The sequence below is a fragment of the Priestia sp. SB1 genome, assembly GCF_038898415.1.
In genome coordinates this window covers 516,791-632,133 of sequence record NZ_JBBJSS010000001.1, presented here as the reverse complement: position 1 = coordinate 632,133, position 115,343 = coordinate 516,791, and the positions used below count along the sequence as shown (strand labels likewise).

124 protein-coding genes and 1 riboswitch (2 of these 125 running past the window's edge) are annotated in these 115,343 nt (G+C 39.3%); of the genes, 106 read left to right on the top strand and 18 right to left on the bottom strand.

The genetic code is table 11. From position 1 onward, the window contains the following. From WKH56_RS03245 to WKH56_RS03200, 10 genes are all read left to right on the top strand, one after another. A protein-coding gene (locus tag WKH56_RS03245; RefSeq protein ID WP_310884107.1) for a glycosyltransferase crosses the window boundary here: on the top strand, positions 1 to 2,226 show its 3' portion. Its footprint begins 93 nt before the window's first position; the window shows 2,226 of its 2,319 coding nt (coding positions 94–2,319); its start codon lies beyond the left edge, outside the window; the stop codon is at positions 2,224 to 2,226. After that, positions 2,223 to 4,502: a sugar phosphate nucleotidyltransferase gene (locus WKH56_RS03240; protein WP_310884106.1), complete on the top strand. Its 2,280-nt coding sequence runs from the start codon at positions 2,223 to 2,225 to the stop codon at positions 4,500 to 4,502. The genes WKH56_RS03245 and WKH56_RS03240 overlap by 4 nt, the downstream gene beginning before the upstream one ends. A gap of 242 nt (positions 4,503 to 4,744) precedes the next feature. Further along, positions 4,745 to 4,894: a 50S ribosomal protein L33 gene (rpmG, locus tag WKH56_RS03235; RefSeq protein WP_013059189.1), complete on the top strand. Its 150-nt coding sequence runs from the start codon at positions 4,745 to 4,747 to the stop codon at positions 4,892 to 4,894. Positions 4,895 to 4,942: 48 nt separating this feature from the next. Next, positions 4,943 to 5,509 (top strand): 5-formyltetrahydrofolate cyclo-ligase, encoded by a 567-nt coding sequence (locus WKH56_RS03230; RefSeq protein WP_310884105.1) that lies wholly within the window; start codon positions 4,943 to 4,945, stop codon positions 5,507 to 5,509. Next, positions 5,496 to 6,293, top strand: coding sequence for a DUF92 domain-containing protein (locus tag WKH56_RS03225; protein WP_047749836.1), 798 nt, complete (start codon positions 5,496 to 5,498; stop codon positions 6,291 to 6,293). The genes WKH56_RS03230 and WKH56_RS03225 overlap by 14 nt, the downstream gene beginning before the upstream one ends. A gap of 51 nt (positions 6,294 to 6,344) precedes the next feature. Next, a complete protein-coding gene (locus tag WKH56_RS03220) occupies positions 6,345 to 6,521 on the top strand; it encodes a hypothetical protein (RefSeq protein ID WP_013059186.1) in 177 nt (58 codons plus the stop codon). Between the two features lie 128 nt (positions 6,522 to 6,649). Next, complete coding sequence (locus tag WKH56_RS03215; protein WP_221832010.1) at positions 6,650 to 8,170, top strand: rhomboid family protein; 1,521 nt, start codon at positions 6,650 to 6,652, stop codon at positions 8,168 to 8,170. A gap of 181 nt (positions 8,171 to 8,351) precedes the next feature. Further along, on the top strand, positions 8,352 to 8,558 hold the full coding sequence (locus WKH56_RS03210) for a YqgQ family protein (protein WP_028411617.1): 207 nt from the start codon (positions 8,352 to 8,354) through the stop codon (positions 8,556 to 8,558). 2 nt (positions 8,559 to 8,560) lie between these two features. Continuing rightward, a complete protein-coding gene (locus tag WKH56_RS03205) occupies positions 8,561 to 9,529 on the top strand; it encodes an ROK family glucokinase (protein WP_013059183.1) in 969 nt (322 codons plus the stop codon). A 111-nt stretch (positions 9,530 to 9,640) separates the two neighbouring features. Next, on the top strand, positions 9,641 to 10,543 hold the full coding sequence (locus WKH56_RS03200) for a M14 family metallopeptidase (RefSeq protein WP_243495162.1): 903 nt from the start codon (positions 9,641 to 9,643) through the stop codon (positions 10,541 to 10,543). Between the two features lie 35 nt (positions 10,544 to 10,578). Here the strand turns inward: WKH56_RS03200 and WKH56_RS03195 are convergent, their stop codons facing one another. Beyond that, positions 10,579 to 10,755, bottom strand: a complete 177-nt coding sequence (locus WKH56_RS03195) for a DUF2759 domain-containing protein (protein ID WP_028411614.1) — start codon at positions 10,753 to 10,755, stop codon at positions 10,579 to 10,581. Between the two features lie 209 nt (positions 10,756 to 10,964). Between WKH56_RS03195 and WKH56_RS03190 the strand changes: the two genes are divergently transcribed. After that, complete coding sequence (locus WKH56_RS03190; protein ID WP_310884104.1) at positions 10,965 to 11,597, top strand: MBL fold metallo-hydrolase; 633 nt, start codon at positions 10,965 to 10,967, stop codon at positions 11,595 to 11,597. A gap of 37 nt (positions 11,598 to 11,634) precedes the next feature. On the opposite strand, the gene WKH56_RS03185 is transcribed toward WKH56_RS03190, so the two are convergent. Then, entirely contained in the window at positions 11,635 to 11,871 is a 237-nt protein-coding gene (locus WKH56_RS03185) for a DUF2626 domain-containing protein (protein ID WP_013059179.1), read from the bottom strand. Positions 11,872 to 12,132: 261 nt separating this feature from the next. Between WKH56_RS03185 and WKH56_RS03180 the strand changes: the two genes are divergently transcribed. The 9 genes from WKH56_RS03180 (at position 12,133) to WKH56_RS03140 (ending at position 16,973) form a co-directional block, all read left to right on the top strand. Continuing rightward, the gene (locus WKH56_RS03180; RefSeq protein WP_028411612.1) at positions 12,133 to 12,516 is read left to right on the top strand and encodes a Spx/MgsR family RNA polymerase-binding regulatory protein; all 384 of its coding nucleotides are present in this window, start codon (positions 12,133 to 12,135) and stop codon (positions 12,514 to 12,516) included. 268 nt (positions 12,517 to 12,784) lie between these two features. Further along, on the top strand, positions 12,785 to 13,837 hold the full coding sequence (gene comGA / locus WKH56_RS03175) for a competence type IV pilus ATPase ComGA (protein WP_028411611.1): 1,053 nt from the start codon (positions 12,785 to 12,787) through the stop codon (positions 13,835 to 13,837). Beyond that, positions 13,828 to 14,874, top strand: coding sequence for a competence type IV pilus assembly protein ComGB (gene comGB, locus WKH56_RS03170; protein ID WP_033579696.1), 1,047 nt, complete (start codon positions 13,828 to 13,830; stop codon positions 14,872 to 14,874). The genes comGA and comGB overlap by 10 nt, the downstream gene beginning before the upstream one ends. A 14-nt stretch (positions 14,875 to 14,888) precedes the next feature. Continuing rightward, positions 14,889 to 15,200, top strand: coding sequence for a competence type IV pilus major pilin ComGC (comGC, locus tag WKH56_RS03165; protein ID WP_049166200.1), 312 nt, complete (start codon positions 14,889 to 14,891; stop codon positions 15,198 to 15,200). Beyond that, positions 15,187 to 15,624 (top strand): competence type IV pilus minor pilin ComGD, encoded by a 438-nt coding sequence (comGD, locus tag WKH56_RS03160; RefSeq protein WP_033579697.1) that lies wholly within the window; start codon positions 15,187 to 15,189, stop codon positions 15,622 to 15,624. The genes comGC and comGD overlap by 14 nt, the downstream gene beginning before the upstream one ends. Then, entirely contained in the window at positions 15,608 to 15,946 is a 339-nt protein-coding gene (locus WKH56_RS03155; RefSeq protein WP_033579698.1) for a type II secretion system protein, read from the top strand. The genes comGD and WKH56_RS03155 overlap by 17 nt, the downstream gene beginning before the upstream one ends. Continuing rightward, on the top strand, positions 15,943 to 16,380 hold the full coding sequence (gene comGF, locus WKH56_RS03150; RefSeq protein WP_048019759.1) for a competence type IV pilus minor pilin ComGF: 438 nt from the start codon (positions 15,943 to 15,945) through the stop codon (positions 16,378 to 16,380). Before WKH56_RS03155 ends, comGF begins: the two co-directional genes overlap by 4 nt. Beyond that, positions 16,370 to 16,744, top strand: coding sequence for a competence type IV pilus minor pilin ComGG (gene comGG, locus WKH56_RS03145; RefSeq protein WP_033579700.1), 375 nt, complete (start codon positions 16,370 to 16,372; stop codon positions 16,742 to 16,744). The genes comGF and comGG overlap by 11 nt, the downstream gene beginning before the upstream one ends. Positions 16,745 to 16,787: 43 nt before the next feature. Next, the gene (locus tag WKH56_RS03140; RefSeq protein ID WP_013059170.1) at positions 16,788 to 16,973 is read left to right on the top strand and encodes a YqzE family protein; all 186 of its coding nucleotides are present in this window, start codon (positions 16,788 to 16,790) and stop codon (positions 16,971 to 16,973) included. Between the two features lie 23 nt (positions 16,974 to 16,996). On the opposite strand, the gene WKH56_RS03135 is transcribed toward WKH56_RS03140, so the two are convergent. Together WKH56_RS03135 and WKH56_RS03130 are read right to left on the bottom strand one after the other, a co-directional pair. Next, the gene (locus WKH56_RS03135; RefSeq protein ID WP_048019760.1) at positions 16,997 to 17,821 is read right to left on the bottom strand and encodes a YqhG family protein; all 825 of its coding nucleotides are present in this window, start codon (positions 17,819 to 17,821) and stop codon (positions 16,997 to 16,999) included. Next, positions 17,808 to 19,481: a DEAD/DEAH box helicase gene (locus tag WKH56_RS03130; protein WP_014458233.1), complete on the bottom strand. Its 1,674-nt coding sequence runs from the start codon at positions 19,479 to 19,481 to the stop codon at positions 17,808 to 17,810. The genes WKH56_RS03135 and WKH56_RS03130 overlap by 14 nt, the downstream gene beginning before the upstream one ends. Before the next feature lie 180 nt (positions 19,482 to 19,661). After that, positions 19,662 to 19,754: riboswitch (glycine riboswitch) on the top strand. A gap of 212 nt (positions 19,755 to 19,966) precedes the next feature. Between WKH56_RS03130 and gcvT the strand changes: the two genes are divergently transcribed. Genes gcvT through gcvPB form a run of 3 tightly spaced genes read left to right on the top strand, consistent with a single transcriptional unit; the run spans position 19,967 to position 23,905 of the window. Next, complete coding sequence (gcvT, locus tag WKH56_RS03125; protein ID WP_048019761.1) at positions 19,967 to 21,067, top strand: glycine cleavage system aminomethyltransferase GcvT; 1,101 nt, start codon at positions 19,967 to 19,969, stop codon at positions 21,065 to 21,067. Between the two features lie 20 nt (positions 21,068 to 21,087). Then, entirely contained in the window at positions 21,088 to 22,434 is a 1,347-nt protein-coding gene (gene gcvPA / locus WKH56_RS03120; protein ID WP_310884103.1) for an aminomethyl-transferring glycine dehydrogenase subunit GcvPA, read from the top strand. Continuing rightward, positions 22,427 to 23,905 (top strand): aminomethyl-transferring glycine dehydrogenase subunit GcvPB, encoded by a 1,479-nt coding sequence (gene gcvPB, locus WKH56_RS03115; RefSeq protein ID WP_028411605.1) that lies wholly within the window; start codon positions 22,427 to 22,429, stop codon positions 23,903 to 23,905. Before gcvPA ends, gcvPB begins: the two co-directional genes overlap by 8 nt. 44 nt (positions 23,906 to 23,949) lie before the next feature. On the opposite strand, the gene WKH56_RS03110 is transcribed toward gcvPB, so the two are convergent. Continuing rightward, positions 23,950 to 24,333, bottom strand: a complete 384-nt coding sequence (locus tag WKH56_RS03110; RefSeq protein WP_049166196.1) for a rhodanese-like domain-containing protein — start codon at positions 24,331 to 24,333, stop codon at positions 23,950 to 23,952. Between the two features lie 229 nt (positions 24,334 to 24,562). Between WKH56_RS03110 and WKH56_RS03105 the strand changes: the two genes are divergently transcribed. The 4 genes from WKH56_RS03105 (at position 24,563) to WKH56_RS03090 (ending at position 29,969) form a co-directional block, all read left to right on the top strand. Further along, on the top strand, positions 24,563 to 25,396 hold the full coding sequence (locus WKH56_RS03105; RefSeq protein WP_013085005.1) for a lipoate--protein ligase family protein: 834 nt from the start codon (positions 24,563 to 24,565) through the stop codon (positions 25,394 to 25,396). Between the two features lie 312 nt (positions 25,397 to 25,708). Beyond that, complete coding sequence (locus WKH56_RS03100) at positions 25,709 to 28,267, top strand: vitamin B12-dependent ribonucleotide reductase (RefSeq protein WP_221778860.1); 2,559 nt, start codon at positions 25,709 to 25,711, stop codon at positions 28,265 to 28,267. Positions 28,268 to 28,553: 286 nt separating this feature from the next. Next, positions 28,554 to 28,985, top strand: coding sequence for a transcriptional regulator MntR (mntR, locus tag WKH56_RS03095; protein WP_013085004.1), 432 nt, complete (start codon positions 28,554 to 28,556; stop codon positions 28,983 to 28,985). A 102-nt stretch (positions 28,986 to 29,087) separates the two neighbouring features. Next, a complete protein-coding gene (locus WKH56_RS03090; protein ID WP_028411603.1) occupies positions 29,088 to 29,969 on the top strand; it encodes a patatin-like phospholipase family protein in 882 nt (293 codons plus the stop codon). 30 nt (positions 29,970 to 29,999) lie between these two features. Here WKH56_RS03090 and WKH56_RS03085 read toward each other — a convergent pair whose 3' ends face one another. Together WKH56_RS03085 and WKH56_RS03080 are read right to left on the bottom strand one after the other, a co-directional pair. Then, on the bottom strand, positions 30,000 to 30,398 hold the full coding sequence (locus tag WKH56_RS03085; RefSeq protein ID WP_013059160.1) for an SA1362 family protein: 399 nt from the start codon (positions 30,396 to 30,398) through the stop codon (positions 30,000 to 30,002). A gap of 48 nt (positions 30,399 to 30,446) precedes the next feature. Continuing rightward, positions 30,447 to 31,403, bottom strand: a complete 957-nt coding sequence (locus WKH56_RS03080; protein WP_014458240.1) for a DUF1385 domain-containing protein — start codon at positions 31,401 to 31,403, stop codon at positions 30,447 to 30,449. Positions 31,404 to 31,716: 313 nt separating this feature from the next. Between WKH56_RS03080 and WKH56_RS03075 the strand changes: the two genes are divergently transcribed. From WKH56_RS03075 to spo0A, 26 genes are all read left to right on the top strand, one after another. Then, positions 31,717 to 32,253, top strand: a complete 537-nt coding sequence (locus WKH56_RS03075) for a YqhR family membrane protein (protein WP_028411601.1) — start codon at positions 31,717 to 31,719, stop codon at positions 32,251 to 32,253. Positions 32,254 to 32,374: 121 nt separating this feature from the next. After that, the gene (aroQ, locus tag WKH56_RS03070; protein ID WP_013059157.1) at positions 32,375 to 32,812 is read left to right on the top strand and encodes a type II 3-dehydroquinate dehydratase; all 438 of its coding nucleotides are present in this window, start codon (positions 32,375 to 32,377) and stop codon (positions 32,810 to 32,812) included. 1 nt (position 32,813) lies between these two features. Further along, entirely contained in the window at positions 32,814 to 33,872 is a 1,059-nt protein-coding gene (locus WKH56_RS03065) for a M24 family metallopeptidase (RefSeq protein WP_033579709.1), read from the top strand. Between the two features lie 19 nt (positions 33,873 to 33,891). Further along, entirely contained in the window at positions 33,892 to 34,449 is a 558-nt protein-coding gene (gene efp, locus WKH56_RS03060; protein ID WP_013059155.1) for an elongation factor P, read from the top strand. A 138-nt stretch (positions 34,450 to 34,587) separates the two neighbouring features. Further along, entirely contained in the window at positions 34,588 to 34,869 is a 282-nt protein-coding gene (locus tag WKH56_RS03055; protein WP_028411599.1) for a YqhV family protein, read from the top strand. Between the two features lie 65 nt (positions 34,870 to 34,934). Beyond that, positions 34,935 to 35,882 (top strand): stage III sporulation protein AA, encoded by a 948-nt coding sequence (gene spoIIIAA, locus WKH56_RS03050; protein ID WP_028411598.1) that lies wholly within the window; start codon positions 34,935 to 34,937, stop codon positions 35,880 to 35,882. 6 nt (positions 35,883 to 35,888) lie between these two features. Beyond that, on the top strand, positions 35,889 to 36,401 hold the full coding sequence (spoIIIAB, locus tag WKH56_RS03045; RefSeq protein WP_074677470.1) for a stage III sporulation protein SpoIIIAB: 513 nt from the start codon (positions 35,889 to 35,891) through the stop codon (positions 36,399 to 36,401). Positions 36,402 to 36,420: 19 nt separating this feature from the next. Then, on the top strand, positions 36,421 to 36,627 hold the full coding sequence (spoIIIAC, locus tag WKH56_RS03040) for a stage III sporulation protein AC (RefSeq protein WP_013059151.1): 207 nt from the start codon (positions 36,421 to 36,423) through the stop codon (positions 36,625 to 36,627). A gap of 20 nt (positions 36,628 to 36,647) precedes the next feature. Then, positions 36,648 to 37,031 (top strand): stage III sporulation protein AD, encoded by a 384-nt coding sequence (gene spoIIIAD, locus WKH56_RS03035; RefSeq protein ID WP_013059150.1) that lies wholly within the window; start codon positions 36,648 to 36,650, stop codon positions 37,029 to 37,031. Positions 37,032 to 37,055: 24 nt separating this feature from the next. Continuing rightward, entirely contained in the window at positions 37,056 to 38,240 is a 1,185-nt protein-coding gene (gene spoIIIAE, locus WKH56_RS03030; RefSeq protein ID WP_013059149.1) for a stage III sporulation protein AE, read from the top strand. Beyond that, positions 38,237 to 38,866 (top strand): stage III sporulation protein AF, encoded by a 630-nt coding sequence (spoIIIAF, locus tag WKH56_RS03025; RefSeq protein ID WP_224980536.1) that lies wholly within the window; start codon positions 38,237 to 38,239, stop codon positions 38,864 to 38,866. The genes spoIIIAE and spoIIIAF overlap by 4 nt, the downstream gene beginning before the upstream one ends. Continuing rightward, positions 38,863 to 39,525, top strand: coding sequence for a stage III sporulation protein AG (spoIIIAG, locus tag WKH56_RS03020; RefSeq protein ID WP_028411595.1), 663 nt, complete (start codon positions 38,863 to 38,865; stop codon positions 39,523 to 39,525). Before spoIIIAF ends, spoIIIAG begins: the two co-directional genes overlap by 4 nt. A 7-nt stretch (positions 39,526 to 39,532) precedes the next feature. Further along, positions 39,533 to 40,183, top strand: coding sequence for a SpoIIIAH-like family protein (locus tag WKH56_RS03015; RefSeq protein ID WP_230683451.1), 651 nt, complete (start codon positions 39,533 to 39,535; stop codon positions 40,181 to 40,183). A gap of 352 nt (positions 40,184 to 40,535) precedes the next feature. After that, positions 40,536 to 41,042, top strand: coding sequence for an acetyl-CoA carboxylase biotin carboxyl carrier protein (gene accB / locus WKH56_RS03010; protein WP_063248526.1), 507 nt, complete (start codon positions 40,536 to 40,538; stop codon positions 41,040 to 41,042). A 12-nt stretch (positions 41,043 to 41,054) separates the two neighbouring features. Further along, positions 41,055 to 42,407: an acetyl-CoA carboxylase biotin carboxylase subunit gene (gene accC / locus WKH56_RS03005; protein WP_028411593.1), complete on the top strand. Its 1,353-nt coding sequence runs from the start codon at positions 41,055 to 41,057 to the stop codon at positions 42,405 to 42,407. 29 nt (positions 42,408 to 42,436) lie between these two features. Then, on the top strand, positions 42,437 to 42,838 hold the full coding sequence (locus WKH56_RS03000; RefSeq protein WP_013059143.1) for an Asp23/Gls24 family envelope stress response protein: 402 nt from the start codon (positions 42,437 to 42,439) through the stop codon (positions 42,836 to 42,838). A 221-nt stretch (positions 42,839 to 43,059) separates the two neighbouring features. After that, positions 43,060 to 43,452: a transcription antitermination factor NusB gene (gene nusB / locus WKH56_RS02995; RefSeq protein WP_013059142.1), complete on the top strand. Its 393-nt coding sequence runs from the start codon at positions 43,060 to 43,062 to the stop codon at positions 43,450 to 43,452. An 84-nt stretch (positions 43,453 to 43,536) separates the two neighbouring features. Further along, positions 43,537 to 44,877, top strand: a complete 1,341-nt coding sequence (xseA, locus tag WKH56_RS02990; protein WP_034271010.1) for an exodeoxyribonuclease VII large subunit — start codon at positions 43,537 to 43,539, stop codon at positions 44,875 to 44,877. Positions 44,878 to 44,880: 3 nt separating this feature from the next. Next, a complete protein-coding gene (locus tag WKH56_RS02985) occupies positions 44,881 to 45,114 on the top strand; it encodes an exodeoxyribonuclease VII small subunit (protein WP_013059140.1) in 234 nt (77 codons plus the stop codon). Beyond that, positions 45,114 to 46,010, top strand: a complete 897-nt coding sequence (locus tag WKH56_RS02980; RefSeq protein WP_033579711.1) for a polyprenyl synthetase family protein — start codon at positions 45,114 to 45,116, stop codon at positions 46,008 to 46,010. The genes WKH56_RS02985 and WKH56_RS02980 overlap by 1 nt, the downstream gene beginning before the upstream one ends. Before the next feature lie 320 nt (positions 46,011 to 46,330). Further along, positions 46,331 to 48,232: a 1-deoxy-D-xylulose-5-phosphate synthase gene (gene dxs, locus WKH56_RS02975; RefSeq protein ID WP_033579712.1), complete on the top strand. Its 1,902-nt coding sequence runs from the start codon at positions 46,331 to 46,333 to the stop codon at positions 48,230 to 48,232. Continuing rightward, entirely contained in the window at positions 48,229 to 49,056 is an 828-nt protein-coding gene (locus tag WKH56_RS02970; protein WP_028411589.1) for a TlyA family RNA methyltransferase, read from the top strand. The genes dxs and WKH56_RS02970 overlap by 4 nt, the downstream gene beginning before the upstream one ends. Before the next feature lie 161 nt (positions 49,057 to 49,217). Then, positions 49,218 to 49,667, top strand: a complete 450-nt coding sequence (ahrC, locus tag WKH56_RS02965; protein WP_013059136.1) for a transcriptional regulator AhrC/ArgR — start codon at positions 49,218 to 49,220, stop codon at positions 49,665 to 49,667. Positions 49,668 to 49,683: 16 nt separating this feature from the next. Continuing rightward, positions 49,684 to 51,411 carry a DNA repair protein RecN gene (gene recN, locus WKH56_RS02960; RefSeq protein WP_028411588.1) on the top strand — a complete coding sequence of 576 codons (1,728 nt, stop codon included), beginning with the start codon at positions 49,684 to 49,686 and terminating at the stop codon, positions 51,409 to 51,411. Positions 51,412 to 51,593: 182 nt separating this feature from the next. Further along, positions 51,594 to 52,874 carry a SpoIVB peptidase gene (spoIVB, locus tag WKH56_RS02955; protein ID WP_028411587.1) on the top strand — a complete coding sequence of 427 codons (1,281 nt, stop codon included), beginning with the start codon at positions 51,594 to 51,596 and terminating at the stop codon, positions 52,872 to 52,874. A gap of 227 nt (positions 52,875 to 53,101) precedes the next feature. After that, entirely contained in the window at positions 53,102 to 53,890 is a 789-nt protein-coding gene (gene spo0A, locus WKH56_RS02950) for a sporulation transcription factor Spo0A (protein ID WP_013084985.1), read from the top strand. Between the two features lie 370 nt (positions 53,891 to 54,260). Here the strand turns inward: spo0A and WKH56_RS02945 are convergent, their stop codons facing one another. Together WKH56_RS02945 and WKH56_RS02940 are read right to left on the bottom strand one after the other, a co-directional pair. Beyond that, on the bottom strand, positions 54,261 to 55,592 hold the full coding sequence (locus WKH56_RS02945) for a peptide MFS transporter (protein ID WP_033579713.1): 1,332 nt from the start codon (positions 55,590 to 55,592) through the stop codon (positions 54,261 to 54,263). Positions 55,593 to 55,905: 313 nt separating this feature from the next. Beyond that, positions 55,906 to 56,058, bottom strand: coding sequence for a YycC family protein (locus WKH56_RS02940; protein WP_064504589.1), 153 nt, complete (start codon positions 56,056 to 56,058; stop codon positions 55,906 to 55,908). 124 nt (positions 56,059 to 56,182) lie between these two features. On the opposite strand from WKH56_RS02940, the gene WKH56_RS02935 reads away from it, so the two are divergent. Then, positions 56,183 to 56,911: a glycerophosphodiester phosphodiesterase gene (locus WKH56_RS02935; protein ID WP_155007646.1), complete on the top strand. Its 729-nt coding sequence runs from the start codon at positions 56,183 to 56,185 to the stop codon at positions 56,909 to 56,911. Positions 56,912 to 56,923: 12 nt separating this feature from the next. Here WKH56_RS02935 and WKH56_RS02930 read toward each other — a convergent pair whose 3' ends face one another. After that, entirely contained in the window at positions 56,924 to 57,175 is a 252-nt protein-coding gene (locus WKH56_RS02930; RefSeq protein WP_028411584.1) for a DUF2627 domain-containing protein, read from the bottom strand. Between the two features lie 175 nt (positions 57,176 to 57,350). Between WKH56_RS02930 and WKH56_RS02925 the strand changes: the two genes are divergently transcribed. The 17 genes from WKH56_RS02925 (at position 57,351) to WKH56_RS02845 (ending at position 77,801) form a co-directional block, all read left to right on the top strand. Next, positions 57,351 to 59,420, top strand: a complete 2,070-nt coding sequence (locus WKH56_RS02925) for a sigma-54 interaction domain-containing protein (protein WP_034271001.1) — start codon at positions 57,351 to 57,353, stop codon at positions 59,418 to 59,420. A gap of 238 nt (positions 59,421 to 59,658) precedes the next feature. Then, positions 59,659 to 60,570 carry a phosphate butyryltransferase gene (gene yqiS / locus WKH56_RS02920; RefSeq protein WP_028411582.1) on the top strand — a complete coding sequence of 304 codons (912 nt, stop codon included), beginning with the start codon at positions 59,659 to 59,661 and terminating at the stop codon, positions 60,568 to 60,570. A gap of 12 nt (positions 60,571 to 60,582) precedes the next feature. Next, positions 60,583 to 61,686, top strand: a complete 1,104-nt coding sequence (gene bcd, locus WKH56_RS02915; protein ID WP_013059125.1) for a branched-chain amino acid dehydrogenase — start codon at positions 60,583 to 60,585, stop codon at positions 61,684 to 61,686. 96 nt (positions 61,687 to 61,782) lie between these two features. Next, positions 61,783 to 62,862 (top strand): butyrate kinase, encoded by a 1,080-nt coding sequence (buk, locus tag WKH56_RS02910; RefSeq protein WP_372492011.1) that lies wholly within the window; start codon positions 61,783 to 61,785, stop codon positions 62,860 to 62,862. A gap of 28 nt (positions 62,863 to 62,890) precedes the next feature. Beyond that, positions 62,891 to 64,312: a dihydrolipoyl dehydrogenase gene (gene lpdA / locus WKH56_RS02905; protein ID WP_028411580.1), complete on the top strand. Its 1,422-nt coding sequence runs from the start codon at positions 62,891 to 62,893 to the stop codon at positions 64,310 to 64,312. A 20-nt stretch (positions 64,313 to 64,332) separates the two neighbouring features. Then, on the top strand, positions 64,333 to 65,325 hold the full coding sequence (locus WKH56_RS02900) for a thiamine pyrophosphate-dependent dehydrogenase E1 component subunit alpha (RefSeq protein WP_013084976.1): 993 nt from the start codon (positions 64,333 to 64,335) through the stop codon (positions 65,323 to 65,325). Between the two features lie 12 nt (positions 65,326 to 65,337). Next, on the top strand, positions 65,338 to 66,321 hold the full coding sequence (locus tag WKH56_RS02895) for an alpha-ketoacid dehydrogenase subunit beta (RefSeq protein WP_013084975.1): 984 nt from the start codon (positions 65,338 to 65,340) through the stop codon (positions 66,319 to 66,321). A gap of 15 nt (positions 66,322 to 66,336) precedes the next feature. Beyond that, entirely contained in the window at positions 66,337 to 67,596 is a 1,260-nt protein-coding gene (locus tag WKH56_RS02890) for a dihydrolipoamide acetyltransferase family protein (RefSeq protein WP_033579716.1), read from the top strand. A 157-nt stretch (positions 67,597 to 67,753) separates the two neighbouring features. After that, complete coding sequence (locus tag WKH56_RS02885; protein WP_155007647.1) at positions 67,754 to 69,790, top strand: methylmalonyl-CoA mutase family protein; 2,037 nt, start codon at positions 67,754 to 67,756, stop codon at positions 69,788 to 69,790. Then, positions 69,783 to 71,933 (top strand): methylmalonyl-CoA mutase, encoded by a 2,151-nt coding sequence (gene scpA, locus WKH56_RS02880; protein ID WP_310884102.1) that lies wholly within the window; start codon positions 69,783 to 69,785, stop codon positions 71,931 to 71,933. The genes WKH56_RS02885 and scpA overlap by 8 nt, the downstream gene beginning before the upstream one ends. A 16-nt stretch (positions 71,934 to 71,949) precedes the next feature. Next, complete coding sequence (meaB, locus tag WKH56_RS02875; protein ID WP_033579718.1) at positions 71,950 to 72,945, top strand: methylmalonyl Co-A mutase-associated GTPase MeaB; 996 nt, start codon at positions 71,950 to 71,952, stop codon at positions 72,943 to 72,945. A 193-nt stretch (positions 72,946 to 73,138) separates the two neighbouring features. Continuing rightward, a complete protein-coding gene (locus tag WKH56_RS02870; RefSeq protein WP_028411575.1) occupies positions 73,139 to 73,576 on the top strand; it encodes a BrxA/BrxB family bacilliredoxin in 438 nt (145 codons plus the stop codon). A gap of 281 nt (positions 73,577 to 73,857) precedes the next feature. Further along, positions 73,858 to 74,661, top strand: coding sequence for a transporter substrate-binding domain-containing protein (locus WKH56_RS02865; protein WP_375166609.1), 804 nt, complete (start codon positions 73,858 to 73,860; stop codon positions 74,659 to 74,661). A 31-nt stretch (positions 74,662 to 74,692) separates the two neighbouring features. Beyond that, positions 74,693 to 75,352 carry an amino acid ABC transporter permease gene (locus tag WKH56_RS02860; RefSeq protein WP_013059114.1) on the top strand — a complete coding sequence of 220 codons (660 nt, stop codon included), beginning with the start codon at positions 74,693 to 74,695 and terminating at the stop codon, positions 75,350 to 75,352. Further along, entirely contained in the window at positions 75,345 to 76,067 is a 723-nt protein-coding gene (locus WKH56_RS02855; RefSeq protein ID WP_028411574.1) for an amino acid ABC transporter ATP-binding protein, read from the top strand. Before WKH56_RS02860 ends, WKH56_RS02855 begins: the two co-directional genes overlap by 8 nt. Positions 76,068 to 76,227: 160 nt before the next feature. After that, on the top strand, positions 76,228 to 77,178 hold the full coding sequence (locus WKH56_RS02850) for an aromatic acid exporter family protein (protein ID WP_013059112.1): 951 nt from the start codon (positions 76,228 to 76,230) through the stop codon (positions 77,176 to 77,178). 98 nt (positions 77,179 to 77,276) lie between these two features. Beyond that, the gene (locus tag WKH56_RS02845; RefSeq protein ID WP_014458269.1) at positions 77,277 to 77,801 is read left to right on the top strand and encodes a L,D-transpeptidase; all 525 of its coding nucleotides are present in this window, start codon (positions 77,277 to 77,279) and stop codon (positions 77,799 to 77,801) included. Between the two features lie 75 nt (positions 77,802 to 77,876). On the opposite strand, the gene prli42 is transcribed toward WKH56_RS02845, so the two are convergent. Then, positions 77,877 to 77,972 carry a stressosome-associated protein Prli42 gene (prli42, locus tag WKH56_RS02840; RefSeq protein WP_149917156.1) on the bottom strand — a complete coding sequence of 32 codons (96 nt, stop codon included), beginning with the start codon at positions 77,970 to 77,972 and terminating at the stop codon, positions 77,877 to 77,879. Positions 77,973 to 78,120: 148 nt separating this feature from the next. Between prli42 and mce the strand changes: the two genes are divergently transcribed. From mce to rnz, 12 genes are all read left to right on the top strand, one after another. After that, positions 78,121 to 78,546: a methylmalonyl-CoA epimerase gene (gene mce / locus WKH56_RS02835; protein WP_028411573.1), complete on the top strand. Its 426-nt coding sequence runs from the start codon at positions 78,121 to 78,123 to the stop codon at positions 78,544 to 78,546. Continuing rightward, on the top strand, positions 78,539 to 80,089 hold the full coding sequence (locus tag WKH56_RS02830; protein ID WP_063248534.1) for an acyl-CoA carboxylase subunit beta: 1,551 nt from the start codon (positions 78,539 to 78,541) through the stop codon (positions 80,087 to 80,089). Before mce ends, WKH56_RS02830 begins: the two co-directional genes overlap by 8 nt. A 25-nt stretch (positions 80,090 to 80,114) precedes the next feature. Next, a complete protein-coding gene (locus WKH56_RS02825; RefSeq protein ID WP_275210717.1) occupies positions 80,115 to 81,233 on the top strand; it encodes a tripeptidase T in 1,119 nt (372 codons plus the stop codon). A gap of 224 nt (positions 81,234 to 81,457) precedes the next feature. Further along, complete coding sequence (locus WKH56_RS02820; RefSeq protein WP_034270985.1) at positions 81,458 to 82,819, top strand: NAD(P)-dependent oxidoreductase; 1,362 nt, start codon at positions 81,458 to 81,460, stop codon at positions 82,817 to 82,819. A gap of 21 nt (positions 82,820 to 82,840) precedes the next feature. Continuing rightward, entirely contained in the window at positions 82,841 to 84,121 is a 1,281-nt protein-coding gene (preA, locus tag WKH56_RS02815) for an NAD-dependent dihydropyrimidine dehydrogenase subunit PreA (protein WP_033579722.1), read from the top strand. Between the two features lie 19 nt (positions 84,122 to 84,140). Continuing rightward, a complete protein-coding gene (gene hydA, locus WKH56_RS02810) occupies positions 84,141 to 85,559 on the top strand; it encodes a dihydropyrimidinase (RefSeq protein ID WP_033579723.1) in 1,419 nt (472 codons plus the stop codon). A 33-nt stretch (positions 85,560 to 85,592) separates the two neighbouring features. After that, positions 85,593 to 85,805 carry a hypothetical protein gene (locus WKH56_RS02805; protein ID WP_048019782.1) on the top strand — a complete coding sequence of 71 codons (213 nt, stop codon included), beginning with the start codon at positions 85,593 to 85,595 and terminating at the stop codon, positions 85,803 to 85,805. A 397-nt stretch (positions 85,806 to 86,202) separates the two neighbouring features. After that, complete coding sequence (locus WKH56_RS02800; RefSeq protein ID WP_013059103.1) at positions 86,203 to 86,394, top strand: hypothetical protein; 192 nt, start codon at positions 86,203 to 86,205, stop codon at positions 86,392 to 86,394. Between the two features lie 139 nt (positions 86,395 to 86,533). Next, positions 86,534 to 88,165 (top strand): PucR family transcriptional regulator, encoded by a 1,632-nt coding sequence (locus WKH56_RS02795; protein ID WP_034327230.1) that lies wholly within the window; start codon positions 86,534 to 86,536, stop codon positions 88,163 to 88,165. 207 nt (positions 88,166 to 88,372) lie between these two features. Continuing rightward, complete coding sequence (locus WKH56_RS02790) at positions 88,373 to 89,842, top strand: CoA-acylating methylmalonate-semialdehyde dehydrogenase (RefSeq protein WP_048019784.1); 1,470 nt, start codon at positions 88,373 to 88,375, stop codon at positions 89,840 to 89,842. Positions 89,843 to 89,935: 93 nt separating this feature from the next. Beyond that, on the top strand, positions 89,936 to 91,294 hold the full coding sequence (locus tag WKH56_RS02785) for an aspartate aminotransferase family protein (RefSeq protein WP_165635155.1): 1,359 nt from the start codon (positions 89,936 to 89,938) through the stop codon (positions 91,292 to 91,294). A gap of 68 nt (positions 91,295 to 91,362) precedes the next feature. After that, positions 91,363 to 92,292 carry a ribonuclease Z gene (gene rnz, locus WKH56_RS02780; RefSeq protein WP_033579725.1) on the top strand — a complete coding sequence of 310 codons (930 nt, stop codon included), beginning with the start codon at positions 91,363 to 91,365 and terminating at the stop codon, positions 92,290 to 92,292. Positions 92,293 to 92,320: 28 nt separating this feature from the next. Here rnz and namA read toward each other — a convergent pair whose 3' ends face one another. Continuing rightward, positions 92,321 to 93,337, bottom strand: coding sequence for an NADPH dehydrogenase NamA (gene namA, locus WKH56_RS02775; RefSeq protein WP_028411563.1), 1,017 nt, complete (start codon positions 93,335 to 93,337; stop codon positions 92,321 to 92,323). 137 nt (positions 93,338 to 93,474) lie between these two features. Further along, positions 93,475 to 94,323, bottom strand: a complete 849-nt coding sequence (gene proI / locus WKH56_RS02770; RefSeq protein WP_275210718.1) for a pyrroline-5-carboxylate reductase ProI — start codon at positions 94,321 to 94,323, stop codon at positions 93,475 to 93,477. A gap of 268 nt (positions 94,324 to 94,591) precedes the next feature. Here proI and WKH56_RS02765 point away from each other — a divergent pair, with 268 nt between their 5' ends. Together WKH56_RS02765 and WKH56_RS02760 are read left to right on the top strand one after the other, a co-directional pair. Beyond that, on the top strand, positions 94,592 to 95,548 hold the full coding sequence (locus WKH56_RS02765) for an MBL fold metallo-hydrolase (RefSeq protein WP_028411561.1): 957 nt from the start codon (positions 94,592 to 94,594) through the stop codon (positions 95,546 to 95,548). A 23-nt stretch (positions 95,549 to 95,571) separates the two neighbouring features. Then, on the top strand, positions 95,572 to 96,366 hold the full coding sequence (locus WKH56_RS02760) for an SDR family NAD(P)-dependent oxidoreductase (protein ID WP_257040866.1): 795 nt from the start codon (positions 95,572 to 95,574) through the stop codon (positions 96,364 to 96,366). A 73-nt stretch (positions 96,367 to 96,439) separates the two neighbouring features. Here the strand turns inward: WKH56_RS02760 and WKH56_RS02755 are convergent, their stop codons facing one another. Beyond that, on the bottom strand, positions 96,440 to 96,655 hold the full coding sequence (locus tag WKH56_RS02755; protein WP_028410691.1) for a CDGSH iron-sulfur domain-containing protein: 216 nt from the start codon (positions 96,653 to 96,655) through the stop codon (positions 96,440 to 96,442). A gap of 130 nt (positions 96,656 to 96,785) precedes the next feature. On the opposite strand from WKH56_RS02755, the gene WKH56_RS02750 reads away from it, so the two are divergent. Beyond that, the gene (locus WKH56_RS02750) at positions 96,786 to 97,124 is read left to right on the top strand and encodes an iron-sulfur cluster biosynthesis family protein (protein ID WP_310884100.1); all 339 of its coding nucleotides are present in this window, start codon (positions 96,786 to 96,788) and stop codon (positions 97,122 to 97,124) included. Here the strand turns inward: WKH56_RS02750 and WKH56_RS02745 are convergent. Together WKH56_RS02745 and WKH56_RS02740 are read right to left on the bottom strand one after the other, a co-directional pair. Further along, positions 97,121 to 98,032 (bottom strand): alpha/beta hydrolase, encoded by a 912-nt coding sequence (locus tag WKH56_RS02745; RefSeq protein WP_033579727.1) that lies wholly within the window; start codon positions 98,030 to 98,032, stop codon positions 97,121 to 97,123. The two genes, WKH56_RS02750 and WKH56_RS02745, sit on opposite strands and share 4 nt — an antisense overlap. Before the next feature lie 68 nt (positions 98,033 to 98,100). Then, the gene (locus WKH56_RS02740) at positions 98,101 to 98,997 is read right to left on the bottom strand and encodes a hydroxymethylglutaryl-CoA lyase (RefSeq protein ID WP_275210719.1); all 897 of its coding nucleotides are present in this window, start codon (positions 98,995 to 98,997) and stop codon (positions 98,101 to 98,103) included. 177 nt (positions 98,998 to 99,174) lie between these two features. Between WKH56_RS02740 and WKH56_RS02735 the strand changes: the two genes are divergently transcribed. From WKH56_RS02735 to WKH56_RS02720, 4 genes are all read left to right on the top strand, one after another. After that, positions 99,175 to 100,362: an acetyl-CoA C-acetyltransferase gene (locus WKH56_RS02735; protein ID WP_028411556.1), complete on the top strand. Its 1,188-nt coding sequence runs from the start codon at positions 99,175 to 99,177 to the stop codon at positions 100,360 to 100,362. A 238-nt stretch (positions 100,363 to 100,600) separates the two neighbouring features. Then, on the top strand, positions 100,601 to 101,290 hold the full coding sequence (locus WKH56_RS02730) for a CoA transferase subunit A (RefSeq protein WP_028411555.1): 690 nt from the start codon (positions 100,601 to 100,603) through the stop codon (positions 101,288 to 101,290). A gap of 20 nt (positions 101,291 to 101,310) precedes the next feature. Then, positions 101,311 to 101,979, top strand: coding sequence for a CoA transferase subunit B (locus WKH56_RS02725; RefSeq protein ID WP_028411554.1), 669 nt, complete (start codon positions 101,311 to 101,313; stop codon positions 101,977 to 101,979). 64 nt (positions 101,980 to 102,043) lie between these two features. Then, a complete protein-coding gene (locus WKH56_RS02720; RefSeq protein ID WP_033579729.1) occupies positions 102,044 to 102,292 on the top strand; it encodes a YqkE family protein in 249 nt (82 codons plus the stop codon). A gap of 27 nt (positions 102,293 to 102,319) precedes the next feature. On the opposite strand, the gene WKH56_RS02715 is transcribed toward WKH56_RS02720, so the two are convergent. Beyond that, complete coding sequence (locus tag WKH56_RS02715) at positions 102,320 to 103,237, bottom strand: aldo/keto reductase (RefSeq protein ID WP_048019790.1); 918 nt, start codon at positions 103,235 to 103,237, stop codon at positions 102,320 to 102,322. Between the two features lie 93 nt (positions 103,238 to 103,330). Then, positions 103,331 to 103,498 carry a Z-ring formation inhibitor MciZ gene (mciZ, locus tag WKH56_RS02710; RefSeq protein WP_033579730.1) on the bottom strand — a complete coding sequence of 56 codons (168 nt, stop codon included), beginning with the start codon at positions 103,496 to 103,498 and terminating at the stop codon, positions 103,331 to 103,333. Between the two features lie 71 nt (positions 103,499 to 103,569). Between mciZ and WKH56_RS02705 the strand changes: the two genes are divergently transcribed. The 16 genes from WKH56_RS02705 to spoVAE form a co-directional block, all read left to right on the top strand. Beyond that, the gene (locus WKH56_RS02705) at positions 103,570 to 104,121 is read left to right on the top strand and encodes an NUDIX hydrolase (protein WP_028411551.1); all 552 of its coding nucleotides are present in this window, start codon (positions 103,570 to 103,572) and stop codon (positions 104,119 to 104,121) included. 534 nt (positions 104,122 to 104,655) lie between these two features. Beyond that, complete coding sequence (gene spoIIM / locus WKH56_RS02700; protein ID WP_025750451.1) at positions 104,656 to 105,300, top strand: stage II sporulation protein M; 645 nt, start codon at positions 104,656 to 104,658, stop codon at positions 105,298 to 105,300. 112 nt (positions 105,301 to 105,412) lie between these two features. Further along, entirely contained in the window at positions 105,413 to 105,865 is a 453-nt protein-coding gene (gene fur / locus WKH56_RS02695) for a ferric iron uptake transcriptional regulator (RefSeq protein ID WP_013059082.1), read from the top strand. Positions 105,866 to 106,060: 195 nt separating this feature from the next. Then, positions 106,061 to 106,288, top strand: coding sequence for a YqzK family protein (locus WKH56_RS02690; RefSeq protein WP_013059081.1), 228 nt, complete (start codon positions 106,061 to 106,063; stop codon positions 106,286 to 106,288). Between the two features lie 6 nt (positions 106,289 to 106,294). Next, a complete protein-coding gene (gene xerD / locus WKH56_RS02685; protein WP_028411550.1) occupies positions 106,295 to 107,188 on the top strand; it encodes a site-specific tyrosine recombinase XerD in 894 nt (297 codons plus the stop codon). A 197-nt stretch (positions 107,189 to 107,385) separates the two neighbouring features. Beyond that, positions 107,386 to 108,567: a phosphopentomutase gene (gene deoB / locus WKH56_RS02680; protein ID WP_028411549.1), complete on the top strand. Its 1,182-nt coding sequence runs from the start codon at positions 107,386 to 107,388 to the stop codon at positions 108,565 to 108,567. A gap of 16 nt (positions 108,568 to 108,583) precedes the next feature. Next, positions 108,584 to 109,414, top strand: a complete 831-nt coding sequence (locus WKH56_RS02675) for a purine-nucleoside phosphorylase (protein ID WP_028411548.1) — start codon at positions 108,584 to 108,586, stop codon at positions 109,412 to 109,414. A gap of 116 nt (positions 109,415 to 109,530) precedes the next feature. After that, positions 109,531 to 110,697 carry a D-alanyl-D-alanine carboxypeptidase family protein gene (locus WKH56_RS02670; RefSeq protein WP_033579732.1) on the top strand — a complete coding sequence of 389 codons (1,167 nt, stop codon included), beginning with the start codon at positions 109,531 to 109,533 and terminating at the stop codon, positions 110,695 to 110,697. A gap of 102 nt (positions 110,698 to 110,799) precedes the next feature. Further along, positions 110,800 to 111,150 carry an anti-sigma F factor antagonist gene (spoIIAA, locus tag WKH56_RS02665; RefSeq protein ID WP_014458299.1) on the top strand — a complete coding sequence of 117 codons (351 nt, stop codon included), beginning with the start codon at positions 110,800 to 110,802 and terminating at the stop codon, positions 111,148 to 111,150. After that, complete coding sequence (gene spoIIAB / locus WKH56_RS02660; RefSeq protein ID WP_013084935.1) at positions 111,150 to 111,593, top strand: anti-sigma F factor; 444 nt, start codon at positions 111,150 to 111,152, stop codon at positions 111,591 to 111,593. The genes spoIIAA and spoIIAB overlap by 1 nt, the downstream gene beginning before the upstream one ends. A 12-nt stretch (positions 111,594 to 111,605) precedes the next feature. Continuing rightward, complete coding sequence (gene sigF, locus WKH56_RS02655; protein WP_013059074.1) at positions 111,606 to 112,367, top strand: RNA polymerase sporulation sigma factor SigF; 762 nt, start codon at positions 111,606 to 111,608, stop codon at positions 112,365 to 112,367. Positions 112,368 to 112,528: 161 nt separating this feature from the next. Continuing rightward, the gene (locus WKH56_RS02650; protein ID WP_045292952.1) at positions 112,529 to 113,149 is read left to right on the top strand and encodes a stage V sporulation protein AA; all 621 of its coding nucleotides are present in this window, start codon (positions 112,529 to 112,531) and stop codon (positions 113,147 to 113,149) included. Next, positions 113,139 to 113,561 (top strand): stage V sporulation protein AB, encoded by a 423-nt coding sequence (locus tag WKH56_RS02645; RefSeq protein WP_014458301.1) that lies wholly within the window; start codon positions 113,139 to 113,141, stop codon positions 113,559 to 113,561. Before WKH56_RS02650 ends, WKH56_RS02645 begins: the two co-directional genes overlap by 11 nt. 18 nt (positions 113,562 to 113,579) lie before the next feature. Beyond that, positions 113,580 to 114,041: a stage V sporulation protein AC gene (gene spoVAC, locus WKH56_RS02640; protein ID WP_257040870.1), complete on the top strand. Its 462-nt coding sequence runs from the start codon at positions 113,580 to 113,582 to the stop codon at positions 114,039 to 114,041. A gap of 13 nt (positions 114,042 to 114,054) precedes the next feature. Further along, positions 114,055 to 115,086, top strand: coding sequence for a stage V sporulation protein AD (gene spoVAD / locus WKH56_RS02635; RefSeq protein WP_047749862.1), 1,032 nt, complete (start codon positions 114,055 to 114,057; stop codon positions 115,084 to 115,086). After that, positions 115,074 to 115,343 carry the 5' portion of a stage V sporulation protein AE gene (spoVAE, locus tag WKH56_RS02630; RefSeq protein WP_013059069.1) on the top strand. The gene runs 81 nt beyond the window's last position, so only the first 270 of its 351 coding nucleotides appear in the window; its start codon is at positions 115,074 to 115,076; its stop codon lies off the right edge, out of view. Before spoVAD ends, spoVAE begins: the two co-directional genes overlap by 13 nt.

Sequence of the window (115,343 nt, the reverse complement as noted above, 5' to 3'; positions counted from 1 at the left end):
GTAACGAACGAATTCATCCCTTTTTTAGATCAAATTGAGTCTGAAAAATTGATAGGTGCAACAGCTGTGATGTCTTGTGTATTTTTGAACGTATTAAACGACGAGGAGTTTAATACTCGTTACGCTCAGTATTTACACCAGTTTTCAAGCCGGCAGCATCAGAGAGCACTCACTTTTTTAAAAAAATGGGACGGGAGCTTGTTCTCAGCCTGCAAATATTTCTTTCAGCATGACATGCTGGAATGTATTCCTACTACCGTAACGAACGCGTTCGTTTCCATCCTTAAAACAGAACAAACATTAAATCTCCAAATTACAGAAGCAATACGTGTTTTTCAACAGTTTTTTGAAAAAAAGCCCGTCGGTTTTTTTATACAGCAAGGAGAGTATACTCATCAAGTAGATATGCTCCTGAAATCTCATGAAATGCGCTATACCTTTGTGAAGTCATCAACAGATGAACTAAAAAAGTCCCCTGCTGGTATTATCTTGTTTCCATATCCTAAGCAAGGAAAACAAGTTGAGGAAGGAACAATGAATAAAGCGAGCGCTGTTTTGGATTTGAAAGCGAAGGACACGCTTGGCTTTCAGCGAATGCAAGCAGCAAGCGGTACATTTCAATATCCTTTAGATTACGCGAGGGATATAGAGTTTTATCAAAATGAAACTCTTGCACTCTACGGTGCAACAAAAAGCGCCGAATTTGTCAGTGAGAAAAATCAATTGTTTATTTCAACCGTACAGAAGTCAGAGGCGATGCTAGGTGTGATCGATTTTAAGCATCCTAGCGTGGTGAATGCTATCTACCGACAGTGGCTCCTTTTAAGTAGCAGCGATTGGCTTTATACTTTTGAAAAAGTCAGAGGTGAATACGAAAGGCAAATAAAGCTGTTTGATTTTCTCTGTCACGAAGAGAATCCAAGGATGGATAGTGAAAACAGTTTTCTTTCAGGAAGTTCTTTTTTATACCCTGTAAAAGAGATAGAGCCGTCGGCTTTATCAGTAAATCAATATAAAGGCGGTCTCTCCATTTTAATGCTTGCATGGGAATTCCCTCCTCTAGTTATCGGAGGACTTGCACGACATGTATTTGATTTATCCAGAGCGTTAGCTAGAGCGGGCCATCACGTTAGTGTATTAACGACCTATGTAGAGGGGCTGCCGGAATATGAACGTTTATACGGTGTTCACGTTTACAGAGTTAAAAGCCTGCAGCCTCATCATCCGGATTTTTTGACATGGGTAAACAGTTTGAACGTGGCTATGGCTCTTAGAGGACTGCAGTTAGGCTACAAGCTGTCTTTTGACGTTATTCATGCTCATGACTGGCTTGTTGCATCCGCAGCAAAATGTTTAGCAGATAAAACGGATAGGCCGCTAATTACGACCATTCATGCGACAGAACATGGGCGCAATAATGGTATTCATAATGACATGCAGCAGAAAATTCACTTGCAAGAAGAGGAGCTGATTCGACAATCAAGCTCAATCATTGTCTGCAGCGACTATATGAAGAAAGAATTAATCACTTTATTTCACGTAGAACAGGATAAAATTGCTATATTTCCAAATGGAATTGACAAGCAGCTGGTAGTCGACGCAGTAAATGAGCGGTTAAAAGAAAGTTTACAAAAGAAATATAATTTTAGAAAGGCCCCTATTATTTTTTCAATTGGACGAATTGTATATGAAAAAGGATTTCAGTTATTTATTGAAGCAGCGGAACTATTTAAGAAAAAACAAATAGATGTTCAATTTGTTGTGGCGGGAAAAGGGCCTTTACTTCATGAGTTTCGAACACAGGTAAGTGAAAAGCAATTAGACAAATACGTGTATTTTATTGGATACATTACCGATAACGAACGAAATCAGCTTCTTCAAGCTTGTAAAATGGTTGTTTTTCCAAGTCTATATGAACCTTTTGGAATTGTGGCTTTAGAGGGGATGGTAGCCAAGAAGCCAACCATCGTTGCGGATACAGGAGGTCTAAGCGATATTGTTTCACATTTCGACACGGGCCTGACGTTTGCCAGAGGAGATACGCTCGAATTAATCAACTGTATTGAATTTTTGTTAAAAAATGAAAAAATAGCTGCGAAAATCAGCGAAAATGGGTATAGAAAAGCAACAACGATGTTTAGCTGGGAGAAAATCGCTATTGATACAAGTAAGCTGTTTCAACATCACATTTGCCAGGATAAAAAAAGGAGGGAGGCAAAAAATTGAAAGCCATTATACTTGCTGGCGGTAAAGGAACAAGACTGCAGCCCTTGACCTATACGATTCCAAAGCCTATGCTGCCGCTTTACGATAAACCTGTGATGGAATATAGCATTGAACTGCTTAAGAAACATGGAATTACAGAGATTGGGATTACGCTGCAGTATAGGCATGAACAAATTATTGAATACTTTGGGGATGGCTCTCAGTGGGGAGTGACGCTTACTTATTTTATCGAAAAAGAGCCTCTTGGAACAGCGGGCGGAATTAAGCGAGCAGAGGCCTTTATTGAGGAAGACTGTATTATTATTAGTGGAGATGCCTTAACAGAAATTAATCTTCAAGACGTTATTCATTTTCATTATGAACAAAAAAGCGAAATGACCATTGTTACAAAAGAAGTAAACGACGTGCGGGGTTATGGAGTGGTGACGATAGATGAAGGGAATCGAGTCACGGGATTTGTAGAGAAACCGACCTACGAACAGGCCAATAGCCGATTGATTAATACGGGAGTGTATGTGATCAAAAAATCCGTTCTTGATTACGTGAATTCTTATGGTCCTACAGATTTTAGCTTTGACATTATCCCGCTTCTTTTGGAATATAATCATACTGTGTGCAGTTTTGTAACAGAGGATTATTGGATTGATATTGGGCAAATCCACCATTATCGTCAAGCACACTATGATCTGTGGAGCAAGTGGTTTGGCAATAGACAGGAAAGTATTGTCTCAGATGACGCGCTTATAGAAGAAGGGGTGACTGTTTACGATCCGGTTTACGTAGGAGAAAATGTGGTGATTAGAAAAGGTGCTTCAATTGGTCCTTACACGATTATCGGAACCAATAGTATCATAGAAGCACATGCTGCAATCGATAAAACGATTTTGCTTCAAAACGTAACGGTGGGGGCAGAATCGTTTTTATACAACGCTACGATAGGTCCGTATGTAAATGTTCAAGCAATGACTACGTATGTCCAAGATACAGTAGCTGAAAATCAAGTGCTACCTCAACTTTCTGTAAAACCAGATGTTTCTATCTTCAAAAACGGTCGCCTGTATGTACATTCATCTGTTGATCGAGAAAGACTATACAATGCGTTATTACTTGTATGCAAACATCAAGGATCGTTCTGTCTAGCAAGCGATGATGAAGGAGAAGCCATTCAACTTCGCAAAGAATGCTTTTCTTTTTTACGGAGTAATCATTCAGCTGTGTATGATATTAAAAAAGAAGCTCTTCCGGTATTTCGATATTACATGATGACTTCACAAGCGAGCATTGGTATTTATATTGGTGTGGATAGCAAAAACAGCGGTCTGTTTTTAGAAATATATGATAATAAAGGACAATTAGTTAATCAGCTTATTGAAAAAAAGATTGAGCGGATGTATCTTCGAGCTAAAAAAGCAAACATAACGACTTCTGTTTCACTTAAAGAAACAAGCATAGGAAATATCAGGGAAGAATATTGTGATGCTTTAGTAAAATCAATTAATCAGCATGTTTTATTAGAAGACAGTACGCGGATTGGTGTGATTTGTTCACCGTTTATACAGGGAGTTGTCGAATTATTATGTAAGCGTCTTCGTATCCATGTGTTATTTTTAAACAAGTGGGAGAAAACAGAAGAAACCAAACGAATAATTAAACGAAATAAGCTGTCTTTTTGTATTCAGATTAAAGAAGATGGAGAAACATTTGCTCTATATGATGAAAAAGGCTGCAGCGTAAATGACTCAGAAATTATGTCGCTCTATATTTATAGCGTATACATGACAAAAAAAGTAGCATTCGTTCCTATTCCTATACACTATTCATCCACATTAGAAACATTTGCTCAATCTCTCAATCAATCATTTATGAGGACAAAAGCAAAAAAACGTGATTTGCTTAGTCTTTTGGGGCCTGTTCAATTTCAGTTAGATGCCATGTACGCTTTATGTCAGCTGATCGAATTAATTATGGTGCAGCAGCGGAAAATTTCTGAAATGATTCAATATGTCCCCCACGCTTATATGAACTGGCGCTATATTTCATGTCCGCTAGAAATTCAAGAACAAGTGATGAAGAAGTTATTAGAAGAAGCAATCGGTAAACAAGTGTATGTCATTGATGGTTTAAAAATTTACCATGATCCTCATGAATGGACGCTTATTTTGCCCGATGGTCACTTGCCTGTATTAAATATTTATTCAGAGGCGTTAAACACTCAGACTGCCAAGAAGCTGTCGGCATATTTTGTAGAAAAAATACAAGAATATCAAAGAGTGTAAATAATGGATTTTATTTAAAAGAAAGGAAGTACCCTTCTCATAAAAAGAGTTCCGCCTATTTTAAGAAACTTCATCTATATATAAGGCGTAGCAGAGAAGGAGCTCAGGACTCTAAGAGGAAAGAAAAAGTGAAGAAATGAAATTAAATGACTTTCTTCAAAAAAACAGACTGGCATTTCCTTTCGAAAAATGATATTATATTAAAGTCTGATTTATGTTTATAATGTTTGGAGGGAAAATAGATGCGCGTAAACGTTACATTAGCTTGCACTGAAACTGGTGACCGTAATTACATTACAACTAAAAACAAGCGTAATAACCCAGATCGTCTTGAGTTAAAAAAATACAGCCCAAGACTTAAAAAAGTTACACTTCATCGTGAAACAAAGTAAGCAGTAGGAGTACAATCCTGCTGTTTTTTTTTATAGGGGGGAATTAAAATGAAATCTCATCTGCGCAAAGAGATGAAGCGCGTTCTTAATTTAATTTCTGAAGAGCAGCACGAGGCACATTCAACAAGCATAGCAAATGCACTGTATGAAACTTGTTTATGGAAAGAGGCTAGAGTCATTGCAGCTACGGTTTCAAGAAATAAAGAAGTTAATACGAAAGCCATCATTGAACGGGCTTGGAAAGATGGAAAGAAAGTAGCTGTTCCAAAATGCAACCCGACAACATCTCAAATGGTTTTCTACGAGATTACGAATTTTTCACAGCTTGAAACAGTGTACTACGGGTTAGCCGAACCAATTGTTGAAGAAACGGTTCCCGTTTCAAAATCTTCAATTGATTTACTCCTTGTGCCTGGCGTGGTATATAGCAAGAATGGATATCGTATCGGCTATGGAGGCGGCTATTACGATCGGTATTTAACAGATTATACTGGACATAAGCTAAGCCTTGCGTTTGATTGTCAAGTCGTTTCAGAGGTTCCATATGAATCTCATGATATTCCCGTTGAATATATTTTGACAGAGAAGGAGCTTATTTGCTGTGAATCCGTTTGATGCTGTCATGATAATCGTGATATTACTCATGGCAGGAGCGGGCTACATAGCAAAAGCACTGACAGTATCGGGAGCCTGCATGTCTTTCATCGTAGGAGCGAGCGTTTATATCGGTTTTTCGCTTCAAGGTTTTTTACTCTTACTCTTATTTTTTAGCACTTCTACGTTGTGTAGTAAGTATAAAAAAGAAAAAAAACGCGCATTAGAAGAAAAGCTAGAGAAGCACGACAGGCGAGATTACATTCAAGTCCTTGCTAATGGAGGTGTAGCTGCTGCTTGCGGTTTGTTATATGCTGCAACAGCTTTGCCTGTTTACATGTGGATGTTTATGATTAGTATCTCAGCTGCTAATGCTGACACATGGGCATCTGAAATAGGGTCTCTTAGTAAGAAGCCGCCGTTTTACATTTGGACGTTAAAGAGAGTAGAAGCGGGTACTTCAGGAGCCGTTTCACTTTTAGGTACAGCAGCCGGAGCAGCCGGAGCTTTTCTTATTGCTGCCGCTTGTTATTTTGCTTTTCCATCCGTATCGCTGAGTAGTATATTGCTAGTTGGGTGCTTTGGTTTTATTGGAAACGCTATAGACACTCTTCTTGGAGCAAGTGTGCAAGTTCGCTTTCGCTGTCAAAGCTGCGGTATTGAAACGGAACGGAAAGATCATTGCGGCAAGCCAACCGTAAAAGAAAAAGGAATAACGTTCTTTAACAATGATGTTGTGAATCTTGCCGCTATTTTGCTTGCTGCTTTTACAGGCGGAATCCTTATCCTGCTTTTACCTATATAAGAGCATAAAATGTTCGTCATAGGAGCAAAGTAAACGTAAGGAGGCTTGAAAATGAGACATATTGTATTAGTACTTACGCTTTTAGTTGTTGGAACGCTGGGCTACCAAATGAGATACCGTGTTTTAAATTCGCTGTTTGGAAATTCATTTATCCGCAGTCTAGCTGTTCGTTCATTTTTTAATTTGCCGTTTGTTCGGGATCGTTTAATGAAGCAGGTCTTCCGCTAAGGGCGAAAGATACATAAAAAACACCTTACAGACATGTAAGGTGTTTTTTCGTAGAAAAAGGGAAAATCGTTGCTTTTTTCCTGGCTTTCTGCCATCTTTACATATAGAGAGTGTGAGGAGGTGACTATTTGTCTAGGCAAGATTTTTATTATTTGCAGGTGGCACAGCAATTGCTTGGCCATTCTTCATATGAGCTGATTTCGATGAAAGCTGATGCTTCAGAGCTATGGTTTCAATCTCACTATCGCAAAGATAAGTCAATAATTCGCATAGTCCGCCGTAATTTCAAATCAGTCGTTGAGCAGCAAAAAGATGTATTGTATGCATTACAAAGAGCTGAGAATGTGCGAAAGCAGGGCGGTAAATCAACGCTTACTCTTAACACAATTTACTTTGCTGATTTTGATCCTTTTTATACAGAGCAGTCCTTAGAAAGTGCGCCGAGTCCCTCTAAAGTGAATAGTTATGTTGAACAACTAACGGCAGAGAAAGCAAGCGCTTATGAATCTCTATTCGAACGGCTGGGTCTTACATTAGAAAGCGCAGACAATTTCTCTTCCGAAGAAGAAGCTCAGCAGATAGAACAGTGGAAACATAAAATTGTGCTTTTTGTGCAGAAAAAACAAAGCGAAGAACAGCAAATAGCTGGATACGGAAAGCCTATTTTTACATATATATTTTTAGCGATGCAAATCTTAATGTTTCTATTTCTGGAGTGGAAAAGCAGTACGCAAAATACGCTCACTCTGATTCAATACGGAGCTAAATATAACCCCTTAATTATAGAAGGCGAATGGTGGCGTTTTTTTACACCTATAATTTTGCATATAGGACTTCTGCATTTGCTTATGAATAGTGTAGCCCTGTATTATTTAGGAACGCTTGTAGAGCGGATATATGGCAGCGGGCGTTTTGTCTTTATTTATATATTTGCCGGGTTTGCAGGATCTCTAGGAAGTTTTATATGGAATACGTCTATTTCCGCAGGAGCCTCAGGGGCCATTTTCGGTTGCTTTGGAGCTTTACTGTTTTTAGCAAGAACAAATCCACGCTTCTTTTTTCGAACAATGGGATCGAGTTTCATTGTCATCATTGTGATTAACTTGATTTTTGGATTTGTTGCGCCGAACGTCGATAATGCAGGGCATATTGGCGGTTTGGTTGGCGGATTTTTAGCTGCAAGCATCGTCAGTTTACCGAAACAAAAAAAGCTGTATATTCAGATTCCGGCTTTCATTTGCACACTTTTATTAGTAGGAAGTCTGCTTTTTTATGGATATCATGAGCGTTCTGTTTATCAAGATGAGCCATATGCACTCAGCGTAGCGGCTACGTATCTTCAGCAGAAACAGTATGAAGAAGCAAAAGACGCCATCAAGCTTTTTATTGAAAAAGGGACAAGCAATAGTGACATATATTTTATCAGTGCTAGCGCAGAACTTTATCTTGAAAATTATAAAGAAGCTAAACAGCAATTGAATCAGGCTGTAAAGTATGATTCAACTTTTCATGAGGCGTATTACTATTTAGCTTTGGTGAATATAAAACTGAACGATATTTCAGCGGCCACACAAAATATCGACAAAGCAATTGCGCTTGAACCACAAAGTAAAAAATATGAAAAGCTGAAGCGACAGCTAGAAAATTAAAACTGTTGAATGACGAATTTAATATTTTATACTTTACTATTGTGAGAACGTTTACTAGAATATTAATATGTAGACCTAGCAGTGGGCGTTAAATACGGCCGCTGTTTATGACTGAATGACTGTTGAGTTATCTCAAAATAAATGAATCATATCACCTAGAAAATAGGATAAAGGTGACAGAATGAATACGTTATATGATGTACAACAATTATTAAAGTCCTTCGGCATTTTTATATACGTAGGCGATCGTACTGCTGATTTAGAGCTGATGGAAGCGGAAGTAAAAGAATTATATCAGTCTAATTTGATTGATGTACGTGATTACCAAATGGCAATTCTTTTGCTTCGTCGAGAGTTAAAACAACAAAAAGAGAAAAAGGATGAATGAACATGGATGACAAATGGTTAGTTGGAGTTGATTTAGGCGGTACAACAATAAAAATGGCCTTTATTAATCATTATGGAGAAATCATTCACAAGTGGGAAATTAATACGGATGTGAGCGAGCAAGGCCGTAAGATTCCAACAGATATTGCAAAAGCAATTGATAAAAAGTTAAACGATCTTGGAGAAGTAAAGTCAAGGTTGGTAGGAATTGGTATTGGTGCACCGGGGCCTGTCAACTTTGCAAACGGTTCGATTGAAGTAGCTGTCAATTTAGGTTGGGAAAAATTCCCTATTAAAGATATCTTGGAAGTAGAAACTTCTCTTCCTGTTGTAGTAGACAATGATGCAAACATTGCAGCGATAGGAGAAATGTGGAAAGGTGCTGGAGACGGAGCAAAAGATTTGCTGTGCGTTACGCTTGGCACAGGTGTTGGCGGCGGTGTCATTGCCAACGGTGAAATTGTACAAGGCGTAAATGGAGCAGCTGGTGAGATTGGCCACATCACATCTATTCCTGAAGGCGGGGCACCGTGTAACTGCGGCAAAACCGGCTGTTTAGAAACAATTGCTTCAGCAACTGGGATTGTACGTTTAACGATGGAAGAGTTAACGGAAACGGACAAACCAAGTGAGCTTCGCACAGTGTTAGAACAAAACGGACAAGTTACATCTAAAGATGTATTTGATGCAGCTCGTTCAAAAGACGAGTTAGCTATGCATGTTGTAGATAAAGTTGCCTTTCATTTAGGCCTAGCACTAGCAAACTCTGCTAATGCATTAAACCCTGAGAAAATCGTTCTAGGTGGCGGTGTGTCTCGTGCAGGCGAGGTATTACTTGCACCGGTAAGAGATTATTTCAAACGTTTTGCATTTCCTCGCGTAGCGCAAGGTGCTGAGCTAGCAATCGCTACTTTAGGAAACGATGCGGGAATTATTGGAGGAGCTTGGTTAGTTAAATCCTATTTTGAATAATAAGCATGAAGCTAACTGAGATAAAAAAGCGCTTTGACTAAATGTCAAAGCGCTTTTTTATCATGCATCTTTTCAATCTTTACATATACATAGTGTAAAGGAGTGAAGATTATGCGAATTATAGATATCCAAAAGCCTTACGATTACAAGCGAACCATAAAAGACATACAAACACTTTTGACTTATTATCCCTATGGTTCTCTTGAATGGATAGGGTGCAGCGTGCTTGGAAAGCCGATTCCTCATATTTTAATTGGAAACGGAAAGAGAAAGGTTCATATCAATGCGTCGTTTCATGCTAATGAATGGATTACGACAAATGTTCTTCTACAGTTTATGGAAGATTATTTAGCTGCTCTTCATTATGATCAGGCGTTGAACGGGCAAGATTCAAGAGCTCTTTTTAATCAAATTACGCTTTCTGCAGTTCCAATTGTTAACCCAGACGGAGTAGATCTGGTCTTAAAAGGTCCTAGTGTAGGCGAACCTTATGCGTCTTTTCTTTCTAAAATAGGGAGAGATTTTCCAGATTTTCAAAGCTGGAAAGCAAATATCCGAGGGGTGGACTTAAACAATCAGTTTCCGGCTTATTGGGAAATCGAAAAAAAGCGTAAAGAACCTAAAGCGCCGCATTATCGAGATTTTCCAGGCTATGAATCTCTCTCTGAACCTGAAGCTCAGGCAATGGTAAAACTCGTTGAGCGTCATGATTTTGATTGTGTGATTGCTTTACATACCCAAGGAGAAGAATTTTATTGGGGGTATATGAATGAAGAGCCTGAGGAAGCAGAGGAAATAGCAAGCTATTTTGAAAGGGTAAGCGGTTATAAAGCTGTCAAAACGATTGATAGTCACGCGGGATTTAAGGATTGGTTTATTTTGGAAAAGAAAAAGCTGGGGTTCACCCTAGAATTGGGGAAAGGGATTAATCCGCTGCCTTTATCTCAAATATCGCGCGTATATAATCCGACTAAAGCTATTTTAGTTGCGGCAATGGATTATCTGTCTATTTAAAAAGCCACGCAAAGCATATGCTTTGCATGGCTTTTTTAATGATGTACCGCCGGATAGCCGTGATGTATGATGGTCATCACGGTAAACCATCCGAATACACCGAATGTTAGTACCGAAAAACCAATGCCTAATATGTTTTTATTTCTCAAAGATGAAATAGCTGCAAATACGCCTAGCAATGTTGTTAGTGCAAAAATAATCATAAGACCCACTCGAAGAAACCTCCTTTAGGTAACTTAAAATTAAAGCGCTATCATTAGCTTATCCCTTCAATTGTAAAACTTTTCTAACCGTTTGTCGAGATGAAAACCAATCTTTCTTTTGCTTCTTTGGCTTAGAAAGGTCCTTACTTTCATTTATAAGATGATGTGTGTATGATAATGCATATAACGGAAATAAATTTACACAAGGAGGACACATTATGAACTATCATCGTATACCGCTAGGACCTATTCAAACGAATTGTTATGTCGTTGCTAACGAAAAAAAAGAATGTTTAATTTTTGATCCGGGAGCTCAGGGAGAACAGCTCGTTGAATTTCTCGAAAAACAAACGTATAAGCCATTAGCTATTTTGCTGACACACGCTCATTTCGATCACATTGGAGGAGTAGATGAGGTGATGAATCACTACTCTATCCCGCTTTATGTACATAAAAACGAAAGAGAATGGCTTCATAATAGTGACTTAAACGGGTCGAAATTTTTTGACCTAGGAGAAATTACAGCTCCAGATGCAACCGATATTATTTCATCAGAAGGCAATTTAACAATCGGTTCATTCCAATTTGAGGTGTATGAAACGCCTGGTCATTCTCCTGGCAGCGTTTCATATTATTTCAAACCGGGTAACTTTGTAGTATCTGGTGACGCGCTTTTTGCAGGCGGCATCGGGCGCACAGATTTACCTGGAGGTAATCAAGCCCAGCTGTTAGAAAGCATCGAATCAAAATTGCTGTCCCTTCCAGAAGATACGCTTGTACTAAGCGGTCACGGACCTGAAACAACTGTGGGACACGAAATGGATCAAAATCCTTTTCTAAATGGGTTTTAAGAATACAAAAAGCGATGGAAGCCCATCGCTTTTCTCTTTACTGTCCTGGTGTCATCATAAAAGTTGACCAGTACGTGAACCCCACAAAAAAGACGGTCAAATATGCTCCAAAAACGTAAATGTACATTCTTTCAGACAGCTTTAAATAACTAAGAATTACAAAAAAGCCTGTTTGAGCTAAAAAGAGTAAAGAAGTCTTATGCATGTGACCGAGGTAAAACATTACAGTGAAAATTGCTGTCCAGAACCCCATTACACGGTACATTCGTTCCACGTCCATTTCCTCCTTTATCAAACTTAGTTAGTGTCATGATGAATGTCATCGCTGTGTAAGCACTAGAAAGCACTTATGAAACTATATCGATACTTTTCCATTATAATACATCCTTTCTTTCCTGAAAACGCTATCTTTTCCTTGAAATACGACAGAAGAAAAAAAGTTATACAAAACGTATGTAAAATACTATACAAAAGTTATACAAAACGTGTACAATGTATATAAACAATCTATAACTAAAAAACGGGAGGGTTTCATATGGAAGAAATTAAATTTTATACGTACCCGAGCTGTACATCATGTCGTAAAACGAAAAAGTGGCTAGTGAAGGAAGATGTAAATTTTAAAGAGCGTCATTTATTTAGAGAAACACCTACTCATAAAGAAATGCTTGAACTTCTTTCTATGACAACAGAAGGGATGGATGAACTTCTTGCTAAAAGAAGTCAGGAATATAAAAAGTTAAATGTTGATGTGGACAGCATGACGTTATCACAAGTAGTCAATCTATTAATTGAACATCCTCGTTTGCTTCGCCGCCCCATTTTAACGGATGGCAAAAAGCTTGTAGTAGGTTATAACGAATCTGCACTTAAAAATTTGGTCAAGAAAAAAACAAGTCTTGCGTCTCTAGTTGTGTAAGCATACATGATGAAGAAGCTCAATTCAGTAAATAACGAATAAAACGACAGCGTAGAGTTTTACATCACGTTGTCTTTTTTTACGTAATCGTTTAGAGGTGTACAGAAGTTGTACATCGTGTACAAGGACTGAAGCGAAGAAAAGAAGCGTATACGAAAAAAATTATAAAAATGAAAAAAGAAGAAGGAAAATCTCGAAAAAGGTCGAAATTACTGTTTCTAGGTGTTTTAAGAATCATCTTCATTACAAATAAAGGAGTGATGATCGTTTGACCGAAATTGAACAGTTTGCTACTTACGTTATACGAGATGCATGTGAGTGTCGAAGTTCTGATGTGCATATTGTGCCCCGAAAGAAAGATGCTGTGATTCAGCTGCGAATTGACCAGGAGCTTATTTTAAAGAGGGTTATTTCAAAGGAAATGTCTGAACGGCTCATTTCGCATTTTAAATTTTTAGGGGGAATGGATATTGGGGAGCGCAGAAAACCTCAAAATGGTGCATTGACCACTTCCGTTGATCACTATCAAGTAAATTTGCGTTTATCAACTCTTCCTACTTCTCATGATGAAAGTCTTGTTATTCGGCTTTTGCCTCATCAACAATCTACCTCTCTCAAACATTTATCTCTTTTTCCTGAACATACTAAAAAGCTTATTTCTCTCTTGAAATTCTCTCATGGATTAATTATTTTTACCGGTCCTACAGGATCAGGTAAAACCACTACTCTATATACTCTTTTACACGAAGTAAAGCACCTTTTTAATCGAAATGTTATTACACTAGAAGATCCTATTGAAAAACCGAGTGAAACCGTGCTTCAAGTGCAGGTAAATGAACGCGCAGGGATTACGTATACGACTGGTTTAAAAGCTATATTGCGCCATGATCCAGACATTATCATGGTGGGAGAAATAAGAGATAGTGAGACCGCCAAAATTGCTGTGAGAGCAGCGCTTACGGGACACTTGGTTTTGACAACGATGCATACTAAAGATACAAAAGGATCTTTGTACAGGCTGCTTGAGTTTGGCGTTAGCTTTCAAGAAATGGAGCAGACTCTTGTAGCAGTAGCTGCACAGCGTCTTGTAGAAATTCGCTGTCCGCTGTGTTCGGGAAAATGCCACCCTGCTTGTAAAAAAATGAGGAAGCATCGTCAGTCCAGTATATACGAATTGCTTTATGGCAAGGAGCTTAGCGCAGTGATGAGAGAAGTGAAAGGAGAAAATGCGGATTATGATTATAAGACGCTCCGAGATGTTATTCTAAAAGGAATTGCGCTAGGCTATTTATATCCGCATTCGCTAGACGGATGGGGGTAAAGACAAATAGACAAAAAAGGTGGTCTCTCGCTCAGCAAGCAAAAATTCTTAAGCAGGTCTCCAAGCTCTTAGAAAAAGGCTACACTCTTTCTCAAGCTCTTTCATTTTTGACGTTTCAAGTATCTAACAAAGAAAAAACGGATATTGAAAAATGTCTTGAGCAGTTAAAACGAGGAGAATCTTTGCACGATGCTTTTGTTAAACTTCAGTTTCACCGTGATATTTTAAGCTATTTATATTTTGCGGAACAGCATGGAAACCTTCAATTTGCTTTAAAAGAAAGTAGCTCAATGATTGAAGAAAAAGTAAGGCATCGTAAAAAATTTCAAAAGCTTGTTCAATATCCCGTATTGCTGCTTCTGTTTATTCTTTCCATTTTATTTGTTTTAAGTACGGTTTTACTTCCGCAGTTTGAAGCTCTGTACTTATCCTTTGGAAACAAGCAGTCTTCGTTTATCCTCTTATTTATGCAGGCGATGTCGTTCTTTCCTTTTGTGTTACCTGCAGTCATCAGTATGCCAATCATCCTTTATTTGTTTTATGTGATTTACATTAAAAAATTGCCTCCCGTAGTTCAAATGCAGCTTTTTATGAGAGTTCCCGTTATCCGAACGTTCACACGGCTATTTAACTCCTACTTTTTTTCTGTTCATATGAGCAATTTATTAAACGGTGGTTTATCTATTTATGAATGTTTTGCTCTTTTTCAAAAGCAGGAGCATCATCCGTTCTTTCAAGTGGAAGCTTTTGCTTTTACAGATCAACTTTCCTCAGGAATGCGATTAGATCATATCGTTTCAGCTAAATCTCATTATGAAAAAGACTTGGCTCACGTTATTGTGCATGGCCAGCAGAACGGTGAGCTTTCTCAAGAGCTGTATGATTACAGTCTATTTATGATGGAAAGAATGGAACAATTTATTTTTCGTATTTTAAAATATGTACAGCCGCTTACATTTTTGTTCATCGGAATGGTCATTCTGCTTATGTATATGTCCGTTATGCTTCCGATGTTAGAAGTGATGTCGAGTTTGTAGAAGGGTGAAAGAATATGATTCTAAAAGGTAATAAAGGGTTTACCCTTATTGAAATGTTAATCGTTATGCTCGTTATTACCGTGCTTTTGCTCATTATGATTCCAAATGTATTAAAGCATAATGCGGTTATTAACAATAAAGGCTGCTCAGCTCTTGTCAAAACCGTAGAGGCTGAGGTACAAGTATATGAGCTTGAAAACGGCGAAAAACCAAGTCTAGAAGAGCTTGAAGCAGGAGGCTACTTAAAAGAAGGCACCGTGTGTCCAAATGGTCAAGCTATTCAAATTGACGGTACCGGAAAGGTTACGGCTAGTGGTTCTTCTTAAGCAAAGAGGATTTACCCTCATTGAGATGCTGATGGTTTTATTTATTGTGCAAGTGATGATGTTTTCCATTATCGTAACCATTCGGCCGCTTGTGGAATATTACAAAATCACATTATTCTTGCGACAGCTGCAAAGCGACACGTTTTATGTGCAGCAGACAGCCATGAACCGAGAATCTCCAATTAAAATTAACTTCGCACCGAAGGGAACAGAATATATTGTTTCTGATTCTCGTGCCGTTCTTTATAAGCGCGCCTATGATTCCACCATTCATATCACGTTTGGAAGCGGCAATTCCACGATACAATACAACAAAAACGGCAATATTTCTCAAGCAAAGACCATTTTTATCAGCAGTCAAAAGTTTAAATACAAAGTTACTTTTCAAATAGGTAGAGGGCGTTTTTATGTGGACAAGATGTAAGGGTCAGCAGGGCTATACCTTGTTAGAAATGCTTGTTTCATTTAGCATGCTTTTACTCCTAACCGGTACAATTATTCCTTTGTATGTTCAGATGAAGGAAGAAGAAAAGAAGCAATATGTTTCGTATCAAGCTGATGCTATCTTACACGAAGAACTATTGAAATATAAATATGAAACAGGATATAAACGGCGAGAAAAAATCGTAAAAGAAAACGTTGTGTTTTATCTGAAGTGGAACGGAGAAAGTGCTCAAAAGCTTTGTGTAGAATGGACAGATTCCGCTGATAAAATGAAAAAGAAGTGTGATGTGATGTTGAAGTGAAAAGTGAAAAAGGCTTTACGCTTGTAGAGATGTTAGTCAGTTTTGGTCTTTTTTTGATCATTGTTTCATTTTTCCCCATTATCATTCCGCTAGCTAAGCAAACATATAATCCAGACTTTAGTATGAATGAAATGGAGTGGGAAATTTTTGTGAATCAACTTGCTATGGAATATCGAGAAGCAAAAGAAGTGAGAATTCATGCGACTACGCTTACGTTGAAAATGGAAAATAATCAGATCATCACTTATGAACGATACGAAGACAAGATAAGAAGACGAGTGGATGAAAGCGGTCATGAAGTTGTGCTGCAGCATATTAAGAATATCATGTATGAACAGCAAAAAGAAAGGCTGCTGATTCGTTCAACAGATGGTGTTAACAAAGTTAGAGAAGAAACCATTACGACGTTTTTGATGCTTGCTTATGAAACATAATGAGCAAGGGTTTATTCTCCCGGTTGTGTTGGCATTTTGTGCGCTTTTTCTTCTGTTAGTAGCTCAGCAAACTACTTATTTTGTGACGAAAAGTTCATTTTATCAAGAAGTAGAGCAGAAAAATCGTCTGCAGCATCTTTTAGAAAACGCGGTTGTACATGTAAAAAAAGAAATAAAAGAACATAATAAATCTCCATCTGCACCCTTAGTGTTAGAAACGGGTACGGTTTCATACGACGTAGTAAGTGAAGATGAACAGATGATTATCCTAAAAATAAAGTGTCAAACACTGCAAGGAAGAGCATTGACAGAAACCGCATATATTCAAAAAAAGGACCAGCACATTGTGAAGTGGACGGATTAAGTCTCTTTCTCTCCGGATATAATAGTGCTGAGGAGATGATTATATGAAAACGAATGATTATGTAAAATATATGACTCAGCAATTTGTACAATATATGGATCAGCCAAAAGAAGAGAGGAAAACGAAAAAGATTCAAAAAAAAGAAGAGCGAGCACCTTTTGCGAACAGATGGTTTGGAATGATTCCGCTGTCGTTTATGCTGTGGTACCGAAAGAAAAAAGAAAGATGAGCATATCATATGCTCATCTTTTTTTAACCGGCTTGTGTTTTATTAAATTGACGTGACATCGTTTCGGGCGATATGTAAAATAAGCCACCGTTTATAAACTTAAATAAGATGGTCGGTTCGTACAGCTCTTGAAGCGCTGTTTTTTCGGTCATATATATTTCTGGCAGCTCTTCTGCTGTTTCGTAAAAATGATCAAGAAGCGCTAAGTCTTCGTACCATCTTTCCTGCGCTTTTTCTGCCCATTCAGTCGGTTGAGTTTTAACGTAGTCAGTCACGTATGATGTGAGTCGTGCAATCGCACTTTTCGGTTTAATAAAAGGTGAAAGAGTAAAGCAATAGTCCGAGATTTTAGATGACAAATTTTGATTAATGATTAATTCATGAAATGATTCAATGATTTGTCCGTTAATTAAATTAATGCCAAGCGACAAGAGCTCGTCTTTTTTACGATCACATTTGTACGAGACTTTAATATTTAACGCAAGCCAAGGATGTAAAGGCTGATTTGTTGGCTGAGCTGATGAAACTTGTTCATACAAGTGAATAAATCCGCCTAGCTTTTGAGTAGAAGCGAAAATTTGATGCAGCCTAGGTGAGCCAAAATGAATTCGTTCTCCTTGAACAGAATCATCTTCAAACGCTGGGTCTGTAATGAAAGTGAGTGAAGCAGGATTTGCTTCTCCGCCTGTCTTTTCAACATAATGCCAATAAAATGGACGATTCATCAACTCTTTGTCAAGTTCGATTGTTAATTGAACCGTTAGATAAGATGGTGTTTCTGTGACAATAGAACAATTATTAGCTAGAAAGTAACGCTTTAAAAATTGATGAATATCAGTTTGCTGCATGCTGATCCTCCTCGCTGTCTTCGTATTGAATAATAGACGTCAAGTTCTCCATTTTGATTTTTATTTCTCCTTCACTCCGTGAATGAAATAAAATATCCTGAATATGCTCTTCGATATTTTTTAAATCAAGCTTTGTTAAAATATCATCTAACTCTCCAACAACTCGTTCAAAAAGGTTTATTTTTTCGTATAACAATTTTAAAATATGTTCTTCGACCGTATGTTGAATGGCTAAATTGTAAATGTGAACATCATGTTTTTGACCTAAACGATGGACCCTTCCAATTCGCTGTTCTAGACGCATTGGATTCCACGGTAGATCATAGTTAATGATATGATGACAAAACTGAAGGTTGATTCCTTCTCCGCCCGCTTCAGTGGCAATAAATACTTGCGCGTGGCTTTCAAAAAGCTGCTTCATCCAGTCTTTTTTACCTCGCTTAAATCCGCCTCTAAACGGTACAGAGGTAATTCCATGCTGTTTTAAATACCACTGTAAATACAGTTGAGTTGCTCTGTACTCAGTGAAAATAATGACTTTGTCATCAATTTTTTGAACGAGCTCTAGCACTTTTTCTGCTTTTGCATTTTGCGGTACTTGCTGAAGTAGTTCCATTAACGGAGTAATCATATGTTCCGTTAATGCGCTGTTTTGATCTTCCTGACGTTCCAGCATGTTTTTTAATGTCATATATACCGCTTCGCGGCTGCTGCAGGCCTCTCGCTGCAGAGTTAAAATTGAAAAAGCGCTTGAAGGGTGCAGTCCGTTTCCTTTAAAAGACGTAATCGCATCGTATAGCTCGCGTTCTTTTGGCGAGAATTCAACAGGAATGGTTTGAACAATTCGCTTCGTCCATTCGATACCAGTATCATGGCGGCGATTTCGAATCATAACTTTGTTAACAAGCTCTTTTAAGTGCTCATCGTTTTGCAAAGAGCGTTTTTTAGCAGAAAATAATTCTTCGAAATAGTCTTTATTGCCGAGATGGCCAGGCTTTAAAAGAGAGACTAAGTTGAAAATTTCTTCAATTCGATTTTGAATCGGTGTTGCGGTTAGCAACAGACAAAATTTCTTTTTTAGACTTTGCACAAATTCATAGTTTTTTGTTTTGTTGTTTTTAAGTTTATGAGCTTCATCAATAATGATGAGGTCGTAGTCTTGTTCTAGCACAATTTCTCGATGAGGAGAACGTTTTGCTGTATCAATTGAAGACACAACGATGTCACACTGATCCCACACATATGATTTCCTTTGAGGGACTGCGGGAATATAAAATTTTTGATTCAATTCCATGGCCCACTGTGAAACAAGCGAAGCTGGAACTAAAATGAGAACTTTTTTAACAAGTCCGCGAATCATATATTCCTTCAAAATTAACCCTGCTTCAATAGTTTTCCCCAGTCCTACTTCATCTGCTAAAATGGCTTTCCCATTCATTGTTTCAACTACTTGTTTGGCTACTTCGAGCTGATGAGGAAGCGGCGTTAAATCGGCTAGATGTTTTGGGCTTTGTAGTCCTTCAAATTCTGAGATAAGCGTTTGGTCTTCTATTTCATAGGCAAGTTTATACAAATCCCATGCTGACCAAGGGCCGTCTTGCTCCAATTTAGTTGAGAAGGCTGCTTCCCATGTTTCATCGATGTTTAATTTCACTTTCATGATAAAAATGCTCCTTTGTAAAAAATTTTTATTGAACAAATGATAAGAATCAGGTAGGATAAAAATATATTTAGAAAATTTGAAAAAGAAAATAGATTAGCACTTTACAAATGATTGTGTGAATAAAGATAGATACATCTTTCAGTAGTATGCCCAACTTTACCAACTTTATAGAAGCGAATGACGACACGGGGAGAGACTACTTGAATGTAGCGCCGAAGGAGCAAGCAATAAAATTGTGAATCTCTCAGGCAAAAAGACTCTTGTTTGACGCAGCTCTGGAGAGTGTCTATGCGTTTATAGACCACCCACGAGGCAAACCTATTCGTTTATAGGTAAACTTTCAGGTGAAAAGGACAGAGACTTCCTACTAAATACAGTAGGGGGTTTTCTGTCCTTTTTTGTTTGGATACATAGTGATCCCCACACTATTTGAAAACTCCCCGTTATGAAAAGTTTCACGTGAAAAAGAGGAGGACATAAATATGACAACAGAATTACACAAAACGCCGCTTTATGATATCTATCAAAAATATGGTGCCAAAACAATTGATTTTGGAGGATGGGCTCTTCCCGTTCAATTTTCTTCTATTAAAGAAGAGCATGAAGCTGTACGTACAAAGGCAGGTCTTTTTGATGTCTCTCATATGGGAGAAATTCTTGTGACAGGAGCTGATAGCTTAGCTTTTCTTCAGCATACGATGACAAATGACGTTTCTACCCTTGTAGATGGAAAAGCGCAGTATACGGCTATGTGTTATGAAGACGGAGGCACGGTAGATGATTTGCTGATTTACAAAAAAGCAGATCAAGAGTATTTGCTGGTCGTAAACGCTGCTAATATTCAAAAAGACTATGAGTGGCTTGTGTCTCACAAACAAGGAGATGTAACGCTCGTTAATCAATCTGATGAAACTGCGCAGCTAGCATTACAAGGTCCTTTAGCAGAAAAAGTTTTACAAACGTTAACGAATGAAAATTTAGCTTCATTAAAGCCATTTACATTTGCTGATGATGTAGAAGTAGCGAATGTAAATGCTCTCGTTTCACGTACTGGATATACCGGAGAAGATGGTTTTGAAATTTATTGTTCTTCAGCTGACGCCTCTCACTTGTGGACGGCTATTTTAGAAGCAGGAAGTGAGGAAGGTGTGTTGCCTTGCGGACTAGGCGCTCGCGATACGCTTCGTTTTGAAGCTACTTTGGCTTTATATGGCCAAGAGCTTTCAAAAGATATTACGCCCATTGAAGCTCGAATTGGATTTGCAGTAAAGACGAACAAAGACAGCTTTATTGGAAAAGAAGTGTTAAAAGAACAGCGTGAAAGCGGGGCACCTCGTAAGCTGGTAGGAATTGAAATGATTGATAAAGGTATACCAAGACACGGTTACGAAGTATTTGCAGGTGAAGAACAAATTGGATTTGTGACAACAGGTACACAGTCACCGACATTAAAGAAAAACATCGGTTTAGCGCTATTATCAGCAGAGTATACAGAGCTTGGTCAAGAAGTGGAAGTGCAGGTTCGGAAAAAACGCTTAAAAGCAAAAGTGGTTTCAACACCTTTTTATAAACGTTCAAAGTAAGCTTTTGGGAGGAATTTAACATGTTACATCGCTATTTACCAATGACAGAACAAGATCAGCAGCAAATGTTAGCAGCAATTGGTGTTTCGTCTGTTGATGATTTATTTTCAGATATTCCGCAGCGCGTTCGTTTTCAAGGAGAATACAATATTAAAAAAGCGGCTTCAGAGCCTCAGCTTTTAAAAGAATTAAATAATATGGCTGCAAAAAATGCTCATTTGAAAGAATATTCTTCTTTTTTAGGAGCGGGAGTTTATGATCATTACATGCCGGTTATTGTTGATCATGTTATTTCTCGTTCGGAATTTTATACGGCCTATACTCCGTATCAGCCAGAAATTTCTCAAGGAGAACTTCAGGCCATCTTTGAATTCCAAACAATGATTTGTGAGTTAACGGGGATGGACGTGGCCAATTCTTCTATGTATGACGGAGGAACTGCTTTAGCAGAAGCCGCTATGCTCAGTGCGGGTCAAACAAAAAAGAAAAAAGTACTTGTCTCTGCGGCTGTTCACCCTGAGTCAAAAGATGTGTTAAAAACGTATGCGAAGGGTCAATACATTGAAGTGGTAGAAATCCCTGCAGCAGACGGCGTAACAGATATGATTGCATTAGAAAAAGAGATGGGAAGTGACGTGGCAGCTGTTATTGTCCAGTATCCAAATTTCTACGGACAAATCGAGCCGTTAAAAGAAATTGAAGAAATGACTCATCAAGAAAAATGTATGTTTGTGGTTTCAAGCAATCCTTTATCATTAGGTTTACTTACGCCTCCTGGAGAATTCGGAGCGGACATCGTCATTGGAGATGCACAGCCATTTGGTATTCCAAGTCAATTTGGAGGCCCGCACTGCGGATACTTTGCAACTACGCCTAAGCTTATGCGAAAAATTCCAGGACGATTAGTAGGGCAAACGGTGGATGAAAACGGTAAGCGAGGGTTTGTTTTAACCCTTCAAGCGCGTGAGCAGCATATACGCCGTGATAAAGCGACGTCTAACATTTGTTCAAATCAAGCGTTAAATGCTTTAGCAGCATCAGTTGCCATGACAGCTTTAGGCAAGCAAGGTGTAAAAGAAATGGCGCTGCAAAACTTATCAAAAACGCATTATGCATATGAAGCGTTAAAGGCAAAAGGGGTAAATGTAGCATTTGAAGGACCGTTTTTTAACGAACTAGTCGTGAAGCTTCCTGTTTCGGTAACAGAAGCAAACAATCATTTATTAGCATCAAAAATAATTGGCGGTTATGATCTTAGCCGTGATAACCAAGCACTTGAAAATCACATGCTGCTTGCTTTTACAGAACTCCGTACAAAAGAGGAAATTGACCAACTTGTAAATGAATTGGGGGATCTTCATGCTTAATCAAAATCAATCACTTATTTTTGAAAGCAGTAAAGAAGGGCGAATCGGCTATTCATTGCCGGAGTTAGATGTTCCGCAAGTAAATGCTGAAGAGCTGCTTGGAAAAGCGTATGTCCGTACCGAAGCTCCTGAGCTTCCTGAAGTATCAGAACTTGATATTATGCGTCATTACACCGCGCTTTCAAAACGAAATCACGGAGTGGACTCAGGGTTTTATCCGCTTGGTTCATGTACGATGAAATATAATCCAAAAGTGAATGAACAAGCAGCACGGATTGCTGGGTTAGCGCATATTCATCCGCTTCAAGATGAGCAAACGGTTCAAGGTGCTCTCGAACTTTTATATGATTTACAAGAGCATTTAACAGAAATTACGGGAATGGATGAAGTAACACTTCAGCCAGCAGCAGGTGCTCATGGCGAGTGGACCGGGCTTATGATGATTCGTGCCTATCATGAAGCAAATGGTGAGACGCAGCGAACAAAAGTCATTGTTCCAGACTCAGCTCACGGAACGAACCCTGCTTCGGCAACAGTTGCGGGATTTGAAACGGTAACGGTAAAATCAAATGAACATGGTTTAGTGGACTTAGAGGATTTACGCCGCGTAGTGGGAGAAGATACAGCCGCTTTAATGTTAACAAACCCAAATACGCTAGGGTTATTTGAAGAAGATATTTTAGAAATGGCTGAAATTGTTCACGCAGCAGGTGGAAAACTTTATTATGATGGTGCAAATTTAAACGCAGTATTAAGCAAAGCTCGTCCTGGAGATATGGGATTTGACGTTGTTCATTTAAATCTTCATAAAACCTTTACAGGTCCTCATGGAGGCGGCGGTCCTGGTTCTGGTCCGGTAGGGGTAAAAGCAGATTTAATTCCGTATCTGCCTAAACCAGTGCTTGTGAAAACAGAACAAGGCTATCACTTTGACTATAACCGTCCTCAGTCAATTGGACGCGTAAAGCCGTTTTACGGCAACTTCGGTATCAACGTTCGCGCTTATACGTATATTCGTTCAATGGGTCCAGACGGCTTAAAAGCCGTAACGGAAAACGCTGTGTTAAATGCCAACTATATGATGCGTCGTTTAGCAGAACACTATGAGCTGCCGTTTGACCGTCACTGTAAGCACGAATTTGTTTTATCAGGAAAACGTCAGAAAAAGCTTGGTGTGCGCACATTGGATATCGCGAAACGACTGCTTGATTTTGGCTATCATCCGCCGACTATCTACTTCCCTCTTATCGTAGAAGAGTGCATGATGATCGAACCAACGGAAACGGAGTCGAAAGAAACGCTAGATGCGTTTATCGATGCGATGATTCAAATTGCAAAAGAAGCAGAAGAGACGCCTGAACTCGTACAGGAAGCTCCGCATACAACGGTTGTGAAGCGCCTTGACGAAACGCTGGCAGCGAGAAAACCAGTTCTTCGCTATCAGAAAGAACAGGCTGTTCAAAACGTCTAACAAAAAACCTCGCCCAAAGGCGAGGTTTTTCTATATACATACCATTATTTTTTCTTTTTTACTTTACCGTTCCACATTTTGAAGCCGCCTTTTAAATCATAGATTTCTTTAACACCGTGGCGACGAAGCATTTGTGCTGCACGTCCTGTGCGCATTCCGCTTTGACAATAGATGTACACAGGCTGATCCGGACGAAATTCTTTAATGCGCATACGGAACTGTGAAAGAGGAATATTTCGTGCGCCTAAAATATGTCCGTTTTCGAATTCATTCGGTTCGCGAATATCAACTAGCTGTGCCTTGCGGTAGCCGCTGCGGAATTCTTCTTCAGTTAACGTTTTCATAATGCGACGTTGGATAAAGAACATAACGACAGAGTATATGATGATTACTCCAAGTAAAATGAGTACTGCTGTAATTGGTGACATGCTGATTCTTCCTTTCTTCGACAAAATCCATACTCTTATTATATAAGTGAATGAAATTAGAAGTAAAGCGATTTTGCCTTGAATCTAGCGGATTTCTTCCCCGAAATGAAAAAACTACCACATTTGAATTCACAGTTTTATGTTGCTCTTTGCTTTTCCTTAGCTCAATCTTTTGGTAGACTAAAAAACGGATTTATTTTTATATTACATATAGCTGAGGATGAGGTAGATGAAAGCAAAGTGGAGATTTATTGATTCCAACAACCGTTCGCCTTATTACAATATGGCGTTAGATGAAGCGTTATTAGAATGGCATAGTAAAGGAGAAATTCCACCTACGATTCGTTTTTACGGATGGAACCCTCCAACGCTGTCAATCGGTTATTTTCAAAAAGCTGAAAAAGAAATTAACTTTGATAAAGTAAAAGAATTAGGATTAGGCTTTGTGAGACGTCCAACGGGCGGCAGGGGCGTGCTTCATGATGAAGAGCTTACTTACAGCGTCATTGTATCTGAAGAGTATCCTAATATGCCTAAGACAGTTACAGAGGCATATCGCGTCATCTCTGAAGGTTTACTGGAAGGATTTCGTTCGTTAGGGCTCGAGGCTTATTTTGCTATTCCTCGTTCAGAAGAAGAAAAAAATAGCTTAAAAAACCCTCGTTCGTCCGTGTGCTTTGATGCTCCTTCTTGGTATGAACTTGTTGTAGAGGGCCGCAAAATTGCTGGAAGTGCCCAAACTAGACAAAAAGGAGTTATTCTACAGCACGGCTCTATTCTGTTAGAGATTGATGAAGATAAATTATTCAGCGTGTTTAATTATCCAAATGACCGCGTGAAAGAAAGAATGCAGCGCGCATTTCGTTCTAAAGCGGTAGCCATCAATGCAATTGCGGGCCGCAAAATTTCTATCGAAGAAGCAAAAGAAGCGTTTTATAAAGGATTTGCTTCTGCTCTTGATATCGATTTAGAACCGTATACACTATCTGAAGAAGAGGAAGCATATGTAGAAGAACTAGCGCGCACAAAGTACGGATCGGATGAATGGAACTTTAAGCGCTAAACGAATGCGGATGGTAAATAGATAAAAGTGCAACTTCTTATAAGTTGCACTTTTTATTGGAATTTTTAGAAACAATGCTGGGCTAATAGAATACATAGGGAAGAAAAGTCAAACACTTTTTTTACGAAAAAAAAAATATTTCACTTGACACCCTTCTATATGTAGATGTTTGGAGAAGTGTCAAATACTATATATTGAATTCGTCCAAGCCGTGTGGTAAGTTATTGATAGTTGATTGAAAAACTCTATTTCCTTTAAAAGGAAATAGAGTTAATAAATTTATAGATGTTCGATAGGTAAGGAGTTGTGAGAATGACTGTTTTGTTAAATCAAAAAGTGAATATGAATGTTGAAAAGCTCAATTCAGATATTGAACGCTTTCCGCAAGTACATCCGATTACACCGGATATGAAGTTAACTCATAAAGGTGTTTCAAGATTGGTAATGTTAGACCGCTATGCGTTTAAAGATACGGAAAAATTAACGTTATCAGAAGGAGATTTTGTTGTTCTAACTGTAAAGGAAGACCCAAAATTTCCAGCACGAGGACTTGGCTATGTGGAAAGCATTAATTTTGAGCAAAAAACCGCTGTTGTCAAGGTAGAAGATGAGTTTAGAGGAGCTTTATCACCTGAAGAAGCAGAAAATGGGTTAATTACTCGTTCTTTAGATGTCATTGAAAAACCTCTAGAGGTCTTCTATGAGCAAATTGCAAAACGTAATGCAACAGGCTTAGCTTCTGTGGAAAAAACAGAAGAAAAGCGCAAAGAGTGGTTTGAAAAGTTCTATCAAGAGCTTGTTCAGCTAAACTTTGTACCCGCTGGCCGCGTTCTTTATGGTGCAGGTGCTGACACGGACGTAACTTACTTTAACTGTTACGTAATGCCTTATGTAAAAGATTCACGCGAAGGTATTTCAGAACACCGCAAACAAGTAATGGAAATCATGAGCCGCGGAGGCGGTGTTGGAACTAATGGTTCAACTCTTCGCCCGCGCAACACGCTGGCTCGCGGTGTAAACGGCAAATCATCTGGTTCGGTTTCATGGTTGGATGATATTGCTAAACTGACGCATCTTGTTGAGCAAGGTGGGTCGCGTCGTGGGGCTCAAATGATCATGCTTGCCGACTGGCATCCTGACATTGTAGAGTTTATTATTTCTAAAATGCAAAACCCTCGCATTTTACGTTTCTTAATTGAAAACACAAATGACGAAATGATTAAAAAGCACGCTCAAGATAAATTGAAGTTCACGCCGCTAACAGAGTCTGAAGAAGCAATGTACCAAGGAATCATTAACTATAAACAAATTCCTGGTCTTGGTGGGTTCAGTGAAAAAATCATTAAAGATGCAGAAGAAAAGCTGCAAACAGGCGGAACGTACAGCGTTCATAACTCAGAGTTTTTAACAGGAGCAAACATTTCTGTATGCTTAACAAAAGATTTTATGGATGCTGTTGAAAACGACGGTGAATACGAACTTCGCTTCCCAGACGTAGAAAGCTATTCAAAAGAAGAAATGGCTAACTACAATGAAAACTGGCACGAAGTAGGCGACGTGCGCGAGTGGGCAAAACAAGGAAACAAAGTTCGTACGTACCGTACTATCCGTGCAAAAGAGCTATGGAACTTAATTAATATTTGTGCAACGTACTCAGCTGAACCAGGCATTTTCTTCTTCGACAATGCCAATGACATGACAAATGCTCAAGCATATGGTCAGCACGTTGTTGCAACGAATCCATGTGGTGAACAACCACTTGCACCATTCTCTGTTTGTAACTTAGCTGCTGTTAACTTAGCGCAAATGGCAGATAAAGAAACAAAAACAGTTAACTTTGAAAAGCTACGTCAAACGGTTGAAACGGGCGTTAGAATGCAAGATAACGTTATTGATGCAACTCCTTATTTCTTAGAAGAAAACCAAAAGCAAGCGCTTGGCGAACGCCGCGTTGGTCTTGGTGTAATGGGTCTTCACGATCTTCTTATTTATTGTGAAACAGAATACGGCTCTGACAAAGGCAATGAGTTAGTAGATAAAGTGTTTGAAACAATTGCCACGACGGCTTACCGCGCGTCTGTAGAGCTTGGAAAAGAAAAAGGAAGCTTCCCGTTCTTAGTGGGCGAAACAGATGCTGAAACGGCTTCTTTACGTGAAGCATTCACAAATACAGGCTTCATGAAAAAAATGCCTGAAGATATTCGTGAAAACATTAAAGAGCACGGTATCCGAAACTCTCATTTATTAACAGTAGCGCCAACTGGCAGTACTGGAACAATGGTTGGAGTATCAACGGGTCTTGAACCTTATTTCTCATTCTCATACTTCCGAAGCGGTCGTTTGGGTAAGTTTATTGAAGTGAAAGCTGATATCGTTCAAGAGTATTTAGATCAGCATCCAGAAGCAGATCCAAACAATCTTCCTGAATGGTTCATTTCAGCTATGGAACTTGCACCACAAGCTCACGCGGACGTGCAATGTGTGATTCAGCGCTGGATTGATAGCTCAATTAGTAAAACAGTAAACGCTCCTCGTGGTTACACGGTAGAGCAAGTTCAAAAAGTGTACGAGCGTCTGTATAAAGGCGGAGCAAAAGGCGGTACGGTGTACGTAGACGGAAGCCGTGATGCACAAGTCTTAACGCTAAAAGCAGAAGAAAATACGTTTGATGAAGAAATTGAAGCGCCAAAAGAAGAAACAAAACCACACGTTGTGTTAGTTGATACAATTAATGAAATTCGTTCAACTGATGTAACAATCGGTTCTGAAGTAGGTAATACGTGTCCGGTTTGCCGTCAAGGAACGGTAGAGGAAATGGGCGGATGCAACACATGTACAAACTGTGGTGCACAGCTGAAATGCGGCCTTTAATTTTTAATCATGATTGACTAGTAAAAGCTGACTCAAGTGAGTCGGCTTTTATTATGTATGAAAATGGGGCATAAATAAGAAGCGGGAGAGAACGGTTCTTGTATTTGAATAAGCATTGTAGTATGATTTTAATTGAATGTCTTTTATCCAGTTTTATCTTATGACATCGCTTTATTTACACGTTTTTTTTCACATAGATTATCAAACATGAACACGATATCACTATAAGAAACAGACATTTATGACTTATTATTAGCAATACATAATATTAATTGGGGGAGATTTCATGCCTACACCGAGTATGGAAGATTATATTGAACAAATATATATGCTAATTGAAGATAAAGGATACGCTCGAGTGTCTGATATTGCTGATGCATTGGCGGTTCACCCCTCATCTGTAACAAAGATGGTTCAAAAACTAGACAAAGATGAGTACTTAATTTACGAAAAATATCGAGGCCTTGTTTTAACAGCTAAGGGACAGAAGATTGGAAAACGTCTTGTTTATCGCCACGAGCTCTTAGAGCAGCTATTGCGAATCATTGGCGTGGATGAGAAGAATATTTATGATGACGTAGAAGGAATTGAACATCATTTAAGCTGGAATTCCATTGATCGAATTGGGGACTTGGTTCAATACTTTGAAGAAAATCATAACCGTATTCAAGATCTTCGCAATGTACAGAAACGAAATGAAGAAGAGCAAAAATTATAAGGGAAAAGCAGCGGCCAATAGCGTCACTGCTTTTTTTCTTTTTATCATAACTTGTTGCTGAGTCGACTACAAATGTAGAGTAGGTAGTTTGGAGGAGAGGCTGTGTACGTCGACGGAGTATTTTCAGGTGGCGGTATTAAAGGGCTTGCACTGATTGGTGCGTTACAAGCTCTAGAAGAAAAAGGCTTTATTTTTCGGCGGTTAGCGGGAACGAGTGCGGGTTCCATTATTTGTGCATTTGTAGCAGCTGGTTATACAAGTGAAGAAATCGTTGAAATGATGAATGAAATTGAGTTATCTTCTTTCCTAGATCAAAGAATGTCCTTTTTACCATCGAGCTTGACAAAATGGCTGTTTTTATATTGGAAAATGGGATTATATAAAGGAGAAAGGCTTGAAAAGTGGATTGCTGAGAAGTTGCGGAGCAGAGGAATTCGTACATTTGCTGATTTGCCTGATCAGTCGCTGCGTATTATTGCGTCAGATTTGACCAACAGTACGATGCTTGTTCTTCCAGATGATTTGCCTAAATATCACATTGATCCGAATCGTTTTTCTGTAGCAAGAGCCGTTCGGATGAGCTGCAGCATTCCATATTTTTTTGAGCCGGTTAAATTAAAATCTACTCCAAGCAGTTTAATAGTCGACGGGGGAGTGTTAAGCAACTTTCCAATTTTTTTATTTGATGATGATAAAAGTTTGAAGAAACGACCGGTAATTGGTGTGAAGCTGAGTCCGAAGGATGAAGAGAGAGAACGGAATAAAATTAAAAATGCCGTTGGTTTATTCAGTGCGCTTTTTGAGACGATGAAAGATGCGCACGATGCAAGACATATTTCAAAACGTCACGAAAAAAATATTATCTTTTTACCTGTTAATCAAGTTTTTGCGACAGAATTTACCCTCACAGAAGAACGGAAGGAAGAGCTGATTGCGTTTGGCAAAAAGCGTACAAGGGCATTTTTGAAAAAATGGTGCTATTAAAAAAACAAGGAGGCTTTTCTCCTTGTTTTTTTAAAAGAATGCTCTATTTTTCTTTTTTCCTTTTTTACCTTCGATGACGGTCAAGTGTGAGTTGTTTTTCTTTTTCTTTAGCGGTTTCGTTGATTTGGATACCGGGCGCTTATTTGAGCTTCGGTACGTATGCATATCAACTTTGTTGCTTCCTCGCTCTTTTTCTTTTTGACGCAGTTTCGATTGCTTTACTGCGCGCACATAGCCTCTATCTTGACCTTTTGTCTGAGAAGGGCGGAGAATAAACCGATAAACTAAGTAAAACAAAATGATAAACAGAAAAATATAACCTGCTTGACGTAATAAAACAGCTGGATCTGTAATCAACGTAAATGCAAAGCCAATGACTCCTAACCCGATTAGACCATATACAAGTGGTTTCACGAATGGACGTCTCATTTTGTTCACCTCCTAAAATAGTAAAAAAAGAAAGCAAAACGGTGTGGATTAGACAACTTGTTCGTCAGTGGTAGAAGAAAGTTCATTTTCAACGCGTAAAAGTTCTTTAAATGAAGCAATCGCAACTTCAACTTGATCATCTTTTGGTTCTTTGGTTGTTAAAAGCTGAAGCCATAAACCGGGATAACCTAAAAAGCGAAGAAGAGGGACATGACGAACTTTATTGGTTAACTGTAACACTTCAAATGATAAACCAAGGACAACTGGAATTAATGCAAGGCGATCCACAATTCGTAACCAAAGAGGATCCGTTGGAACTAGCAGGTAGACAAACATTCCTACAACTACGGTAAAGAGGATAAAGCTACTTCCGCAGCGATAATGAAGTCGAGATTGTGCTTGAACGGCTTCTACCGTAAGTTCAGCATTGTTTTCATATGCATTAATGACCTTGTGTTCTGCTCCATGATATTGAAACACCCGTTTAATAAGTGGCGTTTGTGAAATCACATAAATATAGCCAAGGAGCAATAATAGTTTAAATACTCCTTCAATAAAAACTTGAGCTACACTTGAAGTGAAAACAGGACGTGTCAATTGTGCTAAAAACACAGGAATCAATGTAAATAGTACTTTCCCGAAAAGAAAGGATATTACACCAATAGTTGCAACGCCAAATATTAAAGATAGTTTTGATTCTTTTTTCTCTTTTTGTTGTTCTGCTGCTACTTGAGCATCATCTTCTGGATTCACGTCATAGCGTTCAGAGGAAAAGTTCAAGTGCTGCGTACCGTTTGCACTGGCTTCAACAATAGCAGCAATTCCTCGTAAAAAAGGAATTTTTTTTAAAGCAGTGAGTACGGAATTTGATTTTCTTTTTGAATGAAAATAATCAATAGATTGATCTTTGCGGCGAATAGCCGTCACCATCATACGTTTGCCACCGAACATGACACCTTCTATAACGGCTTGACCACCATACGCAGGTTTTTGTAATTTAGACATTTCAGGCACCAACCTAACTTAACTAGACTAGACTTCTTAGTATTTTATATTCTACAGCAAAATCAAATAAACCTCTAGGCGGATGCATGTTATCTAGTTTAGCCAATATTTTTCATCTCCACACCCTTCATATGAATTTTTTTCCTTTCATTTATAAAATTTGTTTATGAAACTCTGTGCGAAGTAGTTTTAAAATGTCTCTGCGATATCAGGCGCCCTTCTTGCGTATAGGAAGAGTAATAAACGTAAAAACTTAGAAATGAGTCGGTAGGAAATGAGAAAAAAGTCCATACTACATCAAGAGGTGATTAATATGTCAGAACCTAAAGAACAGCATGAAAAAAAACAGGATAACCAACCTACGCATAAACAGGAAATATCTTTTTTATTTAAAGCCATCTTTATTTCCTTTTTTGGAGGGGTTTTCTGGAGCTTTATTGGCTATTTAAATTATCTGTTTAGCTTTAGTGTTATCAATCCAAATATGCTTTTAGATCCATGGGCATTAGGTGATTGGAAGGATAAAGGAATAGGTGTTATCGTCAGTATTTTTCTCATAGGGGTATTATCTATTGTTGTCGGGTTGTTATACTACGTCCTATTAAAGAAGTTTAAAACAATTTGGATAGGTTTTGCTTACGGCTTATTATGGTGGGCAATCGTATTCGTTGTTTTGAATCCGCTCTTTCCTAACTTGAAAACAATTGGAGAGCTTCCAGCTAACACAATTATTTCATCCCTCTGTATTTATATTTTATATGGTGTATTCATCGGATATTCCATTTCTTTTGAAGCGGCAGAGCTTCAAACAAAAGACGAATCTACAGATTTTCAAACGGCGAATAAGTAGTGTGAATGTTCCAACGTATGCTAATATATTCTATATAATGATTTAAAAAGAAAAATAAAGTGTAGATTCACACAAGTGAGCTGCATAAAGGGTTCGTAGTAGGGGAGAGTGTTGAAATAAGATGAATAAGATTTTAGTAATAAACGGTCCTAATTTAAACCGTTTAGGCGTACGCGAACCAGCGGTATATGGGACAGATAATCTTCAAAATCTTGAAGAGAAGCTTCAGCGAGCAGGCAGAGACCATGGGGTAGAAGTTGAGTGCGTACAGTCTAATCACGAAGGTGTAATTATCGACTGGATTCACGAAGCGGATGAGAAGTTTGATGGGATTATGATCAATCCTGGTGCTTTTACTCACTACAGTTATGCCATTCGAGATGCGATTGCCAGTATATCTGTTCCTGTTATTGAAGTGCATATTTCGAACGTACATAAGCGTGAAGAGTTTCGCCACCATTCGGTGACGGCACCTGTTACGCATGGTCAAATTGTCGGGTTAGGTTTATACGGATACGAGCTTGCTCTGCAGGCACTTTTACAATTAAGGGGGAAATAAAATGAAAATCGAAAAACTACGCGAACAGTTTTCAAAGTTGAATGTAGACGGTGTTGTCGTTACAAGTGAATATAACAGACGCTATATGACCAATTTTACAGGATCTGCTGGTGTCGTTATCATTTCTGAAGACAAAGCGGCATTTGTAACAGATTTTCGTTATGTTGAACAAGCAACTAGTCAAACAGAAGGTTTTGATATCGTTCAGCACAAGGGTCCTATTGTAGAAGAAGTAGCGAATGTAGTGAAACAATTTGGAATTAAAAAGCTTGGTTTTGAACAGAATTATGTTACATATGGACAGCATCAATTATTTGATAAGCATATCGGAGCGGAACTTGTTCCAATCTCGCACGCAATCGAAAACTTACGCTTGATAAAGAGTGACTCAGAGATTAAGATATTAAAGGAAGCTGCAAAAATAGCAGATGCAGCATATGAACATATTTTAACCTTTGTTCGTCCTGGTTTAACAGAGCTTCAAGTATCGAATGAACTGGAGTTCTTTATGAGAAAACAAGGCGCAACATCTTCATCTTTTGATACAATTGTTGCTTCAGGGCATCGCGGGGCTTTACCGCATGGTGTTGCTTCTGACAAAGTAATTGAAAAAGGCGAACTTGTAACGCTTGATTTTGGCGCATACTATAATGGTTACTGTTCAGATATCACACGAACATTTGCCGTCGGTGAAGTAAGTGATAAGCTAAAAGAAATTTATAATGTCGTACTGCAAGCAGAGCTTAACGGAATGAACGGTATCAAAGCAGGTATGACGGGTAAAGAAGCAGATGCGCTAACGCGTGATTATATTACAGAACACGGATACGGCCAGTATTTTGGACATTCGACCGGTCACGGCGTAGGGTTAGAAGTACATGAAGGCCCATCGCTTTCTGTGAAATCTACAGATGTACTGCAGCCAGGTATGATTGTAACCGTTGAACCAGGTATTTACATACCAGACTTAGGGGGCGTTCGTATTGAAGATGATACGGTCGTCACAGCAGAAGGTAATGAGGCATTATCGCACTCATCAAAAGAGTTCATTATTTTATAAAATGTAGGAGGATTTCTTCATGATTTCAGTAAATGATTTTCGTACAGGTTTGACAGTAGAAGTAGACGGGGGTATTTGGCGTGTAATGGATTTCCAACACGTAAAGCCTGGTAAAGGCGCTGCATTCGTTCGCTCAAAACTACGTAACCTTCGTACAGGAGCTGTGCAAGAAAAAACGTTCCGTGCAGGTGAAAAGGTAGGAAAAGCTCAAATTGATAATCGTAAAATGCAATATCTATATGCAAGCGGCGATCAGCACGTATTCATGGACAACCAGTCTTATGAGCAATTAGAGCTTCCGGCGAGTGCAATTGAATATGAGCTAAAATTCTTAAAAGAAAATATGGAAGTCGCAATTATGATGTATCAAGGTGAGACATTAGGTGTTGAACTTCCAAACACAGTTGAGCTTAAAGTAACAGAAACTGAACCTGGTATTAAAGGTGACACAGCTTCTGGCGGTACAAAACCAGCAACTGTTGAAACTGGTTTAACAGTAAACGTTCCTTTCTTCGTAAATGAAGGCGACGTATTAATTATTAACACAACAGACAGCAGCTACGTATCACGCGCGTAATTCGGTCGTGTAAGCAAGCTGTAAACACACGAAAAAGGCAGAGAATGATTCTCTGCCTTTTTTGTGTGTTTTTTTGTGCTAACCCTTCCTTATTTTGCATAGGTTGTACTAAACAACGCAGAGATATAGGAGGGGCTTATGAAGCAGTGGTTGGATCATTTAAACGGTACGGTATTAACGATGGCGTGCCTTCGATTTATTTCTTCATTTATTGAGTTTATTGCCGCTATTTTAATTGTCACAAACAATGATGTGAAAAAAGCGTTAATGATTAATGGAATGCTAGCGCTTGTTGGTCCGATTGTAATGGTGAGTTCTTTCACCATTGGTTTAGTGTCCGTAGCAGATCAATTATCTTTTGGAAAATTAATCATGATTGTAATAGGAGTGCTCTTCATTTTAATCGGTGTTTTTAAATAAAAGGTAGGCATAAAATGGTCAAGCTCATAATACATTGAAGTGAGTTCAAATATGAGGGGATGAATATGTTAAACGAAATACTTGCAATTTTTCCGCCTAATTTAAAAAAGACTGTTGAATTTTATGTCACAAACCATTCTCATGTGCTAGAAGAAATTCGAGTGCGCATAGGAAGACCTGTCGAATTTACAATCAACAATCAGCCTTATTTCGAATCGTATCTTCCAAGTGCAGAAGATGCTTTATTTATCTTAAATAAACTAAGCCAGTTTTCGATTTATATGATTGAAGAAGAATTAAAAAAAGGATATGTCACCATTGAAGGCGGACACCGGGTTGGACTAGCGGGAAAAGTTGTAACGGAAAATGGACAGGTTCGTGTGATTCGTGATGTATCATCCTTTAATATCCGGATTGCTAAACAAAAGATTGGCATTTCGAATCAGCTTATTCCTTTTTTATACAATCGCTATTGGCAAAGTACGGTCATTATAGGACCTCCTCAAACAGGAAAAACAACCATGATTCGTGATTTAGCCAGAGTAATAAGCACTGGCATAGAGCGCTCTAAGATTCCTCCGTTTAAAGTAGGGATTGTAGATGAACGATCAGAAATTGCTGGGGCTGTTAAAGGGGTTCCTCAGCATACATTCGGATCTAGAATGGATTTATTAGATAGCTGTCCGAAAGCTGAAGGCATGATGATGATGATTCGCTCCATGAGTCCCGATGTACTGATCGTGGATGAAGTTGGAAGTGAAGAAGATTGTAAGGCCGTACTTGAAGCCGTTAATGCTGGTGTTCGTGTCATTATGACTGTTCATGGGTATGACATTGACGATTTAATGAAGCGTCCCACTTTGCAAGCTTTAATGAAACTTCACGTATTTAAAAAGTATGTTGTGCTATCGAACAGCCGAGGTCCTGGAACACTTCAGGCTATCTATGATGAGCATTATAACTCCATGAAATTGACCGCTGAAAAGTCGCTTATTGAAAATAGTAAAGGGTGATGGTGTATGAAACTGTTTGGTGCCATCTTTATCTTATTTGCTTCCACTTACACAGGATTTGAGTTTGCAAAGCAGCTTAGCGAAAGACCTAGGCAGCTCAGGCAATTAAAAACGGCTCTTCGGTCGTTAGAAGCGGAAATTATGTACAGCAACCGGCCTCTTCAAGAAGTTGCTCATTTGTTATCTCTACAGCTTCCTAACCCTTTAGCTTCTTTATTTAGTGAGTTTTCCATGAAATTAAAAGAAGGTACTGAAAGTGTCAAGGGAGCTTGGGAAAAGACGTTGGACCAATTTTGGAAACAAACCGCACTTAAAACAGGAGAACTGGAAATCTTAAAACAATTTGGTGAAACGCTTGGTCAGCATGATCGTTATTCGCAGCAAAAGCATATTTTGCTGACGCTGAACCATCTCGAACGCGAAGAACAAGATGCAGTTGATAAGCAGAATCGCTATGAAAAAATGGTTAAAAGTTTAGGCTTTCTATCTGGATTGCTACTGGTCATCCTATTGATGTAGCGATGGAGGAGGATTGAATGTGGGAATTGATATGAACACCATTTTTCAGATTGCTGGGATTGGTATCGTCGTAGCTTTTTTAGTCACCGTACTCGAACAGATGGGAAAAAAAGATTACGCGAATTGGGTTACCCTCATCGGTTTTATTTATATTTTATTTATGGTTGCTTCGATTGTGGAGGACTTATTTCAAAAAATCAAATCGGTTTTTTTATTTCAAGGGTAGAGGGGTGATTTGCCATTGAAATGCTTCAAATTGTGGGCTTAGGATTAGTAGCGACATTTTTGGCACTCATTTTAAAAGAACATAAATCACCTATTGCTTTTTTACTTGTCGTATTCGTGGGATCCGTGATCTTTCTTTTTTTAATTGATCAAATCTACGAGATTATTAAGATGGTCGAGCGGCTGTCGATCAATGCCCACGTTAACATGATTTATGTGGAAACCATTTTGAAAATCATTGGTATTGCCTATATCGCCGAATTTGGTGCTCAAATTACGAAAGATGCAGGACAAGGTGCCATTGCTTCTAAAATTGAATTAGGTGGAAAAGTGCTGATTCTCTCCATGGCAATTCCTATTTTGACGGTCATTATTGAAACGATTATTTCAATGCTGCCCAATTAATTTTACTTAATATGAGGTGACGAAATGAAGCGGTGGACGTTTAAAGTGAATATACTCGCTCTTCTTTTGTTCCTCTTTTTTTTCTTTCCAGAAAATGTACAAGCTTCCGAACCCCCGAAGCAGCAAGAACTTGTCAATGAACAAATTGATAAGCTCGGTATCGATGAAGTCAAACAGTTTTGGGACGATATTATTACCCAATACGGTGGCTTTTTACCCGAGAGTCAGAAGGGAAGTTTAGTCGATTTTTTAAAAGGAGAAAAAGAGTTCTCTCTTAAAGAATGGCTAGGAGGTCTTGTAAAGTTTTTATTTCACGAAGTATTAGCGAATGGAAAGCTCCTCGGTACACTCATTATGCTAACGGTTTTTAGCGTGTTTTTGCAAACGCTCCAAAGTGCGTTTAATCAGCAAACCGTAAGTAAAGTAGCGTATGCGCTTGTATATATGGTTTTGATCATCATTGCTCTTAATAGTTTTCAAATTGCTATTTCTTATGCAACAGGAGCGATCGAGACCATGACCAAATTCATTTTAGCTCTGGTGCCGCTGCTGCTTGCCTTAATGGCATCATCAGGAGGAGTTGTATCGGCAGCCTTTTTTCATCCGATGATTTTGTTTTTAATGAACACCAGCGGTTTGCTTATTCAATACGTAGTGATGCCGCTGCTTTTTCTTTCAGCACTGCTTAGCATTGTGAGTACGATTTCAGATGAGCATAAGGTTACACAGCTTGCTCAGCTGTTGAGAAATATAAGCATTGGCGTGCTTGGAATATTCCTAACTGTTTTTTTAGGTGTGCTATCCGTCCAAGGTGCCACATCAGCTGTTGCTGACGGTATTACGATTCGAACGGCAAAGTTCGTCACAGGGAACTTTATACCTGTTGTAGGACGTGTGTTCACAGATGCGGCTGATACAGTCATCAGTGCCTCGCTTCTATTAAAGAATTCAGTAGGGATTGCTGGAGTAGCAGTCTTACTGTTAATCGTCGCATTTCCGGCTATTAAAGTGTTAACGCTCGCTTTTATCTATAAGCTAGCAGCAGCTCTTCTTCAACCCATTGGAGGAGGACCGGTTATTTCCTGCTTGAGCATTATCAGCAAAAGCGTCATCTATATTTTTGCGGCGCTTGCTGTTGTCTCGCTTATGTTTTTCTTATGTTTAACGGTCATCATTACAGCGAGCAACGTCACAATGATGGTGAGGTGAAGAAATTGCAGGCCTTAACGACGTGGATTACGAATATCGTTCTTTTTATCTTATTAGCTACCATTATTAATTTACTGTTGCCCAATTCTAGTTTTCAAAAGTATACGAAGCTGGTGGTTGGACTTCTTTTGATGCTGATTATTATTACACCCGTTTTTCAAATTTTTAAAGTGGATGTTAATCAAATGCTGAAATCACTTAGCTTATCATCTATTCGATCCGATCAACAGGTAGAAAATTCAATAGAAAATCAGAAAAAAGAAATACAAGCTTCACAACGTGCATATATTTTAGAACAAATGGCTGTCCAAATGGAGGCAGATGTAAAAGAGGAGTTGATGGATCAGTATGGTGTAGCAATTGATCGAATTCACATTGAAACAAAAAAGCCGAACGACGAACCTACCGCTGATAATATTAAATCCATTTCAGTTGCCGTAAGTAAAAAAGCATCGGGTGATTCCGAGGTTGTTTCAGCTGTGAAAGTTATTTCTATTGATACCTCCACACCGATCGAAACAAACAAACCAACAGAATCCAAGAAATTATCCAACTATTTAGCAGCAAAATGGGATGTAAAACAAGGCCAAGTTGTTGTGAATATGGAGGAGGGAGACACGAAATGAGTCAAAAGCCAGAAAAAGGTGACCCATCATTTTTTCAGCGGTTCTTTTCACTTAAACAGTCATCAACTACGAAGAAACCTTCAAAGTTAATGTATATAGGTATTTTACTAGCTGCAGGCGTTATCTTTATGGTATTTAGCAACTCACTCACAACATCTATGAATTCAGGCGGATTATTAAAGAGTGCAAGCAAAGAAACCAGCGCACCACCCGTATCACAAGATATTCCCGCTTTTAGCTCCAAAAAGACAACAACGATGACAGGTTATGAAGAGCGGTATGAGGAAGAATTGAAAGATATTTTAGATCAAGTTAGAGGCGTAAGTAAGGTAAAAGTAATTGTGAACCTAGATGCAACAGAATCCAAAATATATGAAAAAAACAGCGTGACAAAATCGCAAACGACCAACGAGACGGACCGTGAAGGAGGGACTCGTAAAGTTGAAGATTCCTCAACAGATGAACAGCTGGTCATTGTAAGAAGTGGAGAACAAGAAAAGCCTGTTGTAGTCAAAACCGAAAAGCCAAAAGTCAGAGGTGTGTTAGTTGTCGCTAAAGGAGCTGATAATATCGAGGTAAAGAAATCTATTATTGAAGCCGTGACAAGAGCGCTCGATATACCAAGTCATAGAGTAGCAGTATTAGCGAAAAAAGGATGAGGGGGAAATGAATATGTTATTAAAAAAGCAAACGGTTTGGTTATTAACAATGTTAAGTTTAGTTGTTGTGTTATCGGTGTACTATATGACAACGCCAGAAAATCCTCAGAGTAATGTTGCGCTAGTAGACAATGAAAAACAAAGCGAAAAACAGGCTGATGACAAGGCTCCTGCAGAAGATACAAAACAACAGGCAGATGAGAAATCAGGAACAAAAGAAGGTTCAAAAACTGAAGGCTCAGCAGAAGATGTAAAAAAGGAAACGGCTAAAAATGCAAAAGAATCAGCGGTTGTATCAAGCACAGATAGCGACGAGCTATTTACGGCGCTCCGCTTGGAATTAAATGATGAAAGAAGTCAGCTGAAAGAAGAGTATCAGGAAGTAGCGGCATCAAAAAATGTAACGCCTGCAGAAGTAAGCAAAGCGATGGATAAAATCGATGAATTATCAAAGCTCGGGGAAAAAGAAGCAACACTCGAAACATTAATTAAAGCAAAAGGATACAGCGACGCGCTAGTAAGAGCAGATGGAAAACAAGTGCAAATTACCGTTAAGACAGAAAAACACTCAAAAACAAAAGCCAATCAAATCATTCAGCTAGTCAAAAAAGAAATGGGTCCAAAAGAAGTAGCGGTAGAGTTTCAGCCAACTAAATAAAGGGAATAAAAGAAGTGTAAAACAGCCGCAAATTTGGGTTGTTTACACTTCTTTTTTTATGAAATGACTAAAATCTAAGCGAGACGGGAAAAATTTTAACATGGCTTTCTTTTTTTACTTCGGTTATAATAGGTTTCATAATCTTATATTAGTACTAGGTGACAAATGTTTTCATAAGTATTGTCATCTGTAAAGCTATGTTTCCATTTATAAAACAATAACGCTAAAAAGTTATTATAGAGTAAGTGGAACTTCTTTTTAATGTTTGCCAAACGAATTGAATGGCTGTAGCCATTTATCGTATTATTAACATTGTAGAGAATTCTATTTTCATGAGGTAGGAGTGTTCAATATGTTAAAAATTCAAGAGATCCGTGAGATCATTAAACTAGTTGATCAATCATCAATCGAGGAGTTCACCTATGAGCACGAAGGCTCCAAAATCAAGATGAAGAAAAAAGACGCAATTGTTTCCAAACAAGCGCAGCAAGTAGTGGTTTCGGCACCTGAACAAGCAGTAGCACCTGCACCGCAGGCAGCAGCGGCTCCAGCGCCAGCCCCAGCAGCACAGTCTGCTCAGCCAAAAGAAGAACAAGCGGCCCCAGCGGTTGATGAAAGCTTACATAAAATTACATCTCCGATGGTAGGGACATTCTATGCGTCATCATCGCCAGAATCAGATGTATACGTAACGCCTGGAGATAAAGTACAAAAAGATTCGGTTGTATGTATCGTAGAAGCAATGAAATTATTTAATGAAATCGAAGCAGAAGTTAAAGGTGAAATCGTTGACGTATTAGTTGAAAATGGACAACTTGTAGAATACGGTCAACCTCTTTTCTTAGTAAAGCCTGAATAAGGAGCGGTAAATATGATTAAAAAGCTATTAATTGCGAATCGAGGAGAAATTGCGGTTCGAATTATTCGAGCGTGTAAAGAGTTAGGTGTAGAATCAGTAGCTGTTCATTCTCAAGCTGATCGCGACTCTTTGCATGTACAATTAGCAGACGAAGCGTATTGTATTGGACCAACGTCATCTAAAGACAGCTATTTAAACTTTACAAATATTATGAGCGTTGCGATGCTAACGGGCTGTGACGCCATTCACCCTGGATACGGCTTTTTAGCTGAAAACGCTGATTTTGCAGAGCTATGCAGAGAGTGTAACGTTACATTTGTAGGACCAAGTCCGGAGGCCATTAACAAAATGGGAACAAAAGACGTAGCAAGAGAAACGATGCGTGAAGCGGGTGTTCCAATTGTTCCTGGTTCCACTGGAATTGTAGAGTCAGTGGAAGACGGTATGTCAATCGCTAATGATATTGGCTATCCTGTTATTATTAAAGCAACGGCAGGAGGCGGAGGAAAAGGAATCCGCGTTGCGAAAAATGAACAAGAGCTTATTAAAGGTATTACAATTACGCAGCAAGAAGCTGCTACAGCTTTCGGTAACCCTGGTGTGTACATTGAAAAGTTCATTGAGGATTTCCGTCACGTTGAGATCCAAGTGTTGGCTGATTCTCATGGAAATACTGTACATTTAGGAGAGCGTGATTGCTCGATTCAACGCCGTCTTCAAAAATTAATTGAAGAAACGCCTTCTCCAGCGTTGGACGAAAAAACGCGTGAATTAATGGGCGACGCTGCTGTTAAAGCCGCTCAAGCCGTTAATTACACAGGAGCCGGAACCGTGGAATTCATTTATGATTATCGTGAAAACAAATTTTACTTCATGGAAATGAATACGCGTATCCAAGTAGAACATCCTGTTACAGAGATGGTGACAGGAGTTGACTTAATTAAAGAACAAATCAACGTGGCAAATGGTGAAACTTTACCGTTTACGCAAGAAGAAGTGACGTTTAACGGATGGGCAATTGAGTGCCGAATCAACGCAGAAAACCCAGAGAAAAACTTTATGCCATCACCAGGTACGATTCAAATGTACTTGCCGCCAGGTGGCTACGGAGTGCGCGTAGACTCTGCTGCATACCCGGGCTATGCAATCCCACCTTACTATGATTCAATGGTGGCTAAATTGATTGTTCATGCGCCAACTCGTGAGGAAGCTATTGAACGAATGAAGCGCGCGTTAGATGAATTTGTTATCGATGGCGTTGCGACCACTATTCCTTTTCACCAAAAGCTATTAAATCATGAAAAATTTGTTAGCGGTGAATTCAACACGAAGTTTCTTGAGCTATATGACGTAATGAATTCTTAGTATAATATAAACTATAGGAGGTGCTGTACATGAATGAAAATCATGTATTAGAAATGGAAGAACACCCAAATTCTCTTGGCAAAGTAGAAATTGCTCCTGAGGTTATTGAAGTCATTGCGGGTATTGCTGCTTCTGAAGTAGAAGGCGTTTCTGCAATGAGAGGAAATTTTGCAGCTGGCGTTGTGGAGAAACTAGGAAAGAAAAACCACGGTAAAGGTGTAAAAGTGGACTTAACAGAAAACGGGATAAAAGTAGACGTGTTTTGTATGATGAAGTTTGGTGTGTCTATTCCAAACGTAGCGCAGCAAGTACAAGATAACATTCGTCAAGCCCTTAAAAATATGACAGCTATTGATCTCGATGAAGTAAACATTCATATCGTAGGGATTCAGTTTGATACGCAAAAAACTGATATTGAAGAAGTTGAATAAAACAAACGTTTACCTAACGGCTGTTGCTAAAATGGAATAACGTATGATTACTTGTTCCTTTTCAACACAAGCTATGGTAAAGTGAAAAAGACTGTCTCGTCATAAAGACGGTCTTTTTCGTGTTCTACAAACTTCGTATAAGAACAATCAAGTATCGTTTCATAAACTATGCTATTATCTAGGTATACTAGTTGAAGAAGATAAATAAAGGAGCAAAAATAATGAAAAGACATACAGCACGCCAAAAAGCATTACAAGCACTATTTCAGCATGATTTAGGGCAAACCGAGCCAATGGAGGCAATCGGAAATGTTGTACAAAACGAAAAGTCTGATCAATTTTTAGAAAGTCTTGTGCTAGGTGTAGTTGAGCATCAGCAAGAAATTGATGAACTTTTACGCAATCATTTAGAAAAATGGACGTTAGACCGCGTAGCTACTGTAGACCGCGTAATCCTGCGTATTGCCGTATACGAAATGAAGTATGAAGAAGAAATTCCTACGAGCGTTACGTTAAATGAAGCGATTGAATTAGCAAAAACATTTGGCGATGATCAATCAAGCAAGTTTATCAACGGCGTATTGTCTAAAGTGTTAACAACTTTATCTAAATAAACGTTCATCTTGCCAAATCAAGTGACTAAAATGCTTCTCTCCTTTATATAAAGGGGAGAGGGTGACTGCAAAGGAGGCAAAATGATGAGTGAAGTGCGTTATCTAACCGTTACGGCTCTTACACGATACATCAAGCGCAAGTTTGACGTAGACCCTCACATGCAAGATGTATGGATTAAAGGAGAAATTTCTAACTTTAAACGTCATAGTCGAGGACATATGTATTTCACCTTAAAAGATCAAAATGCTCGTATCGCAGCCGTTATGTTTGCTGGGCATAACCGTCAGCTTAATTTTCAGCCTGAAGAAGGAATGAATGTACTGATTCGAGCTGAAATTTCGGTTTATGAACCAAGCGGAAATTATCAAATGTACGTAAAAGAAATGCAGCCTGACGGCGTTGGAAACTTATACTTGGCCTACGAACAGCTGAAAAAAAAGCTGGAAAAAGAAGGCTTGTTTGATCATGCTAGAAAACGAAAACTTCCGAAGTATCCAACAACAATAGGTGTGATTACATCTCCTACTGGAGCCGCCGTACGTGATATTATTACGACATTAAAGCGCAGATATAACGCGAACATTATTGTTATGCCCGCTCTTGTTCAAGGAGTGAATGCGGCACCGTCTATCATCAAGGCAATTGAAGAAGCAAACCGTCGTAAAGAAGCAGACGTATTAATTGTCGGCCGCGGCGGCGGGTCAATTGAAGAGCTTTGGGCGTTTAACGAAGAAAGCGTAGCTCGTGCAATTTTCACTTCTACTATTCCCGTTATTTCAGCGGTTGGACATGAAACCGATTTTACAATTGCAGACTTTGTAGCAGATTTGCGAGCCCCTACTCCAACGGGTGCTGCGGAGCTGGCAGTACCTCATATCAGTGAAATTACAGAAAGATTGACTCAGCGAAATATCCGTCTTCTTCGTTCGATGAAAGAGATGCTTCAGTCTAGTAGCCGCAGGCTTGAACGATCTCAGAAATCATATGCTTTTCGTTACCCTCAAAAGTTGGTCGAGCAAAAAGAGCAGCAGTTAGATCAGCTGATGGAGCGTTTTTATCGTGAAGGTAGAAGGTACATTGAGCATAAACGGACGAACTACGAGCAGCTAACAGCCGCTTTGTTGCGCAATCACCCCGAGCATCAGTTAACGAAAGCGGCAGACCGTCAACAGCAGCTGACGAAAATGCTGACAAAAGAGATGCAGCAGCTGCTAAAGCAAAAACAGCTTTTATTTGCCACGGCAACGTCAAAATTACATACGCTTAGTCCATTAAAAACAATGGAAAGAGGCTACAGCTTAGTATACGATAAAGAAAAAGAGTTAATTAAATCAACCAAACAAGTATCCAAAGGTGATGTGGTAAACGTTCGTTTGACCGATGGACAGTTGCAGTGTGAAGTTTCGAAAATAGAGGAGCGATGAAAAATGGCGACAAATAAAGAGTATACGTTTGAAGAGGCGATGGAGCAGTTAGAAACCATCGTAAACAAGCTAGAAGAAGGCGACGTGCCTTTAGAAGAAGCAATTCAACAATTCCAAGAAGGAATGACTCTTTCAAAATTCTGTCACGATCGTCTTCAGCATATTGAAAAGCAAATGGAAACTATTTTACGTGAAGACGGAACGCTTGAGCCATTCTCGGTACAGGAGGAAGAGTGATGGTGAATGAAATGAATTTAAAAGAGTATATTTCTTTTACAAAAGATCGAGTAGAAACACGCTTGCCTGAAGTGGTAAAGGCATTACATGCTCCGGTTAACTTAAAGGAATCCATGCTTTACTCGCTTACGGCAGGAGGAAAGCGACTTCGCCCAGTGCTGTTGTTTGCAACGCTACATGCATTTGGAAAAGACGAAAGCATGGGATTAGAAACAGCCTGTGCAGTGGAAATGATTCATACATATTCGCTCATTCATGATGATTTACCTAGTATGGATGATGACGACTTAAGAAGAGGTAAACCGACAAATCACAAGGTGTACGGCGAAGCAACGGCTATATTAGCTGGAGATGCTCTTTTAACAAATAGCTTTCAGCTCATTTCTGAAGCGGTACATCCTGAAATTACATCACATATGAAACTTCAGCTCATTACAGAACTGGTAAAAGCAAGCGGAACAGAAGGTATGATCAGCGGACAGGTTGCAGATATGGAAGGTGAAAAAAAGCAGCTCACGCTAGATGAGCTTGAATATATTCATCTTCATAAAACGGGGAAGCTGCTAGGATTCTGTGTAAAAGCAGGAGCAATTCTTGCAAAAGCTACGCCTCTACAGCAAGAATTATTAGAAGAATTCAGTAAGCATGTAGGGTTAGCGTTTCAAATTCAAGATGATATCTTGGATGTGGAAGGGTCTGAAGAAAAGTTAGGAAAGCCAATTGGCAGTGATACAGAAAATGAAAAAACGACATATCCTTCTTTATTAGGTATGGAAGCGGCCAAAGAAAAGTTACAGTATCATGTTGAACAAGCACTTCTCTCGTTACGTCAAGCTCAAATTAAGCACGGATTACTAGAAGAAATTTGTTTATATATAGCAAAACGTGATAGTTAATGACGATTTCTGTCAGGTTTTTTGAGTGATACAGTAAAATAAGATTGAGTCCCAATAGGGGCTATGCTATAATGATTTTACTACTGTATAAAAGCGTAGTGCATAGGTTTGAAAGACATATACAATATCTTGGTGGCCGTTATCACATTTGTGTTAGCGGCTATTTTTTCACTATTTTCCTTTGAATATCACTGGTTTACTGATAGAATATCAAAGGTATTGTAAGTAATAAGGAAATACTAAAAATTGACTATACGTATAAAACAATAGACAATGTATTAAGGTAACTTTATAACAAGTACGAAAGTGAGTGATCCACCTTGGATCTTACAACGATAAAAAATCCTGAGTTTTTAAAGAAAATGTCAGTAACACAATTAGAAGAACTAAGTGAAGAGATTCGTCGTTTTTTAATTACAAAGCTTTCTGCAACTGGTGGTCATATAGGGCCAAATTTAGGGGTTGTTGAGTTAACGCTTGCACTCCATAAAGTGTTCGACAGTCCAAAAGATAAATTTTTATGGGACGTCGGGCATCAGTCGTATGTCCATAAAATTTTAACAGGACGAGCGGGAGAGTTTGATACAATCCGTCAATATAAAGGATTATGCGGTTTTCCAAAGCGAGATGAAAGTGAGCATGATGTATGGGAAACGGGACATAGTTCTACATCTCTTTCAGCCGCAATGGGAATGGCTGCTGCAAGAGATTTGCAAAAAACAAAAGCTCACATTGTTCCTATCATTGGTGACGGAGCTTTAACAGGTGGTATGGCTCTTGAAGCGCTTAACCACATCGGGCACGAGCAAACGGATATGACCGTTATTTTAAATGACAATGAAATGTCTATCGCTCCTAACGTTGGGGCTGTACACAGCATTCTGGGGCGTTTGCGCACGGCGGGCAAATACAACTGGGTAAAAGATGAGCTTGAAGTTCTACTGAAAAAAGTGCCTGCGGTAGGCGGTAAGCTCGCGGCAACGGCAGAACGTGTAAAAGATGGCCTAAAGTACATGGTTGTGTCAGGCATGTTCTTTGAAGATCTTGGCTTTACGTATTTAGGACCGGTTGACGGCCATAGCTATGACGATTTATTGGAAACGTTACAATATGCAAAGAAAACAAAAGGACCGGTACTTATTCATGTGATTACGAAAAAAGGGAAAGGGTACTTGCCAGCGGAAAGCGATAAAAGCGGAGCGTGGCATGGTACAGGCCCTTACAAAATTGAGTCCGGTGACTTTATTAAAGACAAAAATGTTCCGATTGCTTGGAGTAAATTAGTAAGTGATACGGTATTGAAAATGGCTAGAGAAGATGAGCGTATCGTAGCAGTAACGCCAGCAATGCCTGTAGGTTCAAAACTTGAAGCGTTTCAAAAAGAGTTTCCGCATCGCATGTTTGATGTTGGGATTGCAGAGCAGCATGCAACAACAATGGCCGCTGGTCTTGCAACTCAAAATATGAAGCCCTTTTTAGCTATTTATTCGACGTTTTTACAGCGTGCATACGATCAAGTGGTTCATGATATTTGCCGTCAGAAGCTAAATGTATTTATTGGGATTGATCGAGCTGGACTAGTAGGTGCTGATGGTGAAACGCACCAAGGTGTATTTGACATTGCGTTTTTACGTCATTTGCCTAACCTTGTTATTATGATGCCAAAAGACGAGAATGAAGGTCAGCACATGGTTCACACTGCTTTGACTTATGAAGAAGGTCCGATTGCGATGCGCTATGCGAGAGGAAACGGATTAGGTGTTGAACTAGATTCAGAACTGAAAAACATTCCGATCGGTACATGGGACGTATTAAAAGAAGGTTCGGATACAACCATTTTAACGTTTGGTACAACGATTTCAATGGCGATGGATGCAGCAGCAGAACTTGAGAAGCAAGGAATCAGCGTCAAAGTGGTCAATGCTCGTTTTATTAAACCGCTGGATGAAAAAATGCTTCACGAGATTTTCCAAACGAATAAGCCTGTGATTACGGTGGAAGAAGCGGTACTTCAAGGCGGTTTTGGAAGTGCGGTGTTAGAGTTTGCATCAGAGCACGGCTATTATGATACTCGCGTTGAACGTATGGGTATTCCAGATCGCTTTATCGAGCACGGCAGCGTAACAAAACTTTTAGAAGAAATTGGCTTAACCAAAGAAGAGATTATAAATCGAGTTAAAAAACTCGTAACACCAACACAAAAGAGGCTTGAAGTTAAGTGACAAAAAAAGAACGAGTAGATGTATTATTAGTAGAACGAGGTTTGATTGAAACAAGAGAAAAAGCAAAGCGTACAGTGATGGCAGGACTTGTTTATGCGAATGAAGTCCGTTTGGATAAGCCGGGAGAGAAAATTGAACGCGATACGCCGCTGACAATTAAAGGTGCAGTGATGCCTTACGTCAGCAGAGGCGGCTTTAAGCTTGAAAAAGCGATTAAAGAATTTAATGTCCATGTAGCGGATAAAATCATGATTGATATTGGTTCTTCTACTGGAGGCTTTACCGATTGTGCGCTTCAAAATGGAGCGAAGATGTCCTATGCGCTAGACGTAGGCTATAATCAGCTAGCTTGGAAGCTTCGTCAAGATGAGCGAGTAGAAGTAATGGAACGAACAAATTTCCGTTATGTGACACCAGCTGATTTATCAAGAGGCTTGCCTGAATTCGCTTCTATTGATGTATCGTTTATTTCCTTAAGACTCATTCTCCCTGTGTTAAAAACACTTCTTGTTCCATACAGCGATGTTGTTGCACTTGTTAAGCCACAGTTTGAGGCTGGAAGAGAGCAAGTTGGGAAAAAAGGAATCGTGCGTGACTCAAAAGTGCATGAAGAAGTCCTTCAAGGAATGGTGGATTTCTCCCTTCGTCAAGGATACGATGTATATAACATGTCGTATTCACCGATAACAGGAGGAGATGGAAATATCGAATTTCTTCTTCATCTGAGCTGGAAAGGCGAGCGTGAACTTGGTGAAAATCAAGCTCCGCTTACTGTGCGTGAAGTGGTCGAAGAAGCACATAAGACGTTAAAAGAGAAAAAGTAATAATGGCCAATGTTAAGCAAAAACTTAGCATTGGCGATTTGATTATGACTCTTTATACAAAAGGTGCATAATCAAGTTGAACACATTATGATACTTAATTAGTGAAAGACTTATAAACAACAAAACAAAAAGAAGATTACATATTAATGTGAGGTGCCAACATGAATAAAGGGCAAAGACATATTAAAATTCGTGACATTATCACGAATAATGATATTGAAACACAGGATGAATTGGTAGATATTTTAAAAAACCAAGGTTTTAATGTAACACAGGCAACAATCTCTCGTGATATTAAAGAACTGCACTTAGTCAAAGTGCCTTTGATGGACGGACGATACAAATACAGCTTGCCTGCAGATCAGCGTTTTAATCCCTTACAAAAGTTAAAGCGCTCTCTTATGGACGCATTTGTAAAAATTGATTCAGCCGGGCATATGCTGGTGATGAAAACATTGCCGGGAAACGCAAATGCGATTGGCGCATTAATTGATCATTTGGACTGGGATGAAATATTAGGAACAATTTGTGGAGACGATACATGTTTGATTATTTGCCGTACTCCTGAAGATACGCAAATTATATCAGACCGATTCTTAGAAATGTTATAAAGGTGAGTGAAGCAGGTTGTTAGCTGAATTATCCATTAAAAACTTTGCGATTATTGATGAACTTTCTGTTTCATTTGAAAAAGGCTTAACGGTATTAACAGGCGAAACAGGAGCGGGAAAGTCGATTATTATTGATGCCATTTCATTGTTAGTAGGTGGAAGAGGCTCTTCGGAGTTTGTCCGCCATGGAACAGACAGAGCCGAAATTGAAGGGCTTTTCTTATTTGATGAAGAACAGCATCCGAGTCACGAAAAAGCCAAACAAGTCGGTTTGGAAGTGGAAGATGGAATGATTGTGCTTCGCCGAGATATCACTACAAATGGGAAAAGTATTTGCCGTATCAATGGGAAGCTCGTAACGTTAGCTATCCTACGTGAAGTCGGACAGACGTTAATTGATATACATGGACAGCACGAGCACCAAGATTTAATGAATCAAGATCGTCACTTAACTCTTCTTGATCAATATGGAGGAGAAAAAGTAGAAGAGGCTTTGACGGAGTATCGAGAGGTATTTTCGAGGTATACGTCGCTAAAAAAGCAGTTGGATCAATTAACTGAAAATGAGCAGCAGATGGCACATCGCCTCGATCTTATTCAATTTCAATTAGATGAAATCAAAGCCGCAAATTTGCAGCTCAATGAAGACGAGGAACTAAATGAAGAGCGTTTGAAGATTTCCAACTTTGAAAAGATCTATACGTCGCTAAACGATGCGTACAATGCGCTGCACGGTGAACATCAAGGTCTGGATTGGGTAGGCGTAGCAATGAATCATACGGAGGATATTTCGTCACTGGAAAAAAACTATGCCGAAATTTCGGAGATTATTTCATCGAGCTTCTATCAGTTAGAAGACGCATCTTATAAAATTCGTCAGCAGCTGGATTTATTAGAATTTGATCCGAAACGCTTAGACTTTATTGAAGCGCGTTTAAATGAAATTAATCATTTAAAGCGTAAATACGGTCAAAGTGTAGATGAAATTCTAGAATATGCAGCGCAAATTGAAGATGAAATTGATCGTATTGAAAATCGAGATACGCACGTGAGCAAGATCAAAGAACAGTTAAACAGCGTAGCACAGGATTTATTAGTAGAAGCTAACAACGTTTCAGCTATTCGAAAAAAACTTGCTCAGGAGTTAACGGACAGCATCCATCATGAGCTTCAAGAACTCTATATGGCTAAAACCGTATTTCAAATTAAATTCTCTGTCGTAAATGCAGGTAAAAATGACGTTGAAGTAAATGGCGAAAGAATAAAATTCACCAAAGACGGCATTGACAACGTAGAGTTTTATATTTCTACCAACCCTGGTGAACCGTTAAAGCCTCTTGCGAAAGTAGCATCAGGCGGAGAACTGTCAAGGATCATGCTGGCGTTAAAGAGCATCTTCTCTAAGCATCAAGGCGTGACGTCCATTATCTTTGATGAAGTTGATACAGGCGTAAGTGGAAGAGTAGCTCAATCGATCGGTGAAAAAATACATGCCATTTCCGTTGATTCGCAGGTTCTTTGCATATCTCATTTGCCGCAGGTAGCAGCTATGGCAGATACTCATCTCTTTATTGCTAAAGAGATAAAAGGTGATCGTACAACGACATCTGTTCTTCCATTAACTCTTGATGAAAAAGTAAAAGAAATTGGTCGAATGATTGCAGGAGCTGAAATTACAAGCTTAACGAAGGAGCATGCCAAAGAGCTTTTAGATTTAGCGGATAAGATGAAGCAGACCATTTAAAAAAACACCTTTTAACACGTAACAGTATGTGTTAAAGGTGTTTTTTTATACAAAATGGAGGAACTGAAAATGTTTCCTTGCACTTCTTTTCATTTTTCTCTGAACTTCTGTTATAAATGCGCTCTAAGAAGGCTAAATTAAATGTGTAGCCATTTAGGCGAGGAAGCGAGGAGAGTGAAAACATGCAAAATCGATACAGACATATAATTGGTGCGATTCTCCTTGTTTCGTTCATTTTTGTAGGATTTATTCCAGTTGTGCAACAATATATACACATTCCAAAACAAATCGTCTTATTTGAACAGCAAAAAGAAAAAATTAATACGACATTACCGCTTAGCGTAGAAGCTTCATCACCTGTTTACGATGTAACAAGTAACAAGGCGAAGCTGACCGTAGCAGGCAAACAGGTAGGCAAAGAAGAGTTGATGCTTCATTTGGCCGGTATTCCTGTAAAGCGTGTAGACGTGCAGGTATTATCTGATTTTAAAGTCATTCCTGGTGGACAATCAATCGGTGTGAAATTAAATTCAAAAGGTGTTCTTGTTGTAGGCTATCATCAGGTAGATACAGCAAAAGGTAAAAAATCTCCTGGCGAAATTGCGGGTATTCAAGTTGGAGATATGATTACGAAGATTAATGGTAAAACCATTGAAAAAATGAGTGATATTACACCGTTTATTCAGCAGGCAGGGAAAACGGGTGAACCATTAAATCTGCATATTTTAAGAGAAAAAAAGCAGTTTGACACGAAGCTGTATCCGTTAAAAGATAAGCAAGATTATGCGTACAGAATCGGTTTATACATCCGTGATTCAGCTGCAGGAATTGGCACAATGACTTTTTATGATCCAAAATCTAAAAAATACGGCGCTTTAGGCCATGTTATTTCGGATATGGATACAAAAAAGCCAATCGTAGTAGAAGATGGACAAATTGTCCGTTCGACCGTTACATCAATTGAGAAAGGTTCGAACGGCGTTCCCGGCGAAAAGCTAGCGAGGTTTTCTGAAGATAGACAAATCATTGGGAATATTACACGAAATAGTCCTTTCGGTATTTTTGGAAAATTGTCTTCAACGATGGAAAACGGAATAATGGATAAAGCAATGCCAATTGCTCTATCTCATCAAGTAAAAGAAGGACCTGCTAAAATTCTAACGGTAGTAGATGATGATCAAGTGGAAGAATTTGATATTGAAATTATGAGTACTATACCTCAAAAGTTTCCGGCTACTAAAGGAATGGTTATTAAAATTACAGATCCTAAATTGTTAAAGAAAACAGGTGGAATTGTTCAAGGAATGAGCGGGAGTCCGATTATTCAAAACGGTAAAGTCGTTGGAGCGGTTACCCATGTTTTTGTAAATGATCCTACCTCCGGTTACGGTGTCCATATTGAATGGATGCTTAACGAAGCAGGAATCGATATTTATAAAAATAATCGAAAAAAAGCGAGCTAATGTTGTCATTAGTTCGCTTTTTTTGATAAAAATTATTGTCGTAAATGTACGAGAAAAACGTCGAAAAACAAAGAAAATAAGAGAAAATCGAATAAATTCCATTTAAAAGACTTTTTTCTAAAAAAATAAAGGAAATAATGTTGCATTGTCGAATTTGTCCTTTAGAATAAAGAATAGAGACACGTAGGAAACGACGTATAACATAAAGGACTGAGGAGGAAGCTGCATTGAAAAAAATTAAAGTATGCTTGGTTGATGATAATCGGGAACTAATTGGTTTGCTTGAAGATTATATTTCAGAGCAAGAAGACATGGAAGTAATCGGAGTAGCTTACAATGGACAAGAGTGTTTATCCATTTTAAAAGATAAAGATCCGGATGTTCTTGTATTAGACATTATTATGCCGCATCTAGATGGATTAGCAGTTTTAGGTCAGTTAAAAGAAATGAAAAAAGAAAATTATCCAAATGTCATCATGCTAACAGCATTTGGGCAAGAAGACGTAACGAAAAAAGCGGTTGATTTAGGAGCTGCTTATTTTATTCTAAAGCCGTTTGATATGGAAAACTTAGTGAATCATATTCGTCAAGTTAGCGGACAAACATCTTCATTTATGCAACGTTCATCTTCTTCCATGCGTTCGCATCGCGACAGCAAACCAGCAAATTTAGATGCAAGCATTACGAGCATCATTCACGAAATTGGTGTACCTGCTCATATTAAAGGCTATTTATATTTGAGAGAAGCCATTTCAATGGTATATAAGGATATTGAGCTGCTTGGGTCGATTACAAAAGTGCTGTATCCTGACATTGCAAAAAAATACAATACAACAGCAAGCCGCGTTGAGCGCGCCATTCGTCATGCCATTGAAGTAGCATGGAGCCGAGGGAACATTGATTCTATTTCTTCATTATTCGGATATACTGTCAGCATGTCAAAAGCAAAGCCGACAAATAGTGAATTTATCGCCATGGTTGCGGATAAATTACGCCTTGAACATAAAGCGAGTTGAAAGGGATAGGACTGCTGGAATTACGGGGTTTTGAGTGAGCTGATACCTTTTGTAATACAGAGTACATGCCGATAAACTTTTGGAATTTACACTAGATAGCAAACTGAAAATCAATAAACTTTTTACTGCAGGGCCGATGAATTTTAATCATTCATGGGTCCTTTCATTTTGTTTTAAGAGTTGGAAATAGGGAGGTTAAGGGAATGTACATCTTGTGATCCATAGTAGTGTATTTTATTGAAATAATTTATTTAATTGTTATGAGGGCTTTGCGTTTGAAAGAAGATTTAGAAGATGTGTTAAAAAATTCATCTACATATATGGATAAGTAAATGATAAAAAAAGCAGCCTTCAGAAAAGGCTGCTTTTTTTAATCCATTAATTTAGCAATCGGTTTTGAAAGGAACAAAACAATAATTCCAAGTACAATTGTTACAGCTCCGATTAAGCTGAAGATGTCGAAATAACCTAACGACTGTGTATAAGATGCAAGAACACCCGCTAGCTTATTAGCAACAGCAGAGCTTGCCATCCATACGCCCATTAAAAGAGAAGCAAGCTTTAATGGAGCCAGTCTACTTACCATAGACAACCCTACTGGCGAAATCATAAGCTCAGCCAGCGTGTGCAGGAAGTAAGTGAAAATCATGAACAGGATATTTACTTTTAAAGCTGGGTCATTACCAGTATACATAACGGCTGGAATTAAAATTAAGAATCCTAATCCGACTGTTACAAGTCCCATACCCATTTTTGTTGGTGTTTTAAAATCACCGCGTTTTGAATTTCCTAGCTTGTACCAAACAAGTGACATAATTGGTGCTAAAATCATGATAAACAGTGGATTCAATGATTGGAACCACTCTGTTGGAACCGTAAAACTACCGATTTGACGATCAATTTGATCTTGAGCATATAGCGTTAAAGAACTTCCAGCCTGTTCAAAAGCTGTCCAGAAAGCAATAACAACGAAAGCTAGAATAACGATAGCAACCGTTCTTTTCTTTTCTCGTGCTGTCAGCGGAGCAGTTGATGTTTGAGATGCTGCTGCATGAACTTTTCCTGTAGGCTCTTTCCCAATATCACCTAAATAGCGATTAGCCAGTAGGTTAAATAAAATTTGTCCAACAACCATTCCGATAGCTGCTGTTAAAAATCCGTATTTATAACTCATTAATCCAACAACTAATGGGGCAAAAAATGCACCAAAATTAATACCCATATAAAAAATGGTAAAAGCACCGTCACGGCGAGGATCATTTTCTGCATAAAGATCTCCGACCAATGTGGAGATATTTGGTTTGAAAAATCCGTTTCCGATAATTAATAAAGCAAGTCCGATATACAAAGCGGCTACGCTTTGATGAATGAAGATGGAAAAATTCCCGAGTGCCATAATCACACCACCGATTGTGATGGCTAGCCTTCTTCCGAGGAAGCGGTCTGTTAAATATCCGCCAATCATCGGCGTAATGTAAACAGCACTAGTGAATGTTCCATATAAGCTCAGTGCAGTTGCTTTATCTACCCCGAGTCCACCTTGAGCAGCGGTAGCAGTTAAATAAAGAACAAGAATGGCTCTCATTCCATAATAACTAAATCTTTCCCATGCCTCAGTCGCGAATAATAAGTACAGTCCAGGAGGGTGTTTTTTCCTAGACTCATTTGGCTGCTGATTTTCGTGTTGTACAGCTGCTTGCATAATGAAGTCCCCCTAAAATTTCTCTCATACTATTTAATTCTTTTATTTGAATTGATCAAAAAATCAGAATATAAGTACTGGAATAAATATAATGTATTTTTATTTTAGTAGAAAAACAATAATTTCGTCAATGAAATTATATGGAAAAATCAAAAAATAATTAAATATACACAAAAAAGTATTAAATTACTTATTTAAAAGCATTTTTAAAAATACATTTATATTATTAAATATTCTAATATATGTTATGGAAAATGAAGTAAGAAAGTAATACTATTTTTGGAAACGAAAATTCGAAAGAAAAAAGGATCTGTTATTCAGATCCTTTTTTATCTTCGCCCGCATTTAATTCAGCAAGCTTCTGCAGCAAAATATGCTGAGGCATATGCATCAATTGCTCGAGGGGGATATTTAATTGTTCTGCTAATTTTACGGCTGTATCCGGAGAAATTTGCAGTGGTCTCATACACAACGACCTCCTTTTGCATATAAAGTAATGAAAGTGAAGAAGTATAAACAGTAAATTCGTGCTTTCACTATTAAGTAATGCTAAAGTTAATAATAAGTGATAATAGAGGAGTTGAGCAAGTATGTTTGTAATAGGTCATCGCGGCGCAGCTGGAACGTTTCCTGAAAATACGATGATTTCCTTCAAAGAAGCAGCGAGAGTCGGAGCACACGGAATTGAACTTGATGTGCATATGACAAAGGATGGAGAACTTGCTGTAATTCATGATGAAAAATTAGATCGAACAACGAATGGAAAAGGGTATGTAAAAGATTTTACGTATCAAGATTTACAAAAATTAGATGCGAGCTATAAGTTCAAAAAAAAGTACGGGGTATGTAAAATTCCCATGTTAAATGAAGTAATGGAGTGGGCTTCAAGTGAAGGAATTAGTGTAAATATTGAGTTGAAAAACAATATATTTGACTATCCATACTTAGAAATGAAAGTCTTGGATTTAATTTATTTATACAAGATGAAGGATCGAACGATGATTTCATCTTTTAATCATAACAGCTTAGCCCGAATTGGTTCTTTGGATTCTACGATTGAAACAGCTATTTTGTATTCTTATCCGATGTATGAGCCTTGGGTATATGCGCAGCATCTTGGCGCAAAAGCTCTTCACCCTAATCAGCGTACCGTGAATGAAGTAAATGTAGCCGCTTCAAAAGATTGTCAAATTCCAGTGCGACCTTACACAGTAAATGATGTAAAAGTAGCTGAGCAGCTTCGGAAATATGGATGTGAATCCATTATTACTGATTATCCTGAAAAAATGGTGAAGCAATTTGGGGGACGCTTTTCGTAAAAAAACATCGCATTAATGCGATGTTTTTTTATCTTTTTGAAATCTGTTTTGAACTTTGTTTCGCTTGCGGTCTCTGTGCAGAATAAAGCCAGCAACAAATCCAAGGCCGATTACAAATAACAGAAGGCCGACTGAAAATTGCAAAAATAAAGAAGGGAACGGGGATTGCAGGATGCCAAAAATCATATCTCTCATAAGTTTAATGCCATATCCAGCGAGTATACCAGGAATAAGTAAGATTAGCAGGGCAATAATTCGAACCATAGCTTCTCCTTTCGCTTCTCTTTTTTAAAATGAATGCGTTTACATTATAAAACCGTTATACTTGAATCATAAAAGAACTAAATAAATTGTCAAGAGCGTTTCTTTTTTTATATGATAGGTATATGCAATATTTTGCACGGAACATGTACATATTAAGTAGAAAAGGTGAAAAAATATGCAAAATGTGTTGATCGTTGGAGGAGGAAAAGGCGGATTAGCTATTCTGAAAATCTTGTTGGAAACCGAATTTATGAAAGTGATTGGTGTAGTAGACGTACGAGCTGACGCGCCGGCTGTTTTGCATGCGAAAGAACAAGATATTTCAACCGGAATGAATTGGGAGCCTTATATGACAAAGCAGCTCGATGTCATTGTTGAAACAACAGGTAAACAAGGTGTTTTTCAACAATTGCAGAGAAGCAAACCTGCTGATGCACTGGTAGTTCCGGGATTGGTTGCTGAAATTATGGCCAATCTGATGGAGGAAAAAGAAGAGTTAATTCAGCGGTTAAAGCAAGAATCGTATAAATATGATCTTATTTTTAACGCGGCTCATGATGCGATGGTCGTGATTGATAGGAATGGATATATTACGCTATTTAATCAAAGTGCCGAGCGTTTGACGAACTTTTCACACAGAGATGTAATTGGTAAGCATCTTCATGAAGTTATTCCAAATAGTAAACTTGTTGATGTTCTTCATACAAAAACGATTGATCAAAATAGTGAATTTGTGTTAGATAGCGGACGGAAGGTCATTACGACTAGAATACCAATACTCGACGAGAATAGAGAGCTGTTTGGTGCCTTTTCGATTTTTAAAGATATTACGGACGTTGTCGGATTGGCAGAAGAAGTTACGAACTTAAAAGAAGTACAAACTATGCTTCAAGCTATTATTCAATCTTCTGAAGAAGCTATTTCGGTTGTCGATGAAGAAGGAAGAGGGATTTTAATTAATCCTGCTTATACGAGAATTACGGGTTTAAAAAAGACGGATATTATTGGTCAGCCCGCGACTGCCGATATCTCTGAAGGAGACAGTATGCACATGAAGGTGCTGCAAACAAGACGTCCTGTTCGAGGTGTAAGAATGAGGCTTGGTCCGAGTAAAAGAGACGTAGTTGTGAATGTTGCCCCTGTTATTGTCGATGGAAAATTAAAAGGCAGCGTTGGCGTTATTCATGATATGTCTGAAATTCAAGAGCTTACAAATGAACTCAAAAGAGCGCGTCAAATTATCCGAACGCTTGAAGCGAAATATTCATTTGCTGATATCATTGGTCAGTCTGAAGAATTTCAGTTAGCAATTGAGCAGGCTAGACTTGCTGCTAAAACACCAGCTACTGTTTTGCTTAGAGGTGAATCTGGGACGGGTAAGGAGCTGTTTGCACATGCGATTCATAATGCGAGCAGCCGAAAGTTTAATAAATTTGTTCGGATCAACTGTGCTGCACTTTCTGAGTCTTTGCTTGAAAGTGAACTTTTTGGGTATGAAGAAGGAGCTTTTTCCGGGGCAAAACGAGGCGGAAAACGAGGTGTTTTTGAAGAAGCCAATAACGGTAGCATCTTTTTGGATGAAATCGGGGAGCTTTCAGCTCATATGCAGGCTAAGCTGCTTCGAGTGCTTCAAGAAAAAGAGCTTATTCGCGTTGGAGGCACGACCCCCATTCCGGTGAATGTTCGCGTGATTGCAGCTACGAATGTGAATTTAGAAAAAGGAATGGCTGATGGAAGCATCAGACAGGACTTGTATTATCGGCTAAACAAAATTCCGATTCACATACCTCCTCTTCGGAAGAGAAAAGAGGATATTGGAGCGCTTGTTACACACTTAATTACAAAAATTAATCAAGATTACGGCCGACATGTTGAAGGGGTAACAGATCGGGCCTTACAATCATTGAGATCATACGACTGGCCAGGAAACGTCAGAGAGCTTGAAAACATATTAGGAAGAGCTATTATTTATATGCACTATACGGAAACAATGATTGATTCTGTTCATCTCCCTTCACTTGAAGGCAAGGGCAAAAAAGAAAAAAATCAGGCGAATGAAGAGGTAGTATTCGAAGGGAAGACTTTAGCGCACATGATGGAAAATTATGAAGCTGAACTTATTCAAAAAGTGCTGATTGCAAACAAGTATAACCGAACGAAAACAGCAAAACAGCTCAATATTTCCCTGCGTTCTCTGTATTATAAGTTGGAAAAATACAATCTTGCAAATAACAGCATGCAATAAAATGCATGGTGTGCAAGTTATTGCATATAAATAGAGAGGTATTCTTTTTTTCTGTTTGTCGTTAGAATCAATAAAAAAATTTTTTTGTGCGTAGAAACGGATACAAGCAGCTATATTATGTAATATATGCAGAGTGTGGCACAAATCTTGCATATATTTTAAGTGACTGCATAAACGCGCAGTATGCTCTTTAAAAAGGGGCAAAAGAAAGAATGAAAAAGGAGAGGTCGAACATTCCATGACTCTTGCTACCATCTTATCTCGGGTTGCTAAGCAGTCTTCTTTGACTGTTGCTGTTGCTGCAGCTGAAGACTTAGAAACAATTGAGGCAGTGTATGAAGCTGTGTCAAGGGAAGTTTCTGAATTTATTTTGTTTGGCAACGAAACAACAATTAATGAATTATTCAGGCAGTACCGCCCATCCTTACTCACTCATAAGGCTGTGACGGTCGTACATACGGAGTCCGTTTTAGAAGCGGCTCAATTGGCTGTGCGTTCAGTTCAGCAAGGTCAAGCTCATATCGTAATGAAAGGGAATTTATCCACATCGCTTATTTTAAAAGCTGTGTTAAATAAAGAGCATGGTTTGCGTACGGGAAATGTTTTATCACACGTAGCTGTGTTTGATGTTCCTCACTATGACCGCCCTATTCTTGTAACAGATGCAGCTATGAATATTACGCCATCTCTGGAAGAGAAAGTTCAAATCATTCAAAACGCGGTGAACGTTGCTCACTCGATTGGGATAGAGGTGCCAAAGGTAGCTCCTGTTGCAGCGGTTGAAGTTGTGAACCCTTTGATGCCTGCCACAGTAGAGGCTGCACTTCTTACACAGATGAACCGCAGAGGACAAATTAAAGGCTGCGTTATTGATGGACCTTTAGCACTCGACAATGCCATTAACATAGAAGCAGCCAAGCAAAAAGGCATTCAAAGTGAAGTTGCCGGTCAAGCAGATATATTACTCGTTCCAGCAATTGAAACAGGGAACGTCTTATATAAATCCCTTATTTATTTTGCTAAAGCAAAAGTTGGAGCTATTCTAGCGGGGGCAAAAGCTCCGGTCGTCTTAACATCCAGAGCAGATTCATCAGAAAGTAAATTATACTCACTGGCGCTTGCTATCAGCGTCGCTCAACAGAATTCTTAGGAGGCACTAACAATGAAAATTTTTGACTATATGGAAACATACGATTATGAGCAGTTATTATTTTGCCAAGATAAAGATTCAGGCTTAAAAGCCATTATTGCGATTCATGATACAACAATTGGACCAGCTCTAGGCGGTACGAGAATGTGGACATATGAATCAGAAGAGGCTGCAATTGAAGATGCGCTTCGTTTATCACGCGGAATGACTTATAAAAATGCAGCAGCAGGCTTGAATTTAGGAGGAGGAAAAACGGTTATTATCGGAGATCCTCGCAAAGACAAAAATGAAGCGATGTTCCGTGCATTTGGCCGCTTTATTCAAGGGTTAAATGGTCGATATATTACAGCAGAAGATGTGGGCACAACGGTAGAGGATATGGATATTGTATATGAGGAAACGGATTATGTAACGGGTGTATCTCCTGCCTTCGGTTCATCAGGCAATCCATCACCAGTCACAGCCTACGGCGTATACCGAGGAATTAAAGCAGCAGCAAAAGAAGCATTTGGAACAGATATGCTTGAAGGAAAAGTAGTAGCTGTCCAAGGTGTAGGAAACGTAGCATATAATTTATGCCGCCACCTTCACGAAGAAGGGGCAAAACTTATTGTAACGGATATTAATAAAGAAGCTGTTCAGCGTGCGGTAGAAGAATTTGGTGCGCAAGCAGTAGACCCAAATGATATTTATGGTGTAGAATGTGATATCTATGCTCCTTGTGCACTCGGAGCAACGATTAACGATGAAACGATCCCTCAAATAAAAGCAAAAGTTATTGCAGGGGCAGCTAATAATCAATTGAAAGAAACGCGTCATGGTGATTTAATTCATGAATTAGGCATTGTATATGCACCGGACTATGTTATTAATGCAGGAGGCGTTATTAACGTAGCTGATGAGCTAGTTGGATATAACCGTGAGCGTGCGCTGAAAAAAGTTGAAGGTATTTATGATAATATTGAAAAGGTAGTTGAAATCTCAAAGCGAGATGGCATTCCAACCTATCTAGCAGCAGATCGCTTAGCTGAAGAAAGAATTGAAAAGCTGCGTCGTTCACGCAGTCAATTTTTACAAAATGGACAGCATATTTTAAGTAGACGTCATACGCGCTAATGTTTGAGCTGAAGGCTAGGCAAAAGGAATAAATGAAATCCTTTCGACCTAGCCTTCGTTTATGAGAATGATAAGGTAGGAGGACATGTGTTGGATATGCACGAATATCGAATGCTGATAATAAATCCGGGTTCAACGTCCACAAAAATTGGCGTGTTTCACAACGATAAACCAATTTTTGATCGAACAATCCGCTACGATTCACAGCAAATGAATCAGTTTGAGACGATATATGCACAGTATGAGTTCCGTAAAAACTCGATTTTAGAGGCACTTGATGAAGAAGGGATTAATTTATCTAAATTAAGTGCAGTATGTGGAAGAGGAGGGCTTTTACGCCCGATTGAAGGCGGCACATACGAAGTAAATCAAGCCATGCTCAAAGATTTAAAAGACGGTTATGCCGGCCATCATGCTTCAAATTTAGGCGGGATTTTAGCGTTTGAGATTGCATCTGGATTAAATATTCCAGCATACATTGTTGATCCAGTGGTGGTAGATGAGCTAAGTGACATCGCTCGTATCTCAGGAACTCCTTTTATGGAAAGGAAAAGCATCTTTCACGCGCTGAATCAAAAATCGGTGGCTCGAAAAGTGGCCAAAGAAATGAATAGCACATACGAACAAATGAACGTTATTGTTACCCATATGGGCGGGGGCATTACGGTTGGAGTTCACAAGTGCGGAAAAGTAATTGATGTGAACAATGGCCTGCACGGCGACGGTCCTTTTAGTCCAGAGCGCGCTGGCGGTGTACCGGTTGGTGAATTAGTTCGTCTTTGCTTTTCAGGTCAGTATTACCGCGAGGAGATTATGAAAATGCTTGTAGGAAAAGGCGGACTTGTCGGTTATTTGGGCACATCTGACGTGCAGAAAGTCGAAGCGCTAGTGAAAAATGGAAACGAAAAAGCTAAGCTTATCTACGAAGCAATGGCTTATCAAATTTCGAAGGAAATTGGAGCTGCCAGTACGGTATTGCATGGAAAAGTAGATGCCATTATTCTAACGGGAGGCATTGCTTATTCAAAAGCGTTTGTTGAGCTGATTATTAATCATGTAAAGTGGATTGCAGATGTCATTGTTTATCCTGGAGAAAATGAGCTTCAAGCGCTAGCTGAAGGGGCTCTCCGAGTGCTTACAGGTGAAGAAGAAGTAAAGGAATATAAAGGCGCTTAATAGCGTTTGCAGAAAGGTGTGAAGCAGTGTGGCAAAAGAATATGATTTGGTCATTCTCGGCGGTGGAACCGGAGGGTACGTAGCAGCTATTCGTGCCTCTCAGTTAGGTCTATCGGTAGCGGTTGTGGAAAAAAATAAGTTAGGCGGCACATGCCTGCACGCAGGGTGTATCCCAAGCAAAGCTTTACTAAGAAGTGCAGAAGTCTATCAAACGGCTAAGAAAAGCAGTGAATTTGGCGTAGAAACGTCCAATGTACTATTGAACTATGCTCGTGTACAAGAACGAAAGTCAGAAATTGTTTCACAGTTACATAATGGTGTCAAACAGCTAATGAAAAAAGGTAAAATTGACGTATATGAAGGAATTGGACGTATTTTAGGACCTTCTATTTTTTCTCCTATGCCAGGAACCATCTCCGTTGAATTAAAAAGCGGTGAAGAAAACGAAATGCTTATTCCAAAGAATGTAATTGTCGCAACAGGGTCTCGCCCTAGAACATTACCTGGTTTAACAATCGATGGAGAGAAAGTAATCACTTCAGATGAAGCATTAAAGATGGAAACACTTCCTGCTTCTATTATTATTGTGGGAGGCGGCGTCATTGGAATTGAATGGGCGTCAATGCTCACAGATTTTGATGTTGATGTAACGGTTGTTGAATACAGCGATCGAATTTTACCAACAGAAGATCAAGATATCTCCCGTGAAATGACGAAGCTTTTAAAAGCAAAAGGAGTTACCATTATTACTTCTGCTAAAGTAATGGCTGATACACTGTCTGTTGGTGGTCAGGTGAAAATTTCTGCTCAAGTAGGAGACGATATGCAAGAATATGAAGCAGAAAAGCTGCTTGTATCTGTAGGACGTCAAGCGAATGTCGAAGGAATTGGTCTCGAGAATACCGATATTGTAGTAGAAAACGGTGTGATTGCCACAAATGATTTTTATCAAACGAAAGAATCTCATATCTACGCAATTGGAGATGTGATTGGCGGACTGCAGCTTGCACATGTAGCTTCTCACGAAGGAATCGTAGCTGTTGAGCATTTACACGGTGACAAGCCTTTGAAGATTGATTACACAACAATTTCTAAATGCGTATACAGCAGCCCGGAGGCAGCAAGTGTAGGATTAACAGAACAAGAAGCAAAACAGCAAGGATTTCAGCTGAAGGTTGGAAAGTTTCCGTTTAAGGCCGTTGGAAAAGCTCTTGTATATGGAGAGGCAGAGGGATTTGTTAAAATTATTGCCGATGCCGACACAAATGATGTTCTTGGTGTGCATATGATTGGACCTCACGTGACGGATATGATTTCTGAAGCGGGTCTTGCAAAGGTATTGGATGCTACACCATGGGAAATTGCTCATACCATTCATCCTCATCCTAGCCTTTCAGAAGCGATGGGAGAAGCTTCATTAGCTGTAGATGGAAAAGCGATTCATTTTTGATGATTAAAGGAGGTTTAAACATGACAAAAAACCGTCATGAATCATTAGGATTAACTGATGAACAAGTACTTGAAATGTACCGCACTATGCTGCTTGCACGAAAAATTGATGAGCGTATGTGGCTATTAAACCGTGCAGGGAAGGTGCCTTTTGTTATTTCATGTCAAGGTCAAGAAGCCGCTCAAGTTGGCGCAGCTTTTGCCTTAAACAGAGAGAATGATTACATATTACCTTATTACCGCGATCTGGGTGTTGTGCTGGCATTTGGAATGACTGCGCGCGATTTAATGCTTTCTGGGTTTGCTAAAGCAGAAGATCCAAACTCAGGAGGTCGTCAAATGCCAGGTCACTTTGGCCATAAGGAAAAGCGAATTGTAACAGGATCTTCTCCAGTTACAACACAGGTGCCTCATGCAGTAGGAATCGCTTTAGCAGGACGATTGGAGAAAAAAGACTTAGTCACGTTTGTTACGTTTGGAGAAGGATCTTCTAACCAAGGAGACTTCCACGAAGGCGCGAACTTTGCAGGTGTTCATAAGCTTCCTGTTATCTTTATGTGTGAAAATAACAAGTATGCGATTTCTGTTCCGGTTGAAAAGCAGCTAGGGTGCGCAAAAGTATCTGATCGTGCGATTGGATACGGTATGCCAGGCTACACAATTGATGGAAACGATGTCCTTGAAGTATATCGAGTGGTAAAAGAAGCAAGAGATCGTGCATCCAGAGGAGAAGGGCCTACTCTTATTGAAACTGTTTCAGAGCGTTTGACTGCCCATTCAAGTGATGACGATGATCGTGCATATCGCGGCGCAGAAGAATTGTCTGAAGCTAAAAAGAGTGATCCGCTTGCGTACTTTGCGACTTATTTAAAAGAGGTTAACGTGTTAACCGATGAACGAGAAAAACAAATGCTTGATGATATTATGAACATCGTTAATGATGCAACAGATTATGCTGAAAACGCTCCTTATGCAGAAGCGGAATCGGCTTTAAAATACGTGTACGGTGAGTAAGGAGGAGAACATATGCCGGTTATTTCATATATTGATGCAGTAACAATGGCCATTCGTGAAGAAATGGAAAGAGATTCCCGCGTGTTTGTATTAGGAGAAGACGTAGGAAAAAAAGGCGGCGTATTTAAAGCAACCAACGGACTGTACGAACAGTTCGGGGAAGAAAGAGTTATTGACACACCTCTTGCAGAATCTGCTATTGCAGGCGTAGGAATCGGAGCGGCAATGTACGGCATGCGTCCGATTGCGGAAATGCAATTTGCTGATTTTATTATGCCTGCAGTCAATCAAATCGTGTCAGAAGCAGCGAAAATTCGCTATCGTTCTAATAATGATTGGAGTTGTCCAATTACAATTCGAGCTCCGTACGGCGGTGGAGTTCACGGTGCTCTTTATCATTCTCAATCTGTTGAAGCACTGTTTGCCAATACGCCAGGGTTAAAGATTGTGATGCCTTCTACGCCTTATGACGTAAAAGGATTATTAAAAGCAGCTATTCGTGATGATGATCCAGTTCTTTTCTTTGAGCATAAGCGTGCGTACCGTTTGATTAAAGGAGAAGTCCCTGAAGATGATTATGTACTTCCGATTGGCAAAGCAGATGTAAAGAGAGAAGGAGACGACATCACGGTTATTACATATGGTCTTTGTGTACACTTTGCTCTTCAAGCTGCTGAAAAGCTAGAAGCAGACGGTATTTCAGCACACATCTTAGATTTAAGAACGGTCTATCCACTTGATAAAGAAGCTATTATAGAAGCAGCCTCTAAAACAGGTAAGGTCCTGCTTTTAACGGAAGACAACAAAGAAGGCAGCATTATGAGCGAAGTAGCAGCTATTATTGCTGAACACTGCTTATTCGATTTAGATGCGCCAATTCAGCGCCTTGCTGGCCCCGATGTTCCAGCTATGCCGTATGCACCAACAATGGAAAAATATTTTATGGTGAATCCAGATAAAGTAGAAAAAGCAATGAGAGAATTAGCTCAATTTTAAAAGGAGTTGTATCAATTGGCTATTGAAAAAATTACGATGCCGCAGCTCGGTGAAAGTGTAACAGAAGGTACAATTAGCAAATGGCTCGTTTCTGTTGGAGATCACGTAAATAAGTACGACCCGTTAGCTGAAGTCATGACGGATAAAGTAAATGCTGAAGTGCCTTCTTCTTTTAGTGGAACAATTAAAGAGTTAATTGCAGGTGAAGATGATACTTTACCCGTGGGAGAAGTGATTTGTTTAATTGAAGTAGAAGGAACTGTACCTCAAAAAGAACAGAAAACGTCTGATAAGACTGTAGAAGAATCAGCGCCAAAAACAGCGGACAGTCAATCCAATAAAAGCCGATACTCTCCAGCTGTTATGCGTCTGTCACAAGAACATAATATTAATTTAGATACCGTGACAGGAACAGGAGCGGGCGGCCGCATTACGAGAAAAGATATTTTAGCTGTTATCGAAAAAGGCGGAGCTGCTGAAGTGAAAGAAACACCTGCATCAACAGTTCAGCCAGAAGCACCCGTAGCGGCAGCTGCTCCAAAAACGAAGCAACCCGCGCCGGTTGTGTCTGCAGCCGGAGATCAAGAAATCCCTGTTTCAGGCGTGCGTAAAGCTATTGCAGCAAATATGCTTCGCAGTAAACACGAAATTCCGCATGCATGGACAATGGTTGAAGTTGATGTAACGAACTTAGTTTCTTATCGTGATGCATTAAAGACGGAGTTCAAACAAAAAGAAGGTTTTAACTTAACTTATTTTGCGTTCTTCGTAAAAGCAGTGGCTCAGGCTTTAAAAGAATTCCCTCAAATGAATTCAATGTGGGCAGGAGACCGTATTGTTCAGAAAAAAGATATTAATGTATCTATTGCTGTTGCAACAGACGATGCTTTATTTGTGCCGGTTATTAAACAAGCCGATGAAAAGACAATCAAAGGCATTGCGCGTGAAATTACAGAGCTTGCGCAAAAAGTTCGTACGGGTTCATTGAAGTCTGAAGACATGCAGGGCGGAACGTTTACTGTTAACAACACAGGCTCATTTGGTTCCGTGCAATCAATGGGGATTATTAATTACCCGCAAGCGGCTATTTTACAAGTAGAATCTATTGTAAAACGTCCGGTTATTATTGATAACATGATTGCTGTTCGAGATATGGTTAACTTATGTTTATCACTTGATCACCGCGTGTTGGACGGCTTGGTGTGCGGCAGGTTCTTGGCAAGAGTTAAAGAGATTTTAGAATCTACGTCTAAAGAGAATACGTCCGTCTATTAAAAAAAGCAAATGGAGCTTTCTCCATTTGCTTTTTTATTTTGAAGCAATGATTGAACAATTTGTAAAAGATGTATTAAAATAAAAGAAGAATCATCAAACTTCAAAGTGTAATCATCTAGGTCTAGCAGGCAGCTATTAACTGTAAAGGGGCATGGAAATGAAAACAAATACATTATCATTTCATGAATTTACACGTACACCTAAAGAAGATTGGGCACAGGAAGTTAGCAAAAACACCGCGCTCCGCTCAAAAGAAACGTTAGAAAACATCTTTTTGAAACCGCTTTATTTTGAAAGTGATACGGCACATTTAGACTACTTGCAGCAGAGTCCGGCGGGAATAGATTGTTTAAGAGGAGCCGGTAAAGAATCATACATACTAGGGGAATGGGAAATCACCCAAAAAATCGACTTACCTTCTATTAAAGAAAGCAATAAACTTCTTTTACACAGTTTGAGAAATGGACAAAATACGGCCGCTTTTACGTGCAGTGAAGCAATGAGGCAAGGAAAAGACGTTGATGAAGCAACTGAAGCTGAAGTAGCCTCAGGCGCTACAATTTCTACTTTAGAGGATGTTGCTCATTTGTTTCAGCATGTAGCTCTTGAAGCTGTGCCTTTATTTTTAAATACGGGATGTACATCCGTTCCACTTCTTTCGTTTCTAAAAGCATACTGTGTTGATCATAACTTTGATATGAGACAGCTAACAGGTACGGTTGGAATGGATCCGCTCGGCACTCTTGCTGAATACGGGAGAGTTCCACTTTCTACTCGAGATTTATACGATCATTTAGCTTACGCAACGCGTTTGGCTCACAGTAATGTTCCAGAGCTCAAAACGATCATTGTATCAAGCATTCCTTACCATAACAGCGGTGCAAACGCTGTTCAAGAACTAGCTTATATGCTTGCTACAGGAGTGCAGTATATTGATGAATGCATGAAACGCGGTCTGTCCTTACATCAAGTTTTACCTCACATGACCTTTTCTTTTTCAGTTAGCTCACATTTATTTATGGAAATATCAAAACTTCGTGCTTTTCGCATGCTTTGGGCAAATGTGGTTCGTGCTTTTGATGACACGGCCGTTTCAGTGCCGTTTATTCATACGGAAACGTCACGTCTTACACAGTCTAAAGAAGATATGTATACAAATGCATTAAGGAGCACGGTTCAAGCGTTTGCTTCTATTGTAGGAGGAGCGGATAGTCTGCATATTGAACCATATGATTCCGTTACATCCTCATCTTCTCAGTTCGCTCATCGCCTTTCCCGTAATACTCACTTAATTTTGCAGCACGAAACACATATATCAAAAGTAATGGATCCTGCCGGAGGCTCTTGGTACGTTGAAGCTTACACACATGAATTAATGACAAAAGCTTGGGAGTTATTTGGCAACATTGAAGGCCACGGCGGAATGGAAGAAGCTTTAAAACAAGGGCGAATTCAAGATGAAGTTGAACAAATGAGAGTAAAAAGACAAGGAGATATAGAGTGCCGAATTGAGCGCTTGATCGGAGTCACACACTATGCTCCTAAGCAACACGCTGCATCTGAAGAGATAAAAAGCACTCTGTCTAAAAAAGAAGAAAGAAAAATGAATAAATACAGTGACCAGAACACTTCGGAATTTTTATCAAATCTTTCGCTAGAGGACTATACAAAGCTAGCATCTAAAGGGGTAACAGCAGGGTGGATGCTAAAACAAATGGCGAAGCAGTCACAGCCAGACAGTGTTGTGCCGCTCACTAAGTGGAGAGCAGCAGAGAAGTTTGAAAAAATACGGGTTTATACAAAGGGAATGAGCATTGGCATTATGGAGCTCGCCGATCCTAGCAGCCATAAAAAAGCTGAGATTGCCCGGTCTTTATTTGAAAGCGCAGGCTTTGCGTGTGAAACAATTAAAAACATAGATTCCTACGTCGAGATAGCAGATTGGATGAATGAACAAAAGCACGAAGCATATGTAATCTGTGGAAGTGATGAACTCGTGGAAAAGCTCTTAACAAAAGCGATGACTTATTTTGAGGAAGATTCCGTTTATGTGTACGTAGTAGGGGAAGAACACGTATCACGCAAAACGCAGTGGCAGCAAAAAGGTGTAATGAGCGTCATACATCCTAAGACAAATGTTATTCAATGCGTTAAGAAGTTATTATGTGCTTTGGAGGTAGAAGTTCATGTATAAAAAGCCTTCTTTTTCTAATATTCCATTATCATTTTCAAAGCAGCAAAGGGAAGATGACGTGACTCAAAGTACATTCACTGCTTTTCAAACAAATGAACAAATTGAATTAAAATCATTATATACAAAAAAAGACAGAGATGACCTCGACTTTATTCACTTTGCACCTGGTATTCCACCGTTTGTGAGAGGACCGTATGCAACGATGTATGTGAATCGGCCTTGGACGATTAGACAGTATGCAGGATACTCAACGGCGGAGGAAAGCAATGCCTTTTACCGCCGAAACCTAGCTGCTGGACAGAAAGGGCTGTCTGTTGCTTTTGACCTAGCTACCCACCGCGGCTATGACTCTGATCATCCAAGAGTTGTTGGAGATGTAGGGAAAGCAGGAGTGGCAATTGATTCAATGATTGATATGAAGCAGCTGTTTGAAGGGATTCCGCTTGATCAAATGTCCGTGTCGATGACGATGAACGGGGCGGTTCTTCCTATTTTAGCTTTCTACATCGTAACAGCTGAAGAACAAGGAGTAAAAAAAGAAAAGCTGGCTGGAACGATTCAAAACGATATTTTAAAAGAATATATGGTGCGCAATACGTATATTTATCCTCCTGAAATGTCCATGCGAATCATTGCGGATATTTTTAAATATACAGCGGAGCATATGCCGAAATTTAACAGTATTAGTATATCAGGCTATCATATGCAAGAAGCAGGCGCTCCAGCAGACTTAGAGCTTGCTTATACGCTTGCAGATGGACTTGAATATGTACGAACCGGCTTGAAAGCAGGAATTTCAATTGACGCGTTTGCACCGAGACTATCCTTTTTCTGGGCAATTGGAATGAACTACTTTATGGAAGTAGCGAAAATGAGAGCGGGGAGGCTGCTGTGGGCAAAACTCATGAAACAGTTTGAGCCGGACAACCCTAAATCACTCGCTCTTAGAACGCATTCTCAAACGTCCGGATGGAGCTTAACCGAGCAGGATCCATTTAATAATGTTATTAGAACATGCGTCGAAGCTCTGGCTGCAGTGTCAGGACATACGCAATCGCTTCATACAAACGCACTGGATGAAGCGATTGCTCTTCCGACTGATTTTTCAGCTAGAATTGCTCGAAATACGCAGCTTTATTTGCAAAATGAAACGGAGATTTGTTCCGTCATTGACCCTTGGGGAGGCTCTTATTATGTGGAATCATTAACGAATGAATTAATGATAAAAGCGTGGAAGCACCTTGAAGAAATAGAACAGCTCGGCGGAATGACAAAAGCAATAGAAGCAGGCGTACCTAAAATGAAGATAGAAGAAGCTGCTGCGCGCAGACAAGCAAGAATAGACTCGCAGGTAGAAATTATTGTAGGTGTGAATCAGTTTCAGCCGGAGCAAGAAGAACCGCTTGATATTCTTGATATTGATAACACAGCAGTTCGAATGAAGCAGCTGGAAAAGCTAAAGAAAATACGCAGTGAACGTAACGAACAAGCGGTACTTGAAGCGCTTAATCGACTGACCACTTGTGCCAAAACAGGCGAAGGGAATCTCCTTGCTTTTGCGGTTGAAGCTGCAAGAGCTAGAGCTACACTAGGTGAAATTTCAGAAGCCATTGAGAAAGTGGCTGGAAGACATCAGGCTACTTCTAAGTCAGTCAGCGGGGTATACAGTGCGGAGTTTGCGCATCGAGATCAAATCGAAGAAGTTCGAAAGCTCACGGCTGAATTTTTAGAGGAAGAAGGAAGACGCCCAAGGATTTTAGTGGCGAAAATGGGGCAAGACGGTCATGACAGAGGATCAAAAGTGATTTCAACAGCCTTTGCTGACCTTGGATTTGATGTGGATATTGGCCCTTTATTTCAAACGCCTGAAGAGACAGCAAGGCAAGCTGTAGAAAACGACGTACATGTGATTGGGATAAGCTCTTTGGCAGCCGGGCATAAAACGTTACTGCCGCAGCTTGTTGATGAGTTAAAGAAATTAGAGCGCGACGATATCGTTGTTATTGTCGGAGGTGTTATTCCTAAACAAGACTACTCATTTCTTTTAGAGCACGGCGCTTCTGCAATCTTTGGACCTGGAACAGTAATCCCAAAAGCGGCCGTTTCCGTCTTACATGAAATAAAGAAACGGTTAGAAGAATAGTTGGTGAAGACAATTGGTGAAATTAAAAACGGTACAAGATTATAAACAAGGGCTGCTTGAAGGGAAAAGAACAGCGTTAGCTCAAGCCATTACTTTAATTGAAAGTAAAGCGCCGAAGCATAAAGCAATAGCACAACAGCTGATTAAAGAAATCTATCCCCATACGGGGCATTCAGTGCGCATTGGTTTTACTGGCGTACCAGGAGCAGGAAAAAGTACGCTGATTGACAAATTTGGATCGTATCTATGCAAAAATGGCCATTCCGTTGCAGTTTTAGCAGTCGATCCAAGCAGTACCTTGTCTGGAGGAAGTATTTTAGGAGATAAAACCAGAATGGAGCTGCTTGCCAAACAAGAGAACGCTTTTGTCCGTCCTTCACCTTCTCAAGGAACGCTTGGAGGTGTTCATCTTAAAACGAGAGAAGCCATTTTTCTTTGTGAAGCGGCTGGGTATAACATCATATTTGTCGAAACGATGGGTGTTGGCCAAGGTGAAATGATTGTAAAAGAGATGGTAGACTTCTTTGTTTTGCTTGCTTTAACCGGAGCAGGAGATGATTTGCAAGGAATTAAAAAAGGGCTGCTTGAATGGGTTAATTTAATTTGTGTAAATAAAGCAGACGGGGATAACCGGCTAAAAGCAGAAGTGACTGCAAAAGAATACAAAAGTGTCATCGGTTTTCTTCACGGTCATTCCGGAGGGTGGAAACCACAGGTCATCACAACTTCTGCTTATGAAGAAGCGTCGTTTCAACATTTATGGCAGATAATTTGTGACTATAAGGAATGGATGAATAAAAAAGATCTGTTTTATGCAGTAAGACAAAAGCAAATGAAGGCATGGTTACAAGCAAGTGTTAATGAATATTTACAAGAATCATTTTATGAACATCCTTTAGTTAAGCAAACATTAGGGGATGTTGAAAAACAAATGATGACCGGAGATGCCACAATGGCTGAAGCTCTCCAACACTTGATTAAAATCTATCAGCAGGCGATGAAAGAAATGTAAAAAAGGATCCTGCATTTTATGCGGATCCTTCTACACTAGGGAGTTAAGAGTATGGTTTTCTAGCTGTAAAAACAGTATCACCATTTCTTTTCTTGTTTAATCTTGATTACCAAGAAAAAATGAGTCAAAGCAATCGCCTTTTTAGTTTTCGTTTGCTATGATAAAGGATAGATAGCAAAAGGGAGGTATGAAAATGAATATCGATTTTAACTTGTTTATGAACGACGTTGTTCGTCAGGCCCGTAAAGAAATTACAGCTGCTGGTTATACAGAATTAACGACGGCTGAAGCGGTAGATGAAACGTTTAAACAGCCTGGCACAACGCTTGTAATGGTGAATTCAGTTTGCGGTTGTGCAGGAGGTATTGCAAGACCTGCTGCAGCGCACGCTGTACATTATGATAAACGTCCAACAAACTTGGTTACAGTATTTGCTGGGCAAGATAAAGAAGCAACTGCGCGTGCACGCGAATACTTTGAAGGTTATCCGCCTTCATCTCCATCTTTCGCTTTATTAAAAGACGGAAAAATTATCACAATGGTAGAGCGTCACGAAATTGAAGGCCATGAGCCAATGTCAGTTGTGATGAAGCTGCAAGAAGCGTTCGAACAGAACTGTGAAGAAGTGTAAGAGAGAAGCCGTTTTGAACGGCTTCTTTTTTTATGCATTTTTTTATCCGTCTGTATGCAGGCTTTCTAATGAGTGGAAAATGTTGAGAAAAGGTATTTTCAAATAGTGAAACTTATATTTAAAAAAGATATTGCATATTTATAATGTTGTGTTAAAATACATTTATATGAATATATATTTAAATTTCGACATTTACTTGCAATAGTAAAAAACTTATTTCATAATATTATTAATTTTTAAAAAATAATGTAAGGAATAAACTAGGGGGAACGAAGATGAAATTGAAAAAGTGGTTATCGGTAACGGCAATTGGTCTCTTAACAGCAGGCGTTTTAGCTGCATGCGGAGCAGGAGAAGGAACGTCTAATGGCGGAGCAAGCAGCGACGACAAAGATAAAAAAGTACTTGTAATGGGAACATCAGCAGATTACCCACCCTTTGAATATATTGATACGGCAAAAGGTGATAGTGAAGCAATCGGATTTGACGTAGATTTAGCAAAAACAATCGGTAAAAAGTTAGGCTATGACGTGCAGGTAAAGGATATGGAATTTGGCGGATTAATTCCAGCTTTACAATCTAATAAAGTCGATTTAGTTTTAGCCGGTATGACGCCAACTGAAAAGCGTAAAAAGAACGTGGACTTCTCAGACGTATACTACGAAGCAAAAAACATGATTGTATCGAAGAAAGATGCGCCAATTAAAAACGCAGAAGAACTAAAAGGAAAAACAGTCGGTGTACAAACTTCTTCTATTCAAGCAGACGAAGCAAAAGAAATTGCAAAAGAATTTGACGGAGTAAATGTAACAACGCGTGACCGTATTCCAGAACTAATTCAAGAAATGAAATCAAATCGTATCGATGCAGCGATTATTGAAGATACAGTAGCTAAAGGGTATGTGAACAAAGACAAAAGCTTGCAAATGTCTGATACAGGACGTCCCGATTCAAGTAAAGGATCAGCAATCGCATTTCCTAAAGACAGCAAGCTAACGAATGACTTTAACCGTGAATTAAAGAAAATGAAAGAAAACGGTGAATTGGATAAATTAATCGTTAAGTGGTTTGACGACCAAAAATAAGAATGATAGTTAGAGAGGAATGGAACTAGGCATGAATTTGGATTTTTCGCAAATCGTGCCTTCTATGCCTTATATTTTAAAAGGGATAGGGGTAACGATACAGATAGTCCTAGCTTCAGCAATTTTAGGGTTTGTGCTGGGAGTTATTTTATCTTTATGTAAAATCAGCCGCAATAAACCTCTTCAATGGTTTGCGGATGCATATACGTCCGTGTTTCGCGGAACACCGCTTGTACTGCAATTATTATTAATATACTTTGGATTACCTCAGCTGCTCGGGTTTGATATTGCCCCGTTTCCAGCGGCCGTTGCTGCGTTCGGGCTAAACTCTGCAGCATATATATCTGAAATTATTCGCGCTGGTATTTTAGCTGTTGATAAAGGACAGCGTGAAGCGGCATTAGCGTTAGGAATTCCTTATCGCCGCATGATGGGACAAATTATTTTGCCACAGGCACTTAAAAATATTTTACCTGCTTTAATGAATGAGTTCATTACATTAACAAAGGAATCAGCTATCGTTACAGTTATTGGAGCACTCGACATTATGCGCCGTGCTTACATTGTAGGGGGAGAAAAATTCGCCTACCTTGAACCGTTAATTTTTGCAGGGTTGATTTATTATGTAATGGTAATGGGCTTAACGCTCCTTGGTAAAGCAGTCGAGAGGAGAATGAGAAAAGGTGATTAACGTTGAAAATTTACACAAATCATTTGGTAAGAATGACGTTTTAAAAGGTATTTCAACTACGATTAAGGAAAAAGAAGTCGTAGCTGTTATTGGCCCTTCTGGTTCTGGTAAATCTACTTTTTTACGCTGTATGAACCTGCTTGAAGAACCGACGAGCGGATTAGTTTCCATTAACGGTCAAGTGATTACAGATAAAAAAACAAACATTATGCGTGTGCGTGAAAATGTAGGAATGGTATTTCAGCATTTTCACTTGTTTCCACATATGACAGTGCTTGAAAATTTGACGTATGCTCCGATGACGGTAAAAGGCGTGTCAAGAGAAACGGCTGTTGCTAAAGGCAAAGAATTACTCCAAAAAGTTGGACTTGCTCAAAAAGCCAACGAGTTTCCAAGTCGCTTATCGGGCGGTCAAAAGCAGCGTGTAGCTATTGCAAGAGCATTGGCAATGGAGCCGAAAGTAATGCTGTTTGACGAACCAACATCAGCATTGGATCCAGAGATGGTAAAAGAAGTGCTAGATGTAATGAAGTCGCTAACAGAAACGGGAATGACGATGGTCATTGTAACGCATGAAATGGGATTTGCACGAGAAGTAGCGGATCGTGTGCTGTTTTTAGACGGCGGTGTGCTTGTTGAAGATGCGCCTCCGGCCGAATTTTTCTCAGCCCCTAAAAGCAAGCGTGCTAAAGATTTCTTAGAAAAGATTTTATAATAAAAAAAGTGCAGGAAGAGTACGATCTTTTCTGCACTTTTTTTATTGAAATTTATAAAGTACAGCAAGATTTAAGGTTGTGTTATTTTTCTATTCGTGTTAATAAAGAATAGAGTATTTTATCACACTAAAAAGAAACCAACATGTAGGAGTCTAGAAAATGAAATTTAAAATTGGGTACCGGACAATTAAAACAGCCGTCGGTACATCACTGGCTATTATTATAGCTCAGTTCTTTCACCTCGAGTTTTTTGTATCAGCTGGAATTATCACCATTTTGTGCATTCAAAATTCAAAGAAAAAATCGCTGCGAAGCGCAAGCGATCGTTTTATTGCTTGTTCTTTATCCATTCTGTTTTCGTTTATATTCTTTGAAGGGATTGCTTATCATCCACTTGTTATAGGACTGATGCTGCTTTTGTTTATCCCGGTTACGGTTATATTCAAAGTTAATGCAGGCATTGTTACAAGCTCCGTTATTTTGCTTCATATTTACTCCAAAGGCAATATGACGTGGGGAATCGTCTTTAATGAACTTGGCTTAATTGTAATTGGGATAGGGGTTGCCCTGCTTGTGAATTTATATATGCCAAGTTTAGATCAAGAGCTTCGCACGTATCAGCAAGAAATTGAAGAAAATTTCCGATCGATGTTAAAGGAAATTGCCCTGTATCTCAGAACCAATGACAGCAGCTGGGACGGTAAGGAAATTGCAGATACGGTAAAAATTTTAGAAAAAGCAAAAAGCCTTGCGTTTCGTGATGTAGAAAATCATTTTGTACGTGGGGAAAATTATTATTACCGCTATTTTAAAATTCGTGAAAAACAGCTTGAAATTATTGAGCGTACGCTTCCTCTCATTACCGCTATTGATTTGGTGGTAGAACAGCGCTACATGATTGCCGATTTCATTGAAGAATTAAGTCTATCCATCCACCCCGGTAATACAGCAAAATTATTTTTAGCCAAACTTCAGCATTTACGAGAAGCGTTTGCAGAGATGCCGCTTCCCAAAACGCGGGAAGAGTTTGAAGCGCGTGCCGATTTACTGCACGTAGTCAAAGAAATTGAACAATATTTGGTTATTAAACAAACCTTAAAAATAAGTTAAACAGCATGCATGTTGTGTATCTTGCTTACGAACACTAAATAAGACAAGAGATGTCTCTCTTGTCTTTTACTTAGGACTAACGTAAGGTGGTGGATTACGTGCATGTGTTTGCTTTTATCCTTTTACTACTATCTCCGGTTTGGCCATTAGGAGAAAATCCGTTGCCAAATGATCCTTATATTATTATTAATAAACAAAGCAATGAGCTTGCTTATATTCAAAATAAAGAAATTAAACAAATTATTAAAGTAGCAACGGGGAAAACAGTTAATCTGACGCCCGAAGGGGAGTTCACGGTAACAGTAAAAGCTGTTAATCCTTATTATCGGAGAAGTAACATTGAAGGAGGCGCTCCTCAAAATCCTCTAGGTGTAAGGTGGATTGGGTTTGATGCAAGAGAGACTGACGGACGTATTTATGGCATTCACGGTACAAATCAGCCGGATTCCATCGGTAAATATGTATCGAATGGCTGTATTCGCGTAGAAAATCGTGAAGTAAGCCATTTATATGATCAAGTCCCGTTAGGTACAAAAGTATGGATTGTATCTACAGATCAATCTTTTGAAGAGTTAGCCGCTCAAAAAGGCATTGTGAATATACAGCAAAAGACTGGTGACTAGTCACCAGTCTTTTTTATATGTTTGCATTGCACAAAGAAACAGCAGTGCATCTATGTTTTTAGTCATCAGTCTCGATTAAAACCACATCGCAAGTCCCGCTAGAAGCGTAGATATTAACATGACAAGAAGCATTAAAAACACAATGGTTTTTTGGATTTTCTTATTAGACATACAACCAAAGTCCTCCTACACGTTTTTTTCTTATTTTACATGTCTTCCGCTGCTTAGACAAGCAACTTTCTGTACATACGCGAGCAGGAGATTTCTTTTGTTTTCAAGAATATGTGTAAATGAAAACGCTTTTTTAAGAGGTGAGAAAGTGATAAAAGGAATTGACCACATAGGAATAGCTGTAAAATCAATTGAAGGCAGCCTCCCATTTTATGAAAAGGTATTAGGACTGTCTCTATTAAAAGTAGAAGAAGTAGAAGAACAAGGAGTAAAAGTTGCTTTTATTCAGTGCGGCAACGTGAAAATTGAATTATTAGAGCCACTCTTTGAAGACAGTGCGGTCGGCGCGTTTATCAAAAAGAGAGGTGAAGGCCTTCATCATGTTGCTTTAGGTGTGCGCACGATTGAAGAACGGATTAACGAGTTAAAGGAAAAGGGTGTACAAATGATTGACGATGTTCCGCGAAAAGGCGCAGGGGAAGCATCCATTGCTTTTTTGCATCCAAAATCAGCAAACGGTGTTCTTTATGAGCTCTGTGAAAAAACACTAGAGGAGGAGAAGAAGCATGGTTGACATTTATGATAAATTAAATGAATTGTACGATAAGCGCCGGAAAATCGAGTTAGGCGGTGGAGACGAAAAAATTGAAAAACAGCACCATAAAGGGAAGCTAACGGCACGTGAACGAATTGAAATTCTTTTGGATGAACATACATTTGTCGAGTTAAATCCGTTTATTGAGCATCGGTGTGCTGACTTCAGTATGAATAATCAAGTAGGACCAGGAGACGGGGTAGTAACAGGCTACGGCAAGATAAACGGTCGCTCAGTCTATTTGTTTTCGCAAGATTTTACGGTATTTGGAGGCGCGTTAGGTGAGATGCATGCTAAAAAAATTGCGCACGTAATGGATTTAGCGGCTAAAACAGGCGTGCCGTTTATTGGTTTAAATGACTCAGGCGGGGCTCGTATTCAAGAGGGCGTCATGTCTCTTGATGGATACGGTCATATTTTTTATCGAAACGCCATTTATTCAGGTGTTATGCCTCAAATATCTGTTATTATGGGTCCTTGTGCAGGCGGAGCCGTGTACTCACCGGCGATTACGGACTTTGTTTTTATGGTAGAAGAAACAAGTCAAATGTTCATTACCGGACCAAAAGTAATTGAAACCGTAACGGGAGAAAGCATTTCCTCTGAAAATCTTGGAGGAGCAGCTGTTCATAACGAAATTAGCGGTAACGCCCATTTCAGAGGTTCAACAGAACAAGAGGTACTAGAACAAGTACGAACGCTCTTAAGCTATCTTCCGCAGTCTAGTCAAGAGCAGCCTCCTTTAGCTTCAGAGGCACAGAGTGATCATTACCGTCCGGATTTATTAGACGTTGTCCCGTTCGATGCCGTGCGTCCTTACGATGTGCGTCAAGTCATTCACCAAGTAGTGGACGAGCGCTCCTTTTTTGAAGTGCAAAAAGACTTTGCCAGAAATATTGTCATTGGTTTTGCCCGCATAGATGGAAAAGTTGTCGGACTTGTGTGTAACCAGCCTAAAGTAATGGCAGGCAGTTTAGATATTAACTCCTCAGATAAAGCAGCAAGGTTTATTCGGTTTTGCGATTCATTTAATATCCCACTTATTACATTTGAAGATGTTACAGGTTTTTTCCCAGGTATCAAGCAGGAACATGGCGGAATTATACGACATGGTGCTAAAATTTTATATGCATACTCCGAAGCTACCGTTCCGAAAATCACGGTGATCTTGCGAAAGGCGTACGGAGGTGCGTATGTAGCTTTAAATAGTAAATCGATTGGAGCCGACCTTGTGTATTCGTGGCCGAATGCAGAAATTGCTGTTATGGGTCCTCAAGGTGCTGCAAATATTATCTTTGCAAACGACATTCGAGGTAGCGAAAACCCAGATGAAACAAGACACGAAAAAATTGAGCAGTATCGCGAGAAATTTGCTAATCCTTACGTAGCGGCAAGCGCTGGAATGGTCGATGATGTGATTGATCCTCGGGAAACACGAATAAAATTAATACAAGCGCTTGAAATGTTGCACAATAAAAAGGAAGAGCGTCCAGCAAAGAAACATGGTAACATACCATTGTAGGTTATTTTTGGAGGGATTACATATTATGATTAATGAACAACGAATCGTTGATTTATTTATTGAATTAGTACAAGTAGACTCAGAAACAAAGCATGAAGAAAAAATCGCTGTTGTACTAAAAGAAAAATTTACCGCATTAGGCGTGGAAGTAGTAGAAGATGATGCCAAAGAAAAAACAGGCCACGGAGCCAACAACTTAATCTGCACACTGCCAGCTACAAAAGAAGGCGTAGACACAATCTACTTTACTTCTCATATGGATACAGTCGTACCTGGAAATGGTATTAAACCATCTATTGAAGATGGCTATATTAAAAGTGACGGCACGACAATTCTTGGAGCGGATGATAAAGCAGGCTTAGCAGCAATGCTAGAAGCAATCACCGTATTAAAAGAAGAAAACATCGCGCACGGCAAAATTGAATTTATTATTACAGTAGGAGAAGAATCTGGCTTAGTGGGTGCTAAAGCTCTTGATTCTAGTCTCGTAACGGCAAAATTCGGCTATGCTTTAGATAGCGATGGCAAAGTGGGAGACATTATTGTTGCTGCGCCGACGCAAGCAAAAGTAAATGCAACAATTTATGGAAAAACAGCTCATGCGGGTGTAGCTCCTGAACGAGGCGTTTCTGCTATTACGATTGCTTCAAGAGCCATTTCTAAAATGCCGCTTGGACGTATTGATGAAGAGACTACAGCGAATATTGGACGTTTTGAAGGTGGAACGCAAACGAATATCGTGTGTGACCGCGTCGATATTTTAGCAGAAGCTCGTTCATTAATTCCAGAAAAAATGGAAGCACAAGTAGCGAAAATGAAAGAAGCGTTTGAAACAGCTGCACAAGAAATGGGCGGACGTGCAGAAGTTGATATTAAAGTGATGTATCCAGGCTTTAAATTTGGCGATGGAAATCATGTTGTCGAAGTTGCTAAAAAAGCCGTGGCTAATATCGATCGCCCTTCACGCCTGCTTCAAAGCGGAGGCGGAAGCGATGCAAATGTAATCGCAGGCTTTGATATCCCAACAGTAAATTTAGCAGTTGGTTATGAAGACATTCATACAACCAATGAAAAAATTCCGGTAGAAGAACTGGTGAAGACATCTGAACTAGTAGTGTCGATTATTAAAGAAGTAGCAAAATAATAGTTGCAGCCTTGCTTTTATATAAAAGCAAGGCTTTTTACATAGTGAATAGTAAATAGTCTGAATTTTTTAACATAATGTATAATGAAGAAAAGACGGTCGTTTTGTACAATAAAGTTAGTAATACATTTTACAAAGTAGAAGTTGAAAATAACGTATATAAAAAATATGTAAGCGCTTTCAATTTAAGTTTTATCAACAGATATTCTTGGGAGGTTGATGCAATGCGATCACCGGAAAGTTTGCAGTCCATCATTCAAAACTTTAATGAAGTAGAAAAAGGGTTGTCCAATAGAGAAGCAGTCGAAGAATCTAATCGATGTTTGTACTGTTATGATGCACCCTGTATTCAGGCATGCCCTACAGGAATTGACATCCCGACGTTTATTAAAAAAATTGCATCGGGCAATTTAAAGGGCTCTGCCGAAACGATTATGTCTTCGAATCCAGTAGGAGCAAGCTGTTCGAGAGTCTGTCCAACCGATGAACTATGTGAAGGAGCGTGTGTGCTAAACCATTCAACCAAACCAATTATGATTGGAGATTTGCAGCGCTACGCAACGGATTGGGCTATTCAAAATGAACAGGTGCTGTTTGAGAAAGGAAAAGCCAACGGCAAAAAGGTAGCGATTGTTGGGGGAGGTCCGGCTGGTCTCTCTGCAGCAAGAGAACTGGCCCGATTCGGGTACGACGTAACCATTTTTGAAGCGGAAAAACAAGCAGGAGGGTTAAATACATATGGAATCGTGTCGTTCCGTCTTCCTCAAGCGATTTCATTCTGGGAAGTTGAACAAGTAAAAAGCTTAGATGTAAAAATTAAAACAAACGTAAGAATTGGAGAAGATATTCTTCCAAGCGAATTACTGCAGTCATATGACGCGGTTGTATTAGCTATTGGTATGAGTAAGGTGCCTTCTCTACATGTTGAAGGTGAAGAGCTAGACGGTGTGTATGATGCGATTGATTTTGTGAAAAAAACGAAGTCAAAAGCGCTATCAACAGAATTTGTTGGTAAGCGTGTAGCCGTCATTGGTGCGGGAAATACTGCGATTGATGGTGCTACGTGTTCCGTGCGCTTAGGAGCTGAAAATGTTCAAATTTTATACCGTCGTACAAGAGAAGAAATGACGGCATATGATTTTGAATTTGAATTTGCGAAACAAGATGGTGTTGAATTCCGCTGGTTAACGGCTCCTATACGAATTATTGGAGATGAAAATGGTAAGGTGAGCGGAATTGAATGCGTAAAAATGACCCTAACAGATCCAGATGCAGACGGCCGCAGGAAGCCTGTTCCGGTTGAAGGTTCAACGTTTACCATTCCAGTGGATGCTGTTGTTAAAGCAATTGGTCAAGAACGTTACCTGTCCTTGATTCAACAATTCCAGCTGAACCATGAAGATGGAGTTGTCTTAATCAATCAAGAGACGTTCCAAACATCAAATCCAAAAGTATTTGCTTGCGGAGACGTCATTTTTGGTAAAGGACAAGGAGAAGCAATGGTTGTGACCGCTGCTCAGCAAGGAAAACAAACGGCGTTAAATATTCATATGCAGTTAACAAAAGAAACAATGGAAACAGCTTAAAATCAGGAGGAGGAGAAATCTATGGCAGATTTAACAACAAATTTAGCAGGTATTCAATCACCAAATCCGTTTTGGCTGGCATCCGCACCGCCAACCAATTCAGGTTATCAAGTGCAGCGTGCATTTGAAGCAGGATGGGGAGGCGCAGTTTGGAAAACGCTTGGTGATCCGATTTTAAATGTTTCCTCTCGATTTGCTGCCGTTGGCTTCAACGGTCAGCGCGTAGCCGGCTTTAACAATATTGAGCTAATCACCGATCGTCCGCTTGAAGTTAATTTGAAGGAAATCTATGAAACGAAAAAGAAGTTTCCTAACCACGCAATTATTGCCTCTCTTATGGTAGAGCCTCAGCAAGAAAAATGGCATGAGATTGTCAAAAAAGTAGAAGATGTAGGAGTAGATGGATTAGAGCTGAACTTTGGCTGTCCGCATGGAATGGCAGAACGAGGGATGGGTGCTGCCTCTGGGCAAGTCCCTGATTTAGTTGAAAAACAAACGTATTGGGCTAAAGAAGTAGCCCAAACGCCGGTCATTGTTAAGCTAACCCCAAATATCACAGATATTACCGTTACAGCAGAAGCAGCGGTTCGAGGTGGTGCCGACGCTGTTAGTATGATTAACACCATTAATAGTTTAGCAGGAGTAGACATTCATTCATGGAATACAATTCCACACGTAGCGGGAAAAGGCGCTCACGGAGGCTATTGCGGCCCGGCTGTTAAGCCGATTGCATTAAACATGGTTGCTGAATGTGCAAGAAGTCCGTTTATTAACGTTCCAATATCTGGTATGGGAGGCGTTTCGAACTGGCAAGAAGCAGTGGAATTTATGCTCATGGGTGCTACAGGTGTGCAAGTATGTACAGCTGCTATGCATCACGGATTCCGCATTGTAGAGGATATGATTCAAGGTCTCAACTATTACTTGGATGAAAGAGGAATCGAAAAAGTAAGCGATATTGTAGGGAAAGCCGTTTCAAAATATTCCGACTGGGGCAACTTAGATCTCAATTATAAAGTAGTGGCTCGCATCGACCCTGATACGTGTATTAACTGCAATAAGTGTCATATTTCTTGTGAAGATACTTCTCACCAATGTATTGATATGTTGAAAGATCCTTCAGGGAAACCTTATTTAAAAGTACGAGAAGAAGATTGTGTAGGCTGTAATTTATGTTCGATTGTATGTCCTGTGGACGGAGCTATATCCATGATTGAATTACCAAATGAACAACCGCCAATGACGTGGAATGAACGCCAAGCTGCTTTACAAGCGACGGCTGCACAGCGATTGGACGTATAAATACAAAGGGGATGAAGAAATGAAGAAAATCGTTAAAAATGGTGTCATAGTCACAGCAACAGATACGTATAAAGCCGATATTTTAATTGAAAATGGAGTGATTTCGGCAATTGGCTCAGCTTTTGAAGAACAGGGATGCGAAGTGATTGATGCAAAAGGCAACTATGTATTCCCAGGAGGCATCGATCCCCATACTCATTTAGATATGCCGTTTGGAGGGACCGTTACAAAAGACGACTTTGAAACAGGTACAAGAGCAGCAGCTTTTGGAGGTACGACAACTGTTATTGATTTTTGCTTAACCAATAAAGGCGAACCGCTCCAAAAAGCGATCGGCACATGGCATGAAAAATCAAAAGGAAAAGCGGCTATCGATTACAGCTTTCATCTAATGATTGGAGAAATCACGGAAGATGTATTAAATGAGCTTCCTACGATTATTGAAAAAGAAGGAATTACTTCTTTTAAAGTGTTCATGGCCTATAAAAATGTTTTTCAAGCAGACGATGCTACCCTTTACCAAACGCTAGTGCAAGCTAAAAAACTAGGGGCGCTTGTGATGGTACATGCTGAAAATGGAGATGTTATTGAGTATTTAACGGCAAAAGCGCTGGAGCAAGGACAAACTGATCCTATCTATCATGCCCTCACTCGTCCTCCGGAAATAGAAGGAGAAGCTACGGGAAGAGCCGCAGTGCTAACCGAGCTTGCTGACTCACAGCTCTATGTTGTTCACGTATCTTGCGCTGAAGCGGTTAAAAAGATTGCTGAAGCAAGGGAAAAAGGCGTAAATATCTGGGGCGAAACGTGTCCGCAGTATTTGACGCTTGACCAAACCTATTTAGAGAAACCGGATTTTGAAGGAGCAAAATACGTATGGTCGCCGCCTTTACGTGAAAAATGGAACCAAGATGTTTTGTGGAATGCCCTGCGTAATGGCGACTTGCAAACGATTGGATCAGATCAGTGCTCGTTTGATTTTAACGGTCAAAAAGATCTAGGAAAAGGAGATTTTACAAAGATTCCAAACGGAGGACCTATTATTGAGGATCGCATGAGCCTTTTATTTTCAGAAGGAGTAGTGAAAAACCGAATTAATATCAATCAGTTTGTGGATATAACATCAACAAAAATCGCGAAGCTGTTCGGACTGTATCCGAAAAAAGGAACGATAGCAGTTGGTGCAGACGCGGATCTGCTTATATTTGACCCTTCTGTTGAACGTGCGATTTCAGCTAAAACGCATCATATGGCAGTTGATTATAGCGCATTTGAGGGAATGAAAGTTACAGGTGAGCCGGTTTCAGTGCTTTGCCGAGGAGAATTTGTCGTAAAAGATAAGCAGTTTGTCGGTCAAAAAGGCTATGGACAGTATACAAAAAGAGCAAAGTTTAATGAGTTAAACACGGCTAACGAAGCTGAAAAATTAACGTTATAAAAACAGATGCCAAAATAGATTGGAGGCAGGGGAATGTCAAGTTACCATGAATATATGGCAGAGCGGGAAAAGATTGATTTTTTGCTGCAAAAAGGATTTAAAATAACGGCTGTAACAGAGAATCTAAGCGGGGCGTTTGTGACGTTTGAACGCATCGAAAAGAATCAAACCGAACAAGAAACGCTTCATATATTGACGGCGGATGCTAGAAAGTATTTTTCATCCGTACTGATTCAACAAGTATAAAAACGAAGGCTGAGCCAAAATTATTTTAGCTGAAGGAAGATCCGAACGATGAATCGTTCGGATCTTTTTTTATTGGTAGGGTGAACGTAGGTTTCACGTATGCAGGTGCTCCTAGATGTTGATGGAAGTAATTTAGTTATGTCTCAATCCCTTTCTTTGTTTACTAAGACCTATAAGTTTTTTACTATATTGGCTGACAAAAGTGATCCGTTTTTGTGTTTTTTTCGTTTTGGATGTGAAACAAAATAACTAGATATTATCCATTGACTGTATTACAGTTGTTACATTTCGTTTACATCGAAAGAGAAAAGGTTTAGTTATCTAGTAAATTGTAGTAAATATTATAGTAGAACGTTTTCACAATAAATCTATTAAATATAAAAAGGGTGTGACACGGATGGATCAAGCTACGCAGTGTATGACACAAGAAGAAACAAAAATTATTGATAAATTAAAAATGGAAATGTTAAATGCAGTGTCACTACAAGATTTGCGTTTTTATAAAAAAGAAATTCACCGAATTAAAGAACAAGCGGTTAAGCGCCACGGTTTTTTTAATAAATTACAGCAAACGGCTCAGAAGCTGTAACGATCCATTATCGTTACAGCTTTTTTCGTTTCTTTTATTAAATATTTTATTTCTTCTAAATATTTAATATAATGTAAGAAGATATAGCTTTTGTTCTACACATATGCGAAATACGCGTTAATGATCCAGGAGACATGATGTGAAATTCGCTAGGGGCGGTGTTGACTTGAAATCATATTTAACAGTAACAGAGATTTTAACAAGGAAACATTTTGTAAACTGTGAAGTAATAGCTGGAGAGAAAGGGCTTACTAATTCTGTGAAGTGGGTGCACGTGATGGAAGTAACGCGCATTAATGAGCTGCTAAAAGGAAACGAGCTCATTTTATCAACAGGGGTAGGCTGGGGAGAAGATCCTCAATCTTGTTTATCATTTCTTCAGCAATTAATTTCTTGTAAGGCATCAGGACTGTGTATTGAACTTGGCACTTATACTTCTAAGATTCCGCAAATTGTCATTGATAAAGCGAACGAATGTGATTTTCCGATTATTTTATTTCACGAAGAAGTTCCGTTCGTTGAAATTACGCAAGATGTTCACTCACTTTTAATTAATCAGCATTATCAAATGATTTCCGATTTAGAACAGTATTCTCATCGGCTAAATCAGCTGCTGTTAACAGTTAATGACCCGGCCGTTATCTTACAGTGTTTATATGAATCTACGGGGCTTCTTGTCGGCCTTAAAGTTTCAAATGAATTATTTACCTTTGCTCCGGAGATGGACTTACTCAAACAGCAGCTTCTACTTCATTATATAAGCAGGGAAAATGAGAGTCCGCATTTTAATGAGCAGCCTATTCATTTATTAGGACAAGATTATGCTCAGCTGTATGTCGCCTCTATAAATGAAGCGTTAACAGAACTTGAAGTGCTCACCGTTGACCGGACGGCAACTGCACTTGCTCAGCATTTTTTGAAGGACTTGTATGTCGAAGAGAAAAAAAGAGTAGATGAAACTGAATGGATGACGAAATGGATGAACGGAGAGCTAACTCTTGAACAAATAAAAGATTCTATGCACGAGGTGTGTTCAGATTCTCCTATTCGCGGGGGGATCGTTGTTTGCTGTAAGTGGCAAAGACGGGAAAAGTTTGATCGAACGTATTTTAAGCTGATCTTACGAAGCATCTTTGAACAAGAAGGCTTTCACTTATTAGTCTCCGAGCGAAATCGCGAAGTGTTATTTATTCTTTTGAACAAACGAATGGTTAGCACGTGGAGAGAGAGATTAGAAAGCAGCCTTCACCGCTGGATGAATCAATACGAATCGGATGAAAACTCAAAGCGGAACGCCATTAGCTTTATCGGAATTGGCCAATACTGTGAACAGCTTGACTGTATGCATAAAAGCTATGAAACGGCTAAAGAAACAATTTCGATTCAAGAAATGCTGCAAAAACAAACCATTATTCATTTTTATGATGATTTGCATATGTACCGAATTATTTCGCTTTTACATCAGCATGAAGACTTACAGGAAGTGGTGTTTGAATATCTGCAGCCCGTTATTACATATGATGAAACGTACAATGCAAAACTCATGGAAACATTAAAAATTTATTTAGCATGCAACGGATCTAAACAAGAGACGGCTAAGCGTTTATACATTGTGCGGCAAACGCTGTATCACCGCATTGAAAAACTAGAAAAGCTGCTGGGTGAAGATTTTATGGAGCCGGAAAAACGATTGGCGATTGAATTTATGATTATGGCATATGAATATTTGTTTATGATGAAAAAGTCGCGTGCGGAATTTATAAACGGATAAGTAAGCAGCTGGAAACAGCTGTTTTTTTATGCTGAGGATGATTTTACTATATGTTCATTTTAGTTCATGCTTTCTCCGAGTTCACTGCGCAAAATGTGAAACGAGAATCTAGAGTTGTTTCACATTTTGTCTAATGCAACCACCATTTATTTATTCAATAATAAAGGTAGATTTGTCATTTCTTATTTTTTGAGGAGGCCAAGCGATATGTCAGTTGTGAATAATGATACGCAAGTTTTAAAAAATTACGTGGGCGGAAAATGGGTTGATACGGCAGGGCAAAAATTTGGAGAGGTAATTAATCCATCGACGGGCGAAGTAATTGCAAAAGTACCGCTTTCTACAAAAGAAGACGTAGCCGATGCGGTGGAAACAGCGCAAAAAACATTTGAAACATGGCGTAACGTTCCTGCTCCAAAACGAGCAAGATTAATGTTTGCGTTTCAGCATTTACTAGTTAAGCATCACGAAGAGTTAGCGAAATTAGTTGTACAAGAAAACGGCAAGGCTTTCAAAGAAGCTTACGGTGAAGTACAGCGCGGTATTGAATGCGTGGAGTTTGCTGCGGGTGCTCCTACTTTATTAATGGGAGAATCATTAAATAACATAGCGGAAGAAATTGATTCTGAAATGTTCCGTTTTCCACTTGGTGTTGTCGGAGGCATCACACCTTTTAATTTTCCAATGATGGTACCGCTGTGGATGTTCCCGCTTGCCATTGTATGTGGAAATACGTTTGTATTAAAACCGTCTGAGCGAACGCCGCTTTTAGCAACGCGACTTGCTGAACTTTTTACAGAAGCAGGAGCACCGGATGGATTATTAAATATTGTGCACGGGGCACATGATGTCGTGAATGGATTAATAGAGCACGAAAAAGTTAAAGCGATTTCATTCGTCGGATCGCAGCCGGTAGCAAAGTATGTTTATGAACAAGCTGCAGCTCAAGGGAAACGAGTTCAGGCTTTATCCGGAGCTAAAAATCATCATGTTGTGATGCCAGACTGCGATATGGATAAAGCGGTATCCCATATTATCAGCTCGGCTTATGGAAGTGCCGGCCAGCGATGCATGGCTTGCAGCGCCGTGGTCGTAGTTGGTGAAAAAGGAGATGAATTCGTCGCAAAATTAAAGCAAAAAGCAGATGAATTAATTATGGGAAGCGGATTTGATGATGAAGTGCTTCTAACGCCCGTAATTCGAAAAGAGCACCGTGATAAGGTGCTGGATTATATTGAACTTGGCATGAAAGAAGGGGCGGAACTCATTCGTGACGGACGTAAAGAAATGGATGAACATGCAGAAGGAAATTTCTTAGGAGCAACCATTTTTGACCGCGTAACTCCTGATATGACCATTGCTAAAGAAGAGATTTTTGCACCTGTACTAAGCTTGCTTCGCGCTGACACATTAGATGAAGCACTTCGCTATATGGAAAAATCTCGTTTTGGAAATGGAGCAACGATTTATACAAAAGATGCAAAAGCGGTGCGTCAATTTAGAGAAGAAGCAGATGCGGGTATGCTCGGCATTAACGTAGGAGTACCTGCTACGATGGCCTTCTTCCCATTCTCCGGCTGGAAAGACTCTTTTTACGGAGATTTGCATGTAAACGGCAAAGACGGTTTGAACTTCTTTACACGTAAAAAGATGGTTACATCACGCTTTGACTTTTAACATATAGATGAATATAGCAAGTGGCTTCGGCATTTTGTCGAAGTCTTTTCATACAGAAAAAAATACCGCGCTAGCGATTTGGGAGTGGATAAGATGGTACAGGTCAGTCAAAATGAAAAAGATCTGCGTGCAAAAGATGAGCAGTATGTATGGCATGGAATGAAACCATACAGTCCGGATGCAACGATGGTAGCTACAAAAGCAAAAGGTGCTTGGATTACAGATGAACAAGGAAATCGCTATTTAGATGCAATGGCAGGGCTTTGGTGTGTAAATACCGGGTATGGACGGGATGAGTTAGCGCTCGCAGCCTATGAGCAGCTAAAAGAACTGGCTTATTTTCCGCTCACTCAATCTCACGTACCTGCTATCAAACTAGCAGAGAAGCTAAATGAAATGCTAGGTGATGACTATGTTATCTTCTTTTCAAATAGCGGATCTGAAGCAAATGAAACGGCTTTTAAAATTGTGCGTCAATACCATCAGCAAAAAGGAGAGCATTCTCGCTACAAATTTATTTCGCGTTACCGAGGGTATCACGGAAATTCAATGGGCGCACTAGCAGCAACGGGCCAAGCTCAGCGTAAATATAAATATGAACCGCTTGCTCCTGGCTTTATTCACGTTGCGCCGCCTGATTCATACCGAGGGCAAGATGACTACCATGCGCCAAAAGAAGAGCTTCAATCTGTAAAAGATATTGACAATGTCATGACGTGGGAGCTAAGCGAAACGATTGCCGCTGTTATTATGGAGCCAATTATTACAGGTGGAGGAATTCTTTTACCGCCTCAAAATTATATGAAAGGCGTAAAAGAAACGTGTGAAAAACACGGTGCACTTCTAATTGTAGATGAAGTTATTTGCGGCTTTGGACGTACAGGAGAAGCCTTTGGTTTTATGAACTACGATGTAAAACCAGATATCATTACCATGGCAAAAGGAATTACAAGCGCATATCTTCCGCTCTCGGCAACTGCTGTTAAAAAAGAAATCTATGAAGCGTTCAAAGATAGCGATCAGTACGAGTATTTTCGCCACGTTAATACATTTGGAGGAAGCCCGGCTGCGTGTGCACTGGCATTAAAGAATTTAGAAATTATGGAAAGAGAAAATCTGTTTGATCGTTCTAAACAGCTCGGGGCTTACGTATTAAGTGAGCTAACGTCGCTTATTGATAGCCACCCATACGTTGGAGATGTAAGAGGTAAAGGGCTTTTAATCGGAATTGAACTTGTAGCTGATAAGCAAACGAAGGAACCGCTAGACGTTAATCTTGTAAATGAAGTGATTGCTAAATGTAAAAGCAAAGGAGTCATTATTGGGAAAAATGGAGCAACGGTAGCCGGCTATAATAATGTTCTCACGCTCTCGCCGCCGCTCAACATTGAGGAAAGTGATATTGAGCTGTTATTAGCTACTATTACGTATGCGCTTGACAGCATCAAATAGGTAAGTTTGCAAAAAGCCTGTATAATATACTTACAGGCTTTTTGTGCGTGTGAGGGAGGAAGTAGAAAATGGAATTGTTATTTTTAGGAACGGGTGCAGGAGTACCAGCAAAACAGCGGAATGTTTCATCTCTTGCGCTCGAACTTTTGCAAGAAAGAGGGGCGGTGTGGCTTTTTGATTGCGGAGAAGCAACGCAGCATCAAATTTTACATACAACCGTTAAACCGAGACGAATTGAGAAAATTTTTATTACGCACCTTCACGGTGATCATATTTATGGCTTACCTGGACTCCTTGGAAGCCGTTCGTTTCAAGGCGGAGAATCGCTGCTTACTGTATACGGGCCAAAAGGAATTAAAGAATTTATTGAAGTCACGCTTGCTGTAAGTCAAACTCATCTGCAATATCCTCTAGAGGTTGTTGAAATAGAAGAGGAAAGTGAAAGTGGAACGATTTTTGAAGATGAAACTTTTTCAGTGGAGTTTGGCAAACTTGAACATGGCATTTTATCTTATGGATATCGCGTTGTCGAAAAAGATTTGCCAGGGTCACTGGACGTTCAGCGTTTAAGAGAAATGAATATTCCCCCAGGGCCTCATTATCAGCAGTTAAAAGAAGGGAAAGAAGTAGTATTAAAAGATGGGCGTCTAATCAATGGACAAGAGTTTGTAGGAGAACCTAAAAAAGGGAAGGTCATCACGGTTTTAGGAGATACAAGAAGGTGCACGCAAAGTGTTCAGCTTGCTATGCATGCGAATGTGTTAATCCATGAAGCTACGTTTGCAGCGGGAGACGAGGAGCTTGCTTACAACTATTTTCATTCTACTGCAAAAGAAGCCGCTGAAATTGCTAAAACAGCATCGGCCGAGCGTCTTATTTTATCTCATATCAGTTCGCGTTACCAAGGAGACGCAGTCAGCCAGTTAGCAGAAGGAGCAAAAGAAATTTTTCCGAATACCGATATAGCAGAAGACTTAAAAAGGTTTACGATTTCATAAAAAAAGACGAGGATAGCCTCGTCTTTTTTTACCATCCGCGTTCGTACTGAACGGGTGCTGAAAGTGTTTCATTTAATTCTTTTGCCGCCGTGCGCGGGAAGTACGGATCGCGCAGAAGTTCGCGCGCAACAAAAATTAAATCAGCGCGTTCGCTTTGTAAAACCTCTTCAGCTTGTCGTCCAGTTGTAATTAATCCAACTGCGCCTGTATCAATATTTGCCTGCTGCTTAATTTTATCTGCAAACGGAACTTGATAGCCAGGGTATACGTTAATTGGAGCATGTACAAGAGCACCGGAACTAACGTCAATTAAGTCGACGCCTTGTTCTTTCATCCATTTTGCAAATACAACGTGATCATCGACTGTTAATCCGCCTTCTGTATAGTCAGAAGCAGAAACACGGACAAATAAAGGACCGTCCCACTCTGTTTTCACAGCGTCAATAATTTCCTTTAAGAAACGATAGCGGTTTTCTGCGCTGCCGCCATATTCGTCGCTGCGTTTATTGCTTAGCGGTGATAGGAATTGATGTACTAAATAACCGTGTGCCGCGTGAAGCTCGATAATATCAAATCCAGCTTCCTTTGAGCGTCGAGCGCTTTCTTTAAAGGCAGAAATCGTTTCATGAATTTGTTCTGTGGTCATTTCCACAGGTTTTTTACTTTTATCATCAAAAGCAATCGCAGAAGGAGCATAAATATCGCCTTCAACAGTTGCTTTACGTCCTGCGTGTGCAAGTTGAATGGCCGTTTTTGCACCGTTTTCTTTTAGCTGTGTCACAAGTTTTGTTAATCCATCTCTTTGCTCATCATTCCAAATCCCTAAGTCTTGAGCTGAAATACGACCTTGTGGGACGACAGCTGAGGCTTCAACCATAATGAGACCTACTTGTCCAACCGCGCGAGTTGTGTAGTGAACCATATGAAAGTCGGTTACTACTCCGTCTTCTTTTTCGCATGAATACATGCACATTGGTGACATTACAATTCGGTTTTTTAATGTTACGTCTTTCACTGTATAAGGTGAAAATAGTTTTGTTGTCATTCGGTTTAACCTCCAATTATTTCGATACTCTAAACAAAAGTTATTATATCACCGCATTGAAATATCTTTCACATAATCTGCTTATCCATTTTTAATCATAAAAAAACCTCTTTCTTTTTTTAGAAAGAGGTGAACCTTTACGAACGTTTACTCGAGATTTTTTCGTCAATCGTATCTCCTAAATATTTAGAGCGAATGGTAGCTTGTTCAATACACTGCATCATCGCTTCTTGGAAGTTATGAGAAATAAGCTGTTCGATTCCTGCTTCTGTTGTACCGCCAGGACTCATAACTTCTTTTCGAAGTACGGCCGGTGTTTTAGGTGACTGTTTCAGCATTTCTGCAGCACCGATAAGCGTTTGAAGAATTAGTTCATTTGACACTGACGTATCCAAGCCTTGTTTTTCAGCTGCTTTTTCCATTGCTTCTACTAGATAATAGACATACGCTGGGCCGCTTCCAGATAGTCCTGTTACAGCGTGAAGCTGCTCTTCATCTACAGTTGTAACCGTACCAATCGTTTCAAATAAAGCAGTAGTAACGTTCATATGCTCCGCTGTAGCAAACTTCCCGGGTGCAATGGCTGTAGCCGATAATCCAATAGAAGCAGATGTATTTGGCATAGCTCTTACAACCGCTACTTCTTGGTCAAACAAGTTTACAATTGTGGCAGTCGATACACCCGCTAAAACAGAGAGAACGAGGTGATGGGGACGAATATAGGACTTAATCGTATTGATGCTTTCGGCTACGTCTTTTGGTTTAATAGCAAGCACGACGATATCGCTTTTTTCTATTAACAAGGCATGATTACGCGTAATGTTAATTCCATAGGCGTTTCGAAGTTCGTGAAGTCTTTTATCGCTGCTATGATTTGTTACGGTGATTTGATTGGGGCGAAGCTTTTTATCTGACAGCAGCCCTGAGATCATGGCTTCAGCCATTGATCCAGCTCCAATAAAGGCGATGTTTAAATCCGTTTTCATTAAAATTTCCTCCAGTCATTTGCTATCCAATGAAAACAGATACTGAAATTTCAGTATCTGTTAAAGGTTTGTGTTTGTGTATCTCTTCTTTATAAAATGCATAGTTATCTAAAGATATGAATAAAACTTCACTATATTTCTGTCATTATGCAATGAAAAAGAGAGGGATGTCAATGTAATTTTCAGAAAACGAAAGCAATTGTATAAATAAGGGGAAAAATCGTGTAAACTTAAAAGAAAATGCGATGGTAAAGGAGCAAAAATACAGATGAATGAGCAATTGTATAAAATTGTGCTGCCTACTCCTTTTGCGGTAGGAGATGTGAATGTTTTTGTTATAAAAGGTCAGACCGTTACGCTAATCGATGCTGGTATTAAAACGGAGGCAGCGTGGTCTGTATTTAAAGAAAAGCTTAATGAAATAGGATTAAAACCAGATGATATTAAACAAGTTGTCCTAACTCATCACCATCCTGATCACGTAGGAATGCTTGATTTTTTTGATAAAGATATCGCCATAGTCGGTCATGCGAAAAATCAGCCTTGGATCTCTCAGAATCCGGATTTTTTTGAGTGGTACGATGCGTTTTTTGAAGATCACTTTATGAAAGCGGGCGTAGATGAAAGATTTCGCCCCTATTTAAAACGTTTAAAAGCATCAATGAAGTATTCATGTCACCGTTCTCTTACGACTTCTGTGCAGGAAGGAGATTACATTCCGGGCCTAGAGAGTTGGAAAGTGCTTGAAGTGCCCGGTCATGCTCAAAGCCATATTGCATTATACAATGAAAAAACAGCGGTTATGATTGGAGGAGATTTGCTGTTAAAGCATATTTCATCTAATCCGCTTATTGAACCTCCTATGAAACCAAGCGGCGAGCGGCCTAAAACGCTTCTTCAATATAATCATTCGTTAAGACGTCTGCTTGACTTAGAGATAAGCTGTATCTATACAGGTCATGGAGATGAAGTATTACATGTCCGTGAACTTGTACAAGAGAGGTTACAAAAGCAAAGCGACCGAGCGGATAAAGTGCTTAGCATGATAAAAGAACGCCCTCAAACAGCGTTTGATATTTGCAAACAGCTATTTCCTACTATTTATGAAAAAGAACTAGGGCTAACTCTTTCTGAAACAATTGGTCAGCTCGATTTTTTAGAAGATGCAAATAAAATCAGTACACATGAAAAGGAAAGTACGCTTATTTATTCTGTGTGCTCTTAACTTACAAAAAAGGTGTGTTATATTTGAAATCCTCGTTAAAGAACCAACATGTCGTGATTACAGGCGCTTCAGGAGGTCTTGGAGAACATTTAGCTTATGAAGTGGCCAAAAGAGGGGGCGTCCCCGTTTTACTTGCACGTACAGAAGAAAAGCTGCAGCGAGTAGCTGAGCAAATTAATCAAAAGTATGGGATTACCTCTTACATATATAAAGCTGACGTAGCGAACGTAGAGGAAGTCAAAAGTGTTGTTCAGAAAATGATAAGTGAAATTAAGCGTGTTGATGTGCTGATTAATAATGCAGGCTTTGGTGTATTTGAAGAAGTGAAAGAAGCATCCATTTCGACAATTGCATCAATGTTTCAAGTCAATGTTATTGGATTAATTGCATGTACACAAGAAATTTTAGCTTATATGCTAAAAGAAAACAAAGGACATATTATTAACATTGCTTCTCAAGCAGGCAAACTGGCAACGCCTAAATCCAGTGGCTATTCAGCTTCTAAACATGCCGTGCTAGGGTTTACCAACAGCCTGCGAATGGAATTAGCAAAAACGGATATCTATGTAACCGCAGTGAATCCAGGTCCTATTCAAACCAACTTTTTTTCAATAGCGGATCAGTCAGGAAACTATGAAAAAAGTGTAGAAAAGTTTATGTTAAAACCTCAATACGTAGCTGAAAAAACGGTCAATATTATTGGGAAACCAAAACGAGAAGTCAACTTGCCTAAGTGGATGAACATGGGTTCGAAGGTGTATCAGCTTGCCCCGGGGCTCGTAGAAAAATTGGCAGGGGATGCGTTTAATAGAAAATAACCTGTGCTTTAATCACAGGTTATCAATGTTTTTCGTTAATGCTTTCGTTCAGTAAAGCTGTATTTCTATAAATCTACTGCTCGTCTAAAACTTTTGCAGCGCGCACACAAGAGTCGAATTTTCCTTTATGATTTCCGTCGCAAAAGGGCATCTTTTGCGACTGGCCACATCGGCATAGTGAAAATGTCGGCTTTGTTTCAAATTTATTGCCGTCTGCATCAATTAATTCAACGTCTCCAGTGACACGGAAAGAACCGTTATCCATTACTTTAATTTGTACTTTTGACATAGAAAAACCTCCTTTTTGTACACACCTATATGAAGCGCCAGAGTTTAATGAAAGCAAGATGTGTATTATACTCATTATATAAGCAATTTTCGTTTGTTTATACAATTAGTTTAAAAGGAGTTAAAGGAAAATGAATATTACCTTTACAAATAAAGCAATAACAAAAATACAAGAAAAGTACGGAAAAGATTCTTCACTATATTTAAAATTGAAATACGATACGGATGGATGCGGCTGTGTGGTGAGCGGTGTAACGATGCTATGGATTGTTGATGAAAAAGAGAGCGATGATGTGACCATCGAGACGAATTTTGTTCCCGTTCTTGTCGAAAAAACAAAGCAAGTATTTCTAGATGATAATATGACGGTTGACTACAATGAAAGTGCATATGCGTTTATGCTAAAATGTCCTTCTCAAATTTTAAATCCGCGCATGTCATTCATCGATAAAACAAAAGAAGCGCTTTAATGCGCTTCTTTTTGTATTTTTTCTAAAAATGATTCAATAACTTGTTCATATTCCCCTGGATTATCAGCATACGAGCGGGCATGAGTGCCTACAGGTGCCAAATACATCCGTTTTGCACCCATTTTTTTGGCATGCAGCTGCTCCGTCATTTTAGGAAGAATATAGTCATCTTCTTTACTATGGATAAACAGAACAGGATGTTTTATTTGATCTACGACTGAAATGGGGGATACGTCTTTAAATGAATAGCCTTCTCGCCATTTTAAAATAATATTGGCTGCTGGCATCACAAGCTGTTTGGGCAGATGGAAATCTTGTTTTAAGCGATAGGCAAGAAGTTCTTCCAAGTCTGAAAAAGGGCAGTCGACAATATAAAAATCAGCTCCGTCTTCCATTCCAGCATACAAAAGAGTGGTCGCAGCTCCCATAGACTCCCCGTGAATCCCAAGGGAAATAGTTGAACCGAATTGTTCTTTTACCCAGTGAACAACAGATTGAAGGTCCAGCTTTTCATAATAGCCGTAGCTCGTTGTTTTCCCTTCAGACTTGCCGTGACGGCGATGATCATAAAGAACGACGTTCCATCCAAGCTTCAGAAAAAGCCGAGCATATTTCATAGAATTCAGTGAATGAACTGTGACTCCATGCGAAAGAATCATAAATCGGTTGTGATCGTGTTGTTTAATAACGGTCCCAGCTATGTTATAGCCTAGAGAAGAAGGAAGTACAAATGCTTCTTTAGGAAGAGTGCTATAGACTTTCTCATCATAAAAGCCATCTTCCGTATCGCGGTCAATAATAACTTTGTCGGTCTTTTTACGGATGTACATCATTTGATTTGTAAAAAAGATGCCAAGAGCGGCAAATGCTCCGAGAACGCTTCCTACTAATAATAGCCATTTTTTCATGATTAGCGGCTCCTTTTGTTAATATAGCTATTAGTTATTATAGCATCGCTCTCATAAAAACCTAATTTTTAACGCTGTGCAAATAAAGAGTATTGCTTGCTTTCAATCTGTCTTGAAATGTAAGGAGCGATAAAATCGACCGCTTCGAGCAGCTTTTCTTCATTAATAGAAGTGGAAATACCCATTTCATGAAGCATAAAGACAAGATCTTCGGTAGCTACGTTTCCCGTTGCTCCCTTAGCAAATGGACATCCTCCTAGCCCGCCAGCGGATGAATCGAACCTGTTAATACCGGCTTGCAGAGCTGCATAGATATTTGCAATAGCCAATCCTCTCGTATCGTGAAAGTGCGCAGCAAGTAGCGTGTGGGAAAAACTTTGTTTTAATTTCGAGAAAAGTGAAAATACATCTTTAGGATTTGCCATGCCAATTGTATCGGCAACGCTTAGCTCATCTACTCCAGCTTCCACAAAGCTTTCGCAAAGGCTCAGCACGTCACGTTCATTTATTTTTCCTTCATATGGGCAATAAAAGGCGGTGGAAATGCAGGTGCGAATAAAACATTCTTGCTGCTTAAGCTGCTGAATGAGAGGAAGCAGCGTTTGAACAGCTTCTTCGGTGTTTTTGTTAATATTTTTTTGATTAAAAGTATCGCTTACGCCAATAAAAAGCGCAACCGAGCGGCAATCAGCTTGCAGTGCCTTTTCCAAGCCTTTTTGATTCGGCACCAGTACAATGTTTCGGCATGTATCAGGCTGGAATATAGGTGCAATAGTAGAAGCATCTTTCATTTGAGGAACCCATTTTGGAGAAACAAAGGATGTAATTTCGATTTCAGATAGTCCAGCATCTTTTAATTTTTTGATAAAATTAATTTTTTTATCAGTTGGAACAAAATTTTTTTCATTTTGAAGTCCATCTCGTGGACCAACTTCTATAATTGTTACTTTTTCAGGAAATCCCATAAACCGCTCTCCTCCCACAATGTAAACGCTTACTAATATTTATTTTAATTCTAAAAAATTAAAATTCAATAAAAATTATAAATTTTTACAAAAAAAGAGGAATTTCGCAAGCGATGTCGAAATTAATACAAGTGACAGTTAATCACAGTAATCAAACAGTAAGGAGAGGTTTTCGACATGGGTCAAACAGAAGTAGTCATTGTAAGCGCTGTACGTACAGCAATCGGCAGCTTTGGGGGAAGCTTACAAAATGTATCCGCAACAACTTTAGGTGGTACTGTAATCAAAGAAGCTTTAAACAAAGCAGGGGTATCAGCAAACGAAGTAGATGAAGTTATTATGGGAAATGTCTTACAAGCAGGTTTAGGACAAAATCCAGCACGACAAGCAACTTTAGCAGCAGGGTTACCTGAAACTGTTTCAGCATTAACCATCAATAAAGTATGCGGATCAGGACTAAAAGCAGTACATCTCGCTACACAGGCGATTCTTGCTGGGGATGCTGATGTGATTGTTGCTGGTGGAATGGAAAACATGAGCCAAGCACCATACCTATTAAAAAATGCACGCAACGGGTTTAAAATGGGCGATCAAAAAGTAGTCGACAGCATGATCCAAGATGGATTATGGTGTGCATTTAACGACTACCATATGGGCGTTACAGCTGAAAACCTGTGTGATAAATATGAAATTACTCGCGACGAACAAGATGCATTTGCAGCTTCAAGTCAGCAAAAAGCAGAAGCAGCTATTCAATCTGGCCGTTTCGCAGATGAAATTGTGCCAGTAGAAGTGCCTGGAAGAAAAGGCCAAGTAACAATTTTTGAACAAGATGAGTTCCCACGCGCAGGCACAACGGCTGAAAGTCTAGGAAAGCTACGTCCAGCTTTCAAAAAAGACGGTTCAGTAACAGCTGGTAATGCATCTGGTATCAATGACGGTGCAGCTGCAGTAGTGGTAATGAGCCGTAAAAAAGCAGACGAGTTAGGCCTAACACCATTAGTGTCTATTAAAGCTAATGCAACTGCTGGAGTAGACCCAAGCATTATGGGAATCGGTCCTGTAAGCGCAGTGAAAAAGGCGCTTGAAAGAGCTGCTGTTTCATTAGAAGACGTTCAACTAGTAGAAGCAAACGAAGCATTCGCTGCACAGTCAATCGCTGTGGATCGTGAACTTCAATTTAACCATGATATTTTAAATGTAAACGGTGGAGCAATTGCGCTTGGACATCCTATTGGTGCAAGTGGTACACGTGTCCTGGTTTCACTTATTCATGAAATGCAAAAACGCGACGCAAAACTTGGTTTAGCAACGTTATGTATTGGCGGAGGCCAAGGTGTTGCAACAATCGTTGAACGTCCTTAATTTTTGATATAGCTTTAACAAACATTAAAGCTATATCACAACGCCACAGATTCCAAACATACTGCTTTGGAACTCGTGGCGTTTTTGTTTTTCTTTGAATTTTGTCTACTAATATAACTTTTTTGACAAAAAAATGATTAAATTATAATTTTTAGTTATATATATATTTAAAAAGAAATAAAAATCTTTTATAATAGATTAGAAAGCGTTTTCAAAAATAACGAAGGGGTGGTTATGTATGAAACAAGTACATACGTCGTTTAAAGAAGCGGTGAAAGATATTCACGACGGTGCTACGATGATGGTCGGTGGTTTTGGTTTATGTGGAATTCCGGAGAATTTGATTTTAGCGTTAGTTGAAACGGGGGTAAAAGATTTAACCGTAATCTCAAATAACTGCGGCGTAGACGACTGGGGACTTGGACTGCTTCTGAAAAACAAACAAATTAAAAAGATGATTGGCTCTTACGTGGGAGAAAATAAAGAGTTTGAAAGACAAGTATTGTCAGGAGAAATTGAAGTAGAATTGCTACCTCAAGGCACGCTAGCTGAAAAGATTCGCGCCGGCGGAGCGGGCATACCTGCATTTTATACACCAGCGGGAGTGGGAACACCCATTGCTGAAGGAAAAGAAGTTCGTGTGTTTGATGGGAAAGAATATTTACTAGAAGAGGCGTTAAAAGCTGATTTTAGTTTGGTTAGAGCTTGGAAAGCCGATCATATGGGGAATTTAGTGTATAACAAGACAGCGCGCAATTTCAGCCCAATGATTGCAGCAGCAGGAAAAGTGACGATAGCAGAAGTAGAGGAACTTCATCCAACAGGTTCACTTGATCCAAATATTATCCACACACCTAGTGTATATGTTCAATCGTTAATTATTGGTGAACAAGAAAAACGTATTGAGCGTTTAACCGTTCAAAAATAACAAAAGGGGAGAGATTTTTCATGATTGAAAACGGCGTGAACGTGAGAGAGCGAATTGCAAAACGTGCTGAAAAAGAAATTTTGGACGGATTTTATGTAAACCTTGGAATTGGTATTCCAACGCTTGTGGCTAATCATATCTCAGATAATAAAACGGTTGTGCTTCAGTCCGAAAACGGTCTGTTAGGCATTGGACCATATCCGAAAGAAGGAGAAGTAGATCCTGATTTAATTAATGCAGGTAAAGAAACCGTAACGGCGACAAAAGGGGCTTCTTACTTCGACAGTGCTGAATCGTTTGGCATGATTCGCGGAGGGCATATTAATATTGCGATTTTAGGAGGCATGGAAGTCTCAAAAACTGGTGACTTAGCTAACTGGATGATTCCTGGAAAAATGATTAAAGGAATGGGCGGTGCAATGGATTTAGTTCATGGAGCGCAGCGCATCATTGTTATTATGGAACATGTGACGAGAAAAGACCAACCTAAAATCTTAAATGAGTGCACCCTCCCTCTGACAGGAAAAGGGGTAGTAGATCGTATTATTACAGATCGAGCGGTGATTGACATTACGGCAGAAGGCCTAAAACTTGTCGAAGTAGCGAAAGGCTATACGGTAGAAGATATTCAACAGTCTACAGAGCCAACTTTAATCATTGATGAACATGTAAAACTAGATGCATTTTGATTTTTGGTAACAAAAGCAAGAATATGATACAATATCTCTCAATTAAAGTAGCGGGGGAATTGTGATGGCTAAAAAAAAGCAAAAACAATCAGCACAAAAACAAAATGATCAGCTCAGTATCAAAGATCAGCTAAATGATAGCTTATTAAAACAGCTTCAGGCTAAAAAACAGGCGCTTTCTTTAAAAGAAGAAGAGCAGAAAGAAACAGAACGTAAAGAAGCTGCTCGAATTCGAAAAGAAAAAGAAAAAAATAAATCGTTTGAAGAACTGTTAAATGAAAGTGATATGAACTGGTCCGAGTTTAAAAAATAAAAGCGCCGATAAAGGCGCTTTTATTTTTTAACGATGAGCTTCATATTGATTTGCTTTAAAAATCGAGTGCAGCTTGCTCACTTCAGTAGGCTGTAGCGGGGAGGTCTCGACAGCCTTTACGTTTTCACGAAGCTGTGAAGAAGAGCTTGCTCCTGCTACAACTGAGGCTACCGCAGGATTAGCTAAACAGTATTGAAGTGCAGTTGAATTCAGAGAGTGATTTGGTCGTACGTGACGAAATGCTTCAATCGTTTTTGATAATTCCGTACCGCTATAGTCTAAGTATCCCTTACCTTCGAATGCAGCAAGCTTTTGCTCTCCGTTTTCGGTTAGCAGCCCTTTGGCTACTGGACCTCTGGCTACAACGCTAATGCCGTTATCGTGCAAAAGGGGAAGTGCACTTTCTTCAGGACGTCTGTCTAACAAGCTGTATTGCATCATGACACTGACAATAGAAGAGTTTTGCACATACTCTCGAATCACATTCGGGCGGATAGATGAAATACCATAGTAGCGAATGACGCCTTCTTGTTTTAATTCTTCAAATGCTTCAATCGTTTCTTCAATATTGTCTTCAACAGTCCCTCCGTGCAGTTGATATAAATCGATGTAATCCGTTTGAAGCCGGCGCAGGCTTTCTTTTACTTCATCTTTTATGTAAGCTTTAGACGGATCCCACGTCCAGCTGTCTTTTGCATCATTCCAGCGATTTCCTACTTTTGTGGCTAAAACAATATCATGTCTGCGGTTTTTTAAAGCTTGTCCCACAAACTCCTCGTTTAAGCCAAAATCATATAAATCTGCTGTATCAAAATAATTAATGCCATATTCCAGAGCTTCATCAATCATATTGACAGCGTGTTTCTGTTCCGTGCCAAGAGACATGCATCCTAAACCTAATGTACTGACCAGCAAATCTGAAGTACCTAAGCGTCTTTTTTCCATATATGCCACTCCTTATTTTTTACTTGTTTCTATCTATTGTAGCGCTATGATAGAGAGAAACTCAAATAAGAAGATTAAAAAACTGCAGCACAATTAGTGTCTGCAGTCTGCTTGTTGTTTGTAAGAATTAAAATTTTGAGAGATAGCGTTCGTCCACTCATCAACATACTGAAATTGTTCGCCGTATTCTTTTAACTTTTGCTTAATTTCCCATGCTTTACCGACTAAAATGATTTGCTTCTCGTGAACATAAACTTTCATTTTTTCTACCTCCCAAGATTCGTATGATAGAATATATGTAAGAGTCAAAAAAATAGAACGAGGTGGAGAAAATGGATCATTTAACAGAAAAAATGCGGTCTTCTGAAAAGCTGTTTGGAGGCAGAGTGATTGATTTGTACTTAGAAGAAGTAGAGCTTCCGAACGGAAAAACGAGTACAAGAGAAGTAGTTAAGCATCCTGGAGCTGTCGCTGTCATTGCGTTAACAAGCGATCATAAAATGGTTATGGTCAAACAGTATCGCAGACCGATGGATCGTATTTTAGTGGAAATTCCAGCCGGCAAGCTGGAAAAAGGAGAAGAGCCGATTGTAACGGCAAAACGTGAGTTAGAAGAAGAAACGGGCTATACAACAGATTCCCTTAGCCATATTATTTCTTTTTACACATCGCCAGGTTTTGCAGATGAGTTGGTTCACGTTTATTTAGCAGAAGATTTAAAAGTGATGACCACCAAAGCGGAATTGGACGAAGATGAATTTGTTGAAGTGATGGAAGTTACTGTAGATGAGGCCCTTACTCTTATTCAAAACAAAGAAATTTACGATGCAAAAACAGCATATGCTGTGCAGTACTTACAGTTAAAAAGCGGATTAGGAGAGTAAGAGAGTTTTTTCTTTTACATACGTACGGCAATCTAGCAATTTAAAGGTTTACATTGAAACGTCATTTGATGTGAGAAAAAACAGGCATGCGCGTATCTCTAGCTTAAAAAATGTGTGACAACCATATATTAGTTGAAGAAAAATCCGAACGATAAATAGAGATTCTTGATTTAGAATCAAATTCGTTCGGATTTTTTTGAAGTTGATGGTGAACGTAGCTTTCATTTATGTAGTTGGTTCTAGCGGTTGATTGGAGGTCAAGGCGAAGACTCCTGCGGAAAAAGCGGAATAGGTGAAACCCCGCAGGAGCGTACGCGACGAGGAGGCTCACCGGCCGCCCGCGGAAAGTGAAGCCTTGCATGAAAATCAACAGCGGTGTCACAAGCTATCCATACTATCTCATTTGTTCTTATTTAGATTAGATTAATTTCATTATGTCTTAATCTCTTTTTTATGTGATAGATTTAAAAGATTCTTGGCATAGTTTTTGTACTCTATCATACACTCTATTAAGCGATTAATAGGAGGAAGACGATGAGAAAAAAACAATTGCCATTATCGTATGCAAGACATTTTCAAGAAAACAGTTCTATTTATTTATTTGTAACCGTGCTGTTTTTAATGGGAATCATTTTTGGGGCTATTGTTGTAAATAGTTTGACGCTTGATCAAAAAGAAGACCTGTACTTCTATTTAAACCGGTTTTTCGGACAGGTAAAGAGTGGGGAAGTAGCAAGCAGCGTTGAAATGTTTCAGCAAAGTTTTTTTCACAATGTTAAATACTTAGGGCTCATTTGGATACTAGGAATTGCTATTATTGGTTTGCCTGTAGTGTTAATTCTGCTGTTTTTAAAAGGAATGGTGATTGGTTTTACCGTAGGCTTTTTAGTCAATCAAATGGGACTCTCTGGGTTTGCGCTATCTTTTGTATCTGTTATGCCGCAAAATATCTTTCTCATACCGGCATTTCTGATTCTGTCTGCAGCTTCAGTTGCCTTTTCTTTGAAGCTCGTGCGGCAGCAGTTTTTTAAAAAAGCAGCGGAGCCTATTTCTGCATCCTTTTTACGCTATAGCGGCACGATGATTGCAATGATATGTTTGGTTGCCTGTGCAGCTACAGTTGAAGCTTATGTATCACCTACTTTAATGAAAAGTGTAATGGCTCTATTAAATAAGTAAGAATAAGTATTAAATAAAAAGAATTCTTTTTTCTTATTAAGAATAACTTTATTTTGACACCCTCGACACATCTGATATAATGGATTAGTGAATGGCGAGGGAGGGAATAATTATGGAAAGTCGAATTGAGCGAATTAAGCAGCAGTTGCACTCAGCTAGCTATAAATTGACACCTCAACGTGAGGCGACTGTAAGAGTACTTCTTGAACATGAAGAGGATCATTTAAGTGCCGAAGATGTATATCTCCTCGTCAAGGAAAAGTCTCCGGAAATTGGATTGGCAACTGTTTATCGTACGTTAGAATTGTTAACTGAACTTAAAATTGTTGATAAAATAAACTTTGGCGATGGCGTTTCTCGCTACGATTTAAGACAAGAAGGAGCCGCACACTTTCATCATCACCTTGTGTGTATGGAATGTGGATCTGTGGACGAAATTCAAGAAGATTTGCTTGAAGACGTTGAAGAAATTGTGGAAAAGCAATGGAATTTTAAAATTAAAGATCACCGCTTGACATTTCATGGCATTTGCCATCGCTGTCAGGATAAAGAAGACAAGCAGTAAAAGCCTTTTCCATAATGGAGAAGGTTTTTTGTTGTACATAAATAGAAAAAATAACGAGGTTACAAGCTATATGGTTTTATAGAAAGGAAGGAAATGACAAGGAGAGAACTCAGCGTATAAAGGCAAGAAACATGTATAAAACCTGTCCCAATTGGCATATCTTCTAATAGAATCAAAAATTGGAGGAATTGTTTCATGAAATCATGGGCTGAAATGGTATATAATACATGTAAAGTATTTATCTTATTTACCGGGTTTACTCTTTTGTTTTATTTTGGAATGATATGGGTATCTCAAGAGTATCAAAATTATAAACGTTATGATGAGCCGTCGGGTTCAGCAGTTAAAGTCATGCAAGCAAGTGTGAACAAAGATCAGACGTGGCTGGAGCGTTTATTTATGTTTTATCAAAACGGGGAGTAGAGGCTATTGAATGATCAAATTCAAGATTTTATTCATTATTTAGTAGTAGAGCGGGGACTGGCGAAAAATACGATTGATTCGTATGAACGAGATTTAAAAAAGTATGCTCAATATTTAGAGCATGTAGAGCAGCTGAAATCATTTAATGAAGTAACAAGACTCCACATCGTTAATTTTCTGAAATATTTAAGTGATCAGCAAAAGTCATCTAAAACGATTGCGAGACATGTGGCTTCAACTAGATCTTTTCATCAATTCTTACTAAGAGAAAAAGCAGCGGATACAGATCCATCCGTTCATATTGATACTCCGCAGCTTGAGCGCAAGCTGCCAAAAGTGCTAAATGCAGAGGAAGTAGAGGCGCTGTTAAATGTGTTTGATACTTCGACGCCTTTTGGCATACGAGACAAAGCGATGCTTGAATTGCTTTATGCTACTGGAATTCGTGTATCTGAACTCGTTAACTTAAATATTGATGATGCACATTTGACGATGGGATTTATTCGGTGTATCGGAAAAGGGAATAAAGAGAGAATTGTCCCCATCGGAAGGTTGGCAACAGAGGCGATTGAAGAGTACTTACAGCATGGCCGGAGTATTTTAACAAAGCAAAAGGAACAGGACAAAGCACTTTTTGTTAATCATCATGGAAGGCGCTTGACAAGGCAGGGGTTTTGGAAAATATTAAAAAAGTTAGCTTCTGAAGCAAAAATTGAAAAAGAATTAACTCCACATACGTTACGCCATTCGTTTGCTACTCATTTGTTAGAGAACGGCGCGGATTTGAGAGCTGTTCAAGAAATGCTCGGGCATGCGGATATTTCGACCACTCAAATTTATACACATGTCACAAAAGCTCGTTTAAAAGATGTATACAATCAGTTTCACCCGCGAGCGTAGGAAGATCCCAATGTCCAGTAAGTTCATAGACATTGGTTTTTTTGATTGAGAACACTTTCATTCCTGTGTACAAAAAAATAAAAAGCGTCTATACTAATAGAGAGGTCAGACTTCTGACCAATAAGAGAAGATGGTTAAATTATTTCCAAACGGGAATTTTATAGAGAATAAATAAATTGATATTTGGAGGGAATAAAATGGCGCATACATATAAACGCGTATTTTTAGTTGTCATGGATTCAGTAGGTATCGGTGAATCACCGGATGCTGAAAAATACAATGATAAAGGTGCCGATACGTTTGGTCATATTGCAGAACACTGCAACGGTCTTCATATGCCTAATATGGCTAAGCTTGGTCTAAGCAATATCCGTGAAATTAAAGGAATTGATAAAGCCGAAAAGCCGCTCGCTTACTATACAAAAATGCAGGAAGCTTCTGCCGGAAAAGATACAATGACAGGTCATTGGGAAATTATGGGCCTTAATATTGATACGCCTTTTAATGTGTTTCCAGACGGATTTCCAGAAGAGCTGATTTCACAATTAGAAGAAAAAACAGGCCGTAAAATTATTGGGAACAAACCAGCATCTGGTACAGAAATTTTAGATGAGCTAGGAAAACAGCATATGGAAACAGGTGACTTAATCGTCTATACATCAGCGGATTCTGTTTTGCAAATTGCTGCTCATGAAGAAATTGTTCCAATTGATGAATTGTACAAAATTTGTGAGATTGCTCGTGAATTAACGCTTGATGATCCATATATGATTGGACGTGTTATCGCTCGCCCGTTTTTAGGTGAACCAGGTAACTTCACTCGTACATCCAATCGTCATGACTATGCATTAAAGCCTTTTGGACGTACAGTAATGAATGAATTAAAAGACAATGACATCGATGTTATTGCTATCGGTAAAATTTCTGATATTTACGACGGAGAAGGGGTCACAAAATCTCTTCGTACCAAGTCGAATATGGACGGCATGGATAAGCTAGTTGATACATTAAACATGGACTTCACAGGCTTGAGCTTCTTAAATTTAGTTGATTTTGATGCTCTCTATGGCCATCGCCGCGATCCACAAGGATATGGGCAAGCGCTTGAAGAATATGATGCACGCTTGGAAGAAGTATTTGATTTATTAAAAGAAGATGATTTATTGATTATTACAGCTGATCATGGAAATGACCCTGTTCATCATGGGACAGACCATACGCGTGAATACGTGCCGCTTCTTGTGTACAATAAAGGCATGAAAGAAGGAAAAGAACTTTCTATTCGTCAAACGTTTGCGGATATTGGCGCAACGGTAGCAGAAAATTTTGGCGTAGCAATGCCTAAGCATGGAAAAAGTTTTTTACAAGAGCTGAATTAAGCAGGGGGAATGGAGTATGAAAAAAGAATATATTGAAAAAGCAGCAGCATATATTAAAAATCAATCAGCTGTTACACCAACCATTGGGCTTATTTTAGGTTCTGGACTAGGGGTATTAGCTGACGAAATTGAAGGCGCGGTAAAAATTCCGTACAACGACATTCCTGAGTTCCCGGTTTCAACAGTTGAAGGTCACGCAGGTCAATTAGTGATAGGTACTATTCATGACGTACCGGTTGTAGCTATGCAAGGACGTTTTCACTTTTATGAAGGGTACGCCCTTGATAAAGTAACATTTCCAGTGCGCGTAATGAAAGAAATCGGTGTAGAAACGTTGATTGTAACGAATGCAGCAGGCGGAGTAAACGAATCCTTTAATCCAGGAGACTTAATGATTATTTCTGATCATATTAATAACTTTGGAACGAACCCTTTGATTGGACCTAATGACTCTGATTTTGGCGTAAGATTCCCGGATATGTCAACTGCTTACTGCAAGGACCTTCGTCAATTAGCGAAGAAAGTAGGAGCTGATTTAAATATCGCCTTACAAGAAGGTGTATATGTAGGAAATACAGGTCCAACATATGAAACGCCTGCTGAAGTACGCATGCTTCGCATTATCGGGGGAGACGCGGTCGGTATGTCTACAGTACCAGAAGTTATTGTAGCACGCCATGCAGGTATGAAAGTACTGGGTATTTCTTGTATTTCTAATATGGCAGCTGGTATTTTAGATCAGCCCTTAAATCATGAAGAAGTGATTGAAACGACTGAAAAAGTAAAACAGCAGTTTTTATCGCTTGTAAAAGAAGTAGTAAAGCAACTTCCAGCTGATCAAAAATAAGAAGAAAATATGACTTCAAGCATCGAGAATTTCTCGATGCTTTTTTTATTTCGTTTAGTATAAATCGATTATACCTTGGAAAAAATAGGTTGTATAAAGAATGGAGGTTTGTGGAGATGAAGCGAACTATTGTAAAGTTACTCGTTGTCATATTTTTATTTCCACTTATGACGCAACCTGTTTTAGCCGCAGAAAAAAAGAGTTCTGAGCTTGCTGACAGTGCTAGGTCAGCTATTTTAATTGAACGGGATACAGGAAAAATTCTATACGAAAAAAATAGTAATCAAGAACTTCCCCCTGCCAGTATGACTAAAATTATGACAATGATTTTAATTATGGAGGCTTTGGATAAAGGGAAAATTACCTTAAAAGATAAAGTGCGAGCAAGTGAATATGCCGCTTCAATGGGAGGCTCACAAATCTTTTTAGAGCCCGGAGAAGAAATGACGGTAAATGATTTGCTAAAAGGGATTGCGATAGGTTCTGGTAACGATGCTTCTATGGCAATGGCTGAATATTTAGCTGGATCAGAAGAAAAATTTGTAGCAAAGATGAACCAAAAAGCGAAAGAGCTTGGTTTGACTCATACAAAATTTCAAAATCCGACAGGCCTGCCTGTAGAAAATCACTATAGTACAGCTCATGATATGGCCATGATGGGCAGAGAGCTACTAAAGTATGAAAAAATTATTAACTATACAAGTAAATACGAAGCTTATTTACGCACGGATACAGATAAGAAGTTTTGGTTAGTAAATACGAATCGCTTAGTGAAGTTTTATCCCGGGGTTGACGGACTCAAAACGGGATTTACAGGTCAAGCTAAGTATTGCCTAACAGCTACCGCTAAAAAGGGAAATATGCGTGTGTTAGCGGTTGTATTCGGTGCAAGCACGCCAAAAGATCGCAATAATCAAGTAACCAAAATGTTAGACTACGCATTCAGTCAATATACAACGAAGCCTTTATACAAAAAAGGAGACGTTATTGCCAAGATAGATGTAAACAAGGGTAGTGAAGATCAGGTAACAGCCGTTACGTCAGAGCCTATTTCTGTTTTATTGAAAAAAGGAAATGCAGCCAAAGATGTTAAAACAGAAGTGAAAATGAACGAGAAGTTAAATGCGCCTATTCAAAAAGGCGACAAAATTGGAACGTTGACCATTAAGAAGGATAACAAAGTAATGAGTTCTTCACCGCTTCTTGCAAAAGAAGATATCGATGCTGCTTCTTGGTGGAAGCTATTTAAACGTACGTTCTCTATTTTCTCTCAAACATCTTAAACAGCTAAATGTGACGAAATAGAACTAGTTTTGTCGGTGAGAAGGATTCTATTCTGTTGGCAGCGAAAGATTGACTATAAGATTTCCGAGGAGGTTTGTATAGTGAGTCTTTCAATTGAATTGGAATTCAAACAAGATGTCTTGTTGGTTCGATTAACAGGAGAATTAGATCATCATACGGCTGAAGAGCTAAGAAGCAAAATTACCCAAGCGATAGAGAAGGAATCTATCAGCCATTTGATTTTAAATTTACAGCATTTAACCTTTATGGACAGCTCTGGGTTGGGGGTTATTTTAGGGAGATACAAACAAGTTCATAATAACGGTGGGGAAATGGTTGTATGCGCTATTTCTCCCGCTGTAGAACGTTTGTTTAATATGTCAGGCTTATTTAAAATTATTCGTTTTGAACCTAATGAAGAAAACGCGCTTCAAAAATTGGGGGTGGCATAATGAAAAATCAAATGAACCTCCAATTTTCCGCGCTTAGTCAAAATGAATCGTTTGCCCGCGTCACGGTAGCATCATTTATTACGCAGTTAGATCCAACAATGGATGAGTTAACAGAAATTAAAACAGTCGTATCTGAAGCAGTAACAAATGCTATTATTCACGGCTACGAAAGCAATCCGGATGGTGTGGTATATATTTCTGTGACGCTTCATGAAGACGGTGTAGTCGAGCTGATGATTCGTGATGAAGGAATTGGTATTGATAATGTGGATGAAGCCAAGCAGCCTTTATACACAACGAAACCAGATCTAGAACGTTCTGGAATGGGTTTCACTATAATGGAAAACTTTATGGACGAAATTCGAGTGGAGTCTACTGTATTAGAAGGTACGACCTTATATTTAAAAAAGCACTTAACAAATAGTAAAGCGCTATGTAATTAAGGAGACTTGCCAATGGATGTGGAGGTCAAAAAAAATAAAAACGAACCGTATTTAAAGGATCATGAAGTTAAAGACCTCATCAAGCGCAGTCAGCAAGGTGATCAAATTGCAAGAGATACAATCGTCCAAAAAAATATGCGGCTCGTTTGGTCGGTTGTTCAACGTTTTATTAACCGTGGTTATGAGCCCGATGATTTATTTCAAATTGGATGTATAGGACTATTAAAGTCCGTTGATAAATTTGATCTATCGTATGATGTTAAATTTTCAACATATGCTGTTCCAATGATTATTGGTGAAATTCAGCGGTTTATTCGTGATGATGGCACGGTAAAGGTTAGTCGTTCTCTGAAAGAAATGAGCAATAAAATACGTAAAGCAAAAGACGAGCTTTCCAAATTGCTTGGACGCGTCCCTACAGTCGCTGAGGTTGCAGAACATTTGGATCTCACTCCTGAAGAAGTAGTGCTAGCTCAAGAAGCTAATCGTGCTCCTTCGTCTATTCACGAGACCGTCTATGAAAATGATGGAGATCCAATTACCCTTCTTGACCAAATTGCTGATCATACGGAAGCGAAGTGGTTTGATAAAATTGCTTTAAAAGAAGCAATTGAAGAACTTGATGAGCGTGAAAAGCTCATTGTCTATTTGAGGTATTACAAAGATCAAACTCAGTCCGAAGTGGCCGCAAGGCTGGGAATTTCTCAGGTTCAGGTATCGAGGCTTGAGAAGAAAATCTTAAAACAAATGAAGCTGCATATGAATGATACGTAATACTTAAGAAGCAATCCGTTTTGCTATTCAAAGAAGAATAGTGAAACGAATTGCTTTTTTTATTTGGTAATTAATGGTCTGTTCAGAAACGTGAATTAGAAAATTTAAGAAAATCCATACTACACGTACAGGGAGATAATGAATCGTAAGGTGTGATATGAATGGAAAACGTTCTTTATCTTAAAATGAGGCATCGTATTCAAGTAAAACCTGATGAAGCTGTAAATATTGGACAATTAGCAATGGTTATAGCAGGAGATTCTGTTCAAAAACAAATTGAAAAGCTAATTGTCTATCAAGTAAGTATGAGTGATCGAAATATTATCATTGTTGATTTAATGAAGGTAATTGAAAAAGTTGCCTCTCAGTATCCGCACTTAGACATTCAGACGATTGGACCCGCTCAAACAATTGTAGAAGTCGTGTACAAAAAGAAACAATATTCCTTTTTGTTTTTTCTAGCTGTTTGGTTTCTTCTCTTCATCGGAGCCGCTTTAGCAATTATGAACTTTCACGAAGATGTGAGTATGAGACAAGTACATCAAAAGTTGTTCTATATGCTGACCGGTCTGAGAGATAAGCAGCCTTTGCTGATTCAAGTGCCTTACTCTATCGGTTTAGGATTGGGAATGATTCTGTTTTTTAACCACGTCTTTAGAAAACGAATTAATGAAGAGCCTAGTCCTCTCGAAGTCGAAATGTTTAATTACCAGCAAGACTTAGATCAATACGTCATTATGCACGAGAATAAAGAAAGTATGAAAAAAATTGATGATCATTAACATTGTGATGACCATTGTAATTGGACTTGCGGGAGGATTGGCTGCAGGTGCTGGGTTTGTAGCATTTTTAACGGTGCTGGGCATTATTCCGCGTTTGATGCAGCTGACCAAAACCATGAAATACATTCAAGCATATGAGTGGGGAGTCGTAGGTGGTGCCGTTACAGGCGGTTGGTGCAGTCTTCATCAATACACGTGGCAGTTTCCTGCGGTGCTTATTATGATCATAGGTCTAACGAGCGGTATTTTTATTGGGATGCTGGCAGCGGCTTTAACAGAAGTGCTTAATGTATTGCCGACGTTAACGAAACGAATAGGAATGGAAGGCAAGCTTATTTTATTGTTAATGGCCATTGTACTAGGCAAAGTATGCGGGTCATTATTTCATTGGATTTATTTTGTTAATCAATAAGAAAAGGATGTATGTAACATGGCAAATAATCAAAAATTAAAAGATAACTATCAAGAAAGCATTAAACCATTTCAGCCTAAAACTTCATATGTGGCAAATTGCCTAAAGGCCTTTTTGGTAGGGGGAATCATTTGTACATTAGGACAGGCAATTCAAAATTTCTATATTGCATTTTTTGACTTTAATGAAAAGAATGCAGGTAATCCTACCGTCGCAACCCTTATTTTAATATCTGCGCTCCTAACCGGGTTTGGGATATATGATCGTATTGGTCAATTCGCAGGTGCAGGTTCAGCCGTTCCTGTTACGGGTTTTGCCAATTCCATGACGAGTGCAGCGCTTGAACATCGAAGTGAAGGAATTGTTCTCGGCGTTGCGACCAACATGTTCAAGCTAGCTGGAAACGTCATTGTATTTGGGACGGTTTCGGCTTACGTTGTAGGAATCATTCGCTACCTTTTTAAAACTTATTTGCTATGAAAAGAGGGGGATTATGAGAAAAACTGGAAAGCAAACGTGGGTTTATGAAAATTCTATTTACATTAATGCTACAGGAACAGCAGTAGGGCCAAAAGAAGCAGATGGACCGTTGGGAGAAACATTTGATATTACACATAAAGATTTGCACTGTGAAGAAGACAACTGGGAGTTAGCTGAAAGAAGACTGATGACGGAGTCCATTGACTCCTGCTTGCAAAAAATAAATTTATCCTATGAAGACATTGATTTGTTTTTGGCTGGAGATTTATTAAATCAAAACGTAACGGCTAATTTTGTAGCTCGACATAACCAAATTCCATTTCTATGCATGTTTGGCGCTTGCTCCACATCAATGGAAACGCTGGCAACAGGGGCAGCTCTTGTGGATGCGGGATTTGCTAATCGTGTTATTGCATCAGCGAGCAGTCATAACGCAACCGCTGAGCGCCAATTTCGAAATCCTACCGAGTACGGAGGACAAAAACCAGATACGGCAACGGCAACTATTACGGGAGCAGGGGCAGCGCTGGTCTCGAAAGAAAAAGGTATTGTGCGTCTCACGTCTGCAACGATTGGGCGTGTAATGGATTATGGGATTAAAAACGCAAACGATATGGGTTCTGCTATGGCACCAGCTGCTGCGGATACCATTCAAAGGCATTTGGAAGACTTAAACGTCGCGCCAAGCGAGTATGATCTTATTTTAACAGGAGATTTATCTGGTGTAGGCAGTCCAATTTTAAAACAGCTGCTCAAGGACGAAGGCTACGATATATCAACCAATCATAATGATTGCGGATTGATGGTATATCGCCCCGACCAAAATGTATTTGCAGGAGGAAGCGGCTGCGGCTGCTCGGCTATTGTCACGTATGGTCATATTTTAAATGAATTAAAATCGGGAAACTTAAAGAAAGTGTTTATGGTGGCAACAGGAGCTCTTTTAAGTCCAACGATGATTCAGCAAAAAGAGTCAATTCCAACAATTGCTCATGGCGTCGTCTTAGAACATATCGGGGAGGGGGATGATCAATGGAGTATGTAATAGCTTTTGCTGTAGGAGGAATCATTTGCGTTATTGGGCAGCTGCTGCTGGATCTTGCTAAACTTACTCCAGCGCATGTTATGAGTTCGTTTGTAGTTGCAGGAGCGATTTTAGATGGATTTGGTCTTTATGATAAGTTGATTGAATTTGCTGGCGCCGGAGCGACGGTTCCAATTACAAGCTTTGGTCATTCCTTGCTGCACGGAGCGATGAAGCAAGCAGATGACCATGGATTTATCGGGATTGGGATTGGGATT

Bases quoted from the DNA above. Each gene is read 5' to 3' on its own strand.
- rpmG (WP_013059189.1), top strand. From the start codon at position 4,745: ATGCGCGTAAACGTTACATTAGCTTGCACTGAAACTGGTGACCGTAAT.
- WKH56_RS03230 (WP_310884105.1), top strand. From the start codon at position 4,943: ATGAAATCTCATCTGCGCAAAGAGATGAAGCGCGTTCTTAATTTAATT.
- WKH56_RS03220 (WP_013059186.1), top strand. From the start codon at position 6,345: ATGAGACATATTGTATTAGTACTTACGCTTTTAGTTGTTGGAACGCTG.
- WKH56_RS03210 (WP_028411617.1), top strand. From the start codon at position 8,352: ATGAATACGTTATATGATGTACAACAATTATTAAAGTCCTTCGGCATT.
- WKH56_RS03205 (WP_013059183.1), top strand. From the start codon at position 8,561: ATGGATGACAAATGGTTAGTTGGAGTTGATTTAGGCGGTACAACAATA.
- WKH56_RS03200 (WP_243495162.1), top strand. From the start codon at position 9,641: ATGCGAATTATAGATATCCAAAAGCCTTACGATTACAAGCGAACCATA.
- WKH56_RS03190 (WP_310884104.1), top strand. From the start codon at position 10,965: ATGAACTATCATCGTATACCGCTAGGACCTATTCAAACGAATTGTTAT.
- WKH56_RS03180 (WP_028411612.1), top strand. From the start codon at position 12,133: ATGGAAGAAATTAAATTTTATACGTACCCGAGCTGTACATCATGTCGT.
- comGB (WP_033579696.1), top strand. From the start codon at position 13,828: ATGGGGGTAAAGACAAATAGACAAAAAAGGTGGTCTCTCGCTCAGCAA.
- comGC (WP_049166200.1), top strand. From the start codon at position 14,889: ATGATTCTAAAAGGTAATAAAGGGTTTACCCTTATTGAAATGTTAATC.
- WKH56_RS03155 (WP_033579698.1), top strand. From the start codon at position 15,608: ATGTGGACAAGATGTAAGGGTCAGCAGGGCTATACCTTGTTAGAAATG.
- comGG (WP_033579700.1), top strand. From the start codon at position 16,370: ATGAAACATAATGAGCAAGGGTTTATTCTCCCGGTTGTGTTGGCATTT.
- WKH56_RS03140 (WP_013059170.1), top strand. From the start codon at position 16,788: ATGAAAACGAATGATTATGTAAAATATATGACTCAGCAATTTGTACAA.
- WKH56_RS03135 (WP_048019760.1), bottom strand. From the start codon at position 17,821: ATGCAGCAAACTGATATTCATCAATTTTTAAAGCGTTACTTTCTAGCT.
- WKH56_RS03130 (WP_014458233.1), bottom strand. From the start codon at position 19,481: ATGAAAGTGAAATTAAACATCGATGAAACATGGGAAGCAGCCTTCTCA.
- gcvT (WP_048019761.1), top strand. From the start codon at position 19,967: ATGACAACAGAATTACACAAAACGCCGCTTTATGATATCTATCAAAAA.
- gcvPA (WP_310884103.1), top strand. From the start codon at position 21,088: ATGTTACATCGCTATTTACCAATGACAGAACAAGATCAGCAGCAAATG.
- gcvPB (WP_028411605.1), top strand. From the start codon at position 22,427: ATGCTTAATCAAAATCAATCACTTATTTTTGAAAGCAGTAAAGAAGGG.
- WKH56_RS03110 (WP_049166196.1), bottom strand. From the start codon at position 24,333: ATGTCACCAATTACAGCAGTACTCATTTTACTTGGAGTAATCATCATA.
- WKH56_RS03105 (WP_013085005.1), top strand. From the start codon at position 24,563: ATGAAAGCAAAGTGGAGATTTATTGATTCCAACAACCGTTCGCCTTAT.
- WKH56_RS03100 (WP_221778860.1), top strand. From the start codon at position 25,709: ATGACTGTTTTGTTAAATCAAAAAGTGAATATGAATGTTGAAAAGCTC.
- mntR (WP_013085004.1), top strand. From the start codon at position 28,554: ATGCCTACACCGAGTATGGAAGATTATATTGAACAAATATATATGCTA.
- WKH56_RS03085 (WP_013059160.1), bottom strand. From the start codon at position 30,398: ATGAGACGTCCATTCGTGAAACCACTTGTATATGGTCTAATCGGGTTA.
- WKH56_RS03080 (WP_014458240.1), bottom strand. From the start codon at position 31,403: ATGTCTAAATTACAAAAACCTGCGTATGGTGGTCAAGCCGTTATAGAA.
- WKH56_RS03075 (WP_028411601.1), top strand. From the start codon at position 31,717: ATGTCAGAACCTAAAGAACAGCATGAAAAAAAACAGGATAACCAACCT.
- aroQ (WP_013059157.1), top strand. From the start codon at position 32,375: ATGAATAAGATTTTAGTAATAAACGGTCCTAATTTAAACCGTTTAGGC.
- WKH56_RS03065 (WP_033579709.1), top strand. From the start codon at position 32,814: ATGAAAATCGAAAAACTACGCGAACAGTTTTCAAAGTTGAATGTAGAC.
- efp (WP_013059155.1), top strand. From the start codon at position 33,892: ATGATTTCAGTAAATGATTTTCGTACAGGTTTGACAGTAGAAGTAGAC.
- WKH56_RS03055 (WP_028411599.1), top strand. From the start codon at position 34,588: ATGAAGCAGTGGTTGGATCATTTAAACGGTACGGTATTAACGATGGCG.
- spoIIIAA (WP_028411598.1), top strand. From the start codon at position 34,935: ATGTTAAACGAAATACTTGCAATTTTTCCGCCTAATTTAAAAAAGACT.
- spoIIIAB (WP_074677470.1), top strand. From the start codon at position 35,889: ATGAAACTGTTTGGTGCCATCTTTATCTTATTTGCTTCCACTTACACA.
- spoIIIAD (WP_013059150.1), top strand. From the start codon at position 36,648: ATGCTTCAAATTGTGGGCTTAGGATTAGTAGCGACATTTTTGGCACTC.
- spoIIIAE (WP_013059149.1), top strand. From the start codon at position 37,056: ATGAAGCGGTGGACGTTTAAAGTGAATATACTCGCTCTTCTTTTGTTC.
- spoIIIAG (WP_028411595.1), top strand. From the start codon at position 38,863: ATGAGTCAAAAGCCAGAAAAAGGTGACCCATCATTTTTTCAGCGGTTC.
- WKH56_RS03015 (WP_230683451.1), top strand. From the start codon at position 39,533: ATGAATATGTTATTAAAAAAGCAAACGGTTTGGTTATTAACAATGTTA.
- accB (WP_063248526.1), top strand. From the start codon at position 40,536: ATGTTAAAAATTCAAGAGATCCGTGAGATCATTAAACTAGTTGATCAA.
- accC (WP_028411593.1), top strand. From the start codon at position 41,055: ATGATTAAAAAGCTATTAATTGCGAATCGAGGAGAAATTGCGGTTCGA.
- WKH56_RS03000 (WP_013059143.1), top strand. From the start codon at position 42,437: ATGAATGAAAATCATGTATTAGAAATGGAAGAACACCCAAATTCTCTT.
- nusB (WP_013059142.1), top strand. From the start codon at position 43,060: ATGAAAAGACATACAGCACGCCAAAAAGCATTACAAGCACTATTTCAG.
- xseA (WP_034271010.1), top strand. From the start codon at position 43,537: ATGAGTGAAGTGCGTTATCTAACCGTTACGGCTCTTACACGATACATC.
- WKH56_RS02985 (WP_013059140.1), top strand. From the start codon at position 44,881: ATGGCGACAAATAAAGAGTATACGTTTGAAGAGGCGATGGAGCAGTTA.
- WKH56_RS02980 (WP_033579711.1), top strand. From the start codon at position 45,114: ATGGTGAATGAAATGAATTTAAAAGAGTATATTTCTTTTACAAAAGAT.
- ahrC (WP_013059136.1), top strand. From the start codon at position 49,218: ATGAATAAAGGGCAAAGACATATTAAAATTCGTGACATTATCACGAAT.
- spoIVB (WP_028411587.1), top strand. From the start codon at position 51,594: ATGCAAAATCGATACAGACATATAATTGGTGCGATTCTCCTTGTTTCG.
- WKH56_RS02945 (WP_033579713.1), bottom strand. From the start codon at position 55,592: ATGCAAGCAGCTGTACAACACGAAAATCAGCAGCCAAATGAGTCTAGG.
- WKH56_RS02940 (WP_064504589.1), bottom strand. From the start codon at position 56,058: ATGAGACCACTGCAAATTTCTCCGGATACAGCCGTAAAATTAGCAGAA.
- WKH56_RS02935 (WP_155007646.1), top strand. From the start codon at position 56,183: ATGTTTGTAATAGGTCATCGCGGCGCAGCTGGAACGTTTCCTGAAAAT.
- WKH56_RS02930 (WP_028411584.1), bottom strand. From the start codon at position 57,175: ATGGTTCGAATTATTGCCCTGCTAATCTTACTTATTCCTGGTATACTC.
- WKH56_RS02925 (WP_034271001.1), top strand. From the start codon at position 57,351: ATGCAAAATGTGTTGATCGTTGGAGGAGGAAAAGGCGGATTAGCTATT.
- yqiS (WP_028411582.1), top strand. From the start codon at position 59,659: ATGACTCTTGCTACCATCTTATCTCGGGTTGCTAAGCAGTCTTCTTTG.
- bcd (WP_013059125.1), top strand. From the start codon at position 60,583: ATGAAAATTTTTGACTATATGGAAACATACGATTATGAGCAGTTATTA.
- buk (WP_372492011.1), top strand. From the start codon at position 61,783: ATGCACGAATATCGAATGCTGATAATAAATCCGGGTTCAACGTCCACA.
- WKH56_RS02900 (WP_013084976.1), top strand. From the start codon at position 64,333: ATGACAAAAAACCGTCATGAATCATTAGGATTAACTGATGAACAAGTA.
- WKH56_RS02895 (WP_013084975.1), top strand. From the start codon at position 65,338: ATGCCGGTTATTTCATATATTGATGCAGTAACAATGGCCATTCGTGAA.
- WKH56_RS02885 (WP_155007647.1), top strand. From the start codon at position 67,754: ATGAAAACAAATACATTATCATTTCATGAATTTACACGTACACCTAAA.
- scpA (WP_310884102.1), top strand. From the start codon at position 69,783: ATGTATAAAAAGCCTTCTTTTTCTAATATTCCATTATCATTTTCAAAG.
- WKH56_RS02870 (WP_028411575.1), top strand. From the start codon at position 73,139: ATGAATATCGATTTTAACTTGTTTATGAACGACGTTGTTCGTCAGGCC.
- WKH56_RS02860 (WP_013059114.1), top strand. From the start codon at position 74,693: ATGAATTTGGATTTTTCGCAAATCGTGCCTTCTATGCCTTATATTTTA.
- WKH56_RS02850 (WP_013059112.1), top strand. From the start codon at position 76,228: ATGAAATTTAAAATTGGGTACCGGACAATTAAAACAGCCGTCGGTACA.
- prli42 (WP_149917156.1), bottom strand. From the start codon at position 77,972: ATGTCTAATAAGAAAATCCAAAAAACCATTGTGTTTTTAATGCTTCTT.
- WKH56_RS02830 (WP_063248534.1), top strand. From the start codon at position 78,539: ATGGTTGACATTTATGATAAATTAAATGAATTGTACGATAAGCGCCGG.
- WKH56_RS02825 (WP_275210717.1), top strand. From the start codon at position 80,115: ATGATTAATGAACAACGAATCGTTGATTTATTTATTGAATTAGTACAA.
- WKH56_RS02820 (WP_034270985.1), top strand. From the start codon at position 81,458: ATGCGATCACCGGAAAGTTTGCAGTCCATCATTCAAAACTTTAATGAA.
- preA (WP_033579722.1), top strand. From the start codon at position 82,841: ATGGCAGATTTAACAACAAATTTAGCAGGTATTCAATCACCAAATCCG.
- hydA (WP_033579723.1), top strand. From the start codon at position 84,141: ATGAAGAAAATCGTTAAAAATGGTGTCATAGTCACAGCAACAGATACG.
- WKH56_RS02805 (WP_048019782.1), top strand. From the start codon at position 85,593: ATGTCAAGTTACCATGAATATATGGCAGAGCGGGAAAAGATTGATTTT.
- WKH56_RS02800 (WP_013059103.1), top strand. From the start codon at position 86,203: ATGGATCAAGCTACGCAGTGTATGACACAAGAAGAAACAAAAATTATT.
- WKH56_RS02790 (WP_048019784.1), top strand. From the start codon at position 88,373: ATGTCAGTTGTGAATAATGATACGCAAGTTTTAAAAAATTACGTGGGC.
- WKH56_RS02785 (WP_165635155.1), top strand. From the start codon at position 89,936: ATGGTACAGGTCAGTCAAAATGAAAAAGATCTGCGTGCAAAAGATGAG.
- rnz (WP_033579725.1), top strand. From the start codon at position 91,363: ATGGAATTGTTATTTTTAGGAACGGGTGCAGGAGTACCAGCAAAACAG.
- namA (WP_028411563.1), bottom strand. From the start codon at position 93,337: ATGACAACAAAACTATTTTCACCTTATACAGTGAAAGACGTAACATTA.
- proI (WP_275210718.1), bottom strand. From the start codon at position 94,323: ATGAAAACGGATTTAAACATCGCCTTTATTGGAGCTGGATCAATGGCT.
- WKH56_RS02765 (WP_028411561.1), top strand. From the start codon at position 94,592: ATGAATGAGCAATTGTATAAAATTGTGCTGCCTACTCCTTTTGCGGTA.
- WKH56_RS02755 (WP_028410691.1), bottom strand. From the start codon at position 96,655: ATGTCAAAAGTACAAATTAAAGTAATGGATAACGGTTCTTTCCGTGTC.
- WKH56_RS02750 (WP_310884100.1), top strand. From the start codon at position 96,786: ATGAATATTACCTTTACAAATAAAGCAATAACAAAAATACAAGAAAAG.
- WKH56_RS02745 (WP_033579727.1), bottom strand. From the start codon at position 98,032: ATGAAAAAATGGCTATTATTAGTAGGAAGCGTTCTCGGAGCATTTGCC.
- WKH56_RS02740 (WP_275210719.1), bottom strand. From the start codon at position 98,997: ATGGGATTTCCTGAAAAAGTAACAATTATAGAAGTTGGTCCACGAGAT.
- WKH56_RS02735 (WP_028411556.1), top strand. From the start codon at position 99,175: ATGGGTCAAACAGAAGTAGTCATTGTAAGCGCTGTACGTACAGCAATC.
- WKH56_RS02730 (WP_028411555.1), top strand. From the start codon at position 100,601: ATGAAACAAGTACATACGTCGTTTAAAGAAGCGGTGAAAGATATTCAC.
- WKH56_RS02725 (WP_028411554.1), top strand. From the start codon at position 101,311: ATGATTGAAAACGGCGTGAACGTGAGAGAGCGAATTGCAAAACGTGCT.
- WKH56_RS02720 (WP_033579729.1), top strand. From the start codon at position 102,044: ATGGCTAAAAAAAAGCAAAAACAATCAGCACAAAAACAAAATGATCAG.
- WKH56_RS02715 (WP_048019790.1), bottom strand. From the start codon at position 103,237: ATGGAAAAAAGACGCTTAGGTACTTCAGATTTGCTGGTCAGTACATTA.
- mciZ (WP_033579730.1), bottom strand. From the start codon at position 103,498: ATGAAAGTTTATGTTCACGAGAAGCAAATCATTTTAGTCGGTAAAGCA.
- WKH56_RS02705 (WP_028411551.1), top strand. From the start codon at position 103,570: ATGGATCATTTAACAGAAAAAATGCGGTCTTCTGAAAAGCTGTTTGGA.
- spoIIM (WP_025750451.1), top strand. From the start codon at position 104,656: ATGAGAAAAAAACAATTGCCATTATCGTATGCAAGACATTTTCAAGAA.
- fur (WP_013059082.1), top strand. From the start codon at position 105,413: ATGGAAAGTCGAATTGAGCGAATTAAGCAGCAGTTGCACTCAGCTAGC.
- WKH56_RS02690 (WP_013059081.1), top strand. From the start codon at position 106,061: ATGAAATCATGGGCTGAAATGGTATATAATACATGTAAAGTATTTATC.
- deoB (WP_028411549.1), top strand. From the start codon at position 107,386: ATGGCGCATACATATAAACGCGTATTTTTAGTTGTCATGGATTCAGTA.
- WKH56_RS02675 (WP_028411548.1), top strand. From the start codon at position 108,584: ATGAAAAAAGAATATATTGAAAAAGCAGCAGCATATATTAAAAATCAA.
- WKH56_RS02670 (WP_033579732.1), top strand. From the start codon at position 109,531: ATGAAGCGAACTATTGTAAAGTTACTCGTTGTCATATTTTTATTTCCA.
- spoIIAB (WP_013084935.1), top strand. From the start codon at position 111,150: ATGAAAAATCAAATGAACCTCCAATTTTCCGCGCTTAGTCAAAATGAA.
- sigF (WP_013059074.1), top strand. From the start codon at position 111,606: ATGGATGTGGAGGTCAAAAAAAATAAAAACGAACCGTATTTAAAGGAT.
- WKH56_RS02650 (WP_045292952.1), top strand. From the start codon at position 112,529: ATGGAAAACGTTCTTTATCTTAAAATGAGGCATCGTATTCAAGTAAAA.
- WKH56_RS02645 (WP_014458301.1), top strand. From the start codon at position 113,139: ATGATCATTAACATTGTGATGACCATTGTAATTGGACTTGCGGGAGGA.
- spoVAC (WP_257040870.1), top strand. From the start codon at position 113,580: ATGGCAAATAATCAAAAATTAAAAGATAACTATCAAGAAAGCATTAAA.
- spoVAD (WP_047749862.1), top strand. From the start codon at position 114,055: ATGAGAAAAACTGGAAAGCAAACGTGGGTTTATGAAAATTCTATTTAC.